The sequence below is a fragment of the Streptomyces sp. NPDC085944 genome (genome assembly GCF_040686295.1).
GTDB classification, from domain to species: domain Bacteria; phylum Actinomycetota; class Actinomycetes; order Streptomycetales; family Streptomycetaceae; genus Streptomyces; species Streptomyces salinarius.
In genome coordinates, this window is sequence record NZ_JBFBJX010000008.1 from 287307 (window position 1) to 401519 (window position 114213).

98 protein-coding genes, 1 tRNA gene and 3 pseudogenes (1 of these 102 cut by a window edge) are annotated in these 114213 nt (G+C 71.9%); 50 read left to right on the forward strand and 52 right to left on the reverse strand.

The annotated features are described in order from the left end of the window. Both AB0P07_RS18530 and AB0P07_RS18535 read left to right on the forward strand, forming a co-directional pair. A protein-coding gene (locus AB0P07_RS18530) for an RHS repeat-associated core domain-containing protein (protein WP_365551847.1) crosses the window boundary here: on the forward strand, positions 1–560 show its 3' portion. Its footprint begins 5998 nt before the window's first position; 560 of the gene's 6558 nt are visible here — the last part of the coding sequence; its start codon lies off the left edge, out of view; its stop codon occupies positions 558–560. Between the two features lie 91 nt (positions 561–651). Further along, positions 652–1113 carry a hypothetical protein gene (locus AB0P07_RS18535; protein ID WP_365551849.1) on the forward strand — a complete coding sequence of 154 codons (462 nt, stop codon included), beginning with the start codon at positions 652–654 and terminating at the stop codon, positions 1111–1113. A 10-nt stretch (positions 1114–1123) separates the two neighbouring features. On the opposite strand, the gene AB0P07_RS18540 is transcribed toward AB0P07_RS18535, so the two are convergent. Then, a complete protein-coding gene (locus tag AB0P07_RS18540) occupies positions 1124–2332 on the reverse strand; it encodes a pyridoxal phosphate-dependent aminotransferase (RefSeq protein ID WP_365551851.1) in 1209 nt (402 codons plus the stop codon). A gap of 87 nt (positions 2333–2419) precedes the next feature. On the opposite strand from AB0P07_RS18540, the gene AB0P07_RS18545 reads away from it, so the two are divergent. Further along, the gene (locus tag AB0P07_RS18545) at positions 2420–3082 is read left to right on the forward strand and encodes a winged helix-turn-helix transcriptional regulator (RefSeq protein WP_365551853.1); all 663 of its coding nucleotides are present in this window, start codon (positions 2420–2422) and stop codon (positions 3080–3082) included. Positions 3083–3124: 42 nt separating this feature from the next. Here the strand turns inward: AB0P07_RS18545 and AB0P07_RS18550 are convergent, their stop codons facing one another. The 3 genes from AB0P07_RS18550 to AB0P07_RS18560 all read right to left on the reverse strand — a co-directional run bounded on the left by AB0P07_RS18550 (position 3125) and on the right by AB0P07_RS18560 (position 6785). Further along, complete coding sequence (locus tag AB0P07_RS18550; RefSeq protein WP_365551855.1) at positions 3125–3931, reverse strand: hypothetical protein; 807 nt, start codon at positions 3929–3931, stop codon at positions 3125–3127. Beyond that, positions 3931–5196 (reverse strand): VWA domain-containing protein, encoded by a 1266-nt coding sequence (locus AB0P07_RS18555; RefSeq protein ID WP_365551857.1) that lies wholly within the window; start codon positions 5194–5196, stop codon positions 3931–3933. Before AB0P07_RS18555 ends, AB0P07_RS18550 begins: the two co-directional genes overlap by 1 nt. Before the next feature lie 62 nt (positions 5197–5258). Then, a complete protein-coding gene (locus AB0P07_RS18560) occupies positions 5259–6785 on the reverse strand; it encodes an IucA/IucC family protein (protein WP_365551859.1) in 1527 nt (508 codons plus the stop codon). 153 nt (positions 6786–6938) lie between these two features. Between AB0P07_RS18560 and AB0P07_RS18565 the strand changes: the two genes are divergently transcribed. After that, entirely contained in the window at positions 6939–8468 is a 1530-nt protein-coding gene (locus AB0P07_RS18565; protein ID WP_365551861.1) for an IucA/IucC family protein, read from the forward strand. A 44-nt stretch (positions 8469–8512) separates the two neighbouring features. On the opposite strand, the gene AB0P07_RS18570 is transcribed toward AB0P07_RS18565, so the two are convergent. The 3 genes from AB0P07_RS18570 to AB0P07_RS18580 all read right to left on the reverse strand — a co-directional run bounded on the left by AB0P07_RS18570 (position 8513) and on the right by AB0P07_RS18580 (position 10493). Beyond that, a complete protein-coding gene (locus tag AB0P07_RS18570; protein WP_365551863.1) occupies positions 8513–9301 on the reverse strand; it encodes an SDR family oxidoreductase in 789 nt (262 codons plus the stop codon). 77 nt (positions 9302–9378) lie between these two features. After that, entirely contained in the window at positions 9379–10137 is a 759-nt protein-coding gene (locus tag AB0P07_RS18575; protein WP_365551865.1) for a glucose 1-dehydrogenase, read from the reverse strand. An 89-nt stretch (positions 10138–10226) separates the two neighbouring features. Further along, positions 10227–10493, reverse strand: a complete 267-nt coding sequence (locus AB0P07_RS18580) for an Atu4866 domain-containing protein (RefSeq protein WP_061441818.1) — start codon at positions 10491–10493, stop codon at positions 10227–10229. 139 nt (positions 10494–10632) lie between these two features. Between AB0P07_RS18580 and AB0P07_RS18585 the strand changes: the two genes are divergently transcribed. Further along, positions 10633–11490: a helix-turn-helix transcriptional regulator gene (locus AB0P07_RS18585; RefSeq protein ID WP_365551867.1), complete on the forward strand. Its 858-nt coding sequence runs from the start codon at positions 10633–10635 to the stop codon at positions 11488–11490. A 27-nt stretch (positions 11491–11517) separates the two neighbouring features. On the opposite strand, the gene AB0P07_RS18590 is transcribed toward AB0P07_RS18585, so the two are convergent. Together AB0P07_RS18590 and AB0P07_RS18595 are read right to left on the reverse strand one after the other, a co-directional pair. Continuing rightward, positions 11518–11769, reverse strand: coding sequence for a DUF397 domain-containing protein (locus AB0P07_RS18590; protein WP_365551869.1), 252 nt, complete (start codon positions 11767–11769; stop codon positions 11518–11520). Further along, a complete protein-coding gene (locus AB0P07_RS18595) occupies positions 11766–12599 on the reverse strand; it encodes a helix-turn-helix transcriptional regulator (RefSeq protein ID WP_365551870.1) in 834 nt (277 codons plus the stop codon). The genes AB0P07_RS18590 and AB0P07_RS18595 overlap by 4 nt, the downstream gene beginning before the upstream one ends. 149 nt (positions 12600–12748) lie before the next feature. Between AB0P07_RS18595 and AB0P07_RS18600 the strand changes: the two genes are divergently transcribed. Both AB0P07_RS18600 and AB0P07_RS18605 read left to right on the forward strand, forming a co-directional pair. Continuing rightward, complete coding sequence (locus AB0P07_RS18600) at positions 12749–13222, forward strand: ATP-binding protein (protein ID WP_365551872.1); 474 nt, start codon at positions 12749–12751, stop codon at positions 13220–13222. 52 nt (positions 13223–13274) lie between these two features. Further along, complete coding sequence (locus AB0P07_RS18605; RefSeq protein ID WP_365551874.1) at positions 13275–13940, forward strand: maleylpyruvate isomerase family mycothiol-dependent enzyme; 666 nt, start codon at positions 13275–13277, stop codon at positions 13938–13940. A 224-nt stretch (positions 13941–14164) separates the two neighbouring features. On the opposite strand, the gene sigJ is transcribed toward AB0P07_RS18605, so the two are convergent. From sigJ to AB0P07_RS18620, 3 genes are all read right to left on the reverse strand, one after another. Further along, a complete protein-coding gene (gene sigJ / locus AB0P07_RS18610) occupies positions 14165–15133 on the reverse strand; it encodes an RNA polymerase sigma factor SigJ (RefSeq protein ID WP_365551876.1) in 969 nt (322 codons plus the stop codon). Positions 15134–15216: 83 nt separating this feature from the next. After that, positions 15217–15951, reverse strand: coding sequence for an NAD(P)H-binding protein (locus AB0P07_RS18615; RefSeq protein WP_365551878.1), 735 nt, complete (start codon positions 15949–15951; stop codon positions 15217–15219). A 269-nt stretch (positions 15952–16220) separates the two neighbouring features. Beyond that, positions 16221–17096, reverse strand: coding sequence for a 2-dehydropantoate 2-reductase N-terminal domain-containing protein (locus AB0P07_RS18620; protein ID WP_365551880.1), 876 nt, complete (start codon positions 17094–17096; stop codon positions 16221–16223). A 70-nt stretch (positions 17097–17166) separates the two neighbouring features. Here AB0P07_RS18620 and AB0P07_RS18625 point away from each other — a divergent pair, with 70 nt between their 5' ends. After that, positions 17167–17796, forward strand: coding sequence for a TetR/AcrR family transcriptional regulator (locus AB0P07_RS18625; protein ID WP_365551881.1), 630 nt, complete (start codon positions 17167–17169; stop codon positions 17794–17796). 74 nt (positions 17797–17870) lie between these two features. Beyond that, positions 17871–18785 (forward strand): HipA family kinase, encoded by a 915-nt coding sequence (locus AB0P07_RS18630; protein ID WP_365551883.1) that lies wholly within the window; start codon positions 17871–17873, stop codon positions 18783–18785. A gap of 66 nt (positions 18786–18851) precedes the next feature. Here the strand turns inward: AB0P07_RS18630 and aceB are convergent, their stop codons facing one another. Next, a complete protein-coding gene (gene aceB / locus AB0P07_RS18635; RefSeq protein ID WP_365551885.1) occupies positions 18852–20474 on the reverse strand; it encodes a malate synthase A in 1623 nt (540 codons plus the stop codon). Positions 20475–20658: 184 nt separating this feature from the next. Continuing rightward, the gene (locus AB0P07_RS18640) at positions 20659–21282 is read right to left on the reverse strand and encodes a nucleotidyltransferase family protein (RefSeq protein WP_365551887.1); all 624 of its coding nucleotides are present in this window, start codon (positions 21280–21282) and stop codon (positions 20659–20661) included. 162 nt (positions 21283–21444) lie between these two features. Between AB0P07_RS18640 and AB0P07_RS18645 the strand changes: the two genes are divergently transcribed. Next, positions 21445–21759, forward strand: coding sequence for a DUF5955 family protein (locus AB0P07_RS18645; protein ID WP_365551888.1), 315 nt, complete (start codon positions 21445–21447; stop codon positions 21757–21759). A 131-nt stretch (positions 21760–21890) separates the two neighbouring features. On the opposite strand, the gene allR is transcribed toward AB0P07_RS18645, so the two are convergent. Beyond that, on the reverse strand, positions 21891–22727 hold the full coding sequence (allR, locus tag AB0P07_RS18650; protein ID WP_365551890.1) for an allantoin degradation transcriptional regulator AllR: 837 nt from the start codon (positions 22725–22727) through the stop codon (positions 21891–21893). Positions 22728–22982: 255 nt separating this feature from the next. On the opposite strand from allR, the gene allB reads away from it, so the two are divergent. Beyond that, complete coding sequence (gene allB, locus AB0P07_RS18655; protein WP_365551892.1) at positions 22983–24320, forward strand: allantoinase AllB; 1338 nt, start codon at positions 22983–22985, stop codon at positions 24318–24320. A gap of 64 nt (positions 24321–24384) precedes the next feature. Next, positions 24385–25515 carry an allantoicase gene (alc, locus tag AB0P07_RS18660; protein ID WP_365551894.1) on the forward strand — a complete coding sequence of 377 codons (1131 nt, stop codon included), beginning with the start codon at positions 24385–24387 and terminating at the stop codon, positions 25513–25515. Positions 25516–25622: 107 nt separating this feature from the next. On the opposite strand, the gene AB0P07_RS18665 is transcribed toward alc, so the two are convergent. Continuing rightward, positions 25623–26399, reverse strand: coding sequence for an SDR family oxidoreductase (locus AB0P07_RS18665; protein WP_365551896.1), 777 nt, complete (start codon positions 26397–26399; stop codon positions 25623–25625). Positions 26400–26577: 178 nt separating this feature from the next. Between AB0P07_RS18665 and AB0P07_RS18670 the strand changes: the two genes are divergently transcribed. Beyond that, positions 26578–26973, forward strand: a complete 396-nt coding sequence (locus tag AB0P07_RS18670) for a ribonuclease domain-containing protein (protein WP_365551898.1) — start codon at positions 26578–26580, stop codon at positions 26971–26973. 18 nt (positions 26974–26991) lie between these two features. On the opposite strand, the gene AB0P07_RS18675 is transcribed toward AB0P07_RS18670, so the two are convergent. Beyond that, a complete protein-coding gene (locus AB0P07_RS18675; protein WP_365551900.1) occupies positions 26992–27192 on the reverse strand; it encodes a hypothetical protein in 201 nt (66 codons plus the stop codon). Between the two features lie 170 nt (positions 27193–27362). Between AB0P07_RS18675 and AB0P07_RS18680 the strand changes: the two genes are divergently transcribed. Both AB0P07_RS18680 and AB0P07_RS18685 read left to right on the forward strand, forming a co-directional pair. After that, positions 27363–28622, forward strand: a complete 1260-nt coding sequence (locus tag AB0P07_RS18680) for a histidine kinase (RefSeq protein ID WP_365551901.1) — start codon at positions 27363–27365, stop codon at positions 28620–28622. Positions 28623–28674: 52 nt separating this feature from the next. Then, on the forward strand, positions 28675–29370 hold the full coding sequence (locus AB0P07_RS18685) for a response regulator transcription factor (protein WP_365551903.1): 696 nt from the start codon (positions 28675–28677) through the stop codon (positions 29368–29370). Here AB0P07_RS18685 and AB0P07_RS18690 read toward each other — a convergent pair. Further along, positions 29360–30373, reverse strand: coding sequence for a Gfo/Idh/MocA family oxidoreductase (locus AB0P07_RS18690; RefSeq protein ID WP_365551905.1), 1014 nt, complete (start codon positions 30371–30373; stop codon positions 29360–29362). The two genes, AB0P07_RS18685 and AB0P07_RS18690, sit on opposite strands and share 11 nt — an antisense overlap. A 129-nt stretch (positions 30374–30502) precedes the next feature. Between AB0P07_RS18690 and AB0P07_RS18695 the strand changes: the two genes are divergently transcribed. From AB0P07_RS18695 to AB0P07_RS18755, 13 genes are all read left to right on the forward strand, one after another. Next, complete coding sequence (locus tag AB0P07_RS18695) at positions 30503–31240, forward strand: myo-inositol degradation transcriptional regulator (RefSeq protein WP_125635275.1); 738 nt, start codon at positions 30503–30505, stop codon at positions 31238–31240. A 271-nt stretch (positions 31241–31511) separates the two neighbouring features. Then, positions 31512–32516, forward strand: coding sequence for a sugar ABC transporter substrate-binding protein (locus AB0P07_RS18700; RefSeq protein WP_365551906.1), 1005 nt, complete (start codon positions 31512–31514; stop codon positions 32514–32516). Beyond that, entirely contained in the window at positions 32513–33553 is a 1041-nt protein-coding gene (locus AB0P07_RS18705) for an ABC transporter permease (protein ID WP_365551908.1), read from the forward strand. The genes AB0P07_RS18700 and AB0P07_RS18705 overlap by 4 nt, the downstream gene beginning before the upstream one ends. Continuing rightward, on the forward strand, positions 33550–34341 hold the full coding sequence (locus AB0P07_RS18710; protein ID WP_365551910.1) for an ATP-binding cassette domain-containing protein: 792 nt from the start codon (positions 33550–33552) through the stop codon (positions 34339–34341). The genes AB0P07_RS18705 and AB0P07_RS18710 overlap by 4 nt, the downstream gene beginning before the upstream one ends. Before the next feature lie 141 nt (positions 34342–34482). Next, on the forward strand, positions 34483–35631 hold the full coding sequence (locus AB0P07_RS18715; protein ID WP_365551912.1) for an ROK family glucokinase: 1149 nt from the start codon (positions 34483–34485) through the stop codon (positions 35629–35631). Continuing rightward, complete coding sequence (locus tag AB0P07_RS18720; protein WP_365551914.1) at positions 35628–36209, forward strand: sugar kinase; 582 nt, start codon at positions 35628–35630, stop codon at positions 36207–36209. Before AB0P07_RS18715 ends, AB0P07_RS18720 begins: the two co-directional genes overlap by 4 nt. Positions 36210–36311: 102 nt before the next feature. Continuing rightward, positions 36312–39377, forward strand: coding sequence for a DEAD/DEAH box helicase (locus tag AB0P07_RS18725; protein ID WP_365551916.1), 3066 nt, complete (start codon positions 36312–36314; stop codon positions 39375–39377). Further along, complete coding sequence (locus AB0P07_RS18730) at positions 39377–41920, forward strand: SWIM zinc finger family protein (RefSeq protein ID WP_365551917.1); 2544 nt, start codon at positions 39377–39379, stop codon at positions 41918–41920. The genes AB0P07_RS18725 and AB0P07_RS18730 overlap by 1 nt, the downstream gene beginning before the upstream one ends. 128 nt (positions 41921–42048) lie before the next feature. Beyond that, a complete protein-coding gene (locus tag AB0P07_RS18735; protein WP_365551919.1) occupies positions 42049–43248 on the forward strand; it encodes an FAD-dependent oxidoreductase in 1200 nt (399 codons plus the stop codon). Further along, on the forward strand, positions 43245–43499 hold the full coding sequence (locus tag AB0P07_RS18740) for a (2Fe-2S)-binding protein (protein ID WP_365551921.1): 255 nt from the start codon (positions 43245–43247) through the stop codon (positions 43497–43499). The genes AB0P07_RS18735 and AB0P07_RS18740 overlap by 4 nt, the downstream gene beginning before the upstream one ends. Next, the gene (locus AB0P07_RS18745; RefSeq protein WP_365551922.1) at positions 43492–45084 is read left to right on the forward strand and encodes an NAD(P)/FAD-dependent oxidoreductase; all 1593 of its coding nucleotides are present in this window, start codon (positions 43492–43494) and stop codon (positions 45082–45084) included. The genes AB0P07_RS18740 and AB0P07_RS18745 overlap by 8 nt, the downstream gene beginning before the upstream one ends. Then, positions 45081–45977 carry a dihydrodipicolinate synthase family protein gene (locus AB0P07_RS18750; protein WP_365551924.1) on the forward strand — a complete coding sequence of 299 codons (897 nt, stop codon included), beginning with the start codon at positions 45081–45083 and terminating at the stop codon, positions 45975–45977. The genes AB0P07_RS18745 and AB0P07_RS18750 overlap by 4 nt, the downstream gene beginning before the upstream one ends. Positions 45978–45979: 2 nt before the next feature. Beyond that, positions 45980–46981: a proline racemase family protein gene (locus AB0P07_RS18755; protein ID WP_365551926.1), complete on the forward strand. Its 1002-nt coding sequence runs from the start codon at positions 45980–45982 to the stop codon at positions 46979–46981. Here AB0P07_RS18755 and AB0P07_RS18760 read toward each other — a convergent pair. Further along, the gene (locus AB0P07_RS18760; protein WP_365551928.1) at positions 46971–47651 is read right to left on the reverse strand and encodes a GntR family transcriptional regulator; all 681 of its coding nucleotides are present in this window, start codon (positions 47649–47651) and stop codon (positions 46971–46973) included. The genes AB0P07_RS18755 and AB0P07_RS18760 overlap by 11 nt on opposite strands. 164 nt (positions 47652–47815) lie before the next feature. Here AB0P07_RS18760 and AB0P07_RS18765 point away from each other — a divergent pair, with 164 nt between their 5' ends. The 3 genes from AB0P07_RS18765 to AB0P07_RS18775 all read left to right on the forward strand — a co-directional run bounded on the left by AB0P07_RS18765 (position 47816) and on the right by AB0P07_RS18775 (position 54366). After that, positions 47816–49690: an ABC transporter ATP-binding protein gene (locus tag AB0P07_RS18765; protein WP_365551930.1), complete on the forward strand. Its 1875-nt coding sequence runs from the start codon at positions 47816–47818 to the stop codon at positions 49688–49690. A 325-nt stretch (positions 49691–50015) separates the two neighbouring features. Then, complete coding sequence (locus tag AB0P07_RS18770) at positions 50016–51191, forward strand: enolase C-terminal domain-like protein (RefSeq protein WP_365551932.1); 1176 nt, start codon at positions 50016–50018, stop codon at positions 51189–51191. A 34-nt stretch (positions 51192–51225) separates the two neighbouring features. After that, the gene (locus tag AB0P07_RS18775; protein WP_365551934.1) at positions 51226–54366 is read left to right on the forward strand and encodes an FAD-linked oxidase C-terminal domain-containing protein; all 3141 of its coding nucleotides are present in this window, start codon (positions 51226–51228) and stop codon (positions 54364–54366) included. Positions 54367–54454: 88 nt separating this feature from the next. On the opposite strand, the gene AB0P07_RS18780 is transcribed toward AB0P07_RS18775, so the two are convergent. From AB0P07_RS18780 to AB0P07_RS18795, 4 genes are read right to left on the reverse strand one after another with little or no spacing between them, the layout of a single operon-like run. Then, entirely contained in the window at positions 54455–54949 is a 495-nt protein-coding gene (locus tag AB0P07_RS18780) for a thioesterase family protein (RefSeq protein WP_365551935.1), read from the reverse strand. Then, a complete protein-coding gene (locus AB0P07_RS18785; protein ID WP_365551937.1) occupies positions 54946–55917 on the reverse strand; it encodes a 3-hydroxyacyl-CoA dehydrogenase NAD-binding domain-containing protein in 972 nt (323 codons plus the stop codon). Before AB0P07_RS18785 ends, AB0P07_RS18780 begins: the two co-directional genes overlap by 4 nt. A 29-nt stretch (positions 55918–55946) precedes the next feature. After that, positions 55947–56840 (reverse strand): 3-keto-5-aminohexanoate cleavage protein, encoded by an 894-nt coding sequence (locus AB0P07_RS18790; protein WP_365551939.1) that lies wholly within the window; start codon positions 56838–56840, stop codon positions 55947–55949. Positions 56841–56865: 25 nt separating this feature from the next. Continuing rightward, entirely contained in the window at positions 56866–57729 is an 864-nt protein-coding gene (locus AB0P07_RS18795) for a TetR/AcrR family transcriptional regulator (RefSeq protein WP_365551941.1), read from the reverse strand. A 227-nt stretch (positions 57730–57956) separates the two neighbouring features. Here AB0P07_RS18795 and AB0P07_RS18800 point away from each other — a divergent pair, with 227 nt between their 5' ends. From AB0P07_RS18800 to AB0P07_RS18810, 3 genes and pseudogenes are all read left to right on the forward strand, one after another. Continuing rightward, positions 57957–58940: a DUF6215 domain-containing protein gene (locus tag AB0P07_RS18800; protein ID WP_365551943.1), complete on the forward strand. Its 984-nt coding sequence runs from the start codon at positions 57957–57959 to the stop codon at positions 58938–58940. A 167-nt stretch (positions 58941–59107) separates the two neighbouring features. Next, complete coding sequence (selA, locus tag AB0P07_RS18805; RefSeq protein WP_365552024.1) at positions 59108–60460, forward strand: L-seryl-tRNA(Sec) selenium transferase; 1353 nt, start codon at positions 59108–59110, stop codon at positions 60458–60460. A 5-nt stretch (positions 60461–60465) separates the two neighbouring features. Next, positions 60466–62217 (forward strand): annotated as a pseudogene (locus AB0P07_RS18810) (GTP-binding protein); the annotation flags it as partial. Between the two features lie 83 nt (positions 62218–62300). On the opposite strand, the gene AB0P07_RS18815 reads toward AB0P07_RS18810, so the two are convergent. Continuing rightward, a tRNA-Sec gene (locus tag AB0P07_RS18815) sits at positions 62301–62393 on the reverse strand. Between the two features lie 71 nt (positions 62394–62464). Between AB0P07_RS18815 and selD the strand changes: the two genes are divergently transcribed. Then, positions 62465–63490 (forward strand): selenide, water dikinase SelD, encoded by a 1026-nt coding sequence (gene selD, locus AB0P07_RS18820; RefSeq protein WP_365551945.1) that lies wholly within the window; start codon positions 62465–62467, stop codon positions 63488–63490. 9 nt (positions 63491–63499) lie between these two features. Here selD and fdh read toward each other — a convergent pair whose 3' ends face one another. Next, complete coding sequence (gene fdh, locus AB0P07_RS18825; RefSeq protein WP_365551947.1) at positions 63500–66760, reverse strand: formate dehydrogenase; 3261 nt, start codon at positions 66758–66760, stop codon at positions 63500–63502. Positions 66761–66815: 55 nt separating this feature from the next. After that, entirely contained in the window at positions 66816–67433 is a 618-nt protein-coding gene (locus AB0P07_RS18830; protein ID WP_365551949.1) for a hypothetical protein, read from the reverse strand. Positions 67434–67610: 177 nt separating this feature from the next. Between AB0P07_RS18830 and AB0P07_RS18835 the strand changes: the two genes are divergently transcribed. Next, on the forward strand, positions 67611–68294 hold the full coding sequence (locus AB0P07_RS18835) for a haloacid dehalogenase type II (RefSeq protein WP_365551951.1): 684 nt from the start codon (positions 67611–67613) through the stop codon (positions 68292–68294). 1 nt (position 68295) lies between these two features. On the opposite strand, the gene nrfD is transcribed toward AB0P07_RS18835, so the two are convergent. The 6 genes from nrfD to AB0P07_RS18865 form a co-directional block, all read right to left on the reverse strand. Continuing rightward, positions 68296–69339 carry an NrfD/PsrC family molybdoenzyme membrane anchor subunit gene (nrfD, locus tag AB0P07_RS18840; protein WP_365551953.1) on the reverse strand — a complete coding sequence of 348 codons (1044 nt, stop codon included), beginning with the start codon at positions 69337–69339 and terminating at the stop codon, positions 68296–68298. After that, positions 69336–70403: a 4Fe-4S dicluster domain-containing protein gene (locus AB0P07_RS18845; protein WP_365551955.1), complete on the reverse strand. Its 1068-nt coding sequence runs from the start codon at positions 70401–70403 to the stop codon at positions 69336–69338. The genes nrfD and AB0P07_RS18845 overlap by 4 nt, the downstream gene beginning before the upstream one ends. Before the next feature lie 105 nt (positions 70404–70508). Next, positions 70509–72008, reverse strand: coding sequence for a hopanoid C-3 methylase HpnR (gene hpnR / locus AB0P07_RS18850; protein ID WP_365551957.1), 1500 nt, complete (start codon positions 72006–72008; stop codon positions 70509–70511). Between the two features lie 154 nt (positions 72009–72162). Further along, on the reverse strand, positions 72163–73836 hold the full coding sequence (locus AB0P07_RS18855) for a heparinase II/III family protein (RefSeq protein WP_365551959.1): 1674 nt from the start codon (positions 73834–73836) through the stop codon (positions 72163–72165). A gap of 280 nt (positions 73837–74116) precedes the next feature. Continuing rightward, the gene (locus AB0P07_RS18860; protein ID WP_365551961.1) at positions 74117–75655 is read right to left on the reverse strand and encodes an alanine/glycine:cation symporter family protein; all 1539 of its coding nucleotides are present in this window, start codon (positions 75653–75655) and stop codon (positions 74117–74119) included. Positions 75656–76724: 1069 nt separating this feature from the next. Further along, entirely contained in the window at positions 76725–77384 is a 660-nt protein-coding gene (locus AB0P07_RS18865) for a ScbR family autoregulator-binding transcription factor (RefSeq protein WP_365551963.1), read from the reverse strand. A gap of 388 nt (positions 77385–77772) precedes the next feature. Between AB0P07_RS18865 and AB0P07_RS18870 the strand changes: the two genes are divergently transcribed. The 4 genes from AB0P07_RS18870 (at position 77773) to AB0P07_RS18885 (ending at position 80402) form a co-directional block, all read left to right on the forward strand. Then, complete coding sequence (locus AB0P07_RS18870; protein WP_365551965.1) at positions 77773–78483, forward strand: HAD family phosphatase; 711 nt, start codon at positions 77773–77775, stop codon at positions 78481–78483. 25 nt (positions 78484–78508) lie between these two features. After that, a complete protein-coding gene (locus AB0P07_RS18875) occupies positions 78509–78712 on the forward strand; it encodes a hypothetical protein (protein WP_365551966.1) in 204 nt (67 codons plus the stop codon). Positions 78713–79031: 319 nt separating this feature from the next. After that, complete coding sequence (locus tag AB0P07_RS18880) at positions 79032–79937, forward strand: universal stress protein (RefSeq protein WP_365551968.1); 906 nt, start codon at positions 79032–79034, stop codon at positions 79935–79937. Between the two features lie 27 nt (positions 79938–79964). Continuing rightward, positions 79965–80402, forward strand: a complete 438-nt coding sequence (locus AB0P07_RS18885) for a universal stress protein (protein ID WP_365551970.1) — start codon at positions 79965–79967, stop codon at positions 80400–80402. Here the strand turns inward: AB0P07_RS18885 and AB0P07_RS18890 are convergent. Continuing rightward, the gene (locus AB0P07_RS18890) at positions 80356–80619 is read right to left on the reverse strand and encodes a hypothetical protein (protein WP_365551971.1); all 264 of its coding nucleotides are present in this window, start codon (positions 80617–80619) and stop codon (positions 80356–80358) included. The genes AB0P07_RS18885 and AB0P07_RS18890 overlap by 47 nt on opposite strands. Positions 80620–80774: 155 nt before the next feature. Continuing rightward, a complete protein-coding gene (locus AB0P07_RS18895) occupies positions 80775–81239 on the reverse strand; it encodes an SHOCT domain-containing protein (protein ID WP_125627655.1) in 465 nt (154 codons plus the stop codon). Between the two features lie 318 nt (positions 81240–81557). On the opposite strand from AB0P07_RS18895, the gene AB0P07_RS18900 reads away from it, so the two are divergent. Both AB0P07_RS18900 and AB0P07_RS18905 read left to right on the forward strand, forming a co-directional pair. Continuing rightward, complete coding sequence (locus tag AB0P07_RS18900; protein WP_365551973.1) at positions 81558–83315, forward strand: GAF domain-containing sensor histidine kinase; 1758 nt, start codon at positions 81558–81560, stop codon at positions 83313–83315. 103 nt (positions 83316–83418) lie between these two features. Further along, positions 83419–84225, forward strand: a complete 807-nt coding sequence (locus AB0P07_RS18905; RefSeq protein ID WP_365551974.1) for a CBS domain-containing protein — start codon at positions 83419–83421, stop codon at positions 84223–84225. A gap of 40 nt (positions 84226–84265) precedes the next feature. Here AB0P07_RS18905 and AB0P07_RS18910 read toward each other — a convergent pair whose 3' ends face one another. The 5 genes from AB0P07_RS18910 to AB0P07_RS18930 all read right to left on the reverse strand — a co-directional run bounded on the left by AB0P07_RS18910 (position 84266) and on the right by AB0P07_RS18930 (position 88542). Further along, positions 84266–85156: a universal stress protein gene (locus AB0P07_RS18910; protein WP_365551975.1), complete on the reverse strand. Its 891-nt coding sequence runs from the start codon at positions 85154–85156 to the stop codon at positions 84266–84268. Positions 85157–85193: 37 nt separating this feature from the next. Next, positions 85194–86078, reverse strand: coding sequence for a universal stress protein (locus AB0P07_RS18915; RefSeq protein ID WP_365551976.1), 885 nt, complete (start codon positions 86076–86078; stop codon positions 85194–85196). Between the two features lie 47 nt (positions 86079–86125). Further along, complete coding sequence (locus tag AB0P07_RS18920; protein ID WP_365551978.1) at positions 86126–86995, reverse strand: universal stress protein; 870 nt, start codon at positions 86993–86995, stop codon at positions 86126–86128. A 90-nt stretch (positions 86996–87085) separates the two neighbouring features. After that, positions 87086–87667 (reverse strand): hypothetical protein, encoded by a 582-nt coding sequence (locus tag AB0P07_RS18925; protein WP_365551980.1) that lies wholly within the window; start codon positions 87665–87667, stop codon positions 87086–87088. 206 nt (positions 87668–87873) lie between these two features. Beyond that, complete coding sequence (locus AB0P07_RS18930; RefSeq protein WP_365551982.1) at positions 87874–88542, reverse strand: CBS domain-containing protein; 669 nt, start codon at positions 88540–88542, stop codon at positions 87874–87876. 224 nt (positions 88543–88766) lie between these two features. Between AB0P07_RS18930 and AB0P07_RS18935 the strand changes: the two genes are divergently transcribed. Both AB0P07_RS18935 and AB0P07_RS18940 read left to right on the forward strand, forming a co-directional pair. Further along, positions 88767–89675, forward strand: coding sequence for a pyridoxamine 5'-phosphate oxidase family protein (locus AB0P07_RS18935; protein ID WP_365551984.1), 909 nt, complete (start codon positions 88767–88769; stop codon positions 89673–89675). 128 nt (positions 89676–89803) lie between these two features. After that, on the forward strand, positions 89804–90460 hold the full coding sequence (locus AB0P07_RS18940; protein WP_365551985.1) for an OsmC family protein: 657 nt from the start codon (positions 89804–89806) through the stop codon (positions 90458–90460). Between the two features lie 262 nt (positions 90461–90722). On the opposite strand, the gene AB0P07_RS18945 is transcribed toward AB0P07_RS18940, so the two are convergent. Continuing rightward, a complete protein-coding gene (locus tag AB0P07_RS18945; protein WP_365551987.1) occupies positions 90723–91181 on the reverse strand; it encodes a universal stress protein in 459 nt (152 codons plus the stop codon). Between the two features lie 114 nt (positions 91182–91295). Continuing rightward, positions 91296–92615 carry a nicotinate phosphoribosyltransferase gene (locus tag AB0P07_RS18950; RefSeq protein WP_365551989.1) on the reverse strand — a complete coding sequence of 440 codons (1320 nt, stop codon included), beginning with the start codon at positions 92613–92615 and terminating at the stop codon, positions 91296–91298. A gap of 178 nt (positions 92616–92793) precedes the next feature. On the opposite strand from AB0P07_RS18950, the gene AB0P07_RS18955 reads away from it, so the two are divergent. The 3 genes from AB0P07_RS18955 (at position 92794) to AB0P07_RS18965 (ending at position 94879) form a co-directional block, all read left to right on the forward strand. Then, a complete protein-coding gene (locus AB0P07_RS18955; protein ID WP_365551991.1) occupies positions 92794–93534 on the forward strand; it encodes a CBS domain-containing protein in 741 nt (246 codons plus the stop codon). A gap of 20 nt (positions 93535–93554) precedes the next feature. Further along, positions 93555–93968, forward strand: a complete 414-nt coding sequence (locus tag AB0P07_RS18960; RefSeq protein ID WP_365551993.1) for an Hsp20/alpha crystallin family protein — start codon at positions 93555–93557, stop codon at positions 93966–93968. Positions 93969–94285: 317 nt separating this feature from the next. Beyond that, entirely contained in the window at positions 94286–94879 is a 594-nt protein-coding gene (locus AB0P07_RS18965) for a hypothetical protein (RefSeq protein WP_365552030.1), read from the forward strand. Between the two features lie 126 nt (positions 94880–95005). Here AB0P07_RS18965 and AB0P07_RS18970 read toward each other — a convergent pair. The 3 genes and pseudogenes from AB0P07_RS18970 to AB0P07_RS18980 form a co-directional block, all read right to left on the reverse strand. After that, positions 95006–95152: pseudogene (locus AB0P07_RS18970) on the reverse strand (universal stress protein); the annotation flags it as partial. A 90-nt stretch (positions 95153–95242) separates the two neighbouring features. After that, positions 95243–97213 (reverse strand): APC family permease, encoded by a 1971-nt coding sequence (locus tag AB0P07_RS18975; RefSeq protein WP_365552026.1) that lies wholly within the window; start codon positions 97211–97213, stop codon positions 95243–95245. 279 nt (positions 97214–97492) lie between these two features. Continuing rightward, on the reverse strand, positions 97493–98542 hold the full coding sequence (locus tag AB0P07_RS18980; protein ID WP_365551995.1) for a hypothetical protein: 1050 nt from the start codon (positions 98540–98542) through the stop codon (positions 97493–97495). Between the two features lie 156 nt (positions 98543–98698). Between AB0P07_RS18980 and AB0P07_RS18985 the strand changes: the two genes are divergently transcribed. Both AB0P07_RS18985 and AB0P07_RS18990 read left to right on the forward strand, forming a co-directional pair. Continuing rightward, complete coding sequence (locus tag AB0P07_RS18985) at positions 98699–102367, forward strand: hydantoinase B/oxoprolinase family protein (protein WP_365551997.1); 3669 nt, start codon at positions 98699–98701, stop codon at positions 102365–102367. Between the two features lie 12 nt (positions 102368–102379). Continuing rightward, positions 102380–102580, forward strand: a pseudogene (locus AB0P07_RS18990) (universal stress protein); the annotation flags it as partial. 48 nt (positions 102581–102628) lie between these two features. Here the strand turns inward: AB0P07_RS18990 and ppk2 are convergent. From ppk2 to acsA, 6 genes are all read right to left on the reverse strand, one after another. Beyond that, the gene (gene ppk2, locus AB0P07_RS18995) at positions 102629–103432 is read right to left on the reverse strand and encodes a polyphosphate kinase 2 (protein WP_365552028.1); all 804 of its coding nucleotides are present in this window, start codon (positions 103430–103432) and stop codon (positions 102629–102631) included. Between the two features lie 456 nt (positions 103433–103888). Beyond that, positions 103889–104134, reverse strand: a complete 246-nt coding sequence (locus AB0P07_RS19000) for an acyl carrier protein (protein WP_365551998.1) — start codon at positions 104132–104134, stop codon at positions 103889–103891. 2 nt (positions 104135–104136) lie between these two features. After that, positions 104137–105516: a dihydrolipoamide acetyltransferase family protein gene (locus AB0P07_RS19005; protein WP_365551999.1), complete on the reverse strand. Its 1380-nt coding sequence runs from the start codon at positions 105514–105516 to the stop codon at positions 104137–104139. Between the two features lie 2 nt (positions 105517–105518). Beyond that, positions 105519–106514 carry an alpha-ketoacid dehydrogenase subunit beta gene (locus AB0P07_RS19010; RefSeq protein ID WP_365552000.1) on the reverse strand — a complete coding sequence of 332 codons (996 nt, stop codon included), beginning with the start codon at positions 106512–106514 and terminating at the stop codon, positions 105519–105521. Then, positions 106511–107605: a pyruvate dehydrogenase (acetyl-transferring) E1 component subunit alpha gene (pdhA, locus tag AB0P07_RS19015; RefSeq protein ID WP_365552001.1), complete on the reverse strand. Its 1095-nt coding sequence runs from the start codon at positions 107603–107605 to the stop codon at positions 106511–106513. The genes AB0P07_RS19010 and pdhA overlap by 4 nt, the downstream gene beginning before the upstream one ends. Further along, the gene (gene acsA, locus AB0P07_RS19020; protein WP_365552003.1) at positions 107602–109392 is read right to left on the reverse strand and encodes an acetate--CoA ligase; all 1791 of its coding nucleotides are present in this window, start codon (positions 109390–109392) and stop codon (positions 107602–107604) included. Before acsA ends, pdhA begins: the two co-directional genes overlap by 4 nt. Before the next feature lie 273 nt (positions 109393–109665). On the opposite strand from acsA, the gene AB0P07_RS19025 reads away from it, so the two are divergent. Next, the gene (locus AB0P07_RS19025; RefSeq protein ID WP_365552005.1) at positions 109666–109872 is read left to right on the forward strand and encodes a dsRBD fold-containing protein; all 207 of its coding nucleotides are present in this window, start codon (positions 109666–109668) and stop codon (positions 109870–109872) included. A 185-nt stretch (positions 109873–110057) separates the two neighbouring features. On the opposite strand, the gene AB0P07_RS19030 is transcribed toward AB0P07_RS19025, so the two are convergent. Both AB0P07_RS19030 and AB0P07_RS19035 read right to left on the reverse strand, forming a co-directional pair. Continuing rightward, positions 110058–112388, reverse strand: coding sequence for a heavy metal translocating P-type ATPase (locus tag AB0P07_RS19030; RefSeq protein WP_365552007.1), 2331 nt, complete (start codon positions 112386–112388; stop codon positions 110058–110060). Positions 112389–112508: 120 nt separating this feature from the next. After that, positions 112509–114035: an AAA family ATPase gene (locus AB0P07_RS19035; protein ID WP_365552009.1), complete on the reverse strand. Its 1527-nt coding sequence runs from the start codon at positions 114033–114035 to the stop codon at positions 112509–112511. Positions 114036–114213 lie beyond the last annotated feature (178 nt).

Here is a 114213-nt window from a genome sequence, read left to right on the forward strand (position 1 = left end):
CCTCCCGCTCCCTGTTCTTCGGCTGGCTCTGGGGCGGTGGCTACCCGCTGCGCGAGCACCAGGACTTCCGCGGCGGCGACGCCTTCACGTCGATCCTGGCGCAGGACGAGACCATCTCCGGCCTGCGGTCGAAGATGGTCGGTCAGGCCCGCAAGGGCACGAAGGGGGCCTACGCCAAGGAGGTCGGGTTCCAGTACGTGGACGAGGGTCCCGAGCCCGGCAGCCCCTGGTACAAGTTCAACTCGCTGCGCGGTGCGGCCAAGGACATCGCGGGTGTGCTGACCAACGGCGCCGTGGGCACCGGCAACCAGGCCGACGCCTTCCTGGGTACGTACAGCGGCAAGGCCCGGATCAGCTCGATCAACAAGAAGGAGGGTTCGGTCACGCTCAAGTTCACCGCCTGGAACGGCTCCGACTGGCGGTCCGCGACCCACGTCGTCCCCCGCTCGTGGAACCCCGCGTTCGAGGACACCTTCGGGGCGGCGGTCCGCGAGGACTTCTCCTGGGAGGAGAAGTGGCCCATCAACGAGTGCGTGAACTACTCGGAGTGGCTGGAGTAGCACCGCCGCGACCGTGACAGACACCCGGTGGTCCGGGGCGGCCCGCTGCCCCGGACCACCACCGCATCAGGCACCCTTCTAGGATTCCTCCGTGTTCAAGACACCCTTCGCGCCCGCCGTCCGCTGGACTGCCGCCGTGCTGATCACCCTGCTGGCGGCCACGGCGTGCGACGGCACCGGCACGCGGGCCGCCACGGTCCCGGCCGACCGCGTCACCGGCGCCTGGCAGGCCGGCGACGGCACGGCCCTCGCCCTGACCGCCGACCGCACCTTCACCGCGTCCGGGCTCGACTCGGGCAAGCTCGCCGGCACCGGCTGCCCCGGCGGGGACACCGGCGGCGACTGGGCCTTCTTCGCCGACGACGGCGACGGCCTGTACATGACCTCACCGCGGGCCCGGTCGGGATCGGAGATCGGCCTGTCCTTTGCCGAGCAGTCCGACGAGCCCTGCCGACTCACGCTGACGGTCGTCGACGACGGCGGCACCCTGTGCGCCACGTCGGACCCGGAGACCCCCTGCGACCTGGGCGTCCGCTTCACCCGGAAGGGCTGAGCGTGCGCCGTTACTGGCGGTAGCCGCTCAGGAAGCGTCCGATGCGCCCGATCGCCGCCTCCAGGTCCTCCGCGTGGGGCAGGGTCAGGATGCGGAAGTGGTCGGGGGAGGGCCAGTTGAAGCCCGTGCCCTGCACCACCTGGATCTTCTCCCTGAGCAGCAGGTCGAGGACGAAGCGCTCGTCGTCGTGGATCCGGTGGACGGCCGGGTCGATCCGCGGGAAGGCGTACAGCGCGCCCTTGGGCTTGACGCAGGAGACGCCGGGGATCTCGTTGAGCTTCTCCCAGGCCACGTCCCGCTGTTCGCGCAGCCGCCCGCCGGGTGCGGTCAGTTCGCGGATGGACTGGCGGCCGCCGAGCGCGGCCTGGATGGCGTACTGGGCGGGGGCGTTGGCGCACAGGCGCATGGAGGCCAGCATGGTCAGGCCCTCCAGGTAGTCCTTCGCGTGCTGCTTCGGCCCCGTCACCACCAGCCAGCCGGAGCGGAAGCCCGCCACCCGGTAGGTCTTGGACAGGCCGCAGAAGGTCAGCACCACCAGGTCGGGGGCGAGGGACGCGGCCGAGTGGTGCACGGCGTCGTCGTACAGGATCTGGTCGTAGATCTCGTCGGCGAAGACCATCAGGCCGTGCCGCCGGGCGAGGTTGAGGATGCCCTCGACGATCTCCTTGGGGTAGACGGCGCCGGTGGGGTTGTTGGGGTTGATGATGACGACCGCCTTGGTGCGGTCGGTGATTTTTGACTCCATGTCGGCCAGGTCCGGGTACCACTCCGCCTGCTCGTCGCAGAGGTAGTGCACCGCCCTGCCGCCCGCGAGGGTGGTCACCGCCGTCCAGAGGGGGAAGTCGGGGGCGGGGATCAGCACCTCGTCGCCGTCCTCCAGGAGGGCCTGCACGGCCATGGAGATCAGCTCGGAGACGCCGTTGCCCAGGTAGACGTCGTCCACGTCGACCTCCAGGCCGAGGGCCTGGTAGCGCTGGGCGACGGCCCGGCGGGCGGAGAGGATGCCGCGCGAGTCGGTGTAGCCGTGCGCCTGCGGCAGCATCCGGATCATGTCCTGGACGATCTCCTCCGGCGCCTCGAAGCCGAAGAGCGCCGGGTTGCCGGTGTTCAGGCGCAGCACGCTGTGGCCCGCCTCCTCCAGCGCGTTGGCGTGCTCGATGACCGGGCCGCGGATCTCGTAACAGACCTCGCTGAGCTTGTTCGACTGCCGGAACTCCATGCGCGGCTTCCCCTCCGGAATCTGGTGTTGCTTGGTTTTACCAAGTAGAAGCTTGGAAAGTCCAACAACTTGTCTACACTGCGTCGCATGTCACCACGCGCTCGCCGTAGCTACGACCAGTACTGTTCCGCCGCACGCGCCCTCGACGCCGTCGGCGACCGCTGGACCCTGCTGATCGTCCGGGAGCTGCTCGCCGGCCCGCGGCGCTACACCGACCTGCACGCCGACCTGCCCGGCGTCAGCACGGACGTACTCGCCTCGCGGCTCAGGGACATGGAGCGCGACGGGCTCGCGACACGGCGCCGGCTGCCCCCGCCCGGGGCGGCCTACGTCTACGAACTCACCGCGCGGGGGCGGGCCCTGCTGCCGGTGCTGGAGGCGCTCGGCGCCTGGGGCGCGGGCGAGCTGGGGGAGCGGCGGCCCACGGACGCCGTACGGGCGCACTGGTTCGCACTGCCCCTGCTGCGGGCCCTGCGGGAGGCCGGGGCGGCGGAGGGAGTCGTCGAAGTGCGGCTGGATGAGGGGGATTTCCACCTGTACGCCGACGCCGTTGCCGGGGCCGAGGAGGAGGGCGGTCGCGTGTACGCCGACGGGCCCGCGCCCGGCGAGCCCGACGCCCGGCTCGTGCTGGACGCCGGGACCTGCGCGGCCCTCGGCCGCGGGGAGACCGGTCTGCTGGACGCGGTGCGCGACGGCCGCGTCGAGGTCACCGGCGACGGCCCGGCGGCCAAGGCCCTGCGGGAGGGGTGAAACGGCAGGAGGCCCGCCGGTGGCGGGCCTCCTGACAACCGGTCAAGCCCCCGGCGGCACCCGGGACGGCCGTCCCGAACCCCGGGTCAGCGCGTAACCGCCGATGCCCGCGAGCGCGGCCAGTACGGCCCCGATCCCACTCCACACCCAGCGGTCCGACCACCAGCCCGACGACCAGCCGTCCTCCGGCTCGATGGCGGACAGTACGGCGCTCTTCTCGTCCTCGTCGCCCTGGTCGGCACCGGACGTCACCGCGATGCCCGGCACCAGCGGCTCGGCCAGCGAACCGTCCACCGCCGCGGCGCCGCCGATGTCCTTGGAGTCCACCCGGACCTCGGCGGAGACCGGCACGCCGAGATCGGAGGTCGGCACGTTCACCGCCGTCAGCCGGAGGTAGTACGTGCCCGGCAGCGGGTCGTTGGCCCACGGCTCGGACCAGGCGCGCACGGTGCGCAGGACGCAGGCCAGCTCCAGGGAGGAGGTGCCCGCGTCCGCGGTGCGGGTCTGGGCGCCCCATTGGCAGGCCTGGCGGCGGCGCAGACCGTCGTACACGTCGATGCGCCAGGTCTGGGCGGCATGCGTCTCGGGCAGCTTCACCGTGGCCTGCACGGTGGGCCGCTGCCCGGCGTCGGCCGGGAACGACCAGTACAGGTAGTCGCCCGCGGCACCGCCCGCCGTGGCGACCTGCCCCTGCTCGAACTCGGCCGCCGTACGGAAGGAGGTGCCGGCCGTGGTCGGCGCGTCACCGTCCCCCGAAGGGCTCGCGGAGGGCGAGGAGTCGGCCGCCGCGGGAGCCGCGGCGAGGCCGAGCAGCAGCACGGCCGTGCTCAACACTCGGGTGAATCGCATCAGTTGGTCCTCCAGATCGCGAACCGCCAGCGCGAGAGCCAGCCCCACAGCAGACCGGCGAGGAAGCCGACCAGCACCAGCAGGCCGAGCAGCCACCAGCCGCGCCCGAGGCCGAAGGCGGCCACGTCGTCGGAGTCGCCCGGGCCGTCCACCACGTCGACGGTCAGCTCCAGCGGCAGACCGGGCGTGGTCTTCACACCGGAGGCGACGGAGAAGGAGTTGGTGACCTGGAGGCACACGGCCTCGGCCGGGGCGTCCTCCTCGTCGCTCTCCTGCTTCGGGTAGCGCAGCCCCGTCGAGAGCACGTCGGTGCGGCCGTTGCCCGCCGCCTCCCCGCGCACGATCTCCCGGCCGTGCACGGTCACCGCCCGCAGCAGCACCCCGTAGGACGGGTTCACGGCCCGGTCGGCGCCCACGCTCACGGAGGCGCGCAGCTCCTGGCCGGGCTCCACGTCCACCCGGTACCAGCGCTGCTGCCCGAACTCCTCGCGGTCGGTGTACAGCCCCGACTTGAGCGTCGGAGCCTTCGCGCACGCGTCCGCGCCCTCGGTGGCGACCGGCGTCACCACCGGGTCCGCCGCCCGGTCCACCAACTGATTGACCTTGTCGGTCAGTTCGTCGGTGTGCTCCACCGACGTGTACGTGCCGCCGGTCGCCTCGGCGATGCAGCTGAGCTGCTGGCGCATCTTGGTGTTGGGGACCAGTCCCAGCGTGTCGATGGTCAGCCCGATGCCCTTGGCGGCGATCTCGCGGGCCACCTCGCACGGGTCCAGCGGGGCGCAGGTGTCCTCGCCGTCGCTGATCAGCACGATCCGCTTGGAACCGTCGCCGCCGTCGAGGTCGTCGGCCGCCTTCAGCAGCGCGGGCCCGATCGGCGTCCAGCCGGTCGGCGACAGGGTCGCCACCGCCGTCTTCGCCTCGGTGCGGTCCAGCGGGCCGACCGGGTAGAGCTGCGCGGTGTCCTTGCAGCCGGTCTTGCGGTCGTCGCCCGGGTAGTCGGCGCCCAGCGTGCGGATGCCGAGCTGCACCTCCTCCGGCGTCGCGTCGAGCACCTCGTTGAACGCCTGCTTCGCCGCGGCCATGCGCGTGCCGCCGTCGATGTCCCGGGTCCGCATCGAACCGCTGGCGTCGAGCACGAGGTCGACCTTCGGCGCGTCCTCACCCGTGGGTTCACCGGCGACCGCCCCGGCCGGGAACGCCATCCCGGCCGCCAGCGCGGCGAGCAGGGCACAGGCACCCGTCGCCAGCCGTGTTCTTGTGATCATCGGCGGATCCTATTGATCAGTGGTGCCGCGCTCCAAAACGAGACCGCGCCGATGCCCCGACGTCACCCGCACCGCAGGGGATTGGGCAGCTCCGTCCACAGATCCCCCGGTCCTGCCGGTGAAGTCCGCATCAACGTCAGCGCCTTCACCGGCAGGGGCCTCTCGCGCAGGGCCACGAGGTCCTCGGTTCCCGGCAGTTCGGGCACCGCCGCCTCCAGCGCCTTGCGCAGCGCCTCGCCCGAGCCGGCCGTCGCCGCCAGCGCGCCGCCCACCAGGGAGCCGAACGACTTCCGGCGCAGCACGGCCGGTTCGTCGGTGCGCACACGCGCGGGCAGGCCGGCGGCGTCGATGCCGTGCCGGGCCAGGCGGGCCGGCGAGACCCGGATGTCGGCCAGGTCGCGGTAGACCAGGCGCAGCGGAGCGCCCGTCGCGGACAGCACGACCAGCAGGTTCTGACCGTGGGCCTCCAGGGCCACGCCCAGCTCCAGCGCACGCAGCCCGACGGTGAGGGCGAGACGGGCGAAGGCCGCCAACCACGCGGGAGAGCCGGGCAGTTCGGTGGTCGTCAGCGCCGCCACCGGGACGACGTGCTCACCCGGGCCGCCGTACCCCTGCGGCGACTCGCGCAGTACGGCGGCCAGGTCGGGGGAGTGGGCGGTGGCCGCGCCCAGCGTGCGGGTCACGTGGAGCAGGCCGTCCGTGCGCGCCGCCAGCTCCTCCCCGAGCGACGACAGGGCCGCCGACGCGGCGACCGAGGCGACCGAGATGTCCCGCACCGAGGACGTCAGCCGGGCGCTGAGAGCGGTCTTGACGTGCGGGCCGTCGGGTACGGCGAGGGTCCGCAGGGACATCAGCGGATGCCCGTCGAGCCCCGGCTCGCAGGGCACCTCGAGCACATGTGCCGCCTGCCACGGATGCACCGGGACCAGCACCCGCGCCCCGTCCCGCAGCTCGCGCGGCCACACCCCCGTCACCAGGGACTCCGCCGCCGCCACCGGCACCAGGCCGAGCCCCACCACCGGTCCGTGCTCCGGCCCGTAGGCCAGCTGCTCCGCCACCGAGAACCCCGGCCGCGCGCGGCAGCCCGGGTGGTACGGATGCCCGTCGACCACCCTCCGCTCCCACTCCCAGTCGCTGTCCGGCCACTCGTCCGGGTGATTCTCCCGCGCCGCCCCACCCGCCGCCCGGCGCTGCGCCGCGCGGGACAACGCCAACGACGCCGCGCTGTGTCCGAGTTCGGCGGCGAACCCCGTGGAGTGGGGTACGGCGAGGTCGGTCATCAGCCGCTCCGGATCGTCGTACGGCACCTCGTCCAGCCGTACGAGTGCGACGTACGCGTCCGTGCGGTAGGGATCGGCGGCCGGACCGGTCAGCCGGCGGCCGTCCCGCAGCCGCAGGACCAGACAGTCCCCGGCCCGCTCCCGGCCCTCGACCCACGGCAGCGGTTCGAAGGCGAGGGCGCGCCACAGCCGGGACAGCACGGCCGCGCGGGCGCCGGGCAGTTCGGCCGTGAACCGGGCGACCAGACGGGGACGGACGGCCGCCAGCTCCTCGGCGACCTCGGTCGCCGCACTGGGGGGACGATGCACGGGCTGGCTCCTCGGGTGCGGGTGGGGGCACGGTGGAACGTCTCGACGGAAGGCGGGCGGGGGTCATGACGAGCGACACGACCGGAGGCACGACGGGAGACATACTGATCGTCTCCGTCCTCCTCTCCGCCATCGACCGACCGTAGGGAACGAGTGGAACGCGTGGATCTCCTGCCCCCGCCCACCGGCGCCGACTCCCGGGACGACGCGGCGCGACGCGCCGACGCCCACGCGGCCGTACCGCTGCTGAACTGCCTGCTGCGCGAGGTGGCCGTACCGCTGCCGTATCCCGGCCCCCGCCCCGTCTACCGGCTGCCCGGCGGCAGACTGCTGCGGGTGCGGCACGGGCGTCGCCCCGCCGAACCGGAGGTCCGCACGGCGGACGGCTGGCACCGCGTCGACCACGCCGAACTGGTGAAGCTCGTCGCCGAGGCGCTGCGCCGGCACACCGGTGTGCCCAATCACGAACTGCCCACCGAGATGACCGACAGCCGCGACGCGGTGGCCGCGCTGCTGACGGCACGCGCGCGTGCCACCCCGCCCGCGGACCCCTACCTCCGCTCCGAGCAGTCCCTGCTCACCGGTCACACCCACCACCCCGCCCCCAAGGCGCGCGGCGGCGGTCCGCACGCCGGCTGGCTGCCGTACGCGCCCGAGGCGTACGCCCGCTTCCCCCTGACGCTGCTCGCCGCGCGCGAGGACACCGTCGTGGACCAGGGCGACACCGCCGCCCTGGACGCCCTCGGCAAGGCCCCGCCCGGCTACCGCCTGCTGCCCGCCCATCCGTGGCAACTGGAGCTGACGGCACCGGCCCTCGCCCCCGCCCTCGCCGACGGCCGCCTCGTCAGGGTGGGCACGACCGGCTTCTTCGTCTGGCCGACGGCCGCGGTCCGCACCGTGTACGCACCCGAGTACCTGCCGGGACGGGACCTGTTCCTGAAGTTCAGCCTGGACGTGCGGATCACCAACGACGTCCGCCGCCTGTGGCGCCACGACCTGATGCGGCTGCGCCGCACCGACACGGCGGTCACCGAGGCCTTCGCCTCCCTCGGGCCGCCCGCCGCATGGCTCGGCGACCGCGGCCACCGCACGGTGGACTTCGCCTTCGAGGAGCTGGCCGTGGTCGTCCGCGACGGAGTGCGCGACCACCTCCTGCCCGGCGCGACCCCGCTCCTGGCCGCCGCACTCGTGGAGGGCTTCCCCGGCAGCCCGCTGGCGGCCGCCGCGGACCCGGCGGCCTGGTGGGAGGCGTATCTCGCCGCCGTCGTCCCGCCCGTCCTGACCGCCTTCGCCGACGACGGCGTCGTCCTGGAGGCGCACCTCCAGAACACCCTGGTGGCGGTGGACGCCGCGGGCACCCCCGTACAGGCCCTCTTCCGGGACGCGGAGGGCGTCAGACTGCTGCCGGACACGCCCAGGGCGGCCGGCTGGGAGCGCCTGGTCTACTGCCTGGTCGTCAACCACCTGTACGAGATGGCCGCCGCCCTGACCGAGTACCACCCCGGCCTCGACCCCTGGCCCGCCGTCCGCCGCGCGCTGGCCCGTCACGACCTCCCCGAGATCCCGGCCCTGCTCGCCGCCCCGTCCCTCCCGGCCAAGACCAACCTCCTGCTGCGCTGGACCGGCGCGGACGGCGCGGACGCCCGCTACCGGCCGCTGCCCAACCCACTGCGCGGGGCGTGAGCGGCCCGGTCCCGGCCCGCACCCCGGCGGGACGGGGGCCGGCGTCACACCGCGGTGAAGCCGCCGTCGGCGGCGACCACGGCTCCGGTGACGAAGCCGGCGCGCGGTGACGCGAGGAAGCACAGGACCTCGGCGATCCCTTCGGGCTGCGCGACCCGGCCCAGGGGCTGTGCGTCGGCGAAGGACCTCAGGTACGCACGGCTGTCGGGGCGGAACGTGTCGAGGAAGTCGGTCTCGACGACGCCCGCGGCCACCAGGTTGGCGCGAATGCCCACGGGACCGCCCTCGACGGCGGGCACCTTGGTGAGCTGGGCCAGAACGCCCTTCGACGCACTGTAGGCGGCGCCTTCGGGCAGGGCGACGGTGCTGGTGCAGGAACCGGTGCTGACGATGGCGCCGCCGCCGCGGTCCTCCATGGCGCGGAAGGCCTCGCGGGCGCAGAAGAAGGCCCCGCGGGCGTTGACGGCCATCACGGCGTCCCAGTCCTCGGCGGTCGTCTCGGTGACGGGTTTGTCCAGGGTGCGTCCGGCGTTGTTCACGAGGATGTCGAGTCCTCCGCAGGCGTCGCGTGCGCAGCGCACCGCGCGGACGGCGGTCTCCTCCTCGGTGACGTCGCCGCGCACCGCGAGTACGCCGGGGTACGCGTCCGGCAGCGCGGTGACGTCGGGGCGCAGGTCGACGGCGACGACGCGGGCGCCGCGGGCGTGGAGCAGCGCCACGGTCGCTCTGCCCACGCCGCGCGCGGCCCCGGTGACGACGGCGGTCTTCCCGGAGAACTCGGCGGATTCGGCGGCGGCCGTGGAGGCCCCGACGGACATGGGTGCGGATGTCATGGTGCGGTCCCCGGAGAAGGTGAGGGTGCGGGCAGGGCGCCGGTGGCGGCACCCGAAGTGCTGGTGCTGCGGACTGTTCAGTGCGCGGTGAGTCCGCCGTCGACCACCAGCTCCGAGCCGGTCACGAACGAGGAGTCGTCGCAGGCCAGGAAGAGGATCGCGGGGGCGATCTCGTCGGCGCGGCCGGCCCGGCGCATGGGGGTGCGCCGGATGTCCGGCTGCTGGTCGCCCTGCTCGTCCATGAGGTCCTGGATCATGGGCGTGGCGACCACCCCGGGGTGCACCGAATTGACCCGGACGCCCTGCCGGGCGTACTCGACCGCGGCGGTCTTGCTCAGCAGGCGCACGGCCCCCTTGGACGCCTGGTAGGCCGCGGCCGCACCACTGCCCACCAGGCCGAGGACGGACGACGTATTGATCACCGACGCGTCGCCGCTCGCCCGCAGCAGCGGCATCGCCGCCCTCATGCCCAGCCAGGTGCCCTTCTGGTTCACGTCGATGACGCGGTCCCACGCCTCTTCCCGCGTGTCCTCGACACCCGGCCAGTCCAGGATGCCGGCGATGTTCACGAGCACGTCCAGCGTGCCGAACCGGTCGCGCACGAGGGCGATCACGTCGTCCCACTCCCGCGCGGAGGAGACGTCGAGACGGGCGGCGACGACCTCCGTGCCGCTCGCCTCGATCCGGTGGGACAGCTCCCGCAGGGGGCCCTCGGCGACATCGGTGATCACCAGCCGGGCGCCTTCGCGGGCGAAGAGTTCGGCGGTCGCCGCGCCGAGGCCGCCCGTCGCGCCCGTGATCAGCGCGACCTTGCCGTCAAGCCGTTGTCCGTTCATGGATCCGGTCCTTGCTACTCGTTGCTACTTCTTGTTGCCGCTTGCCGCTTGCCGCTTGCCGCTTGCCGCCGTCGGCGGCCCGGTCCGCGCTACGACGACCGCTGCTCCCGGTAGAGCACGAGGTGCTCGTGATAGAGCACTCCGTCCCGGATGTCGCCCGTGGCGGTGAACCCGGTGTCGTCGACGTAGTCCAGGTGGCTGCCGGTCACGGTGTACCGGCCGGTGTACGCGCTGCGCCGCCCGCCGCGGGCCTCGTCGTAGCGGCCGTCCGGCAGCAGCTCCTGACGGATGTGACCGTCCGCGGTCACCCACATTCCGACCACGTCGACGTGGTCGCCCTCAACGGTCCCGGCCATGGCGGACGCCTCTCCTCGAACGCTGTCGGTCCTTCACGTCCACCGAGTCTGCGCAGGTCGGCGGCGGCGGACCAGGACGTGTGCTGCCTGGGTGCGGCACACCCAGCCAGCACGCCGGACCGCCGCCTAGCCTGAGGACATGGACGACAACCACCTGGGAGACTTCCTGCGCACCCGCCGCGCCGGCCTGCGGCCGGAGGACGTCGGCATGGTGAGCTACGGGGCCCGTCGGGTCGCCGGACTGCGCCGCGAGGAGGTCGCCGTCCTGGCCGGAGTGAACGCCGACTACTACACCCGCCTGGAACAGGGCCGCGAGCGCAACCCCTCAGCCCAGGTGGTCGACGCGCTCAGCCGCGCGCTGCGCCTCGACGCGGACGCCCGCGCCCACCTGTTCCGGCTGGCCGGCGCCATGCCGAACGACCGGCCCTCCGGCCACGCCGCCGAGCGGGTCAGTCCGGCGCTGCGACAACTGATGGACGGCTACGCGAACACCCCGGCGTTCGTCATGAGCCGGACCCTGGACCTCCTCGCCACCAACGCCCTGGCCGACGCCCTCTACGCCCCGTTCGACCCGGCGGACAACCTGGCCCGTATGACGTTCCTCGACCCCGCGGGCCGCAGCTTCTACCCGGACTGGGACCGGGCGGCCCAGGCCACCGTCGCCAATCTCCGCGAGGCGACCGGATTCGACCCGGACCATCCCCGGCTGCGCGACGTCGTCCGCACCCTTACCGAGCACAGCGCGGACTTCACCCGCCTCTGGAACGCGCACACCGTGCGCGGCAAGACCCAGGACGCCAAGCACCTCCTCCACCCGGACGTCGGCCCCCTGACCCTGACCTACCAGGCGTTCGACGTACGCGAGGCGCCCGGCCAGCAGCTCGTCATCTACCACGCCGAACCGGGCAGCCCCAGCGCCCACTCCCTCGACCTGCTCGGTTCCCTCCACTCCACCCGGCACCGCCCGGACCCCCGCCGTGAGGCTCGGCGGCAGTAGGCCGGGGCGGGCGGGCGCGCGGCGGTCTCAGACGCGTGTCGTGGTCGTGTACGTGAGGAAGCGGGTCCAGGCCGCCGGGGAGAGGGCGAGCCGGTCTCCCTGCGGCGCCTTGGAGTCACGGACGTGGACCGTGTCGGGGCAGGAGGCGACCTCGACGCAGTCGCCGTCACCGCTGCTGCTGTAGCTGGACTTGTGCCAGGACAGGGCCACCTCGACGCAGTCGCCGTCGCCGCCGCTGCTGTACGAGCTTTTGAACCAGACCAGTTCCGCTGTGCTCATGAGGCTCCTCGCATCCGCTGCAACAGGCTCAGGGAGTCGTCGAGGGAGAGAGCCTGTGACCGCATCCTGGCATACCTCATCTGGAGGACGCTGACCTCCTTCCGCTCGGGGACGAACATGCCCCCGCGCTGTCCTTCGTTGTACGCGAACCAGCGTGCGTCGGGCGTCTCCAGGAGCTGCATCGGGCCATCCAACCCGGCGTGGGCGTTGCGCACCAAGGGCATCACCTGTACCTCCACGTTTCGCAGCTCGGCCAGCCCCAGAACGTGGTCGATCAGCTCCCGCGTGACCTCCGCCCCGCCCATGCGCCGCAGGAACAAGTGCTCCTCCAGAATGAAGCTGAACGCCGTGTTCGGCCGCTCCCTCAACAAGCGCTGTCGTTCTGCTCGTGCCACCCACTGCGCCTCGATCTGATCGTCACCGAGTGGCGGCAGTTGGTTCGTGAACAGCGTGCGCGCGTACGCCTCGGTCTGCAACAGGCCCGGAATGAGGCGGCATTCATACGTATACAGACTCACCGCCTCCGCCTCGAACCGCGCCCACTGCCGGAACCAGCTCGCCAGCCCCGGTTGCCGCGACAGATGACGTGCCGCGCCCCGCAGCGCGCCGAACGCGTCGAGGGTCTGCTCCGCGCGCTCCACGAAGTCCACCGGAGGGAACCGCCGCCCCTGTTCGATGGACGCAACCGTCGGCACCGAGTACCGCACCTGCGGCGCGAACTCCTCCTGGGTCAGCCCCGCCCGTTTGCGGAAGGCCTTGACGACCTCGCCGAACGCCTTGAGGCTGTCCGACGCCTCCGGTTCACCCGCGCCGCACGTACCGTCCGTCATCCGGGACACCTCCCACCCGTCACGCCCACTCAACGGGCCCATGGTCACGGACGGTTACTCCTACTGTCCACCGTCCGCACCCGTACGCTCACCGTGCGTACCGGTCGCTGATCTGGTGGGTCGGCGTCGCCCCAGGTGGGATGGGCGGCATGAGACCAGCCTCCATCCCCCGACTCCCGGTCACCGCGCGTGTGTTCGTCCAGCGGTTCAGCTCCACCCCGCGCGGCGCCCGCCTGACCCGGCACCTCGCCGTGCACCGTCTGGACGCGTGGGGCGTCCCGTACGGCTCGGCGCTGTCCGACACGGCCGCGCTGCTCGTCGCGGAGCTGGCGGCGAACGCCGTCACCCACGGCAGGGTGTCCGGGCGCGACATCGAGGTGCTGCTGCGGCTCGACGCGTACACGCTGCGTATCGACGTCTCCGACAGCCGGGGGGAGCGCCGCCCGGAGGTCACGGCGGCGCCGGAGGGCGAGCACGGGCGCGGGCTGCTGCTCGTGGACGCGCTGGCGGACCGGTGGGGCGTGTTCGACCGCGTCCCCGTCGGCAAGACGGTCCGCGCGGAACTGGATCTGCTGCCTCGTGACCAGAGATCCCGCACGGCCGATGACTTCGCGTGGGAATGAGAGTCTCCTTCACGACCCCGGTCCGTGAGATGACGACAGGAGACCTTCCCGCATGACTGATCCGGAGCCGACCGCGGAACACGGCCAAGGGGCGGGCGTCCGGCCCTTGATCCGTACGGAGCGGGCGGCGCTGGCCGCCGATCTCGCGGAGCTGACCGAGGAGCGGTGGGCGACGCCGTCGCTGTGCGCCGGCCTGACGGTGCGCGAGGTGCTGGCGCATCTCACGGCGGGTGCGAGCCTCAACACCGTGCGCTGGTTCGCGGGGGTGATCCGCTGCCGGTTCGACTTCGACAAGCAGGTGGCCGTGCGGCTGGCCGAGCAGTTGGGCGCGGATCCGGCCGAGACGCTCGCCCGGTTCCGGCGCGTCGTGCCGAGCACCACCAAGCCGCCCCTGCCCGTCATCGCCATGCTGGGCGAGACGCTGGTGCACGGTGAGGACATCCGGCGTCCGTTGGGCATCCGGCACGACTACCCGGTCGGCGTCGTCACGCGCGTGGCCGAGTACTACCGGGGCTCGGACCTCGTGGTCGTCGCCAAGAAGCGCATCGGAGGGCTGAGACTGGCCGCGGACGACGGGCCCTTCACGACCGGCTCCGGGCCTGTCGTGTCCGGCCCCACCATGGCCCTGGTGATGGCCATGACCGGACGCGAGACGTACTGCGACGACCTCGAAGGGGACGGTGTGGAACTCCTCCGCGACCGCTGCCGGACGGCGTGAACGCGTCCCCGGTCGGCTGGGAGCTGTTGTGGCGACCATGTGCGGAGCCGGATTGGTAAAGGCCGCAGCGGTTGCGTTTCTTGTACCGCTCTTCGTCGAAGCCGGGTGGACGTCCGCCGTGACACTGTTTGGCTTCGTGCGCGGCCTGCCCCGGCCGACTTCGCAACGCGGATCTTCTCCAGCACCGGCCTGAACCGGGTAGGTCGTCGGTCTGAGACGATCAGTCAGTCGAGCGGCCAATTCGTCAGCTTCATTGGATTCAGCATGATCCACACGTTCGTGACGCATTCACCACTGACGTCAAATGTGACCATTCCGTATCGGCGCTCTTCGTTTCGAAGAATGTATCCGAGACCGTCAGCTGTTTCGCGTCGTTCAAGGCGGAGGCCGGGCTGTTTGCGCATGACTCCCTGAAACCACCGGGCTACGTGATTCGACCCGTGGACGACCTGAGGTGCGGCATTGACGAAGCCACCGCCGTCTACTCGTAGTTCGACGTCTGGAGCCAACACGCGGAGCAGGTCCTCGATGTCCCCTCCGACAGTTGCGTCACGGAAAGCCCGAACCACCTCGTCGTGCTGGTGGAGAGAAACCCGTGCGCGTCTTCCTCGTCGAACGTGGCGGCGTGCGGACGTCGCCAGTTGTCTTGTCGCTGCCGCTGAACGACCTACGACGCCAGCAATCTCGTCGAACGGGACGCCGAACACGTCATGCAGCACGAACGTCACTCGCTCCGCCGGGGTCATGGCCTCGAGAACCGTCAGCAGTGCCATGCTGACGGCATCATCGAGGGTGACGCGATCGAGTGGATCAGCAGCAGAACCACCGGAGTTCAGTGGCGCCTTCGCTGTGTCTGCAAAAAGGTCGGCCGGAACGGGCTCCGGTAGCCATTGCCCGACGTACATCTCCCGTCGTGCCCGCGCGGAACCCAGCAAGTCGAGTGAGATGCGGCTGGCGACTCGAATCAGCCATGCTGCAGGCACGGCAATGCTGTCGCGTTCCTCGGGCTCAAGGCGGTACCACCTTACATATGTCTCTTGTACGACATCCTCGGCATCGGCCAGGGTGCCCATCATGCGAAAGGCCAGCGACAGCAGGCGATGTCGCTCTGCCATGACTGAATCGAGAGATGTTGATTCATCAACCTCGGCTCCTCCGAACTCGGCGGATTCCGCAGGAGTGTCTTCCGGCACGGGGGCACCCTTTCCCATCGGAGCGCAGCGCGCCCAGCCCATCGCCAGGCGCTCAGGCGTTGCTCCTCCATTCACTATCGCATTCAGGCGGTGGGGATCCCTGTAATCGGGTACCGCACAGTGCCTGTCCGGTACGCGCCGCGCGGAACCATGACGTCGGGTGCCCCTTCCGCGTCCACGGTCACCACCTCACGATCGTCTCCGCGGTCAGCCAGAGTGGCACGGAAGAGGTCGTCGTGGTAAAAGCGGTCGGGTCCGGCGATCTCGACCTCGCTTCCCGGTTCCAGCGTCGTGGCAGCCTCGGCGAGCAGCTCGATGACTTCGTCCAGCTCGACGGGCTGGACGAATGACCGTGGAGCAATAACCTTGCCGTCCACGGTGTGCTGGTCGATGAGGACAGGAATGTAGCTGTGGAACTGGGTGGCCCGAATGATGGTGGCGGGGATCGAAGCGGATCGCACGGCCCTTTCCTGCGCCACCTTGCCGAGGTAGTACCCGACCTCGGACGCGTCCCCTTGCCCGACACCGACGATGGAGAGCACGATGTGATGACGCACGCCTGCCCGCTCTCCCTCCGCAGTCAGGTTGTTGATCGCTCCCTCGAAGAAAGAGATCGCCCCCTCAGCATCAAAGCGGGGGGTGTTGAGGACATTGACGATGGTGTCGACTCCGGCGAGAGCCTCGGTCAGCCCCTTGCCCGAGATGACGTCGATCCCGTCCTCAAGCCCTCCCGAGACCACCTCGATGCCCTTGGCCTCCAGGTTGTCAGCAAGGAGGGACCCCACGCGGCCGCGCCCACCAGCGACGAAAACCTTCATTTTCCGCACTCCGTTCCGGGGCACCAGTCGCTGCCCTCAGCAACATGACGACGCAGGCCGGAAGAATGTGAGGTTGCGACGGCAGAGTCTCCTCGCCCGCCTGATGGAGGTGTGCAGACGACCGGGCGACCAACGGGCTCGAGCCCGCCAGAGCAGTAGCCGCTCGCTCCGGCGAGCGCGGCTACGGCTTCCTCCGGATCGCGACCGCCGAAGCCCCATCATCCGGCTCCGTGCATGATCGGCCGGGCACGTCATCGTTACCGAAACGGTCATGAGGTCTGCGGCTGCCGTCCGCGGAGCTGTTCGGTCAGCCGCTCGAGTTCGGCCGCCGTGGCGGGCGAGGGGTCGTTGAGTCCGCTGTGCACGGCCGTCGGGCTCTTCAGGAAGCGCCGGAGCACGGCCACGAGGAGCCCCTGCGGCAGAGCCCGCAACGCGGCGAACGCGCGCGGTACCGGCGGTGTGTCCATCGCGGCGAGGTTCTGCCGCATGAGGTGGAGCATGCCGCGGACCGCGTCCGGGTCGTCGGCCAGCGCCACCGGGCCGCCCGCCGCGTGGACCGCCTGCCCGAGCGGCACCTCGAATGCGGCGTGCGTCCTGAGCCAGGCGTCCATCCGCGGCTCGGCCCCGGCGTTGACCCCGGCGCCACGGAGCGCCTCCACGATCCGTTCCAGTCGCGGGGTGGTGCGGCCGTCGGGCTCGCCGATCGGCATCGCGACCCGACGGGTGAGGAAACTGCCCTTGCGGTAGCGGATCACGTCGCCGTCCATCGTGCCGCCCGTCACGGGGAAGCCGAGCAGCACCCGCTCGTGGCCGATCACCGCGCCCAGCGGCTCCGGGCCCGCCGCCCAGTTGAGCAGGAACAGCACATCACCTCGAACGCCGGCGAGTGATTCCAGTACCCCGTCCACCTGGTGGGTGCGGACGAAGACGGTGATCAGGTCGTACTCGCCGTCCGGATGCTCGATCACCGGTACCGGTACCCGCCGGACAGCCGGGCCGTCTTCCTCGGCGAGCCGCACGCCGTGCCGGCGCAGAGCGGTCAGGCGCCCACCCCGGGCGAGGAGCGAGACGTCGTGGCCGGCCTCGTGCATGCGGACGGCGAACAGGCTGCCGCAGACCCCGGCGCCGTACACGAGCAGCTTCATGACAGCCCTCTTTCACACGTTCGATTGATTCATACGTTCGTTTCATTCAAACATATGTAGAGTCCTGCGTGTGGAGACCCCAGACACCCGCACTCAGCTCCTCGACGCGGCCGAGCACCTCTTCGCCGAGCACGGATACCGCGGCACCTCGATCCGCGCGATCACCAAACTCGCCGGAGCGAACCTCGCCGCCGTCGGCTACCACTTCGGGTCGAAGGCGGAGCTGATGGCCGCGGTCGCCCGCCGCGTGATCGAGCCCATCAACGCCGCCCAGTGCGCAGGGCTCGACACCTTGCTCGCCCGGAGCCCCGACCCATCGGTCAGCGAACTGGTGGAGGCCTTCGCGGGGCCGCTGTTCGACGAGATGTCGGCCGGCGACGCGGGCGGCGCCCGGACGTCCCGGCTGATCGTGACGATCCTCAGCGACCCGGCCGAGGAGGCGCGCAGCTGGACCGGCCCGGACGAGGACACGGTCCGCGAGCGCTACCTCGCGGCCTTCGCGCGCGTACTGCCCGGCCTTTCCCCGCAGGAGCTGCGGTTCCGGATGCGGGGGATCCTCGCCGTGACGGCCGTCGACCGCCTCGAGGTCCACCAGCAGTCCTCCCCGGGCTGCGCGTCCCCAGCAGCGGACGAGGCGGCCCAGCGATGGGCGATCACGTTCCTGACGGCAGCGATGAGTGCGCCACCGACCCGGACCTGACGACACAGGACAGACGCCGGCGGCGGGGGAGCGAGTGGGCCCGGGCGGCGCGTGCGCGTCCATATGCTCGTCCCATGCTCACCGAAGTCACCGCCACGCGCTACGTCGAGCCCCTGCACTCCGGCGGCTCCGTGCCCGCCGTCGTCGAGGCCGACGATCTCGGCACCTACGTCCTGAAGTTCACCGGCTCCGCCCAGGGCCGCAAGGCGCTGGTCGCCGAGGTGATCGTGGGGGAGCTGGCCCGGGAGCTGGGGCTGCGGGTGCCGGAGCTGGTGCTCGCGCACTTCGACCCGGCGATCGCGGAGGCCGAGCCGCACCAGGAGGTGCGGGACCTGCTGCACGCCAGCGCGGGGCTCAACCTCGGCATGGACTACCTGTCGGGCGGCGCCGACTTCACGCCCGAGCTGGCCGAGGTGTTTCCGGTGGACCCGCGGGAGGCGGGACGCGTCGTCTGGCTGGACGCGCTCACGGTGAACGTCGACCGGACCGTGCACAGCTCCAACCTCATGGTCTGGCCCACCCTCGGTACCGTGCCGCCGCACCTGTGGCTCATCGACCACGGCGCGGCGCTCGTCTTCCACCACCGCTGGGGCGCCTCACCTCCCGAGAAGGCGTACGACTTCCGCCATCACGCCCTCGGCCACTACGCGCCCGATCTCCCGGCCGCCGACGCCGAACTGGCGCCGAAGGTGACGCGGGAGCTGCTGCGCGAGGTGGTGGACCGGGTGCCGCAGGCCTGGCTGACCTGCGAGGGCGACCTCGACACGCCGGACGCGGTGCGCGCCGCCTACGTGGACTACCTGCACGCGCGCGTACAGGCTTCCCGGCAGTGGCTGCCCACCGGATTCCCGAGCCGCGAGGAACTCGCCGCCGAGAATGCCGCCCGCGCGGCGCGCACCCAGCGGGGGCGGCCCGACTGGCTGAAGCGCGTCCCCGACCTGCACGGCAAGCCGCCCGCCGAGCAGGACTGGTCGGTCCACCTCGGCTGACACACGCCCGCGCCCCCGGTGCCGTGCTGCGGCACCGGGGGCGCGGACCAGGGAGCGTGTGCGGCGTCAGCCCTTGAGCTGCTCGTACGCCGGCAGCGTCAGGAAGTCGGCGTAGTCCTCGTCGAGCGACACGGTGAGCAGCAGGTCGTGGGCCTGCTGCCAGTTGCCGGCCGCGAAGGCCTCGTCGCCGATCTCGGCGCGGATGTTGGCCAGTTCCTCGGCAGCGACCTTGCGGGCCAGGTCCGCGGTGACCTGCTCGCCGTTGTCGAGGACGACCTCGGCGTTGATCCACTGCCAGATCTGCGAGCGCGAGATCTCGGCGGTGGCCGCGTCCTCCATCAGGTTGAAGATGGCGACCGCGCCGAGGCCGCGCAGCCAGGCCTCGATGTAACGGATGCCGACCTGGACGGCGTTGACCAGACCGGCGTAGGTCGGCTTGGCGTCCAGGGAGTCGATCGCGATCAGGTCGGCGGCCTTGACGTCGACGTCCTCGCGCAGGCGGTCCTTCTGGTTGGGCTTGTCGCCGAGCACCTTGTCGAAGGACTCCATGGCGATCGGGACCAGGTCGGGGTGGGCGACCCAGGAGCCGTCGAAGCCGTCGCCGGCCTCGCGGTCCTTGTCGGCGCGGACCTTCTCGAAGGCCACCTTGTTGACCTCCGCGTCGCGGCGGGACGGGATGAACGCCGCCATGCCGCCGATCGCGTGCGCGCCCCGCCTGTGGCAGGTGCGGACGAGGAGTTCGGTGTACGCGCGCATGAACGGGGCGGTCATCGTCACCGCGTTGCGGTCCGGCAGGACGAACTTGGCGCCGCCGTCACGGAAGTTCTTGACGATGGAGAACAGGTAGTCCCAGCGGCCGGCGTTCAGCCCGGAGGCGTGGTCGCGCAGTTCGTAGAGGATCTCCTCCATCTCGTACGCGGCCGTGATCGTCTCGATCAGCACGGTGGCGCGGACGGTGCCCTGCGGGATGCCGACGTAGTCCTGCGCGAAGACGAACACCTCGTTCCAGAGGCGGGCCTCCAGGTGGGACTCCGTCTTCGGAAGGTAGAAGTACGGGCCCTTGCCGAGGTCCAGCAGACGCTGGGCGTTGTGGAAGAAGTACAGGCCGAAGTCGACCAGGGCGCCGGGGACCGGGCGGCCGTCGACCTGGAGGTGGCGCTCGTCGAGGTGCCAGCCGCGCGGGCGCATGACGACCGTCGCCAGCTCGGCGTCCGGGCGCAGGGCGTAGGACTTGCCGGTGCGCTCGTCGGTGAAGTCGATGGTGCGGGTGTAGGCCGAGGTCAGGTTGAGCTGGCCGAGGACCACGTTCTCCCAGGTCGGCGCGGAGGCGTCCTCGAAGTCCGCGAGCCAGACCTTCGCGCCCGAGTTGAGCGCGTTGATGGTCATCTTGCGGTCGGTGGGGCCGGTGATCTCGACACGGCGGTCCTGCAGCGCGGCCGGGGCGGGGGCCACCTTCCAGGAGTCGTCCGCGCGGACGGCGGCGGTCTCCGGGAGGAAGCCGAGCGTGGAGGTGCGGGCGATCTCGGCGCGGCGCTCCGCTCGGCGGGCGAGGAGCTCGTCACGCCGGGGCGTGAACCGCCGGTGCAGCTCGGCCACGAAGGCGAGCGCCGCATCGGTGAGGACCTCCTCCTGCCCGGGCAGGGTCTCGGCGTCGACGATGGCCAGCGTGGACGGCGCTGGTGCGGACATGAGCTGTCACTTCCTTCAGCGGTGGCACCGGGTGCCAGAGGGTGCGTATGGGGCATTACGCACTCGCCGTGCAGCGGAGTGCTTCTGGTCAGTGGATAGTAGTTTCCTCATCGTGGAACTTCAATGGTTTGTTGATGTCGAGATTCTCCGGGTCGAGGAAAGGTGGCGCTGGGTGCCACCCCACTCACTCAAGGTGGCCCAGGTCTGCCTCGGTGTCGATGTCGTACGGCCGGGCCACGTCCCCGCACTCGACGAGGGCGATCTCCGCCTCGTGTTCCCTGAGATAGGCGCGCGCACCCCGGTCACCGGTGGCCGTCGCCGCGATCCCCGCCCAGTGCGCGGCGCCGAGCAGCACGGGATGCCCGCGCACGCCCGCGTACACCGCCGAGACCAGCGACGTCTCGTCCCGGTACCCGACGCCCACCCGGGCCATCGCCTCCGCGCCGATGCCGGGCTGGTCCACCAGGGCGACCAGTGCCGCCCGCGCCCCGGTTCCCGCCAGTGAGCGGAGCCCGGCCCGCAGCGAAGAGCCCATGCCCTGTTCCCAGTCGGGGTTGTCCACAAGAACGCAGCCGTCCAGCGCCGCCCGCGCGCGTACGTCCTCGGCGCGCGCTCCGAGGACGACGTGCACGCGGGCGCAGCCGGCCCCGCGCAGCATGCCGGTCACGTGTTCGACGAGTAGGTGTCCACGGTGTTCCAGCAGTGCCTTGGGGCGGCCGCCGAGCCGCCGGCCGCCCCCGGCGGCCAGCAGCAGCCCCGCCACCGGGCCGCCCACCTGGTCCTCTGCCCGCACCTCGTTGTCGGTCATGCGTCCTGCATACCTGACGGCCCGCCGAACGCTCCGGCGTGCACGGGGTTTCCGGAGATTTTCCGAAGACTGAATTTCGGTCCGCGTGGTGGCGCGCCGGGCGCGGGGTGGCGTTTACTGGCCCGCGCACAACGGGGTGCGAGGGGGAGGGCGGGGAGGCCTGTGTCGCGGAGCTTGGGGCAGAGGCACGTGACCGTCGGCGACGAGGATGTCAGGGTGGTGGCGCTGCGAACCGCTGTGTCGCGGTTGCGCCGCCAACTAGCCCTGCTTCCCGCCGACTTCCCGGACCGCGGGATCGCGGAGGACGAACTGGCCGACCTCGCCGCGATGGCGGGGCACGGCCTCCCCGAGGCGCCGCGGCTGCGCCGCTCCCTGCTGCTGGTGGCCGGCGCGATCGGCTCCGTCAGCGCCCTCAAGCCGGGGCTGACGGAGGTCCGGCACGCCGTGGAGCTGTTCGGGGACCCGCCGCGCCGCTGAGCCCCGGCGGACGGCCGGGGCGCTGAGCCCTGCGGGCGGGTCGAGGTGCGCGCCGGGAGCGCGAGCCCGGTGCGGGTGCGGCGTAGGGCCCGGCGCGCGGGTGACGTACGGGCCCGGCGCGCGGGCGCCGCTCAGGCGGTCGGGTGGCCGTTCGAGCCGTTGGTGGCGCCGTTCGACGAACCGTTCGAGGCCAGCAGGGCCTCCGACAGCTCCGCCGCCACCTGCTGGAGCAGGGGCACGATCCGGTCGGTCGCGGCCTCGGTGACCCGGCCCGCCGGGCCGGAGATCGAGATGGCCGCGGCGGTGGGGGAGCCCGGCACGGAGACCGCCAGGCAGCGCACGCCGATCTCCTGCTCGTTGTCGTCGATCGCGTAGCCCCGGCGCCGCACGTCCTCCAGCGCCGCGATGAAGCCGTCCGGCGTGGTGATCGTCTTGTCGGTCGCGGCCGGCATGCCGGTACGGCCCAGCAGGGCCCGCACCTCGTCCGCCGGGAAGTCCGCGAGCAGCGCCTTGCCGACGCCCGTGGAGTGCGGCAGCACGCGCCGGCCCACCTCGGTGAACATGCGCATCGAGTGCTTGGACGGCACCTGGGCGACGTACACGATCTCGTCGCCGTCGAGCAGGGCCATGTTCGCCGTCTCGCCGGTCTCCTCGACCAGGCGGGCCAGGTGCGGGCGCGCCCAGGTGCCGAGCAGCCGGGAGGCGGACTCGCCGAGGCGGATCAGACGGGGGCCGAGCGCGTACCGGCGGTTGGGCTGCTGACGTACGTAACCGCAGGCCACGAGGGTGCGCATCAGGCGGTGGATGGTCGGCAGCGGCAGCCCGCTGCTCGCCGAGAGCTCGCTCAGGCCGACCTCGCCCCCCGCATCCGCCATCCGTTCGAGCAGGTCGAAGGCGCGCTCCAGGGACTGGACGCCACCGGTGGCGGACCTGGCGGAGTCGGTGGTGCTGGCGCTGGACGTCGGCACGGCACGTTCCTTTCGGGGCTGGCGGGAGGAAAGAAGCGTACCCGGCACCCGGTTGACTACCGGCTTGTACGTAGCTACGTTCTGCTTGCTGGAATTCTAATTCCGCTTTGTGGAAACGTCCAGAGCGGGGTCATTGGGCATGCCATCACAAAGGGTGCCTCTTGACGGCCTCGAAGGGGGAGTGAAGACTCCTTCAACAGAACGTTGAAATTTGACGGCAGAGGCAGACAAGCACAGGCAGAGAAGGGGATCCGGGTGTCCGAAGCTGAACTGGTGCTGCGCTCGACGCGCGTCATCACTCCCGAGGGGACCCGCGCCGCGTCCGTCGCGGTCACCGGGGAGAAGATCACGGCCGTGCTGCCGTACGACGCCCCCGTCCCGGCGGGGGCCCGGCTGGAGGACGTCGGCGACCACGTCGTCATGCCCGGCCTGGTCGACACCCACGTACACGTGAACGATCCGGGCCGCACCGAGTGGGAGGGCTTCTGGACCGCCACCCGCGCCGCTGCGGCCGGCGGCATCAGCACCCTCGTCGACATGCCGCTCAACTCCATCCCGCCGACCACCACGGTCGAGAACCTGCGCACCAAGCGCGAGGTCGCCGCCGACAAGGCCCACATCGACGTCGGCTTCTGGGGCGGCGCCCTGCCGGACAACGTCAAGGACCTGCGCCCGCTGCACGAGGCCGGGGTCTTCGGCTTCAAGGCCTTCCTGTCGCCGTCGGGCGTGGACGAGTTCCCGCATCTCGACCAGGAGCAGCTCGCCCGGTCCCTGGCGGAGATCGCCGCCTTCGACGGCCTGCTGATCGTGCACGCCGAGGACCCGCACCACCTGGCCGCCGCCCCGCAGCAGGGCGGCCCCAAGTACACCCACTTCCTCGCCAGCCGCCCGCGCGACGCCGAGGACACCGCGATCGCGACCCTGCTCGCGCAGGCCAAGCGGTTCAACGCGCGGGTGCACGTGCTGCACCTGTCCTCCAGCGACGCCCTGCCGCTGATCGCCGAGGCCCGTGCCGACGGCGTGCGGGTGACGGTCGAGACCTGCCCGCACTACCTCACCCTCACCGCCGAGGAAGTGCCGGACGGCGCCAGCGAGTTCAAATGCTGCCCGCCCATCCGCGAGGCCGCCAACCAGGACCTGCTCTGGCAGGCGCTCGTCGACGGCACCATCGACTGCGTCGTCACCGACCACTCGCCGTCCACGGCCGACCTCAAGACCGACGACTTCGCCACCGCCTGGGGCGGCATCGCCGGCCTCCAGCTCAGCCTGCCGGCCATGTGGACCGCGGCCCGCGCACGCGGCCACGGCCTGGAGGACATCGTGCGCTGGATGTCGACGCGGACGGCCGCCCTGGTGGGGCTCGACGCCCGCAAGGGCGCCATCGCGCCGGGCCACGACGCGGACTTCGCCGTCCTCGCCCCCGACGAGACCTTCACCGTCGACCCGGCCGCCCTCCAGCACCGCAACCGCGTCACCGCGTACGCGGGCAAGACCCTGTACGGCGTCGTGAAGTCCACCTGGCTGCGCGGCACGCGCGTCGTGGCGGACGGCGCGTTCACCGAACCGAAGGGACAGCTCCTCGACCGGGCCTGAACCGCCCGGACACTCCCTGAACCCAGTACCCCCCGAACAGCCCCGAAAGGAAAACCTGATCACCGTGACGGCCCAGCAGAACACCTCGTTGGCCAGCTTCACCGGCGACGCCCAGCCCTACGGGGGCGGCGACCCGTACGCGGACTACCGCACCGCCGACCTTCCCTTCACCCAGTACGCCAACCTTGCCGACCGGCAGCTCGGCGCGGGTGTCGTCGCCGCCAACGACGAGTTCTTCGCCCAGCGCGAGAACCTGCTGGTGCCCGGGCCCGCCGAGTTCGACCCCGAGCACTTCGGCCACAAGGGCAAGGTCATGGACGGCTGGGAGACCCGCCGGCGCCGCGGCGTGTCCGCCGAGCACCCCTGGCCCACCGAGGAGGACCACGACTGGGCGCTGATCCGCCTCGGCGCCCCCGGCGTGATCCGCGGCATCGTCGTCGACACCGCCCACTTCCGCGGCAACTACCCGCAGGCCGTCTCCGTCGAGGGCGCCTCGGTCGCCGGTTCCCCCTCCCCGGAGGAACTGCTCGCCGACGACGTGAAGTGGACGACCCTCGTCCCGCGCACCCCGGTCGGCGGCCACGCCGCCAACGGCTTCGCCGTCTCCACCGAGCAGCGCTTCACCCACCTGCGCCTCAAGCAGCACCCCGACGGCGGCATCGCCCGCCTGCGCGTGCATGGCGAGGTCGTGCCCGACCCGGCGTGGCTCGCCGCCCTCGGCACCTTCGACGTCGTCGCCCTGGAGAACGGCGGCCGGGTCGAGGACGCCTCCAACCTCTTCTACTCGCCGGCCACCAACACCATCCAGCCGGGCCGCTCCCGCAAGATGGACGACGGCTGGGAGACCCGCCGCCGCCGCGACCGGGGCAACGACTGGATCCAGTACCGCCTGGTGGACCGCTCCCAGATCCGCGCGATCGAGATCGACACGGCGTACCTGAAGGGCAACAGCGCCGGCTGGGCGTCGGTGTCGGTGAAGGACGGCGAGGACGGCGAGTGGCGCGAGGCGCTCCCGCGCACCCGGATGCAGCCCGACACCAACCACCGCTTCGTCCTGCCGGAGGCCGCCGTCGGCACGCACGCGCGCGTGGACATCTTCCCCGACGGCGGCATCTCCCGTCTGCGCCTGTTCGGCACCCTGACGGAGGACGGCGCGGCCCACCTCGCCGCCCGCCACCAGGAACTGGGCGGCTGACCCGCCGCCCGGCACAGACCCGCGGGGCGCACCGGCAGGACAGCACCGGTGCGCCCCGCGCGGCTGTCGCACGTCCCCGGGTGCCTGTCGTGCAGGTCCCGGGTCGGTTACGCCGCGTGGCCGCCGTCCACCGCGTACTCCGCGCCCGTGACGTACGAGGCGGTCGCCAGGTAGGCCACCGTCGAGGCCACCTCGTCCGCCGTGCCGAAGCGGCCCAGCGCCGTCAGGGCCGCCTGCCCCTGCGCGTAGGGGCCGTCCGCCGGGTTCATGTCGGTGTCGATCGGCCCCGGGTGCACGATGTTCGCCGTGATTCCGCGCGGGCCCAGCTCCCTCGCCAGGGCCTTGGTCAGCCCGATCAGCGCCGACTTGCTCATCGCGTAGAGCGTGCCGCCGGGCCCCGGCACCCGCTGGGACATGCAGGTGCCGACGGTGATGATCCGCCCGCCCTCGCCCATGCGGGCCGCGGCCGCCTGCGAGGCCAGGAAGACGCCGCGGACGTTCACGGCCAGCAGCCGGTCGACGTCGGCGAGGGCCAGGCTCTCCAGCGGGCCGAGCAGTCCCAGGCCTGCGTTGTTGACCAGTACGTCGAGACCGCCGCCGAGTGCCGTGGCGGCCCGCTCGACCGCCCCGGCCGCTTCCTCGGCATCGGCGGAGTCGGCCCGCAGGGCCACCGCCCGGCGCCCCAGCGCCCGGGCGGCCCGTACGACGTCCTCGGCCGCGTCCTTGCCGTGGACGTAGGTGACGGCCACGTCCGCCCCCTCCCGGGCGAGCCACAGGGCGGTCGCCGCGCCGATGCCCCGGCTGCCACCGGTCACCAGCGCGGTACGACCGGACAGGGGAGACGGGGCGGGGGCCAGTGGGTTGGTGTGCGTGTTCGTGTTCATGGGTCCATCCCAGCCGGGCCGCCGTGCCCGTGCTGGCGGCGAACGGACATCGAGCTGGTCCGGTGGTCCGGCCCGCCCGCCGAGGCGCGGTGAACACGCCGAAAACACATACGACGTCCCGGGAAACTCCACGCGTTTGTCATTGACATGCCACTGTCTACGCGCGTCATCATGGGTCATGCGATTCCCCCCACGCGCCGCTCGGCTCGGCGCAGCAGCCGCAGTCCTGTCCGCCCTCCTCGTGGGCGGCACCGTCTCCGCGACCACGGCCGGCGCCGCATCCGCAGCGGTCGGCGACATCTGCTACAGCGCGCTCCCCTTCCAGGCCCACGACACGCTCGACCTGATCGAGCAGGGCGGCCCCTACCCCTTCGAACAGGACGGGACCGTCTTCCAGAACCGGGAGGGCATCCTCCCCGACCAGTCCTCCGGGTACTACCACGAGTACACGGTGATCACCCCGGGCTCCGACACGCGCGGAGCCCGCCGGATCGTCACCGGCGAGGAGTACCAGGAGGACTACTACACGGCCGACCACTACGCGTCGTTCGACCTCGTCGACCACGGCTGCTGAGACCGGGGCCGACCGGGGTCACCCGGACTTGTGGCTCTCGGCGGCGGCGAACAGCGCGCCGCCGAGAGCCAGCAGGGCCACGCTCGCGTAGACCTCGTAGCCGTCGAGGAAACCGATCCGCCGCACCAGCCCCACGTTCCAGTCGGTGAACTCGCGCACCAGGCCCATCACGCCCTGCAGCACGGTGACGAAGCCCAGGAACTCCAGCAGTTTCTTCATGGTCCCGACTCTCGCCCCGCGGTCCCCCCACACACATCGGCCGCGGGGCGAGCCCTGCCCGACGGAAGGCGCCGTCGCACGGGTCCCGGCGCGCCGAAAGTCGCCGGTCGCGCGACTTTGGTCGACGGCCCCTCCCGCCCGGCAGTCCCGGCCACCGGCCCCGCATAGATTTGTCGACTGTGAAAAGTGACAAGCAGGCCACGGTGCCCCCGGCCTTCACGAAGCGAAGTTGGGTCCTGCCGGCGGCGCTGGTCGAGGACCTGTACTCGCCATCCCGGCGGCCGGGCGGCCGGCCCCGGCGCACCGCGCGCGACTGGGCCGTCGACTTCGCCTGCTTCCTGCTCGCGGTCGGCATCGGCCTGATGTCCGCCGACGTGCTGGACCAGGAGCCGGACCTCTCACCGGCCATGGCCGTGGCGGACCAGGTGCTCGGAGCCCTGGCCTGCGCCGCCGTCTGGCTCCGGCGCCGGTGGCCGGTCGGGCTGGCCGTCGCGATGCTGCCCGTCTCCCTCGTCTCCGCCACCGCGGGCGGCGCGGTCCTCGTCTCCCTGTTCACGCTCGCCGTACACCGGCCCTTCCGGTACGTGGCCTGGATCGGCGGTGCGAGCCTCGCCGCGGCACCCCTGTACTACTGGATGCGCCCGGAACCGGGGCTGCCCTTCCTCGCCTCCCTCCTCATCGCCCTGCTGCTCGGCGTCACGGTGCTCGGCTGGGGCCTGCTCGTCCGCTCCAAGCGCCAGCTCCTGCTCAGCCTGCGCGACCGCGCCCGGCACGCCGAGGCCGAGGCACGGCTGCGGGCCGAGCAGGCGCAGCGGCTGGCCAGGGAGGCCATCGCCCGCGAGATGCACGACGTCCTGGCCCACCGGCTGACACTGCTCAGCGTGCACGCCGGCGCCCTGGAGTTCCGGCCCGACGCGCCCCGGGAGGAGGTCGCGCGGGCGGCGGGCGTCATCCGGGAGAGCGCGCACGAGGCCCTCCAGGACCTGCGGCAGATCATCGGCGTCCTGCGGGCGGCGGACGCCGACGACGCGGGCCGCCCCCAGCCGACGCTGGCCGCGCTGGCCGCGCTGGTCGCCGAGTCCCGCGAGGCCGGCATGAAGGTCACCCTCGCGGAGCGCGTCCCCGACCCCGCGGCGGTCCCCGCCTCCGTCGGCCGCACCGCGTACCGCATCGCCCAGGAGGCGCTGACCAACGCCCGCAAGCACGCCCCCGGCACCGAGGTCACCGTCTCGGTCACCGGAGCGCCGGGCGACGGCCTCGCCCTGTCGGTGCGCAACGCCGCGCCCGGCGGCGAGGTGCCCCACGTGCCCGGCTCCGGACAGGGCCTGATCGGGCTGACCGAGCGGGCCACCCTCGCCGGTGGCGCCCTGGAGCACGGGCCGACGCCCGAAGGCGGCTTCGAAGTCCGGGCCCGGCTGCCGTGGGACTGAGATCGGCAAGACGCCGGCCATGCGCCCAGGCGACCGTGATTACGTATGCGGCATGACTGCGATCAGACTGCTCCTCGTCGACGACGACCCGCTCGTGCGGGCCGGGCTGGCCCTCATGCTGGGCGGCGCCGAGGACGTGGAGATCGTCGGCGAGGCCGCCGACGGCGACGAGGTCGGGGCACTCGTCGACCGCACCCGCCCCGACGTCGTCCTCATGGACATCCGGATGCCGGTGGTCGACGGTCTCACGGCGACCGAGCGGCTGCGTGCCCGCGCGGACGCGCCCCACGTCGTCGTGCTCACCACCTTCCACGCGGACGAACAGGTGCTGCGTGCCCTGCGGGCCGGCGCCGCCGGTTTCGTCCTCAAGGACACCCCGCCCGCGCAGATCCTCGACGCGGTGCGCAGGGTCGCGGCCGGTGACCCCGTCCTGTCGCCCGCCGTCACCCGGCGGCTGATGGAGCAGGCGGCCGGCACCGCCCCCGACACGCGCCGTGCACGGCAGGCACGCGCGCGTGCACGCCTGGACGCGCTCAACGACCGCGAGCGCGAGGTCGCCGTCGCCGTCGGCCGCGGCATGGCCAACGCCGACATCGCGCCCCACCTCTTCATGAGCGTCGCCACGGTCAAGGCCCACGTCTCCCGCATCCTGGCCAGGCTCGACCTCGACAACCGGGTGCAAATCGCCCTGCTGACGTACGACGCGGGACTCCTGGACGACCTCCCGGACGACACCCCTAAGGCGTGAGCGTCTCGGGGATCTCCGCCAGCCGTACGGGTCTGCGCTCGCGGCGGGAGACGTCGCAGGCCTCCGCGATCCGCAGGGCCTGCAGCGCCTCGCGCCCTTCGCAGGGGTTGGCCCGCTCACCTCGCACCACCTGCACGAAGGTGGTCAGCTCGGCCTCGTAGGCGGGTCCGAAACGCTCCACGAAGCCGGTCCACGGCTTGTCGGCGGCCGGCGGCCCGGTCGGCTCGGTGGACGCGATCGGCGTACGGTCGTCCAGGCCCACGACGATCTGGTCCAGCTCCCCGGCCAGCTCCATGCGGACGTCGTACCCCGCTCCGTTCAGCCGCGTCGCCGTCGCCGTGGCCAGCGTTCCGTCGTCCAGCGTGAGCAGCGCGGCGCCGGTGTCCACGTCGTCCGCCGCGCGGAACATCGGCGGACCGGCGTCGGACCCGGCGGCGTACACGTCGACGACCTCCCGCCCGGTCACCCAGCGCAGCACGTCGAAGTCGTGGATGAGCGTGTCCCGGTAGAGCCCGCCGGACTGCGGCAGGTACTCGGCGGGCGGCGGTGCCTGGTCGCTGGTCACGGCCCGTACGGTGTGCAGCCGGCCGAGCCGCCCCGAGCGCACCGCCTCCCGGGCCCCCGCGTAACCGGTGTCGAACCGGCGCTGGAAGCCCATCTGGAGGATCGTCCCGGCGGCCTCCACCTCCGCGATCGCCTGTAAAGTCCCCGGCAGGTCCAGCGCGATGGGCTTCTCGCAGAACACCGGGAGACCCGAACGGGCCGCCCGGCCGATCAGTTCCGCGTGGGCCGGCGTCGCCGTGGTGATCACCACCGCGTCCACGCCCCACTGGAAGATCTCGTCCACTCCCGGTGCCGCCGTCTCGCCCAGCCGGTGGGCCAGCTCCTGGGCCCGCGCGATGTCGGCGTCCGTGAGGATCAGGGACCCGACGTCGCGGTGGCGGCTGAGCGTGTTGGCGTGAACGGTGCCGATACGGCCCGTACCGATGACCCCGATGCGCATGGAATCAAAGTGGGCTCACAGCCCGCACCCTGTCAATGCGTATGTCAGGACAATCGGACCGCGCAACTTCCCGTCACCTGCGCACAGAGCTACGCTCGGCCCGTGCCGAAACCAGAAGTGGACCCCACCGTGGCGCTGGACCTCAGCGTGGATCGCAGCAGCCCCGTGCCGCTGTACTTCCAGCTGTCGCAGCAGCTGGAGGCGTCGATCGAGCACGGTGCGCTGACCCCCGGCAGTCTGCTCGGCAACGAGATCGAGCTGGCCGCCCGGCTCGGTCTGTCCCGGCCCACCGTCCGCCAGGCCATCCAGTCGCTCGTCGACAAGGGCCTGCTCGTGCGCCGCCGGGGAGTCGGCACCCAGGTCGTGCACAGCAAGGTCCGGCGCCCGCTGGAGCTCAGCAGCCTCTTCGACGACCTGGAGGCGGCGGGGCAGCGTCCGGCCACGAAGGTCCTGGTCAACACCGTCGTCCCCGCGACCGCAGAGGTCGCCGCCGCGCTCGGCGTGGCCGAGGAGAGCGACGTGCACCGCGTCGAACGGCTCCGGCTGACGCACGGGGAGCCGATGGCGTACATGTGCAACTACCTGCCGCCCGGCCTCCTCGACCTGGACACCGGGCAGCTCGAGGCCACCGGCCTCTACCGGCTGATGCGCGCCGCCGGGATCACCCTGCACAGCGCCCGGCAGACCATCGGCGCCCGCGCCGCCACCGACGGCGAGGCCGAGCGGCTCGGCGAGGACGCGGGCGCGCCGCTGCTCACCATGGAGCGCACGACGTTCGACGACACGGGACGGGCGGTCGAGTTCGGCACTCACACCTACCGGCCGTCCCGCTACTCCTTCGAGTTCCAGCTGCTCGTGCGGTCCTGACCCGAACCGGCCAGGTCCCGAACCGGCCAGGTCCCGAACCGGCCAGGTCCCGAACCGTACCGGTCGGTCCTGAACAGCGCTGTCCGCAGGCGGCTCCCGTCGTGCGGGTTCGTCGCAATGTCCGGACAATGTGACCGTCGGCCGATCCCCGGAGGCACGTGCTCCGCTTGTGTGTCGGACAATGGGGCGTTTGGGGTTTCCAGAACCCGGACGGCCGGGGCCTGGAAGGCCTCGCACGCACAGCACGGCACAGCAAGAAGGGCACGGCCTCGTGGCACGGTTTCGGACATGGGTGGGCATCGCGCTGGCCGGGGCACTGACGGTGTCCCTGGCCGGCTGCAGCAGCACCGGCGGCAAGCGCGCCGAGGACGCCCGCAAGGCCGCGTCGGCCGAGGGCAGGGCGGCGGTGAACACACCCCGTTGGACCTTCGCGATGATCACTCACTCGGGCGACGGCGACACCTTCTGGGACATCGTCCAGAGCGGCGCCGAGCAGGCCGCGGTCAAGGACAACATCAACTTCCTGTACTCCCACGACGACGAGGCGCAGCAGCAGGCCCAGCTCGTGAACGCGGCCATCGACAAGAAGGTCGACGGCATCATCGTCACCCTCGCCAAGCCCGACGCGATGAAGTCCGCCCTCGCCCGCGCGCACAAGGCGGGCATCCCCGTGATCACGGTGAACTCCGGCTCCGAGGAGTCCAAGGAGTTCGGCGCCCTCACCCACGTCGGCCAGGACGAGACCATCGCCGGCGAGGCCGTGGGCGAGGAACTGAACGAGCGGGGCCGCAAGCAGGCGATCTGCGTGCTCCACGAGCAGGGCAACGTCGGCCACGAGCAGCGCTGCGACGGCGTCGAGAAGACCTTCGACGGCAAGGTCCAGCGGCTCTACGTCAACGGCACCAGCATGCCCGACGTGCAGTCCGCCATCGAGGCCAAGCTCCAGACCGACAAGTCCGTCGACGCCGTGGTCACCCTCGGCGCCCCCTACGCCGACACCGCCGTCAAGGCCAAGCAGGACGCCGGCAGCAAGGCCGAGATCGACACCTTCGACCTCAACGCCAAGGTGGCCGCCGGACTCGAGGACGGCACCCTCGGTTTCGCCGTCGACCAGCAGCCCTACCTCCAGGGCTACGAGGCCGTCGACCTGCTCTGGCTGTACAGGTACAACGCCGACGTCCTCGGCGGCGGCCGCCCGGTGCTCACCGGGCCGCAGATCATCACCAAGGACGACGCCGCCGCGCTGGCCGACTACACGAAGCGGGGCACCCGATGAACGCCACGCAGGTGAAGGAGGCCGACGAACGGCTCCTGCACACATCGGCGCTGCGCAAGCTCATGGGCCGCCCCGAGCTGGGCTCCGTCGTCGGCGCGATCGCCGTCTTCGTCTTCTTCGCGTTCTTCGCCGACAGCTTCCTGCACGCCGCCAGCCTCAGCACGGTGCTCTACGCCGCCTCCACGATCGGCATCATGGCCGTCCCGGTGGCCCTGCTGATGATCGGCGGCGAGTTCGACCTGTCCGCGGGCGTCATGGTCACCTCCTCGGCGCTGGTGTCGTCGATGTTCAGCTACCAGATGACCGCCAACGTCTGGGTCGGCGTCGGCGTGTCGTTGCTGGTCACCCTGGCGATCGGCGCCTTCAACGGCTTCATGCTCACCCGCACCGAACTGCCCAGCTTCATCATCACGCTCGGCACGTTCCTCATGCTGACCGGCCTGAACCTGGGCTTCACCAAGCTCATCGACAGCACCGTCTCCACCAAGTCGATCGCCGACATGGAGGGCTTCCCCTCCGCCCGCGACGTCTTCGCCTCCACGATCACCATCGGCGGCGTCGGCTTCAAGGTGACCATCCTGTGGTGGTTCGCCCTGGTCGCCGTCGCCAGCTGGATCCTGCTGCGCACCCGCGCGGGCAACTGGATCTTCGCGGTCGGCGGCAACAAGGACGCCGCCCGCGCGGTGGGCGTCCCGGTCACCAAGACCAAGATCGGCCTCTACATGGGCGTCGGCCTCGGTGCCTGGATCTCCGGCCAGCACCTGCTCTTCTCCTACGACGTCGTCCAGTCCGGCGAGGGCGTCGGCAACGAGCTGATCTACATCATCGCGGCCGTCATCGGCGGCTGCCTGATCACCGGCGGCTACGGCAGCGCCGTCGGCTCGGCGGTCGGCGCGTTCATCTTCGGCATGACCAGCAAGGGCATCGTCTTCGCCGAGTGGAACCCCGACTGGTTCAAGTTCTTCCTCGGAGCGATGCTGCTCCTCGCGACCCTGCTCAACGCCTGGGTCCGCAAGCGCGCGGAGGCCACCAAGTGACGCAGACCGAAAGCCGTACGGCGCTCGTCGAGCTGTCCGGCGTCAGCAAGAACTACGGCAACGTCCGCGCCCTCGAAGGCGTGTCCCTGGAGGTGCACGCCGGGGAGATCACCTGCGTCCTGGGCGACAACGGCGCGGGCAAGTCCACCCTCATCAAGATCATCGCCGGGTTGCACCAGCACGACGGCGGCACACTGAGCCTGGACGGCGAGGAGACCCGACTCGCCTCCCCGCGCGAGGCCCTGGACCGCGGCATCGCCACCGTCTACCAGGACCTCGCCGTCGTCCCGCTCATGCCGGTCTGGCGCAACTTCTTCCTCGGCTCCGAGCCGCGCAAGGGCGTCGCCCCGTTCAAGCGCATGGACGTCGACCACATGCGCCGCACCACCCACGCCGAACTGCTGCGCATGGGCATCGACCTGCGCGACGTCGACCAGCCCATCGGCACCCTCTCCGGCGGCGAACGCCAGTGCGTGGCGATCGCCCGCGCGGTGTACTTCGGGGCGAAGGTCCTCGTCCTGGACGAGCCGACGGCGGCGCTCGGCGTCAAGCAGTCGGGCGTCGTCCTCAAGTACGTGGCGGCGGCCCGCGACCAGGGCCTCGGTGTCGTCCTCATCACCCACAACCCCCACCACGCGTACCTCGTGGGCGACCGCTTCGTCCTCCTGAAGCGCGGCACGATGGTCGGCAATCAGATGCGTGACGATGTGACGCTGGACGAGCTGACCCAGCAGATGGCCGGTGGAACGGAGCTGGACGATCTACGCCATGAACTGGAACGCAGGTAAGGGGCGCGGGGCTGCGTCGATGTGCGGCCTCCGCCGCGTGGGTGCGACCAGCCACGACGTACCGGCAGCCGGCAACGAACCGCTCCACCCACCCCCTTTCCATTCGGCACCCGGCACCCCCGTGCGGCACAATCGCACCCGATGAGCACCTACCGCGACTTCACCGCCCCCATCGGATCCCGCCGCGCCCCGGTCCTGCGCACCGTGGGCACGAGGGAACGCCGCTCGCACCTCACGGCACCCCGCGTGCCCACGGTCGGCATCGACATCGGCGGCACGAAAGTCATGGCGGGCGTCGTCGACGCCGACGGCAACATCCTGGAGAGGCTCCGCACGGAGACCCCGGACAAGTCCAAGAGCCCGAAGGTCGTCGAGGACACCATCGTCGAGCTGGTCCTGGACCTCTCCGACCGGCACGACGTGCACGCCGTCGGCATCGGCGCGGCCGGCTGGGTCGACGCCGACCGCAACCGCGTCCTGTTCGCCCCCCACCTGTCCTGGCGCAACGAACCGCTGCGCGACCGCCTCGCCGGCCGCCTGGCCGTCCCCGTCCTGGTGGACAACGACGCCAACTCCGCCGCCTGGGCCGAGTGGCGCTTCGGCGCCGGCCGCGGCGAGGACCACCTGGTCATGATCACCCTCGGCACCGGCATCGGCGGCGCGATCCTGGAGGACGGGCAGGTCAAGCGCGGCAAGTACGGCGTCGCCGGCGAGTTCGGGCACATGCAGGTCGTCCCAGGCGGCCACCGCTGCCCGTGCGGCAACCGCGGCTGCTGGGAGCAGTACAGCTCGGGGAACGCCCTGGTCAGGGAGGCCCGCGAGCTGGCCGCCGCCGACTCGCCGGTGGCGTACGGGATCATCGAGCACGTCAAGGGCAGCATCGGCGACATCACCGGCCCGATGATCACCGAGCTGGCCCGCGAGGGCGACGCGATGTGCGTCGAGCTGCTCCAGGACATCGGGCAGTGGCTCGGCGTCGGCATCGCCAACCTCGCCGCGGCCCTCGACCCGTCCTGCTTCGTGATCGGCGGCGGGGTCAGCGCCGCCGACGACCTGCTGATCGGCCCCGCGCGCGACGCCTTCAAGCGTCAGCTCACCGGTCGCGGCTACCGCCCCGAGGCCCGCATCGTCCGCGCCCAGCTCGGCCCCGAGGCCGGCATGGTGGGCGCCGCCGACCTGGCCCGGCTGGTCGCCCGCCGCTTCCGCCGGGCCAAGCGGCGCCGGGTGGAGCGCTACGAGCGCTACGAACGGTACGCCGAGGCCCGCCGCTCGTCCCGGGAGTCGCTGTGACGGAGACCCTGCCGCAGCGGGCGGCGTCCCCGAAGGAGCCCGGGCCGCCGCCCGAGGACCGCCGGCACATGATCCGCCGCCGTGCGCTCACGCTGCTCATCATCGTGCTGCTCATCGGCGTCCCGGCCGGCTACCTCGCGATCTCCGCCGGCCAGAGCCGGGACAGCGGCCGGGACAAGGAGGCGAAGTACGCGGCGACCGGCATGACCGACGGCTGGCCGTCCAAGCTGCAGCGCCGCATCTACGAGGTGCCCGTCCCGGTCCCGTCCGACGAGGTCGCGTACTACGAGACGAACAACTGGAAGACCAGCCGGCTCTACGTCCAGTTCGAGACCACGAACGCGGGTCTCGACGTCTTCCTGGCGGGGCTGGGCGTCGACCGGGACGCGCTGAAGAAGGACAGGATCGCGATCAGCGACCGCGCCCAGCGGGTCACCGGCTGGGAGTTCGGCGGGTCCGGTTCCTGGTGGGGCGTCGTCAACGAGCAGGAGAACCCGGCGCCGACCCAGGACGTCGTCGTGAACATGGAAAACCCGGACTACCCGATGGTCTACGTCGTCTCGCACACCGTTCCGTAGGGTCGCCCGGGCCCGGCGGCGGCCGTCGGAGCCGATTGTCAGACCCCGCCCGTAGAGTCGAAGACATCTGATCGGGCCGACGGGCGGGAGGTGACAGGACGTATGAGCGACACGGCCGTGACGGACACCACGGCTCCCGGACGAGCGGGGGAGCGGACGGCGGAGCCGGGGGAGGCGACGCGACACGCGGCGGCGTCCGTCCCCGTCCGGCTCGCGGCCGTCTTCCTGCCCGCATCCCTCCCGCGCGAGGGCCGGATCGCCTTCTGGGACCCGGACGGCGGGCCCGTCACCGGCCCGGTCCCCGCCCACGACGCCGACGGCGGCGTCGCCCCGGCGCCCGGGGCAGGTGCCGTCGGCACGCATCCCGGGAGCGGTCCGGCCGGGGACACGCAGGCGGGGGACGGCGCGCAGGCCGCGGCGGTCACCGGCGCCGGAGCGCGGCCGGGCGGCCGGGGCGCGGAGCTGACCGTAGTGCGGCCGCACGGCGCCGGGGTGCGCCGCAGGACCACTCCCGCGGTGTCCCTGCCGCTCGCCGAGGCGCTGCCCCTCCTGGTGCGCGCCCGGCACGACCCGGCCGCCCACCCCGCCACCGCCTGCTGGGGCGCGGCGGCCCTGCACGCCCTGCGGCTGACCGCGCGCGGACGGCTGCTGCCGGGCCTGACCGCGACCGGGCACGACGCCTGGCGGGCCGGCCCGCTCGACCCCGACGACATCGCGCACCTGCGGGCCGTGGCCGCCGCCCTGCCCCCCGAGGGCCACGCGGTCCCCCTCGACGGCCCGGGACCGATCCGGATCCCGGAGCCGGAAGCGCTGATCCGCGCCTTCCTCGACGCGGTCGCCGACACCCTCCCCCGCACTCCGGCCGCGTCCCACGCCTCCGGCCGCCCGTTCGCCGCCCGCGGGGCCCAGCACCTGCCCGACGCCCACGACTGGGCCGCCGAGGTCGCCGCGGGCATGGACGCGGGCGTGCGGATCTCGCTCCGCCTCGACCTGTCGGCGTACGACCTGTTCGACCACGACGGGGACGGGGGCGCGGGCACGGAAGGCGGCGGCAGCGTCGGTGTGCGCAACGCGGGCGCGGCGATCGTCCAGGTGCACAGCCTCGCCGACCCCACGCTCGTCGCAGACGCCGCGGACCTGTGGGCGGGGGCGGCCGACGCGTCGTTCGGCGCCCGCGCGCGCGTGGACGCCGCCCTCGCGGTGCGCCGCGCGGCGCGGGTCTGGCCGCCGCTGGACCGGCTCACCGAACAGGACGTCCCCGACGTCCTCGCCCTGTCCGAAGAGGAGGTCACCGACCTCCTGGGCGTGGCGGCGGGCCGGCTCGCCGCCGCGGGCGTCGCCGTGCACTGGCCCCGCGACCTGGCCCAGGACCTCACCGCGACCGCCGTGGTCAGGACCGCGCCCGGTTCGGCGACCGACGGCACGGGCTTCTTCGAGAGCGAGGACCTGCTCCAGTTCCGCTGGCAGCTCGCGATCGGCGGCGACCCGCTCACCGAGGCCGAGATGGACACCCTGGCGGAGGCCCACCGCCCGGTCGTCCGGCTCCGCGACCGGTGGGTGCTGGTCGACCCCTCGCTCGTCCGCCGCGCCCGTAAACGCGACCTGGGCCTGCTCGACCCCGTCGACGCCCTCTCCGTCGCCCTCACCGGCAGCGCCGAGGCCGACGGCGAAACGGTCGACGTGGTGCCCGTCGGCGCGCTGGCCGCCCTGCGCGACCGGCTCACCGCCGGCGTGCGCCCCGCCGCACCACCTCCCGGCCTGCACGCCACCCTGCGCGACTACCAACTGCGCGGTCTGGGCTGGCTCGACCTCATGACCTCGCTCGGCCTCGGCGGCTGCCTCGCCGACGACATGGGCCTCGGCAAGACCGTCACCGTCATCGCCCTGCATCTGAAACGGGCCCGCGCCGAACCGACCCTCGTCGTCTGCCCGGCCTCCCTCCTGGGCAACTGGCAGCGGGAGATCGAGCGTTTCGCGCCCGGTGTCCCCGTCCGCCGCTTCCACGGACCCGACCGCACCCTCGACGACCTGACCGGCGGCTTCGTCCTCACCACCTACGGCACGATGCGATCCGCCGCCACGACTCTGGCCGGGCACCCCTGGGGCATGGTCGTCGCGGACGAGGCCCAGCACGTGAAGAACCCGTACTCGGCGACGGCGAAGGCCCTGCGTACGATCCCGTCCCCGGCGCGGGTGGCGCTGACCGGCACCCCCGTGGAGAACAACCTCTCCGAGCTGTGGGCGCTGCTCGACTGGACCACCCCCGGGCTGCTCGGCCCCCTGAAGTCCTTCCGCGCCCGGCACGCGCGCGCGGTGGAGAACGGCGAGGACGACCAGGCGGTGGAGCGCCTCGCCCGCCTCATCCGCCCCTTCCTGCTGCGCCGCAGGAAGTCCGACCCGGGCATCGTCCCCGAGCTGCCGCCGAAGACCGAGACGGACCACCCCGTCCCGCTCACCCGCGAACAGGCCGCGCTCTACGAGGCGGTGGTGCGCGAGTCGATGCTCGCCATCGAGGAGGCCGAGGGCATGGGCCGCCGCGGCCTCGTGCTCAAGCTGCTGACCTCGCTGAAGCAGATCTGCGACCACCCCGCGCTGTTCCTGAGGGAGGAGCACCCCCCGGGCGGGGCCGACCGGATGACCGCCCGCTCGGGCAAGCTCGCCCTGCTGGACGAGCTGCTGGACACGGTGCTCGCCGAGGACGGCTCGGCACTGGTCTTCACGCAGTACGTCGGCATGGCCCGCCTCGTCACCGCGCACCTGACCGCCCGCGCGGTCCCGGTCGACCTGCTGCACGGAGGCACGCCGGTGCCGGAGCGCGAGCGGATGGTGGACCGCTTCCAGAGCGGGGCGACCCCCGTCCTCGTCCTGTCCCTGAAGGCCGCCGGCACCGGCCTGAACCTCACCCGCGCCGGTCATGTCGTGCACTTCGACCGCTGGTGGAACCCGGCGGTGGAGGAACAGGCGACCGACCGCGCCTACCGCATCGGCCAGACCCAGCCGGTCCAGGTCCACCGGCTCATCACCGAGGGCACGGTCGAGGACCGCATCGCCGAGATGCTCCAGTCCAAGCGGGCCCTGGCCGACGCGATCCTCGGCTCCGGCGAGTCGGCCCTCACCGAGCTGACGGCACGTGAACTGTCCGACCTCGTCACCCTGCGGAGGCCGTGATGACCCCCGGTCCCGCCGACGAGGCCCGCCGCGCCCTGCGGGAGGCACGCGAGCGCGGCGAGGGAACGGGCGCGGGCGGGGAGCACGGGCCGGCGACACCGGCGTCGGCACCGTCGGCACCGTCGGCGCCGGCGCAGGGCCAGGAGGGCGCCCCGGGCGGGAAGCCCCCTGAGCCCGTCGAGCCACGCGCCGGGGACGCCGCCCGCGCCGCCTTGCGCAGGGCACGGCATGCGGAGGCGCACGACCCCGGGCACGCCTCTGACACGCCGTCACATCGGTCGAATCGGGCAGAGGTGACGGAGTCCGGAGAGCCGGCACGGCGGGGCGAGGCAGGGGACCGGTCCGACGACGCGACCACGCCGACCGCTCCCGACGAAGCCTCCCGCTCCGGTGCCGCGGACGGAGACGACAGCCGTCCCGCTGATGTGGCGCGGGAGGCGCTGCGGGCGGCGCGTCGGCAGGCCAAGGCGGCCGCGGCGTCCGAGAGCGCCGCGCATGCACGGCGGGCGCCCCGCCCGGCCGGCCGTCAGCGGCGGGCGGGCGGGGCGGGCACCGCCGACGTCCGCGCACGTGCCGTTCGGGACTTCGTCGCGGACGCCTTCCGACTCCCCTCGGAGGCGGACCCGCCCGAGGAGACCTCGTCGGCCGGGGAGACCGGAGAGAGCCTGCCTGCCGACAAGCGTGCCGGTCGGACCTCCCGCGCAGTGCGGGCGGCGCTCCCGTCGCCAGAGGCGGCCTCGTCGTCCGGCGTGGACCGTGCCACCGGCCCCGGTCCCGCGGCCTCCGGGGAGGGCCGGGCAGCGGCCTCGTCCCCCGAGTCCGTTCGGTCCCCCGAGTCCGCTCGGTCCCCTGAGCCCGCCCCGCCCCCCGAGTCCGCTCGGTCCCCTGAGCCCGCCCCGCCCCCCGAGTCCGCTCGGTCCCCCGAGCCTGCCCCGCCCCCCGAGCCTGCCCCGCCCCCCGAGCCCGCTCTGCCCCCCGAGCCCGCCCTGCCCCCCGGGTCCGCTCGGTCCCCCGAGCCCGCCCCGCCCCCCGGGTCCGCTCGGTCCCCCGAGTCCGCCCCGCCCCCCGGCGGCGGTCCAGTCAACGGGTCCGGTGCCGAGCCTGCCGCCATCCCGCCACGCGCCGGGTACGCACCGCGCCCCGAAGGCTCGGCACCCGACCGCGAGCGGCCGGAACGGCCGAAGCGTCCGCAGCAGCCGTCGGCCAGGCGTGACCGGGACGCCGACGCCGCCCACTCCGCACCGCCCGCGCGACGTCGTGCACCCCGCTCGATGGGGGCCCCGGGCCGCGACGGCGAACTCCGGCGCACCTTCCCCGCGCTCGCTCCCAGGGATGCCGCGGACGAGGGCCTCGCCGGGACCTGGTGGGGGAACGCGTGGGTGACCGCGCTGGAAGAGGGCGCCCTGGACCCCGCGCGGCTGGAGCGCGGGCGCGGATACGCCGAGCGGGGGCGCGTGGACGCCATCACCGTGACCCCCGGGCTGGTCCTCGCCTACGTACAGGGCAGCCGCGCCCGGCCGTACCGCGTGCAGGTGCGGCTGCGGACACTCGCCGACGCCGACTGGGACCGGTTCCTGGACGCCGCCGTCGAACGGCCCGGGCACATCGCCGCCCTCCTCGACAAGGAACTGCCCCACTCCCTGGCCGACCTGGCGGACCGCGGCGTCCCGCTGCTCCCCGGCCCCGGCGACCTCACCCCGCAGTGCAGCTGCCCCGACTCCGGGCACCCCTGCAAACACGCCGCCGCCCTCTGCTACCAGACGGCACGTCTGCTCGACGCCGACCCCTTCGTGCTCCTCCTGCTGCGCGGCCGGGGCGAACGCGCGCTGCTCGACGCCCTGTCCCGGCGCAACGCCGCCCGCGCGGCCCGCGCCGCCCAGGAGCGCGGACCGGCGCCCCTGCCCGGCGTCCGCGCCGGGGAAGCCCTTGCCCGGCGCGTCCTGCCGCCCCTCCCGGCGCCGCTGCCCGCGCCCCCGCACCCGGAACAGCCGCCGGCCTACCCGGCCGCCCCGGGCGGCCCGGACCCGTTCGCGCTGGACCAGCTCGCCACCGACGCCGCCGTCCGCGCCCACGCCCTGCTCACCACCGGGCGCGACCCGGTCGGCGGGCTGACGCTGTGGCAGGACGCCGTCCGCCTGGCGGCGGCACGCCCGGGCTCCGGCCTCACCGCGGGCACTCGCGCGCTCTACGCCTCCCTCGCCTCGGCCGCCGGGCGCGACACGGCGGAGCTGGCGCGCGCCGTCGCCGCCTGGCGGCAGGGCGGACCCGAGGGCCTCGACGTCCTGGAGGATCCCTGGGACCCGCCGGCCGGGCGTTTCGACCGCGCCCGCCCCCTGCTGCTCGCCGCCGACCTCCCCGCCTTCCGCCCCTGGCGCAACCGCCTCACCCACCCCCGGGGCCATGTCCAGCTCAGACTCGGCCGGACAGGCCTCTGGTACGCCTACGAGTCCGAGCCCGGCCGCGAGGACTGGTGGCCGCGCGGCACCCCCGACCTCGACCCGGTCGGCGCCCTGACCGGCCTGGGCACCCGAGTCGACCTCTGACTCCCGGGCACGAAGAGGGCGTTGTCTTCCACCGGCGGGATGTATAGCCTCACTCATGGCATGTGACATTGCACAGCGCGGGTGCTGGTGATCGACGCTGTCGGCTCGTGGCACTCGGAGGAGGGCCGTTGACCCTGAAGATCGTCGTCGTGGGTGCGGGAGTCGTCGGAGCCGCCTGCGCCTTCCACGCCGCCTCGGCGGGCATGGACGTCACGGTCGTCGACCGCGGGCCGGTGGGCGCCGGGACGACGAGCCGCGGCGAGGGCAACGTCCTCCTCTCCGACAAGGAACCCGGCCCCGAGCTCGCCCTGGCCCAGCTGAGCCGCACCCTGTGGGACGAGGCGGGCAAGGAGCTCGGTCCCGACTGCCTCGAACTCGAGCCCAAGGGCGGCCTGGTCGTCGCGAGCACCGCCGAAGGCCTCGCCGCGCTCGGCGAGTTCGCCGCCCGGCAGGAGGCGGCCGGTGTCCGCGTCGAGCCGGTCGACCGGGTGCGGGACCTCGAACCCCACCTCGCGCCCGGGATCCCCGGCGGCGTCCACTACCCGCAGGACGCGCAGGTGCAGCCGGTGCTGGCGGCGGCCGCGCTGCTGCGAGCCGCCGTAGAGCACGGCGCCCGCTTCCGCACCGGCGAGGTCGCGTCCGCCGTAACCGCCCGGGACGGCGGCCGAACCCCCGGGGACCGGTCGACCGGCGGCCGGATCACCGGCGTCCGGACGACCGCCGGTGACGTGCTGCCCGCCGACGCCGTCGTCAACGCCGCCGGGACCTGGGGCGGCGAGGTCGGACGGCGGCTCGGAGCACCCGTCGAGGTGCTGCCGCGCCGCGGCTTCGTCCTGGTGACGCAGCCGTTGCCGCCGATGGTCCGGCGCAAGGTCTACTCCGCGGACTACGTCGCCCATGTCGCTTCGTCCGACACCGGACTGGAGACCTCGTGCGTCGTCGAGGGCACGCGCGGCGGCACGATCCTCGTCGGCGCCAGCAGGGAACGCGTCGGCTTCGACACCACGCCGAACCCCGCCGTGGTCGCACGGCTCGCCGCGCAGGCGTGCCGGCTCTTCCCCTTCCTGCGCGGTGTCCACCTGATGCGCACCTACCGCGGCTTCCGGCCGTACTGCCCTGATCACCTGCCGGTCGTCGGCCCCGACCCGCGCGTGCCGGGCGTCGTCCACGCCTGCGGTCACGAGGGCGCGGGCATCGGCCTCGCCCCCGCGACCGGCGCGCTGGTGACGGCCCACCTGCTCGGCCGCCCCTGGCGCGGCGCCGACCCGGCCGCGCACACCGCTCTTCTCCCCGACCGCTTCCTCAGCCCCGGAGGTGCGCTCCAGTGAGCGAGATCGTCGTCGACGGCGCCCCCCTGCCGTTCACCGAGGGACAGACCGTCGCCGCGGCGCTCGTGGCCGCGGGTCGGGTCGCCTGGCGCACCACTCGCGTCGGACGCCGCCCACGGGGCGTCTTCTGCGGCATCGGCGTCTGCTTCGACTGCCTCGTCACGGTCGACGGAACCGGCGGGCAGCGCGCCTGCCTGGTGCCGGCCCGGCCCGGCATGACCGTCACGACGCGGGAGGACGACGATGAGTGAGCCGGCGGACCTCGTCGTCGTGGGCGCGGGCCCGGCGGGCATGGCCGCGACCGCCACCGCACTGGCCGGCGGACTGCGCGTCGTACTGGTCGACTCCGGGACCGCCCTCGGCGGACAGTACTGGCGGCACCCGCCGGAGCACGGGCGAGCGGCCCTCCCGACCGACGACCTGCACCACGGGTTGCGCGAATACCGCGCCCTGTGCCGGGCGTTGACGGCGCACCGGACGGCGGGCCGGCTCGACCTGCGCCTGGAACACCACGCCTGGTCCGCCGTCCGCGAGGGTGACGGATTCGCCGTCCACGTGGTCGACCGCCGCGCCGCGCCCCGGGAGACCGCGGGCGTCCTGCGCGCGCCGAGGCTCCTCGTGGCCACCGGTGCCTACGACCGTCAACTGCCCTTCCCCGGCTGGGACCTGCCCGCAGTCCTGACCGTCGGCGGCCTGCAGGCGCTGCTCAAGGGTGGCGGCGTGGCGGCCGGGAGCAGGGTGGTGCTGGGCGGCACCGGTCCGTTCCTGCTGCCGGTCGCCGCCGGTCTCGCCGCGCGCGGCGCCGAGGTCGTCGCGGTGTGCGAGGCGGCCCACCCGAGTGCCTGGCTGCGCCGTCCCGGTCCGCTGCTGCGCGACCCCGCCAAGTGGGCCGAGGGAGCCGGATACGCCGCCGCGCTCGCCCGCCACCGCGTCCCGGTCCGCCCGCGCACGGCGATCGTCGCCGCTGAAGGCGGCGAACGCGTGACGTCGGTGCGCATCGCCTCGCTCACGCCGGACGGCAGCCCTCGCCCGGGAACCGAACGACGCGTCGAGGTCGACGCCGTCGGCGTCGGCTGGGGCTTCACACCCCAGCTCGACCTGCTCGTCCCCCTCGGCTGCGCCCTCACGGACTCGGCGGACGGCAACGCGGTGGCCGTGGTCGACGCGGGGCAGCGCACCACCGTCCCCGGTCTCTACACCGCGGGGGAGACCTGCGGTGTGGGCGGGGCGGCGCTCGCCGTGAACGAGGGCCGACTGGCCGCGCGGTCGGTCCTCACCGACTCCGGTGCCGGCGCCGGCCACCTACGGGTGAACAGGCGCCCGGCGGCGGTGCGTTCGGCGGTGGCCCGGCAACGCGCCTTCGCCCGGGCGATGGCGCTGGCCCACCCGATCCCTGCCGCGTGGTCCTCGTGGCTCACCGACGATACCGTCGTGTGCCGCTGCGAGGAGGTGACCGCCGGAGCGGTCCGGACCGCCCGCGCGAACGGCGCCCACGACCACCGGCAGGTCAAGCAGCTGACCCGGGCCGGCATGGGCTGGTGCCAGGGCCGGATGTGCGGACCCGCCGTGCACTGCCTCACGGCACCGGAGCGGGCCTACGAGCCCGCGGAACGGCTCGTCGCGACGCCCGTCACCCTCGGCGCCCTCGCCGACCTCGACGAAGGAGCCCCACCCCGGGCTCCCGCGACACCCCATACCCCCGCGACACCCCGGACTCCCGCGACACCCCAGACTCCCGCGACACCGCAGGCCCCCGCGACACCCCTGCCCCCCACGGCACCGCCCGCACCGTCGGGACCAACGGTCAACGGCGCAACCGACAAGGAGTGTTCATGAGCGAGACCCGCAAGCCCTGGCACGGCGTCATCGTCGCGACCAGCCTGCCGTTCCACGACGATCTCTCGGTCGACTTCGGCGCCTACGGCGAGAGCGTCGCCCACCTCGCCGAGCAGGGCATGCACGGCGTCGCGCCCAACGGATCGCTCGGCGAGTACCAGACCCTCACGTACGAGGAGCGCGACCGCGTCGTCGAGACCGCCGTCGCCCACGCGCCCGCCGGGTTCACCGTCATGCCGGGCGTCGGCGCCTACGGCGGCGCGGAGGCCAGGCGGCACGCGCAGTTCGCCAAGGACGCGGGCTGCCAGGCGGTGATGTGCCTGCCGCCCAACACCTACCGCGCCGACGACCGCGCCGTGCTGGAACACTTCGAGACGGTGGCCTCGGTGGGCCTGCCCGTCACCGCGTACAACAACCCCATCGACACCAAGGTGGACCTGCGCCCCGACCTGCTGGCCAAGCTGCACGCCGAAGGGTTCGTCGTGGGCGTCAAGGAGTTCTCCGGCGACGTCCGGCGCTGCTACGAGATCGCCGAGCTGGCCCCCGGCCTCGACCTCGTGATCGGCACCGACGACACCGTGCTGGAGGTCGCCCTGGCGGGAGCCAAGGGCTGGGTCGCCGGGTACCCACAGGTCTTCCCCCGGGCCTGCCTCGCCCTGTACGAGGCGTCGGTCGCGGGCGACCTGGAGACGGCACTGCCGCTCTACCGTCGGCTGCACCCGGTGCTGCGGTGGGACAGCAGGACGGAGTTCGTCCAGGCCATCAAGCTCGGCCAGGAGCTGACCGGCCGACGCGGTGGTGTGTGCCGCCCGCCGCGGCAGCCGCTGGCTCCGGAGACGGAGGCCGTCGTACGCGCCGCCACCCAGGCCCTGATCGACGCGGGGGTGAACTGACGATGCGCTCGACGGTCTGCTACCACGCCGTCGACTCGCACACCGAGGGCATGCCCACCCGCGTGATCACCGGCGGGGTGGGCGTCCTCCCCGGTGCGACGATGTTCGAGCGACGGCAGCGGTTCGTCGCGGAACGCGACGACCTGCGCACCCTGCTCATGTGCGAACCACGCGGACACGCCTCGATGTCCGGGGCGATCCTGCAGCCGCCCACCCGCCCGGACGCCGACTACGGCGTGCTCTTCGTCGAGGTCTCCGGCTGTCTGCCGATGTGCGGGCACGGCACCATCGGGGTCGCCACGGTCCTCGTCGAGACCGGCATGGTGGAGGTGGCCGAACCGGAGACCCTGGTACGGCTCGACACACCGGCCGGACTCGTCACGGCCCGGGTGCGGGTGCGCGACGGCCACGCCGAGTCGGTCACCCTGGAGAACGTGGCGTCCTACTGCCACGCACTCGACCAGGTCGTCGACGTCCCCGGCCACGGCCGGGTGCGCTACGACATCGCCTACGGCGGCAACTTCTACGCCTTCGTCCGCACCGACGACCTCGGCATCCCCTTCGAACGGGCGCACAAGCAGCGGCTGCTCGACGCGGGACTGGCCGTCATGGACGCGATCAACAAGCAGAACCCGGTGTCCCACCCGGAGAATCCGGAGATCGACGTGTGCCACCACGTCTACCTCGAGGCCCCCGGATCCACCGCGGAGCACTCACGGCATGCCATGGCGATCCACCCGGGATGGTTCGACAGATCGCCCTGCGGCACGGGCACCAGCGCCCGGATGGCACAGCTGCACGCCCGCGGCCTGCTACCGGCCGGCCGGGACTTCGTCAACGAGTCGTTCATCGGCTCCCGGTTCGTCGGCCGGATCCTCGGCGAGACGATCGTCGGTGACCGCCCGGCCGTCCTCCCGTCCGTCACCGGCCGCGCCTGGATCACCGGCACCGCGCAGTACCTGCTCGACCCCGCGGACCCCTACCCGGCCGGGTTCACCCTCTGACGGACGGAGCGGTGCCGTCCGCCCACAGCGTGCGGACGTGTGTGAGATGGCGGCGCATGCACTCCTCGGCCTCGGCACCGCGGCCGGCCACCATCAGATCCAGCAGGTCGACGTGCTCCTGGGCCGAAGCGACCAGCCGCCCCGCCTCGTTGAGGCTCCCCAGCCCGAACAGGCGGGAGCGCTTGCGCAGGTCGGCGACCACCTCCACGAGATGCCGGTTGCCGGCCAGGCCCAGCAGCGCGAGGTGGAAGCGGTGGTCGGCTTCGAGGTACGCGAGGACGTCGTGCTCCCGGGCCGCGGTGACGATCTGCAGCGCCAGCGGCCGGAGGGCCTCCAGTTGCTCGGCGGTCGCGGTCGCGGCGACGCGTCCCACGGTGGGAACCTCGATCAGGGTCCGCAGCTCGGTGAACTCGTCCAGGTCCCGCTCGGTCATCTCCGTGATGCGAAACCCCTTGTTGCGCACCGCCTCGACCAGCCCCTCCCTGGCCAGGTCCAGCATGGCCTCGCGCACCGGAGTGGCGGAGACGCCGAGTTCGGCGGCCAGGGAGGGAGCGGAGTAGACGACACCGGGACGCAGATCGCCGGCGATGAGGGCGGCCCGGAGCGCGTCGGCGACCTGGTCGCGCAGATGGGTCTGGACGGAGATCGCCCGGGACTTGAGATGCGGCATCCGTGCTCCTGCGTCCGGCCGGCCAATGGCGCCTCACCATACAATGTCACGTTGCGCCCACCACGGGCCGCACGATGTCCGGTTATCGACGGTCCGCGGTAAATGCCTGGACTGCGCGCCTGGTCCGACGGGAGACTTCCGACTTCCGAACCACCGGGAGTGTGATGGGGACCACAGACACGCGAGGGCAGGCACCGGGCAGGAGCGCGGTCGTCCTGGCGCTGCGCCACTACGGCCGGGAACTACTGCGACAACGACGACTCGCCCTGCCCGCGCTGCTGCTGCCGGCCGTCGGCAACATCGGCATCCGCTACGTCGCGCCGCTGCTGATCGCCAAGTTGGCCGGGCAGGCGGCCGACGGCGGCGGACTCGCCCTCGGCCCGGCACTGCCGTACGTGCTGGGCTTCGGCGTGACGCTGCTGCTCGCCGAGGCCGTCTGGCGGATCGGGCAGCACTGCCTGAACCGCGTGGACGCGCTCGGCATGGAGCACCTCTACGTGCGCGGCATGGACGAACTCCTCGCCAAGGACGCCGCGTTCTTCCACGACAACTTCGCCGGCTCCCTGACCAAGCGGGTGCTCGGCTACGGCAAGCGCTTCGAGGACTTCGTCGACACACTGACGTACCGCATCGTGGGCAGCCTCGTCCCGCTGGTGTTCGGGGCCGCGGTGCTGTGGAGCTACGAACCGATGCTGGTCGTCGGCCTGTTCGCGATGATCGCGCTGACCGTGGCGGCCGCGACCCCGCTGATCCGGCGCAGACAACGGCTCGTCAACGACCGGGAAGCGGCGATCGCCCGGGTCTCCGGCCATGTCGCCGACAGTCTCATGAACATGGAGACCGTCCGCGCCTTCGCGGCCGAGCGCCGGGAGGGGGCCGAACACCGCAGCCGGGTCGCGGAGTCCCGGCGCCTCACGCTGAAGTCGTGGGACTACGGCAACCTGCGCGTCGACACCCTGATCGCCCCCCTGTCCGTCCTGACCAACGTGCTGGGCCTGGTGGTCGCCCTCGCCCTCGGCGGCCCGGGCCAGGGCGTGGAGGAGGTCGTCGTCGCCTTCACCTACTACTCCAACGCCACCCAGATCATGTTCGAGTTCAACCAGATCTACCGGCGGCTGGAGAGCTCGATGACCGAGGCCGCGCAGTTCACGGAGCTGCTCCTCGACCCGCCCACCGTGCTGGACGCCGACGAGCCCGAACCGCTCGCGCCCAAGGACACCGGCGTCCGCTTCGAGGCGGTCACCTTCGCCCACACGGGCGCCGAGCCGATCTTCCGGGGACTCGACCTGGACGTGCCCGCGGGCGCACGGATCGGCCTCGTCGGCAGGTCCGGCGGCGGCAAGACCACGCTCACCCGGCTCCTGCTGCGGATGTCGGACATCGACCACGGCCGCATCCTGATCGGCGGCCAGGACATCAGCCGGCTGCGCCAGACCGACCTGCGCTCACTGATCGCCTACGTCCCGCAGGAACCCGCCATGTTCCACCGCAGCCTGCGGGACAACATCGCCTTCGCCCGGCCCGGTGCCACCGACGAGGAGATCCACGCGGCCGCCGCGGCCGCCCACGTCACCGAGTTCGCCCACCAGCTGCCCGACGGCTTCGCCACCCTGGTGGGGGAGCGGGGCGTGAAACTGTCGGGCGGCCAGCGCCAGCGCGTCGCCCTCGCCCGGGCCATCCTGCGCGACGCCCCGATCCTCCTGCTCGACGAGGCGACCAGCGCGCTGGACTCGGAGAGCGAGATCCTCGTCCAGGACGCCCTGTGGCGGCTGATGGACGGACGTACGGCCCTGGTGGTCGCCCACCGGCTGAGCACCGTCGCCGGAATGGACCGCCTCGTCGTCCTCGACCGCGGACGCGTCGTCGAGCAGGGCAGCCACGAGAAACTGCTCGCGACGGACGGTGCCTACGCCCGGCTGTGGCAGCACCAGTCGGGCGGCTTCCTCGGCGAGAGCGCCGACTCGCCCACCGGGCACCCCGCCCCCGAGGCCGACCCCGGCGACCCGCACGGACCGGCCGACCCGGTTCCGGTGGCATGACGGGCACTCGGGGCGCGCACCGTCACCCGGACGCCTGACCGGCCGGGACGGAGACCGGGAACGCCGGGGCACGACCGTGGCGCCCGCCGCGCCGGCCGGCGGCTGCAGCGCGGCCGGCGCGGTGCCCGACTCGACCCAATGAGTGACCGTCGTCCGGTTTACCGGCGTTCCGGGAAGGCACTCCATGAGTGTTCTTCCCGCCTGCCCAGGAGAGCCGCATGACCCAAGCCGCCGACTTCGTCCTCCAGCGCCTGACCGAGCGGGGCGTCAAGCGGATGTACGGCTGTCCGGGTGACGGCAGCAACGAACTCACCGGACGCCACTGATGCGCAGCGGCTCGACACCGCCGGACGAGGGCGGCCCCACGCCGTTGGACGCGTGCACGGTCGACGCGGTCGACGTGCACGCCTTCGAGGTGCCCACCGACGGCCCCGACGGCAAGGAGCAGGACGGCACCCTGGAGTGGGACTCCACGACGCTCGTCCTCGTCCGGGTGCACGCCGGCGGCCGGACCGGCATCGGCTACACCTACGGCGACGTCTCGGCCGCCGTGTTCGCGCAGTCGAAGCTGGCCCCGGTGATCGAGGGCGCGAGCGTGGCCGCGCCGGCGGCGCTGAGCCGGCGGACGGCCGCGCAGATGCGCAACGCGGGCCGTCCCGGCGTCGGGGCCATGGCCCTGTCGGCCGTCGACGTGGCGCTGTGGGACCTCAAGGCACGGCTGCTGGACCTGCCCCTGGTCCACCTGCTGCCCGCCCACCACGACCGGGTGCCCGTCTACGGCAGCGGCGGCTTCACCAACTACTCCCTGGACCGGCTCACCGAGCAGCTCACCGGCTGGATCGCTCAGGGCATCCCCCGCGTGAAGCTGAAGACCTCGCGCCGGCCCGAGCACGACGCCGAACGCCTCACCGCCGTACGCGAGGCGATCGGCACCGCACCGGAACTGTTCGCCGACGCCAACGGCGCGCTCGGCCGCAAGGACGCCCTGTACTGGGCGCGGCGCTTCCACGAGGAATGGGACGTGCGCTGGTTCGAGGAACCCGTCAGCTCCGCGGACCTGGAAGGGCTGCGGATGCTGCGCGAGCGGGGACCGGCGCGGCTGGAGATCGCCGCGGGGGAGTACGCCTTCACCGCCCAGGACTTCGCCAACCTCACCGAGGGCCCCGCCGGCCCGGCCGTCGACTGCCTCCAGGCCGACGTCACCCGCTGCGGCGGCATCACCGGCGTCCTGGAGATCGCCGGACTGTCGGCCGTCCGGCACCTGGACCTGTCCGCGCACTGCGCCCCGGCGATCTCCGCCCACGCCTTCTGCGCCGTACGCCGACTGCGGCACCTGGAGTACTTCCACGACCACCTGCGCGTCGAGCACCTGCTGTTCGACGGCACCCTGTCGCCCGAGGACGGCGCCCTGCGCCCCGACACCGGCCGGCCGGGACTCGGTCTCGACGTCAAGTGGGCCGACGCGGAGCCCTATCGCGTCCACGGCACCCGCCCGTCCTGACCAGCCCCCGTACCACGAGGAGATCCGACACCCGATGGCAAAGGCAACGCGCGACGTACCCACCAAGACCGACGTCGACATCGCGGGACCGCCGCGTGCCCGGCAGACCATCGACGTCGGGAAACTGGAACGCGCCCTGCGCAAGGCGGTCGACGGCGAGGTCCGCTTCGACACCGGCTCACTCGGCCTGTACGCGCAGGACGCGTCGAACTTCCGGCAGGTGCCGATCGGTGTCGTCGTCCCGCGCACCCTGGACGACGTCGAAGCGGTGCACAAGATCTGCCACCGCTTCGACGCCCCGGTCCTCAACCGCGGCGGCGGCACCAGCCTGTCCGGCGAGACCGTCAACGAGGCCGTCGTCATCGACCACTCCAAGTACCTGACGGCCATCGGTGAACTCGACGTGGACCGCCGCCTGGTGACGTGCGAGACCGGCGTCATCAACGAAGTCCTCAACCGGTACACCGGCGAACAGGGCCTGATCTTCGGACCCGACCCGTCCACCCACTCCCGGTGCGCCATCGGCGGCAACCTCGGCAACAACTCCTGCGGCATCCACTCGGTCCAGTCGCAGCTGTACGGCCCCGGCCCGCGCACGAGCGACAACGTCGAGGCCCTGGAGGTCGTCACCTACGACGGCGCCCGCTTCTGGATCGGCGTGAACGAGGAGGAACACCTCGACGAGATCATCGCCGCGGGCGGCCGCAAGGGCGAGATCTACGCGGGACTGCGCGACCTGCGCGACAAGTACGCCGACACCGTCCGGGCCCGCTTCCACTCCGAGAAGCAGGTCCCGCGCCGCGTCTCCGGCTACAACCTCGACGAACTGCTGCCGGAGCGCGGCTTCAACGTCGCACGCGCCCTGGTGGGCACCGAGAGCACCTGCGCCACGGTCCTCAGGGCCGTCCTCAAGCTCACCCCCGCGCTGCTGGAGCGCACCACCGTGGTGGTGGAGTACGACGACCTCGCCGACGCCGCCGAACACTGCGAGGAGATCGTCGAACGCTGGCGCCCGATCGGCCTGGAGGCCCTGGACGACGAACTCATCCGGGACCAGCAGGAACAGAACATGCACGTGGAGGACATCAAGGAACTGCCGCGCCTGGGCGGCGGCGCCTGGCTCGTCGTCCAGTTCGGCGCGGACACCCGGGAGGAGTCCGCCGGCCGGGCCGACGCGTTCATCGAGTGGCTCACCGGCGACAAGGGCTACGCCCGCGACCGCATCCGCCTGGCCAGGAGCACCCAGGAGGGCGGCACCAGCGAACACCTGTGGGCGATCCGGGAGAGCGGCCTCGGCTCCACCGCGTTCCCGCCCGACGGCAAGGACCACTGGCCCGGCTGGGAGGACTCCGCCGTTCCGCCGGACCGCATCGGCGAGTACGTGCGCAAGCTGCGCCGGGTCATGGACCGGCACGACATCAGGGGCGCCATGTACGGCCACTTCGGCCAGGGCTGCATCCACTCCCGGCTCAGCTTCGACCTGCGCACCGCCGACGGCCTCGCCACCTACCGGGCGTTCATGGAGGACGCCGCCGACCTGGTCGTCTCGCTCGGCGGGTCGGTCTCCGGCGAGCACGGCGACGGACAGCAGCGCGGCGAACTCCTGGAGAAGCAGTACGGCGCCGAACTGCTCCAGGCCATGCGCGAGTTCAAGGCCGTGTGGGACCCGCGGGCCAAGATGAACCCCGGCAAGGTCGTCGACCCCTACCGGATGGACGAGAACCTCAAGCTCGGCACCGACTACAACCCGCCGCGCATTCCCCTGAAGTTCGCCTACCCGGAGGACGGCGGCGACTTCGCGCACGCCACCCTGCGCTGCGTCGGCATCGGCAAGTGCCGCGTCCCGCAGGCCGAGACGACGATGTGCCCCAGTTTCCAGGTGACCCGCGAGGAGAAGCACACCACCCGCGGCCGCGCCCGCATGCTGTACGAAATGCTCAAGGGCGACGTCGTCACCGACGGCTGGCAGTCCCACGAGGTCAAGGAGGCCCTCGACCTCTGCCTGGCCTGCAAGGGCTGCACCAACGACTGCCCCGTCAACGTCGACATGCCCACCTACAAGGCGGAGTTCCTGCACCACCACTACAAGTCGGCCAAGCGGTGGCGCCCCCGGCACGCCTACGCCTTCGGCTACATCGACCGGGCCGCCCGCCTCGCCTCCCACATCCCCGAGATCGCCAACATCGCCACCCAGACACCCGGCCTGTCGCAGCTGGCCAAACTGGTCGCCGGCATCGACCGCAAGCGCCCGCTGCCCAGCTTCGCGCCGATGACCCTCCAGGAGTGGTTCACCCGGCGCGGCGGCACCACCAACCCGACCGGACGGCCCGTAGTCCTCTTCCCCGACACCTTCAACAACTACTTCCACACCCAGGTCGGCGTGGCCTGCGTCGAGGCCATCGAGGCGGCCGGCTGGCGCGTCGTCATGCCCGAACAGCACATCTGCTGCGGACGCCCCCTGTACGACTACGGCTTCCTGGACGAGGCCGAACGCTACCTCCACCGGGTCCTGGACATCCTGCGGCCCGAACTGCGCGCCGGCACGCCCGTCGTGGGCATGGAACCGAGCTGCCTCGCGGTCTTCAAGGACGAGCTGCCCAAGCTGCTCCCGCACGACGACGACGCCAAGCGCCTGACCCGCAACGCCCTGCACTTCGCCGAGTTCTTCCAGACCTACGGGATCAAGCCGCCCGCCCTGGAGGGCAAGGCACTCCTGTGGGGCCACTGCCATCAGCGGGCCACCGGCGGCATGAGCGCCGACCGGCAACTCCTGGAGGGCATGGGCCTCGAAGTGGAGGACCTGCAGGGAGGCTGCTGCGGGCTGGCCGGGTCCTGGGGCTTCGAGTCCGGCAAGTACGACATCTCCGTGGACTGCGGTGAACAGGCCCTCCTGCCCGCGGTCCGCGACACCGAGGACGACCGTGTCGTCGTCGCCGACGGCTTCTCCTGCAAGACACAGATCAAGGACGCCGGCACCGGCCGCGAGGCCCTGCACCTCGCCGAGATCATGAAACTGGCCCGCGAACAGGGCGCACGCGCCACGTCCGACGGTGCCGTGAGCGCCGCCCCGGCCCGTCCGGCTCCGCCGTGGCGCACCCGCGCCCTGCGGGTCTCGGCCGCCGTGGCCCTGGCCGCGGCCGTCGCCGCGGTCGGCGTCCGCGCGGCACGCTCCTGAAACCGGCCCGTGTCCGACCCGGAAACCGGCCCGCGTCCGACGGCCTCGTGGTGCCGGGTCCCGGCACCACGCCGGGCCCCGGCCCGCGTCAGACCACGGCGGCGATGGAGCGGCCGGCCCAGTCCGGGGCCGGCTCGGTCAGCTCCGTGAAGCGGCGCCGGACCGGCTCCGGAAGCTCGGTGGCCCGGCCCGCCTGCCGGTCGACGTGGACCGCGAGCAGTTCGGTCGTCGCCACCGGGGCCGCTTCGGGCGCCGGATCCGACCCCGGCCCGGGAACCACGTACATCTCGTGCACGAAGCGCGCCTTGCGGGCCGCCGCGCCCAACACGCGCGTACGAACGGCGAGATGGACGCCCTCGGGCACGTCCCGGAGATAGCGGATGTGGGACTCCACGGTGTAGAGGGAGCAGCCCGTGGACTCGCGGTAGCCGGAGTCCAGGCCCGCCTCGATCATCAGCGCGTCCGTGGCGTGGCCGAAGACGAGGACGTAGAAGGCCTCGCTCATGTGGCCGTTGTAGTCGATCCACTCCGGGCGGACGGTGCTGCAGAACAGAGGGAGCGTCGCCGTCGGGAGATCCGTCATCGGGCACCCTCCCCGCGGTTCAGACGGCCGGTGGCGCGCAGTACGTCGATGACGCCCCGGTCGCGTTCGGCCACCAGGTCCGCGATGGAGCGGCCGTCGGCCGCCTCGTCGCACCCGGCCACCACGGCGTCGTACAACTCCTTGTCCAGCTCGGGCGCTTCCAGGCGCGTCCACGGCGACTTCAGGGACGGGCCGAAGTGGTCCAGCATGTGCGCCATGCCGCCCTCGCCGCCCGCGAGCGCGAAGGTCAGCATCGGCCCCATCACCGCCCAGCGCAGCCCGGGGCCCTCGGTGATCGACAGGTCGATGTCCCGGACCGTCGCCTCGCCGGAGGCGACCATGTGCAGCGCCTCGCGCCACAGGGCCTCCTGGAGGCGGTTCGCGATGAAACCCGGCACCTCGTTGTCCATCGTGATGACGGACTTGCCCGCCACCTCGTAGAAGCGGGCGGCCCAGGCGACCGCCTTCGCGTCGGTGCGCTCGCCGCCGACCACCTCGACGAGCGGGACGAGGTAGGGCGGGTTGAACGGGTGCCCGACGACCAGGCGCGAGGGGTCCGCCGCCGATGTCTGCATGTCGGTCATCGGATAGCCGGAGGTGGAGGAGGCGATGACCACGCCGGGCGGCGTCGCCGCGTCCAGGCGGGCCAGCAGGTCGCGCTTGAGATCGAGCTTCTCGGGCGCGCTTTCCTGTACGAACTCGGCGTCGGCCACGGCCTCTTCGAGGGTGTCGGCCACGGTCAGCCGATCGGCCGAGGCGCCCTCGGCGGGACCGAGCGAGGTGAGCGCCGGCCAGGCCGCGTCCACCAGGCGGCGCAGCTTGCGCTCGGCGTCGGGTGCGGGGTCCCAGGCGGTCACGTCGTAGCCGCGCGCCAGGAAGTGGGCGACCCAGCCGCCGCCGATGACCCCGGCGCCGACACAGGCGACGCGACGGACGTTTTCGGGCGGGGTCGTCTCGTGTGCGTTCACGGGAGGCAGTCCTTCGTCGTGTCGGGGGTTCACTTGCGCGGCTTGAGGCCGAGGGTGGCGCGGGCCTCGTCCGGTGTCGCGACGCGTGCGCCGATCGACTCGGTGATGCTCACCGCCCGCTCGACGAGCTGGGCGTTGGTCGCCCTGTTGCCCTTGCCGAGGTAGAGGTTGTCCTCCAGGCCCACCCGGACGTGCCCGCCGAGCAGGATCGACTGCGCGACCCACGGCATCTGCATCCGGCCGAGCGCGAAGCTCGCCCAACGGGCGCCGTCCGGCAACATGTTGACCATCGACTGGAGCACCCCGGGGTCCGCGGGCGCGCCCCACGGGATGCCCATGCACAGCTGGAACACGGTCGGGTCGTCGAGCAGGCCCTCGGCCAGCAACTGCTTGGCGAACCAGAGCTGACCCGTGTCGAAGATCTCCAACTCCGGCCGTACGCCCAGCTCCTGGATGCGCCGGGCGCCCGCGCGCAGCATGTCGGGCGTCGAGACGTAGAGGTTCGAGCCGTCACCGAAGTTGAGCGAGCCGCAGTCCAGCGTGCAGATGTCGGGCAGCAGGTCCTCGACGTGCGGGAGACGGTCCAGGCCGCCGACGAGGTCGGTGCCGGGGAGGTGGGTGAGCGGGTCGTCCGGGTCGATGACCAGGTCGCCGCCCATGCCGGCGGTGAGGTTGATGACGACGTCGGTGCCGGTCTCCTTGACCCGCTCGACGACCTCCCGGTACAGCTTCGGGTCGCGGGACGGGTCGCCGGTCTCCGGGTCGCGTACGTGGATGTGGACGACGGCCGCTCCGGCGGCGGCCGCCTCCACGGCGTTCCGCGCTATCTGCTCCGGGGTGACGGGGACGTGCGGGCTCTTGCGGACGGTGTCGCCGGCGCCGGTGAGAGCGCAGGTGATGATGACGTTCTCGGTCATGGGCATGCGGGGCCTCCGGAAATCTTGCCGCTCAGGGCTGTGGAGCCAGGATCGTGTGGGTGACGTGGGCGGTCAGCGCCGCGTGCATCGCGTCCGCGGCGGCGTCGGCCGACGGCCCGCCCACCGAGAGGACGTGCGTCGCCAGGCCGTCGATCAGCGCGGTCAGCGTCAGGGCCGCCGCCCGCGGGTCGACGCCCTGGCGGAACACGCCCTGCCCGACACCTCGGCGCACGACGTCGGCGACGGTCTCCCGCCACTGCCGGTAGTACTCGGAGTGCAGTCGGCCCACCGCCGTGGAGCGCGCGGCCTCGGCCCACAGGTCGAGCCACACCGCCCACTGGCGGCGCTGCTGGGCGGTGCGCGGGGTCTGCAGGGCGATGAGCTGGCGCAGCTCCGCCGCCGCGTCGTCCGCCTCGGCGAGGAGGGCGGCGCGGCGCGCGGTGTCCTCGTCCATGCACCAGCGCACGGCCGCCTCGAGGAGTTCGGCGCGGCCGGGGAAGTGGTAGTGGATCGCTGCGCTGCTGGTGGCGCAGGCGCGGGCGATGTCGGCCACCCGCACCGCGTGGAAACCGTGCTCCGCGATCAGCCGGACCGTCTCGCGGACGATCTGCAGGGGCCGCCCGCCCTCGACACCGGCGGCCGGTGCCGTGGCCCTCTCGCGCGGCCGGGTGCCGAGCAGCCAGCCGGCGTCGACCCGGCCCTCGTCGGCGATCCGCGCCAGCTCCGCGGCCGTGAAGCGGCGGCTGCCGCTCAGCGAACGCGACAGCTTGGACGGATCCATCACGACACGGCGCGCGAACTCGCGCTGGCTGACGCCCGCGGCCGCGATGACCTCGCGGACACGGGTGGCGGTGCCGGCGCCGGGCGCGCCGTCGGAGACGTCGTCGGTTTCCACGGGCCACGACCCTAGGCATGTGTTGCGGAAAACTCAACCGCAGGACGTGATGAATGCGGCGCTGTGCTGCATATTGCGACTCTGACTGGCGTGTCAGTCAGGAGCGCAACGCTCTCGGGACTCCGCTGCGGCGGCGGTCGCGAGCCCGTTTCATCACGGTTGAGTACCGGGCCGGAATTGTGGCCTCCATCACGGCCGATGCGATCTTGCCCTGGTGGGATCGCCGCATGCTCGGTTTCCTCCTCCGTCTCCTGCCCTTCTGGGTCCGCGAGCCCCTGCTCATCGTGGTCGGCTCGGTGTTCGGCGTACGCCTCCTGTACCTCGCCGTCGCCGAGAAGGACTGGGCCCTTGCCGGGATCGGCGCGGTGTTCCTGGTGGTCACCGCGGTGCGCGTCCACGTGGTGGTCCGGGCCCTGCGCGCCCGCCGTAACCACCCCGCCCCGACCCAGCCGCAACCTCAGGCGGCGGTGCAGCAGCGTCCGGCGTCGGCCGCCCCCGCCGCCCCTGCCGTCCGGGAGAAGGAACCCAACGCGTGGGGACAGGCGTTCGCGGCCATCGGCGTGTTCGCGGCCCTCGGGGCCGCGGCGTGGCTGGGGCCCAAGCTGCTGCCCTCCGAGGCCCACGGCACGCCGCACGCCGCCTCGTGTCCGGGCGGGCAGGAGACGGAGCCGCCGAGTGCCTACCGGAAGACGTCCGGGGCGGTGACCGGTGCCGAGCTGTGCGAAGCGCTCAACACACCCGACCTGGCCAGGCTGCTCGGAACACCGGCGGAGACCGCGACCGGGGCGTCCGCCTCCAACGGCACCGCCGCCCTGACCGACGGCAAGGTCGCCCAGCCGGAGGCTCGGATCGAGTTCGACACCTACACGGTGAACGTCTCGGTCACCTACAACGACCTCTCCATCGACCAGTACGTGAAACTCATGGAGTACGGGAACGAGAGCGACGTCAGGAAGCTCAAGGTTCTCGGCCGGCCCGCGGTCCTCTCCTCGGACCACACCATGCAAATCGAGATCAACTTCGGCGGATCCGGCGGACCGGTCGAGCAGGGCCCCCTGGCCAGAACGCTGGACGTGGCCCTCGACGCGAAGGACAGCGGCGGCTACTACGAGATCACCGTGTGGAGCACCTCCGGAGCCTTCCCGGACGACGACGTCCTCCTCGACATCACCCAGCAGGTCCTCCCGGCGATCCCCGAGCGGGCCGTGTGACGTGACGTCACCCTTCGGCCGGTGGGCCCGCGCCTCCGTTCGGCGTGTCCCGGACCCCGTAAGGGGCACTGGGGGAACGATGCATGTTCCCGGACAGTGCGGGAGCCGGGCCGGAGCGGAGGACACACGTGGAACAGCGGGGCGCGGCCGAGCGGTGCGGCGAGAGCGTGGCGGCGGAACCGGGCGGCGCCGTCGGGCCCGCCGGACCGGCGCACGCCGTGCCGGACGCACGGCGGCGAATTCCCCGCACCGACGCCCTGCTGCGTGACCCCCGCCTCCTGGAGGCGACCGGCCGGCTCGGTCCGGAACGGGTCAAGTCGGCGGTGCGCCGCGCACAACAACGGGCGAGAGAGGGCGCCGTGGCCCCGGACTCGGTGGCCGACGCGGCGCTCGCCCTCCTGCCGCGGACGGCGAGCGGCCTCCGCCCGGTGATCAACGCGACCGGGGTGCTGCTCCACACGAACCTCGGCCGGGCGCCGCTGTCCGTCGCCGCCCGGCAGGCGGTCCAGGACGCCGCAGGCCCCACCGACGTCGAACTGGACCTGAAGACCGGTGTACGGGCCCGCCGCGGCCGTACCGCGCTGGCCGCCCTGCGGGCCCGCGTGCCGTCCGCCGACGCGGTGCACGTCGTCAACAACGGCGCCGCCGCACTGGTCCTCGCCGCCACCGCACTGGCCGCCGGCAAGGAGATCGTGGTCAGCCGCGGGGAGATGGTGGAGATCGGGGACGGCTTCCGGCTGCCGGACCTCCTGGTGTCCACCGGCGCCCGGCTGCGCGAGGTCGGCACGACCAACCGCACGACCGTCCAGGACTACGCCGAGGCCGTCGGCCCCGAGACGGGCTTCGTCCTGAAGGTGCACCCCTCCAACTTCCGCATCACCGGCTTCACCCGCGCCGCCGACGTCTGCGAACTGGCGCCGCTCGGCGTCCCGGTGGTCGCCGACATCGGATCGGGTCTGCCGGCCCCGCATCCGCGCCTGCCGGACGAACCGGACGCCCGGAGCCAACTGGAGGCTGGAGCCTCGCTCGTCACCGCCAGCGGGGACAAGCTGCTCGGCGGGCCCCAGTGCGGACTCGTCCTCGGCCGCGACGACCTGGTCCGTGCCATGACACGGCATCCGCTCGCGCGGGCGCTGCGGGTCGACAAACTGACCCTGGCCGCGCTGGAGGCCACGCTGACCGGTCCGAGGACGCCGACCGAACAGGCGCTGGACGCCGACCCCGGTCACCTGTCCCGGCGGGCCGAGCTGCTGGCCACCGAGCTGCGGGCCGCCGGCGTCGACGCGCGGGCCGTCGGCAGCCGGGCCACCGTGGGCGGGGGCGGGGCACCCGGCGTGACGCTGCCGAGCGCCGCGCTGTCCCTGCCCGAGCCGTACGCCACCGCGCTGCGCGAAGGACCCGTTCCCGTGGTCGGACGGCTGGACGGCGGACGGTGCCTGCTGGACCTGGGGTCGGTGCCGGCCGAGGACGACCGGCGGCTGGCCGAGGCCGTGCGCCGCGTACGGGCGGGCGAGAGGTAGGGAACATGCGGGTACTGGCCACCGCCGGGCACGTCGACCACGGCAAGTCCGCCCTCGTACGGGCGCTGACGGGCATGGAGCCCGACCGCCACGAGGAGGAGCGGCGCCGCGGCCTGACGCTCGACCTCGGCTTCGTCTGGACCCGGCTGGAGCCGCCGCAGGACACATGGAACGCACCGGGCGCGCCGGACGTACCGGGCGGCGCCGACGGCGAGCACCTGGCCTTCGTGGACGTACCCGGTCACGAGCGCTTCGTCTCCACGATGCTGGCGGGCGTCGGCCCGGTACCGGGCGTGCTCTTCGTGGTCGCCGCCGACCAGGGATGGCAGCAGCAGTCCCAGGAACACCTGGAGATCCTGCACGCGCTCGGCGTCCGGCACGCCGTGCTCGCCGTGACCCGCAGCGATCTGGCCGACCCGGCACCCGTACGGGCGGACGCCGTCGAACGGCTGGCCGCCACCTCGCTCGGCACCGTACCTTCCGTCGCGGTCAGCGCGGTGACGGGCACGGGACTGGACCAACTGCGCGGCGAACTGGCCCTGTTGAGCGCCTCCCTGCCCGACCCGCCGGCCGACGCCGACGTACGGCTGTGGCTGGACCGTGCCTTCACCGTGCGCGGCCACGGCACCGTCGTCACCGGCACCCTGGGGGCGGGCACCCTGCGCGTCGGCGACCGGCTGGTGACCGCAGACGGCACGGACGCGCTGCGAGTGCGCGGACTGCAGTGCCTGCACGAGGAGCGGACGTCCGTCAGCGGCGTGGCCCGGGTGGCCGTCAACGTCCACGGCGGCGCCGACGCCGCGCTCGGCCGGGGCGAGGTGCTGCTCACCCCGGACCGCTGGCCGCACACCACCGTGACCGACGTCCGGGTGCACGGAACGCCGGTGGCGGAGCTTCCCCGCACCGTCACCCTGCACATCGGCACCGCCGCCGTGCCGGTGACCGTGCGGCCGCTGGGCGCGGACACCGCCAGGCTGACCCTCACCCGTGGGCTCCCGCTCCGGGTCGGCGACCGCGCCGTCCTGCGGGAACCCGGCGGACGGCGCGCCCCGTGCGGACTGACCGTGCTGGACGTGTCCCCGCCGCGGCTGACGCGGCGCGGGGCGGCCCGGACCAGGGCGCAGGAGCTGACGGCCATGACCGGGCGGCCGGACGGTGCGGCGGAACTGCGCCGGCGACGGCTCGTCCGCCGGCCCGACCTGGAGGCCATGGGAATCACCCCGCCGGGCCCGCCCGTCTCCGGAGACTGGCTGGCCGACCCCGCCCACTGGGCCCGGCTGCGCGACCGCCTGACGGCGGAGGTGGCGCGACACGCCGAGGAGCATCCGCTGGACCCGGGGCTGCCCACCGAGGCGGCCAGGCGCCTGCTCGGCCTGCCGGACCGCGCCCTCGTCCAGGCCCTCGTCGACACGCCGGGCGAGGGTGTACTGAGCCACCGTCAAGGGCGTCTTCACGGGCCCGGCGACCCCCGGCCGTCGCTGCCCCCGTCGGTCCGACGGGCCGTCGACGCCTTGGGGGAGGAGCTGCGCCGGTCACCGTTCCGTGCCCCCGAGGCGGGCCGGCTGGCCGAACTGGGGCTGGTTCACAAGACCCTGGCCGCCGCCGTCGCGGCCGGCGCACTGCTCCGGGTCGCCGACGGCGTCGTGCTGCTGCCCGGCGCGGACGCCGGTGCCGCCGCCGTACTGCGCTCGCTGCCCCAGCCGTTCACGCTGAGCGAGGCGCGCCGGGCGCTCGACACCACGCGCCGGGTGGCCGTGCCGCTGCTGGAACTGCTGGACCGGCAGGGACACACCGAGCGCGTGGACGACCAGCGCCGGCGCTGCCGGGAGACCGCGGGGAGCGGAGGCGGACGGGAATCGAACCCGCCTGCCCGAGATCCTCGGACACCTCGGTTTTGAAGACCGGGAGGGCCACCAGGCACCCACACGCCTCCACCGCCCGCTCAGGCTACAGGAGCACCCTGATCGACCGGCGATCCAACCGAACCATCCGGAGGGACCAGGCATGACGACCACTCGCGAGACACCCGTACGGCTCACGCAGTTCGCGCACGGCGGCGGCTGCGCCTGCAAGATTCCGCCGGGTGAGCTGGAGGACGTGCTCGGCGGTCTCGCGCGCCCCGGCGCGTCCCCGGCGCACCCCTCCCTGCTGGTCGGGCTCGCCACGGGCGACGACGCCGCGGTGGTCACCCTGCCCGCGCCGGGCGGCGCCCCGGCCCAGGCGGTGGTGTCCACGGCGGACTTCTTCACGCCGGTCGTCGACGACGCCTACGACTGGGGCCGCATCGCCGCGGCCAACGCCCTCTCCGACGTCTACGCGATGGGCGGCCGTCCACTCGTCGCCGTCAACCTGCTGGCCTGGCCCCGCGACGTGCTGCCGTTCGACCTCGCGCGCGAGGTGCTGCGCGGCGGACTGGACGTCGCCGCCGAGGCCGGCTGCCACGTGGGCGGCGGTCACAGCGTCGACGACCCGGAACCGAAGTACGGCATGGCCGTCACCGGCATCGCGGACCCGGAGCGGCTGCTGCGCAACGACACGGGCCGCCCCGGACTGCCGCTGTCGCTCACCAAGCCCCTCGGCCTCGGGGTCCTCAACAACCGGCACAAGGCCACCGGCGAGCGTTTCGAGCAGGCCGTGGCGACGATGGTGGCGCTCAACCGGGACGCGTCCGCGGCGGCCCTGGCGGCCGGGGCCACCTGCGCCACCGACGTCACCGGCTTCGGTTTCCTCGGCCACCTGCACAAACTCGCCCGTGCCTCCGGCGTCACCGCCGTAATCGACACCGCCGCCGTGCCCTACCTCGACGGAGCCCGGGAGGCCGTCCGGGACGGATACGTCAGCGGCGGCACCCGCCGCAACCTGGACTGGGTGGCCCCGTTCACCGACTTCGGCGGCGCCGACACCGACACCCGGCTGCTCCTCGCCGACGCGCAGACCTCCGGCGGGCTGCTGGTGGCGGGCGAGGTGCCGGGCGCCCCCGTCGTCGGGGAACTGGTGCCGAAGGGCGCCCACTCCGTCGTCCTCGGGTGACCCGGAGACCTACGGCTCGGTGCCGGTGTCCTCGTCGATGCCGGCCCTGGCCCGGTACTCCCGCACCAGCTCAAGGGCGGCCGTCCCCCTGGGGCGGCGACCCGCCCTGATGTCCACCGCGAACGCCTTGGCCTCCTGGATGTGGCTGTTCGGATCCAACGACAGGTGCAGCAGCTCGTTGGCGGCGTCACCGGTCGCGTAGCCGTTGGGACCCCAGTGGTAGGGCAGACCCACCTGGTGCAGCCGCCGGCCCTGCACGGTGAGGGGTGCCATGCGGTCGGTGACCAGGACCCGGGCCTCGACCACACCGCGGGCGCTGACGATCGTCGCCCAGCCGGTGTGCTCCAGCCCGCGCGAGGCGGCCAGTTCGGGCGAGACCTCGCAGAAGAACTCCGGCTGGAGTTCCGCGAGATACGGCTGCCAGCGGGACATGCCGCCCGCGGTGTGGTGCTCGGTGAGCCGGTACGTGGTGGCGACGTACGGGAAGACCTCCGAGCCCGGCTCGCTGCCGCTGGGCTGGTAGCGGTTGTCCGGGTGCGGCGGCAGCAAGTGGCGTACGGGGTTGCGCTGTTGCGTGTACAGCAGGTTCGGGAACGGCGAGTCCTGCGGCTCGTAGTGCGTGGGCAGCGGGCCGTCGGTGAGGCCGGACGGCACGTACAGCCACGCCTTGCCGTCCGCCTGCATGATGAACGGGTCCTTGCCCGAGAGCGCCGCGGGGCCCTCCGCGTCCGGGGACGGCTCGTGGTCGGGGGCCTTGTCGGGCTTGAAGTCAGGAACGTCGTGTCCGGTCCAGGAGCCCTCGTCCGCGTCCCACCACACCAGTGCCTTGCGCTCGCTCCACGGCCGGCCGTCCGGATCCGCCGAGGCGCGGTTGTAAAGGATGCGGCGGTTGGCGGGCCAGGCCCAGCCCCACTCCTTCGCCACCCAGTCCTGCTCCCGGCCCGGCTTGCGGCGGGCCGCCTGGTTGACCCCGTCCGCGTGGACCCCGCAGTAGATCCAGCAGCCGCAGACCGTCGACCCGTCGTCCTTCAGCTCCTCGTACGACGACAGCGGGTTGCCGTCGGCGTCGTGCCCGTTGATCTCGGCGAGGACGGCCTCCGCGTCCGGCTCGGCGTGCTCGCCCTTCGTGGGGTAGCCCCAGGTCAGGTCGAGCAGCGGCCGGTCCATCTCGTCGCCGGACCCGGCGAGCTTCTCCCGGATGATCCGGCCGAGGTGGAAGGTGAACCAGAGGTCGCTGCGGGCCTCGCCGGGCGGCGGGACGGCCTGGTGGTGCCACTGCAGGAGGCGCTGGGTGTTGGTGAAACTGCCGTCCTTCTCGGTGTGCGCGGCGGCCGGCAGGAAGAACACCTCCGTGCCGATGTCCTCGGTGCGCATCTCGCCCGTCTCGATCTCCGGGCCGTCCTTCCACCAGGTGGCCGACTCGATGAGGGAGAAGTCCCGGACCACCAGCCAGTCGAGGCCGGCCATGCCCAGGCGCTGCAGTTTGGCGTTGGCCGAGCCGACGGCGGGGTTCTCGCCCATGAGGAAGTAGCCCTTGCAGACGCCGTCCAGCTGGGCCATGACCGTCTCGTAGGTGGAGTGCGAGCCGGTCAGCCGCGGGAGGTAGTCGAAGCAGAAGTCGTTGTCGTCGGTGGCCGCCTCACCCCAGTACGCCTTGAGGAGACTGACGAGGTAGGAGCGCATGTTGCCCCAGTAGCCCTTGCGGGCCGCCTCCGCCTCGACGAAGGTGTCGAGGTCCTGCTGCTGGTGGGCGTGCGGCATGGGGATGTAGCCCGGCAGCAGGTTGAACAGCGTCGGGATGTCCGTGGAACCCTGGATGGAGGCGTGGCCGCGCAGGGCGAGGATGCCGCCGCCCGGCCGGCCGATGTTGCCCAGCAGACTCTGCAGGACCGAGGCGGCCCGGATGTACTGCACGCCCACCGTGTGCTGGGTCCAGCCGACCGCGTACGCGAACGCCGTCGTCCGCTCCCGCCCCGAGTTCCGCGTCACCAGCTCGCACACCTGGCGGAAGAGGTCCTGCGGCACGCCGCAGACCTGCTCGACCAGCTCGGGCGTGTAGCGGGCGTAGTGCCGCTTGAGGACCTGGAAGACGCAGCGCGGGTGGGACATGGTCTCGTCCCGCTCCGGCTCCCCCTCACCGATGTCGGCACCGCCCGAGCCGTGCGCCTCGCCGCGGGCGGCCTCCGTCACGCTGCTGCCGCCCTTGGTCCGTCGGTCGTACTCCTGGTCGCGCTGGCCCGAGGCCGCTTGCATCTGCGTGCCCTCGTACTGCCAGCTGCTGTTGTCGTAGCTGCGGCTGTCGGCATCGAGGCCGGAGAAGACGCCGTCGAGGTCCTCCGTGTCGCGGAAGTCCTCCCGCAGGACGACCGGCCCGTTGGTGTAGGCGACCACGTAGTCGCGGAAGTAGCTCTCGGTCCGCAGGACGTGGTTGATGATCCCGCCGAGGAAGGCGATGTCCGACCCCGCGCGCAGGGGCACGTGGACGTCGGCCAGGGCGCTGGTGCGGGTGAAACGCGGGTCGACGTGGATCACCTTCGCACCGCGGGCCTTGGCCTCCATCACCCACTGGAACCCGACCGGATGGCACTCGGCCATGTTCGAGCCCTGGATGACGATGCAGTCGGAGTGCTGCAGGTCCTGCTGGAAGGTGGTCGCGCCGCCGCGGCCGAACGAGGTTCCCAGACTGGGAACGGTGGAGGAGTGTCAAACACGCGCCTGATTCTCGATCTGCACCGCGCCCAGGGCGGTGAACAGCTTCTTGATCAGGTAGTTCTCCTCGTTGTCCAGCGTCGCCCCGCCGAGGCTCGCGACACCGAGGGTGCGCCGGGTGCGGGTCTCGTCGACCTCCCACTGCCAGCCGGAGCGCCGTGCCTCGATCACCCGGTCGGCGATCATGTCCATCGCCGTGTCCAGGTCCAGCCGCTCCCACTCGGTGCCGTGCGGCCGGCGGTACAGGACGTGGTGCTCGCGGGCACCGCCCGTGGTGAGCTGCAGGCTGGCCGAGCCCTTGGGGCACAGGCGGCCGCGGGAGACGGGGGAGTCGGGGTCGCCCTCGATCTGGGTGACGCGGCCGTCCTCGACGTAGACGTTCTGTCCACAGCCGACCGCGCAGTAGGGACAGATCGACTTGACGACCCGGTCGGCGGAGGCGACGCGCGGCGTGAGACGCGCGCTGGCCCCGCTCTTGGCGGCGGCCCCGCGGCCCAGGGGGTCGGTCCCCTTCAGCTGGCGGTAGACCGGCCAGGAGTCGATCCAGGTGCGTACGCCCATCACCCCTGCCTTCCCGTCGTGTCCCGCTGCGGGTGCCCCGCGCGGCCCCGGTCAATCATCCGTGGTCGTCAGGAGTCCTCGAGTGCTCACCCGTGGTGAGGCTGCTCAGCACCTCGGACGTCACCGCGTCGACCTCGTACACCCGCTCCCGGATCGGCTCGACGAGGGCGACGGTGACCGACCAGACGGGCTGCCCACGAGACCCCTTGTGCAGCGCGACGCCGCTGACCTTGCCGAAGTCCGGCCGCTTCACCTTGTCGACCGCTTCCTTCGGCAGCACCCGTGCTGCGGCGACCAGCTCGGCCGTGCGCTTCTTCGTGGCGGCCGACTGCCCGGCCGGGACGGACGTGCCCTGGAGCCGTCCGTCCGTGGCCGAGACGCGGACCGGACGCACCGACCCGCCGTCGTCGGCGACTCGGACCAGCCAGGTGGGCCGGACGTCCGACGGCCGTAGGCTCAGGGAGACGAACTCGCTGCGGGGCACCTCGTCGAGCGCCTTGCTGATGGCCAGGTCGTAAGGGGCTTCCACCTGGGGCAGCACCTCGGGCGACCGCGCCGGCGGAGGCTGGGAGCAGGCCGAGCCCGCGACGAGCAGCATCCCGCCGGTCAGAAGGGCGGACAGGACCAGCCCGGCCCGGCTGCGGACCCGGCTTTCCCCGGCCGAGTGCTTCATGGTCGCCTGCCTCTCCTGCGGCGCTTCACCGACCTGCCGAAGGGAGTACGCCGGGGCGCGCGTTGCAAACCTGTCGGGGCGCCGGTACCGGAGCACCGCATCCCTCGGTGTGTCCGCGCGTGGGCCGTCCGGCCGGTCCGTAGAGTCCGCCTGACACGTTCCGGAGAGGAGACCGACGTGCTCGGACCCGAGGTCCTGGTCTTCGACGTCAACGAGACCCTCACCGACATGTCCGCCCTGGCGCCCCGCCTCACGGACGTGGGCCTGCCCGGCCGGCTGCTCCCGGAGTGGTTCGCCGGCGTCCTGCGGGACGGCATCGCGCTCACTCTGGCGGGCGGCCCGGCCGACTTCGCCACCGTGGCGCGGGACGCCCTGCTCACCCACCTGGCCCGGGAAGGCGTCGCGCCGGCCGACCCCGAGGCCGCGACGGCCCACGTCCTGGGCGCCCTGCCGGAGCTCCCCGTCCACCCGGACGTCACCGAGGGCGTACGGGCCCTGCACGCGGCCGGACACCGCCTGGTCACCCTGACGAACGGGTCGGCGGACACCAGCCGTGCCGTTGTGGGGCGGGCCGGACTGGCCGAGTGCTTCGAGGCCCACCTCGACGTCGAAGGAGCCGGCGGGCGCTGGAAGCCCGCACCGGAGGCCTACGCGTACGCCCTGCGCGAGACCGGAGTCCCGGCGGCCGCCGCGATGCTGGTCGCGGTGCACCCCTGGGACATCGACGGCGCGGCACGCGCGGGCCTCGGTACGGCGTGGCTGCGGCGCACACCCGTCCCGTACCCGTCGGCACGACGGCCCGCCGACCGCACCGCCGACTCGATGGCCGACCTGGCCCGACGGCTGGGCGCGGGCGGCTGACTCAGGACGCCGGGGGAGCGCCGCCCGGCTCCCGCGCCCCGGCCGCCAGCCGCTCCCGTTGGGGCAGCACCGTGTACTTGGGGTCCTCCGCCGAGGCGACTCCCGCGTGGAAGACGCCGAACCGCAGAGCGGCCGAACCTGCGAGGAGGGCCGCGCCCGCGACCGCGGCGACCGCCCGGTTGCGCCCGCCGAAACACGCCCCGAGCGTCGCGCCCACGGAGGTGAGCGTCTCGGCCGCCCGGAGCAGCGTCCGGGCCCTGCCGCGCTCGAACGGCTCGGCGGCCAGCCCCATGCGCCGCTGCATCACCCGGAACGACCCGAGTTCGAGAACGGCGCCGAGTGCGGCCGTGCGCCGCGCGGGGCCCGTCTCACCGACCGGCGCGCACACCAGGGCGAGCCCGGCGGCGGCGGTGGCCCCGGACCCGGCGAAGACGTACGGCAGCTCGCGGTGCCCCTCGTGCCAGGACGGCACGGCCGTGTCGGAGACCAGTACGGCGGTGTAGGTGGCGACCGCGGGACCCAGCACGGCGGCGGACGCGGTGGCCGCCGCGCCCACGAGGCGATACTTTCCGGCGACGTCCGCGGCGGCCGCGGCGACGGTCAGCGGCGCGTAACCGGCCAGCAGCCACGAGCCCACGCTCATCGGGGAGGTGGGCTTGAAGACGCGGAGCATGTTCAGGAAGCGTTCGGGGCGGCCCAGGTCGTGCACCAGGGCGGCCAGTGACAGGGAGACGGCGCCGGCCGCGCCCAGCTTGGCCGTCCGGGCGAGCGCGGGCCGGCCGGTGGCGTGTGCGCCCGCGGCCAGCAGCGAGGAGGCGCCCGCCAGCCCGCCGAGGTACAGGTAGCCCGCGATGTCCAGGGCCTTCCACGTCGGCCTGTTCAGGATCGGCCTGCCGTAGTACGAGGAGAACTCGGCGTCGGGCACCATCGCCCGCTCGCCCCGGCCCCTGCGCCGCCGACGGCGTCCGGCGTGGGATCCGGTGAGGGCGTCCCGTCCGGGGCGGGCGCCCTCCACGCCGTCCCGGGTGCCGTCGGAACCGCTCATCGCGGCCTCCTGGCGAAGGCGGCGGCCGTGAGCGCGACCAGCGAGACGGCGGCCGTCGCCGCGTGCCGCCACATGGCGGGCAGGTCGCGGGTGGTGACGACCGGGTCGGGCGGCAGGCCGTACACCTCCGGCTCGTCCAGCAGCAGGAAGAAGGCGCCGTCGCCGCCGACCCCGTCGCCGGGGTCCGCGCCGTAGAGGCGGGCGTCCGTGACCCCGGCGGAGTGCAGCTGGGCCACCCGGTTCGCGGCCCGCTCGCGCAGTTCGTCCAGCGGGCCGAACTGGATGGAGTCGGTCGGGCAGGCCTTGGCACAGGCGGGTTCCATGCCGACGCCGAGCCGGTCGTAGCACAGGGTGCACTTCCAGACCCGGCCGTCGTCGGGGCGCTGGTCGATGACGCCGTACGGACAGGCCGGCACGCAGTAGCCGCAGCCGTTGCAGATGTCCTCCTGGACCACGACCGTGCCGAACTCGGTGCGGAACAGGGAGCCCGTGGGACAGACGTCCAGGCAGGCGGCGTGGGTGCAGTGCTTGCACACGTCGGAGGACATCAGCCAGCGCAGCTCGGTGCGGCCCTCCGGCGCCAGGGGGGAGATCTCCCCGGCGGGTGCGGCGGGCGGCGCACCGTCATCGGGCGCGTCGGGCTTGCCGCCGGGCTGGTCGCCGGGTGCGGGCGCGGTCGAGCCCGGACCCGGTGAGGACGGCGAGGTGCCCAGCGCGCCGGCCGCCGCGAAGACGTCGACGGATTCGTGGCCGACGCCGGGTTCCTGCCCGCCCAGTGGCTTGCGCTGTTCGATGAAGGCCACGTGCCGCCAGGTGTCCGCGCCGAGCCCCTGGGTGTTGTCGTAGGACATGCCGGTCAGTTCCAGGCCGTCCTCCGGAATCGCGTTCCACTCCTTGCACGCCACCTCGCACGCCTTGCAGCCGATGCACACGGAGGTGTCCGTGAAGAAGCCCATGCGAGGCGGGGCGTCCGGATGGCCGGCGGCACGCGCCGGCTCCGGCTGCGGCCCGGACAGCAGGTTCTCGCGCGCCCCGGGGACCGGAGTCTCGGTGTCGTCCGTCATGTCCGGGCCTCCTCGCCCATGCGCCGCCTTCGGACCGGCCGGGGCCTGAGTGCCCCGACGGCGCGTGGCCAAACGGCGGCGGGGGACCCGCAGGCACTCGGCCCGTCAGTCGGCCGCCCGGGGTGCGGGTGTGTCCTTGGAACCGCCACGCGTGTGCACGTACAGCTTGCGGCGGTCGCCGACGTCGAGCCGCTTCGGCAGGGGCAGTTCGTAGCGGACCGGACGGGTGTGGTCGGCCAGTTGCCGGCGCGGATTGTAGACCTGGTTGAACCTCCACAGCATCCGGGCGAAGTTGGTCTGCCCGTGCAGCAGGTTCCGGCCGAGGATGCGGGCCGCGCCGAGGGCCGTGCGCAGGCCCAGGTGCTTGCGGTTGATCACGGCCTGGGTGCGGACCAGTTCCTCGTAGAACCGCTCCAGGGGCAGCGTGGTGGGGACCACGGCGTGCTGGATGTCGAAGAGCCGGTAGTCGCGGGTGGTGAGCCGGCGGGACTCGGTGTGCCAGATCTCCGTGCCGGGGTAGGGCGTCATCACCGTGAAGTGGACGATCTCCGGCACCGAGAGGGCGAACTCCCGCACCACCCGGAACCGCTCCTCGTCCCAGGCGGGGTCGACGATCAGGTTGATGGCGACCTGGATGCCCATGCGGCGGGCCGCCTCCAGGGCGCGGATGTTCTCGTCCGGGCTGATCCGCTTGCGGTACAGGTCGAGGCCCTCGGCGTCGATGGCCTCCATGCCCAGGAACATGTAGCGCAGGCCCAGCCGCGCCCACCGCTCGAAGACCTCGGGGTGGCGCAGCAGCACGTCGCTGCGCGTCTCCAGGTAGTACTGCTTGCGGATGCCGCGCCGCTCCACCTCGTCGGCGATCGCGTTGCCGTGCTCGGGCCGGATGAAGGCCACGTCGTCCACGATGAACACGTTGGGCTCGCGGATCCGCGCGAGGTCCTCGGCCGCGGCTTCGGGGGAGGCTTTGCGGTAGCTGCGCCCGTAGAAGGTCCAGGCGGAGCAGAACGAGCAGTCCCATGGGCAGCCGCGCGTGAACTCCACGGACGCGCACGGGTCCAGTTCGCCGATGAAGTAGCGGCGGCGGTTGCGCATCAGGTCGCGGGCCGGCAGCGGCGTGTCGATGCCGTGCAGCATCAGTGGCGCGGGCCCCCGCCCGGCGGCGGTGACGATGCCGGGGACGCCGTCCACGCCGCCGTCGCGGACCGCCTCCAGCAGCGGCGCCACGGCCGGTTCGCCCTCGCCCCGGACCACCGCGTCCACCGCACCCGCCGACTGCTCCAGCACCTCCTCGGCGACGAAGGAGACGCTGTGCCCGCCGAAGAAGACGAAGCAGCCGGGAACCTCCCGCTTCACCTTCTGGGCCAGATCGATCGCCTCCGGGATGTTCGCCAGGTAGTTCAGGGAGAAGCCGACGGCCTCGGGCCGGAACGACCGCACCTCGTCGCGCAGCCGCGCCACCGGCAGCACCTGGAGATCCACGACCCGCACCTCGTGGCCCGCCTCCAGGGCGGCGCCGGCCACCCGTTCCAGACCGAGGGGCTCCAGCCGCAGGAAGATCTCGGAGTACATCAGAGCGCTGGGATGGACGAGCAGCAGGCGCATGGGTCACCTCGTCGAGCGGAGCCGGAGGGAGGCGGGCTCCGCGGAAGCGGGCAGGAAGAGTCTCCCCACTGGCCTCCCGCCGGACGGGGGCCGCGTACCCGGCATACCGCCGCTTGGGCGCAGGAGAGGGCCCGCAGGGGTGGCCCCGGCGCGGTCACATGGCCTGGAGCGTGCACGTGAAGCGCAGCGAGGTGGTTCCCGCCGGGACGGTGAAGCGCACCCGGAGTCGGTGGACCGTGTCCGGTCCGCCGTCGTGACCGGTCGTGTGCAGGGTCTCCACGTCCCGCGCGACGCACTGCTGCGGTACGGCGAGCCTCGCTCGCGCAGTCTTCCCCTCCCAGACGGCGTGGGACCCCTCCCATCGGGGCTCGATGCGGCTGACGAACACCTCGTCCACGGTCAGCTCGTGCCCGGCCCGTACCTCGTCGGTCAGGAGCAGTTCGCCCTGGGTGCGCCGCCACGAGAAGCGGCGCCGCAGCGACCGCAGCCCGTCCGCCTCGTACGCGGCAGTGAGGTCCAGCTCGTAGTCGACCCCGTCGGGGCCGGGCTCGCAGCGCAGCACACGGGCCGCACACCTCCTCCCGGCACTCTGCCCCCGGGAGGCGATGACGGGGACGGAGTGCCCCTTTGAGGAGTTGTGCAGGAAGGTGTAGCGCGTGTCGTCGTCGAAGTAGCCCTTCCGGTACTCGCCGGCTCCCAGGTCGGTGAGGAGGACCTCGCCGCCTGCCGCGAGGAGGAAGTGTCCGAGGTCGTTGTGGTTGTGCGGTTCGTCGTTGTGACCGCCCTTGGCCGCGAACGCCGACGACTCGCCACGATCGACGACCCATGCCAGGTCGGGCAGCCAACTGGTGCCGGTGCGTGAGCGGTTCGCCCCGTGGGTGGCCGGCAGCTTCCCCCACCGCAGGGTCCGGGTGACGTCCGCCCAGTCCCCCGGCATCTCCGTGACGGGCGCGAGGCCGGGGACCTCGACACCCAGTCTCGCGGTCAGGAAACACCCGAGACTGGCGGGCAGGTCAGGGCGTTCCTGGCCGTCGGAGAAGGCGGGAAACAGCCCCTCGCCCAGATGCACCACGGCGGGGAAGGACGCGATGGCCCGCACCTTGGGGTCGTCCAGGAGGTCTTCTCCCGTGAGCCGGCGCAGCTCCTCGGCGAAGTAGACGAAGTGAGCGAAGCCGAAGGCCCAGTACCCGACCCCCTCCGCGCACCCTCCGTCGTCACCGAAGCCGGACAGATAGGTCCGCATGGCGCGCCGGCAGCGGTCGAGCAGACGGTCCAGACGCGGACCCGACTCCCACAGGGCGATCCCCGCCATACCCGCCGCTCCGCCGCAGACGGCGGCCCAGTTGTCGGGCCAGGACTCCCACGGCAGCGGGCGTTCGTCGTCCGCGAGCAGGGTCAGTACCCGGTGCTCCACCTCGGCCCGGACCCGGGCGGTCACGCGGGCGTCGATCCGCTCACCGCACTGCTGGACCGTCTCGGCGAGCAGGCAGGCGGTGAGGGCGGCGAAGAGGTCGAGACACCGGTCCATGCCCCTGCCCATGTCGACGGCCTGCTTCTCGTGGGCGGGCAGGGCCCAGGAGTACTCGTCGCACACGGACCACAGGGCGTCCTGGAGGGCGGCCGGGTCGGTCCCGGGATCGATCAGCGCCTCGGCCGCCAGCGCCGTCACATGCCGGCGTCGGCGGAAGTACAGCTCCTCGTAGCCGAGCCGGTCGCCCTCGTCGGCGTAGCGGCGGTACTGGGAGAACACCGGCGTGGGCATGGCGGACGCACGTGCCTCCCGGGCGGCGGTCCGGATCAGCGAAGCCATCCGGTCGGCGTGGCTCACGACACTCATCTTCGAACCGCCCTTCCTCGCGCGGCTCCACGGGACCCTCCCGGCACGGCCGCTGCCGGGGCAGCGTAGGCAGCGGTCCTCGACCGGCGCAACGAAGCGAACAGAAGCGAAAACAAACGATGTTCGCGCTGTTCGGAGCGGGTGAGACTTCGGCCGACGGACGACCCCGCTCCGCCGGAACGGGCCCGTGCTCACCAAGGCGCGAGGTGAGCACGGGCCCTTCCCCGGCCTTCGGCCGGGGGTGCCACCAGGAGCCGGGCCGTGTGAGCGGTCAGACGGTGGTCTTCACCGGCTCCTGGTCGTCGTCGCCGTTCCCGGTGTCCTCTCCCGCCTTGCGGGCGCGGACGAACTCCAGGAAGGCGGCCAGTTCGCGCTTGACGACGGGGGCGAGGAGGTAGAGGCCGATGATGTTGATGACGGCGAGGGTGAAGAGGAAGGCGTCGGCCATGTCGATCAGGGTCTGCAGGGTCAGCAGGGAGCCCGCGACGGCGAAGACGGTGTAGACGACCTTGTAGGTGACTTCGCTGGCCCGGCTGCGGCCGAAGAGGTACGTCCAGGACTTGAGGCCGTAGTAGCCCCAGGTCAGCACCGTGGACACGGCGAACAGCAGGACGGCGACGGTGAGGATGTAGGGGAACCAGGGCAGCACCGTCTCGAAGGCGTCGGAGGTGATGGTGACGCCGCCGATGTCCTCGCCCGTACGGGCCTCGCCCCAGCTGGCGGGGTTGGCGATGACGATGGTCAGCGCCGTCATCGTGCACACGACGACGGTGTCGATGAACGGTTCGAGCAGTGCGACCAGGCCCTCACTGGCGGGGTGCTTGGTCTTGACCGCGGAGTGGGCGATCGGGGCGGAGCCCAGGCCGGCCTCGTTGGAGAAGGCGGCCCGCTTGAAGCCGATGATCAGCGCGCCGAGGACACCGCCGGCGACGCCTTCGGGGTTGAAAGCGCCCTCGACGATGGAGGCGACGGCGTCGGGGACGGCGGTGATGTTGACCAGGATGACGATCAGGCACGCGACGATGTAGATGCCGGCCATGGCGGGCACGAGCCTGCTGGTGACGTTGGCGATCGAGCGGATGCCGCCGAGAAGGACGACGCCGACGACAGCGGCGATCATGATGCCGAAGAACAGGGCGCCGGCGGAGGAGCCGAGTGCGCCGTCCTCGCCGCCGGTGACGGAGACCAGCTGCGCGTAGGACTGGTTGACCTGGAAGAGGTTGCCGCCGAAGAGGCCGAAGAACAGGATCAGGAAGGAGGCGAGGACCGCGAGGACCTTGCCGAGGGTCTTGCCGTTCTTGCCGAAGCGTTCCGTCAGGCCCTTGGGGAGGTAGTGCATCGGGCCGCCGGAGACGGTGCCGTCGGGGTGCACTTCCCGGTACTTCACGCCGAGGGTGACCTCGACGAACTTGGTGGCCATGCCGAGCAGGCCGCACAGGATCATCCAGAAGGTGGCGCCGGGGCCGCCGATGGAGACGGCGACGGCCACACCGGCGATGTTGCCGAGGCCGACCGTGCCGGAGACGGCCGCGGTCAGGGCCTGGAAGTGATTGACCTCGCCGGTCGATCCCTTCTCGTCGTACTTGCCCCGCACCACGTCGACGGCGAGTTTGAACTTGCGGAGCTGGACGAGGCCGAACCAGCCGGTGAAGACGAGGCCCGCGACGACGAGCCAGGCGACGATGAGCGGCAGATCGGTCTCGCCGACGGGGACGGTGTAGAAGACGACTTCGCCCAGCCACTTGGCTATGGGCTCGAAGAATCCGCTGACTGCTTCGTCGACGGACTGGGTGACGGAGTCGAGTGACACGGTGGTTACCTCGGTGACGCTGGTCGGGCGGGGTGGGGTGTCTCGCCTGGTTGAGCGGTCTGTGGGCGAACGTCGTTGTCCGGTGAGCGGATCCGGGCTGCACGGAGCGGTGTCGGACCGTGACCGGGCCGGGGTTGAGCGGTGAACGGGTCGACGACAGGTCGGCACTTCGCGGGCGGTCGGCCGACCGGGCCACCTGCGAAGTTGCGCAGTTGTACCACGACTTTGCCGATGATTTAGTGACCTATCTCACGTTACGATTCGTGATCAGGAAACGTCCCAGCAGACGAGACCCGACCGTTATCCGGAGACGGGAAACGTGTCGTGTGCACCTATGCGGGCTACGGTCATCCGTGCTCCGTCGGGTGTCGCGGGAGAGGGACACGGCTGGAAAGAGCCGTGTCCCGCCGCTGCGGCTCGGGCAGGTGTCCGGCGGTTCCTTCAGTCGCTGCGGGGAGTAGCCGTCGTGGAGTCGTTGCCTCACGCCGTACGGGGTGCTCGTCCTCGACCACGTCTCCGACCGCTACTCACCTGCCGGCGCCGGACCCACGACCAGTGAATGGCTGCAGGTCCGGCACGGTCCGCAGGGCAACGTGGACGTCGTGGACCGGCGCACGCGCACCTGCCGGCCACTGGGCACGTCCGGGGTGGCCTTGCTGAGCGTCCGGTGCGACATCCTGGAGACCTGCGCAGCCGTCGCCCCCTCGTGCCGGCGCTCACCTGCAGCAAGTCGATCGTGCCCGACCCGCTGCCGAAGGAGCGGCTCGCCGAAGCGGGACCGGAGCTGACCAGCGCCGGTCCGGTCGCCTACTGGTCCCCTGCCACCGCGACCGCACGGACGCGGTGTCTTCGCCACCCGCGCCGTTACGGCGGGCGAGACCGTCGAGTCCTGCCCCCGTGATCCCGGTGCCCGCCGCCCAGCGCCGGACCCCCGCATTCACCACCAAGATCCGCCAAGCCGTCGTGTCCCGGAGCCGCTGCCACATCGAGGGCTGAGCGCCGGCCAGGAAAGCTGCCGGGTCTGCCCACGGCCGATGATGAGATCGGCTGGTGAAGCCCTGCCCGGGGTCTAGTCACAAGGCGTCACCGAGGGCAGGGGCTGGCGTCCGGTGGCGAGTGAGCCGGCCTCCACTCGTGCAAGAACGTCACAGTCCCCGACGAACCCTCTGAGGGTCAGGTACCACCAGTCGGTCAGGCGGTCGTCGAGGGCGGTCGTGCCCTCGAGTGCCTCGGTGAGGGTGCACAGGCCGAAGAAGGCGGGCACCAGGGTGCGGGCCGCGCGTGCGGGGCGGATGCCCCCGTTGACGTGCCCTGCCAGCCGGGCCTGCGCGAGCAGGCGCGTAGTGGCGGCGGTCCAGAGCGCGAATGGGTCGGGGATGGGGGCTTTGATGACGGTGCGCTCGGTCCACAGACGGGCACCGGCGCGCGCCACGGGGTCCTGGGCGAGGGCGCGGGCGATGTCGTAGCTGAGGGCGACGAGTCGTTCGAGCGGCGTTACGGTCTCGTCTCCGTAGCGTGCCGCGAGTTCGGGCCAGGTGGCGAACCGGTCCTCGACGACGGCGACGGCGATTCCTTCCTTGCTGGTGTAGTGGAAGTAGACCGCGCCGCTGGTCCGGCCCGACCTCGCGCTTATGTCGTTGACGCTGGTGGCCGCGTATCCGTGTTCGGCGAACAGTCGGGCTGCCGCTTCCAGCAGTGATCTGCGGGTTGCCTTCGCCCGTTCCTGCAACGTTCCGTCCGCCCTCGTCTGTTCTGATGTCAGGTATCGAGCCACGAATTTAGTGCGCCAGCGTACGCCCGGAGCCCAAACGGGCACTTTCGGACGGCAATTACGCAGTTCTTTCGAACGCGAACGCGTGCGAGTGGTAATGGAAGGGCGACGCTCCGGACCTTGCACGGTCGAGCGCGCGTGCCAACCGACGGTCAGGCGGCTGACGTTGACGCTCAACGGCCGCGCCGGGCGGGTCGCCCGCCATACGTCTGCTTCCGGCGCCCGTCTAGTCACTGAAAAGGGTTATTGCCCGTTTTGCCTGGACGGAAATAACGTAGCGGAAACTATCTTTCCGCTTCCCGCAGAGTCGGGAACGCCGCATGCATGCGAAAGCATGGGAGGCCCGGTGACCACCTTGGACCACGCTTTGCTCGACTGGTCGCTCGAAGCCGTCGTCTTCGACTGCGACGGCACCCTCATGGACAGCGAACGCCACTGGCAGGAGGCCCGTAGCCGGGCCTTCCGGGAGCACGGTCTTCAGCCACCGCCCGGGTTCGCGGAGCAGGCCCTCGGTCTGCACTACGAGGACTGCGGCCGGCTGATGGCCCAGTCCGTGCACAAACCCGAACTGGCCGAGGACCTGACAGCCGCGCTTCTCGACCACTTCCTGGCACTGGTCACCGAAGAACCGGTCACGATGCCGGGTGCGGTCCGGCTCGTACGGCTGCTCTCCGGCCGCCTGCCGCTCGCGGTGGCCAGCAACTGCCCGAGAGTGGTGGTCGAAGGCAGCTTGGAACGGGCCGGGCTGCTCGCGCACTTCCGGCACCTCGTCGTCCCCGACCCCGGGGACGGCGTACGACCCAAACCCCATCCCGACGTGTACGCCGCGGCGGCCCGGCTCTGCGGTGTCCCCCCACGCCGGGCGCTCGCGGTGGAGGACTCCTTGACCGGTGTGGAAGCGGCCCGTCGTGCAGGCCTGCGGATCCTGGGCGTCGGTCCCCGGCCGCAGGGCGGCGGCGCCAGCCGGGCCGACGCGTGGTTACCGTCACTGGACGCTCCCGAACTGCTGGCCTGGGCCCACGCGCTCGGCAGCCCGCGGGAGCCACGAACGCCGTGACGGCCCGCGCCGGGGGTGCCACATCGTGGGCCCGCACACCGGCGCGCCACCCTCCGGCGGCCTCTCCTCGCTGAACGTGACCGGCCCTTCGCCCACGGAGGCCGACATGCTCGCGACGGCGGCGTACTGCAGGAGCGCCAGAGCCGGCGAGTGGCTGGGCGCCCTGCCCGGCGTCGCCGCGTTCGCGGTGATGCCGGGCGGACAGACCTGGACGACCGGCAACGGCTGAACGAAGAGGCCGCCGGCTGCCGGGCATCGGAGCCGTGAGCCGGGCGGACGGCTGGAGGAGGGCCGACCGGCCGCCCTGGCATTCGGTCCCTGCTGGAAGAAGACCGGCACTGTGGGCGGGACGCCTCATCGAGGAGCGATCGACGACGAAAGCGAATGAGCGGCGGCACGACCACCGTTTTGCCGTGTGCCCGGCCCGGTCGGCTCCGACAGTCCGTCGAAAGGACCCTCGTCCGTGTTCCGGGACGAGCGGCCCCTACCCCGTCCACCTGTTGCGCGCAACGCTGAAGTCAGAAGGACCGACACGGGAGGTGGGTGGCATGACCCGCACGATCACCGTAGGGATCGACGGCTCTCCTCAGAGCCACGCCGCCGCTGAGTGGGCGGCCCGCGAGGCTGATCTGCGTGACCTGCCCGTACAACTCCTTCATGTGTGGGAGCCGGCCCCCGCAGCCCTGGCCCAGGACCCGATTCTCGGTGCCGAGACGCACCGGTACTGGACCGAGCGTGTCCCACGGGAGACCGGCGAAGGGCTCCGACTGCGTCATCCCGGTGTCGTGGTGACCACCGACCAGCGGTCGGGCCCGCCGGCGGACACACTGGTCAAGGCCGCCGACGCGGCGGAACTGCTGGTCCTCGGCTCGCGCGCCCTGAGCGGGCTCGGCGGCTTTCTGGTCGGCTCGGTAGGTCAATCGGTGATCGTCCGCACCGAGACTCCCGTGATCTTCGTACGTGCCGGTGAGCAGGCGGCCGACGAGCACGTCATGGACCCCGTCGGTATCCCGTCCGCAGCCACTGATTTCCGTCCGGTCGTCGTCGGACTCGACACCGGCAGCTCTGACGACCATGTGCTCGACTTCGCCTTCGCGGAGGCACGGTGCCGCAGGACGGCGCTGTGCGTGGTCAGTGGCTGGCACCTGCCGGCCTACTCCCCCCACGGGCTGGCTGCGGACGCCTCACTGAACGAAGGGGTGGCCCGTAGGAAAGCGGCCGACCTTACCCGCGTGCTGCTGCCCTGGCGGCAGAAGTACCCGAGCGTCAAGGTCGTCGAGGTGTCCCGCTCCGGCAGCCCCGCCGGCCATCTGGTCGACGTGTCGCACGACGCGTCCCTGGTGGTCGTCGGGCGGCGCATTCGGCGCAACCCGCTCGGCGTGCACGTCGGCGCCGTCACGCACGCGGTGCTGCACCATGCAACCGCACCCGTCGCCGTCGTGGCGCATCCCTGATGCGTCCCGGTCGAGAGGAGAGTCGTCATGCCTCTGGTGGTCGGAGTAGACGGATCCGAGTCCGGTCTGCGGGCTGTGGACTGGGCGGCCGACGACGCCGACCTGCACGATGTCCCCCTCCTCGTGGTCTTCGGGACACTGTGGGAGCGGTACGAAGGCGCCGCGCTCGCCCGCGAGCTGGGCAGGCCGTCCACCGAGATGACGGCGGACGACATCCTCAAGGCCACCGCCCGGCGTGTCCGGCGACGGCACCCCCACCTCGTCGTCACCACCGAGACGGTGCCCGACGAGGCCGAGCACGCCCTGGTCTGCGCGGGGCGGAACGCGTCCATGATCATTGTGGGCAGCCGAGGTCGCAGCGGCGGAGCGGGCAGGTGTGCTGACCGCCGCTCTGCGAGCGCATGGCCGAGGGCCGGGGTCACTCCGCCCGACGTGAGTGCCGATTCGGCCGTCGCCGCAGGGTGAACAGGCAGGCGAGCATGCCAAGTGCCCAGGCGATCAGGAGCGCGCCCCACAGCGGCATGGTCACGATCGGAATCAGCAAACGGATCTCAATACTCGCGCTGTTCTCGAAAATGAAGATCAGCGCGATCGCGGTGATCACCGCGAACGGTATGAGACGGCGGACGCCGGGGCGGGAAAGGAACGATCCGTGCGCCTTGTCCGTGCTGGTCCGAGTCATGATGTCTCTCTCCATCACCGGCCCCCACCTACAGCTTCCCCTTCTCTTTTGGGGCGCGCCACTGGAATACCCGCGTAGGCCCGGGACTATCGGTTCCGCCTCACAGAACCGCTTCCGGGCACATCAGAGCCTCCAGCAAACCCGGAGCGTCAGTCTCAGCGCGCAGCAGAACCGGTGCCGGCCCTGCCTGCGTGCTCTGCCGGGCCGTGACCAGAGAGAACAAGCTCCTTGGCCCTGCGGAACTCTTCGTCCGTGATGGCACCCCGGTCCCGGATCTCGGACAGCCGGGCCAGTTCGTCGACGCTGCTCGAGCCTCCGGCCGCTGTCTTTCTGACATAGGCGTCGAACTCCTGCTGCTGCGCACGGGCCCGGGTCGTTTCCCTGCGGCCCATGTCCCTGCCACGGACGATCACGTAAACGAGCACACCCAGGAAAGGCAGGACGATGCAGAACACCAGCCACCCGGCCTTCGTCCAGCCGTTCAGTCCGTCGTCCCTGAGGACGTCGATGACAACGCGGAACAGGAGGACGAACCACATGACCCACAGGAAGATCATCAGCATCGTCCAGAAGGCTCCGAGCAGCGGGTAGTCGTACGCAAGGTAGGTTTGTGCGTCCATTTCCGTCCTCCGTCCGGCCAGGACCCGGCCGTCGGTTCCGTACCGGGTTGTCGAGGTACACCCGCGGACAGCGCTGTTTCACCTCCAGCATCTCAGTACTTTCGCTACGCCGCGCGGTGCGTCGCGACCGCTACCGCGCGGAGCGGTTCACGGCGGATGGTCAACTGCCCAGGAACCCGTGTGCTGCTGCAAGACGTACGCCGCACGCGCTCTGCTTCCGGCTCCGTGCCTCGTCGGCGTTGCTCTCCCGACGTGAGCCGTTACTGTGGCAAGAGAGTGTCTGGCCGGTCGAGAGCCCGAGGCCACGGAGGCATGGCGGTGGGAAGCTCCGAAGAAGCCCGGGACGCGTCTGTGCGGCTGCCGCAGCTGAGACTCGACGAGCTGTTGGGAGAACTGCAGGCCCGTCTGGACGCGGCCCGTGGAACGCGGGACCGCGTGCACAGTCTCCTGGAAGCCGTGCTTCTTGTGGGGCGTGACCTGCAATTGGAACAAGCCCTCCGGACGATCGTCGAAGCTGCGGCGACTCTCGTTGACGCGGAATATGCGGCACTTGGCGTGATCGGTCCGGACGGTCGGAGCCTGTCTGCCTTCTACACGGTGGGTGCCGATGACGAGCAGATCGCGCGCATCGGTCATTTCCCGGAAGGACACGGGATCCTTGGTGAGCTGATTCGGAACCCCGTGTCGCTGCGGCTCCCGAAGCTCTCCCAGCATCCGGCTTCGTACGGCTTCCCGGCGCACCATCCCCCGATGAACAGCTTCCTCGGAGTGCCGATCCGTGTACGCGACCAAGTCTTCGGCAACCTGTATCTCACCGAGAAGCGTGGTGGTCTGCAGTTCGACGAGGACGACGAGTCGGTGTTGTCGACGCTGGCGGTGGCTGCCGGTGTGGCGATCGACAATGCGCGACTTTACGAGGAATCCCGGTTGCGTGAGCGCTGGCTCCAGGCGAACGCGGAAATCACCGAGTCGCTCATGTCGGGTGCCGAGCAGAGCGACGTTCTGGAGCTGATCGCGGAGCGGAGCCAGGGGATCACCGCCGCGGCGCTGGGGGTGGTGGTCATGCCGGTCCGCGGCACCGACTCGTTGGCGGTGGAACTCGCCATCGGGAAGGAGGCCGAGGTGCTGCGCGGGATGGTGCTGCCCGTTCAGGGGACACTCGTCGGAGAGGCTTTCGCGCAAGGTGTGCCGGTGAGCAGCCCGGACGTGTCCCGAGACAAGCGGATCTCGGTCGGCCCGCGGCGCTTCGAGGGACTGGGCCCGGCGGTGACCGTCCCCATCGGGTCGAGCGAAGGCGTGCGCGGGGTGGTGCTCCTGGCGCGAGAGGCCGGTGGTGTTTCATTCAGTGATCGTGAGATCGAGTCCTTGCAGGTATTCGCTGCCCAGGCGGCCGTGGCGATGGAACTGGCCGACCGTCGCCGTGACGCGGAGCAGATCGCTGTACTGGAGGACAGAGACCGGATCGCCCGCGACTTGCACGATCTCGCGATCCAGCGGTTGTTCGCCACCGCCATGACGCTGCAGAGTGCCGGGAAACTGATCGACCACGACAAGGCCCGGCAGCGTGTGCTGCGGTCGGTGAACGATCTCGACGAGACGATCAAGATCATCAGATCGACGATCTTCGGCCTGCGTTCCCGGGGCGACGAAGCGACCCCCGGTCTGCGCACCAGGGCCGTGGGAGCGGTGGGAGACGCGGTGGCCGTTCTCGGCTTCGCTCCCAGCGTCCGCATGGCGGGCCTGCTGGATACGCACGTGGCCGGCGAGATCGCGGACCACGTTCTGGCCGTCCTGTCCGAGGCGCTCGCCAACGTCGCTCGTCACGCGCGTGCCGACCGTGTCGACGTCCTTCTGGAGACGGACGGCAAGAAGGTACGGCTCACGGTGAGTGACAACGGTGTGGGTTTCGCCCCCGGGGGGCGCCGCAGCGGTCTGCGGAACATGGCGGAGCGGGCGCGGAAATGCGGGGGAGAGCTCGAACTGGAGGCTCGGGAAGGTGACGGCACACGCCTCGTCTGGTGGGCACCGCTCGACACCGCGGAGGGACGGGGGAGAGAGGAGGGAACGCCGGCGTAGCCGGGCCGATCGGCGGGAGGACGGGGCCGGGCGACCCTGGGCTCGGTCCGGCGCCCGAGAGACCGTGGAGTGGGAGATGTGAACCCGAGTGTGGGAGGTTGCCATGAGCGACCGAGCGCAACGGACGTTGCAACACCGGCAGGAACATATGGTGCGCTATCTGCAGGCCATGGCATCCCACTCGGCTGAGGCCGCCCGAGGAGAGCCGCTCCTCATGGAGGGGCAGCGGGACGGAGACGCACGTCGGGGCGCGGCGCGGCCGCGGGTGGTCGCGGATCTGCGGGTGTCCGACATCATGCGGCGCTCGGGCGCCGTGCCGACCGTTACCGCCGGGACCCCGCTCCTGGACGTCGCTCGCGCGATGGCACGCAGGCATGCGGAGGCCATGCCCGTGACGGACGACGACCGGCGCGTCATCGGTGTGGTGGCGGAATCCGATCTGCTGGCCCGTGCCGCGACACTCGCCGGGCCGAGGGGCGGCACCGGGCCCGTCCGGTTGCTCCCGAAAGCGAAGGTGCCGGTCGAGAAGGCGACAGCGGCCGCGCTGATGTCTACACCGGTGGTCACAGTCCGGCCATGGACGGCCGTGATCGAAGCAGCACGGGCGGCAGCGCGGGCCAGGGTCCGGCAGATCTACGTCACCGATCACCACGACCGGCTCGTAGGAGTGGTCACCCGGAACGAACTGCTGCATGCCCTGGTGCGCGACGACAGTGCCATCCACGACGAGATCGCGGACCGCGTCCTGCGTGAACTCGACATCCCGAGTTCTCAGGTGAGGGTGCGGGTACGCAACGGTGTCGTCACGCTCACGGGAGCACTCGACGCGGCGCGGATCGCTGCTCTGACCGAGGCCGTGAAGCGCATCGCCGACGTCAGCGAGGTGGACGATCTGCTGACCGTGGTCTGACGGCGGCCCGGACTCCGGCGAACAGAGTCCGGGCCCCGGCTCACGGCACTCGAGGACCGGCGTGGCGGGCGACGACGACGGGGCACTGCGCATGGTGCAGGAGAGCCTGGCTGACGGAACCGAGCAGCAGGCCGGCGAACCCGCCCCTGCCACGAGCACCCACCACAAGAAGTTGGGCGGCGGCGCTGGCCTCCACGAGCGTCGGTCGCACCCGGCCGACGACGGGCATACGACGCACCGTGACATGAGCGTATTCGTCCGTGGGGGCTGCCAGCACCGAGTCGAGCACGTGCTCGGCGTGGACTCGCTCACGCCTCGCGTCCCGCGTCACGAAGGGCGGGTCGGCGGGTCCGTTGTACGCGTCGACGCTTCCTGACCCGCTCACGTGTACGGCGAGCAACTCCGCGCCCCGCAGGGATGCCTCGGAGAAGGCGAAGCGCACGGCCTCCCGACATGCGGGTGCGTCGTCCACTCCCAGCAGCACGGGGCCTTTGGGGGCGCCCCGCCCGCGGACGACCAGCACCGGACAGCGGGCGTGAGCCGCCAGATGCCCTGCGGTGGAGCCGAGCAGCAGGCTGGTGAAGGCGTTCAGGCCGCGACTGCCGACCACCACGACGGAAGCCGTGCGAGACGCGATCTCCAGCACCATCAGCGGCTCGCCCAGGGTGACGTGGCGGGTGGTCTCCACACGCGGAGCCGCTTCGCGCGCCAGCCGTTCCGCATCGGCCAGTGTGCCGTCGGCCAGCTCGCGCGCGTTCAGGGTGTCCGGATTCCAGGGCGGGCCGCCTGGCGGTACGTGCGGCATGGGCCATCCGAAGGCATGCACCAGCCGCAGTCCGGCACCACGCAGTTCCGCCTCCCGGGCGGCTGCCTTCACCGCTTTCGAACTCGACGGGGAGCCGTCCACTCCCACCACCACGGTTTGCGTCATGACCGGGCACCTTCCCTGATTGTGAGCTTCCGGTGGATCACTGGTGTCGCCGGTGGGGGACGAGGAACACCGGGCAGTGGGCGTGATGCAGAACGCCCTGACTGACGGAGCCCAGCAGCATGCCGCGGAAGCCGCCGCGGCCCCGGGTGCCCACGACGAGACCGAGGGCGTGCGCAGCGGCCCTGCTCAGTTCCTGGACCGGGTGCCCCTCGACCACCTCGTGGTGCAGTTCCACGCTCGGACGGTCCGCGGTACGCCCCGCCGTCGTCTCGGCCAGCACCCGTCGGCACTCCTGCAGTGCGGCGTGTTCGTCCAGGGCACCGAGCAGAGGGGTGTGCCAGACATACAGGGCGCGCAGGTTCGCGCCGCGCAGTTCGGCCTCCTCGAACGCGAAGTCCACGGCCGCCGCCGAGTTCGGGCTGCCGTCCACGCCGACGACCAGTTGGGGCGGCTGTGGGGTCGTGTGCTCGTCCTCGCGCAGAACGACGACCGGGCATGCCGACCGCGTGCTCAGCGGCAGCGACACGGCGGCGGAGGAGAACAGCTCGCGTGCGGCTCCCAGGTGCCGTGAGCCGACCACCACCAGCGCCGCATGACGCGACTGTTCGGCCAGAACCCACGCGGGATGTCCTTCGGCCAGCAGCGCGGACGCCGCGACGCCGGGGCAGCGCTTCTCGACGAAGGCCAGCGCGTCCTCGAGTACGGCGTTTCCTGTGGCGTGCGGTTCGTCGCGCCACTGTTGCCATGAGGGGAGACTGGGGTCCTGCCTGCTCCCCGGAAGCGGTTCACCCTCGGCGTGTACGAGGGTCAGAGGCCGCCGTCGACGCCGGGCCTCGTCGGCGGCCCAGGCAAGAGCCGCGCGCCTCTCGGTGTCGGGATCGACGCCGACCACGATCGGGGACGACTTCATCTCGGTGCGCATGGTCTGCGCCTCCACTCCTGAGATCCTGGTCGGCCCTGCCGTCGCCGTCAGCCCCGTACGACCGCGACCGGGCTGTGCGCGTGGTGGAGGACCGCCTGGCTGACCGAGCCCAGCAACAGGCCGGCGAAGCCTCCGCGGCCCCGGGAACCGACCACCGTCAGCCGCGCCGTGCGGCTCGCCTCGATCAATGCCGGCCGTGCCGGTCCGTGGACCGTGCTGCGCTCCACCCTCACCTCGGGATACCGGGTGCGCATGCCGGCAAGCGTCTCGGCCAGCAGCCGCTCTTCCTCCGCCGCGAGCATGCCGGGTCCGTAGGCGTAGGGCTCGGTCTCGTCCGTGGGAGGCGGCATCGGCGCGTTCCAGGCCGTCCACGCGTGTACGGCGGTGACGTCCGCGCCCTGCAGAGAAGCCTCCTGGAAGGCGAACCGGACGGCTGCCGCTCCGGCGGCCGATCCGTCGACGCCCAGCACCACGGGACCCGCCGGTCGTGCGGGCTCGCGCACGACCACTACGGGGCACTCGGCGTGGGCGGCGAGCCCGGTCGCGACGGAGCCGAGAAGTGTCTTTGGGAAGCCGTTGAGACCCCTGTGCCCCACGACGGCCATCGCGGCGGACCGGGCCTGCGCCACGAGCACCGAAAGCGGTTCGCCCGGAATGACCAGGCCCGAAACGTCGGCGTCCGGAGCCTCGGCGCGAGCCCGCAGGAGCGCTTCCTCCACCACGGCATCCGCCGTCACCCGGAAGCGTTCCCGGACCGACCTGGGCAGGGCGGCATCCAGCGGCAGATGTGCCGGCCGGGCCAGCGCGTGCACGACCTGAAGCGGCACGTTGCGGACTTCCGCCTCACGTGCTGCCCAGACGACGGCTTCGAGACCCGGCGCGGAACCGTCGGCGCCCACGACCATGAAGCCGTTCATCCTTCCTCCTTCCGTCCCCCGAGGGGCTTCTCACCGCCCCGGGAACGGCTGGAAACCGTGTCGGGAGGGACCGCAACGAGGCGCCCGGGCTCAGTTGGCCGCGCGTCCCCACTGGCTACCGACGTCCTCCCATTCGTGCGCCCACGCGGCGCGGCGACGGCGGTTGAGGACGACTCGCGCGCCGTAGTAGCCGGCTGCTGCCGCCGCCACGACGGCGAAGGAGGACGCGGCACCCATGAACGCCGCGTCCACCCCTGCCTGGCTGGCGGAGGGCGGCGCCGTCGTCAGCCGGTTTCGGGAGTCCGTCCAGACCGTCACTTGCGAGCCGGCCTTCATTCCCTCGTCGACGGGGATCTTGCCCGCGTGCCGCGTGCCGTCAGGTGCCGTCCACCTCACGGTCGCGTCGACCCGGCCTCCGGTCGTCCCCGTGGCCAGGGCGTTGCTGGATGCGTCCGACACGAGTGTGGCGGTTGCGGGGTGCCGCTCCACACGTCGTTCTGCGGCACTGTGCGCCGCGGCGTGGGATGCCAACACCCCGGCCACGGGGCCGGCGACGGCGATGACGAACCAGACGAACAGAAGGATCCAGGCCTCGAGCACGTCCTCGCGGCGGCGCAGCGGATTGCGGCGCCAACGCCACAGGGACCGCCGAATGGTTGTGCCTCCGCGCATTGTGACCACCTCCGGCTGTCCTCTTCAGCCTCACGCCGCGGCGAGAGGCGGTCCAGGGGCCGTTCGGGCACCCACCCGGGATCCGAGGGGGTCGAACGGCCCCGAACCTCATCGGGCCGGACTGCAGGGCGCAGTGGGCGACGACCTGCCCCGCGTGGACCATCGGGATGCCGTCCCACGGCGTCTCCTGCGGTCGTGGCAGCGGCTCAACCGCGGGTGCCGCCAGGGCCTGTGCGGTCTCCTCGGCCGGACACGTGCATGTCGACCGAGACGACGCCGTCGACGCCCAGGCACAGCCGTTCGACGACCGGAGCGAGCTGGGCATCGTCCAGGAAACCCTCGATGGTCACTTGGCCTTCATCCACTTCCACCGTCATGTCGGCCGGTGCCAGACCGAGCGTTCGGACCAGGACGTCGCGAGATATCTCCTCCCGCAGGGAGTCGTCGCGGCGCAGGAACACCCGAAGGAGGTCGCCACGGCTGACGATGCCGACGAGGCGCTCTGCCTCGTCGACCACGGGAAGGCGCTTGACTCCCTCAGCGACCATGATCCGCGCGGCCTCCACAACGGTCCACTCCGGTCGTGCGCACACCGCGGGTGCGGTCATCAGCTCCTCGACCGTGACGTTCTCACCGGCGGAGCGGTCCGTCGGCTCCGGGAGCCGGGTCGGGCCGGCGGGATCGGGGCGCTGAGCGACCCTGCGGACCAGATCCGCCTCCGACACGACACCGACGGGGCGGCCGATGTCGTCCACCACCGGTACGGCGGTGACATCGTTGTGGGCAAGGGTCGCGGCGACCGCTTTGAACGTCGCGTCCGTTCGGACGTGGACAACGGGCCGGGTCATGAGATCACCTATCGTTCGGTGCTGCATGACAGCCTCCTCTGGGCGTCGAGCCGCTGCGGATCACCGATGTCGCGGCAGTCCGCACTTCCTCACCTTCAACGTGCTGCTCGGCGCTGTCCCCGGCCTGAGCCCTTCGGGCCGACGACGAGGGCCGTTCGGCACTCCCACCGGGACCCTCGGCCACATGGTGGGCACGGCGTCTGCGCGCGAGGCTGGAGTGCAAGGACCCCTTCGACGGAGAGGGCACGGTCATGTACGCACACCTCGGCGACCGTCTGATCGTCGAAAGCCCGTCCACCGGCGTCACCCGTCGGGACGGGGAGATCGTCGGACTCCATCACGACGACGGAACTCCGCCGTACGACGTGCGCTGGTCCGACACCGGGGATGTCACCCTGGTGTTCCCCGGTCCGGACGCGCGCGTGGACCTTGGGGCAGAGGAGACGACGGCTTCGGCAGGAACGGCTTCGGACGTACCCCGTGGCGAAGCGGTGGACTCCGCGCCGGTCGCCGCGGAAGCCGGCGACGTCGGCCGACGCCTGGCCGCGGCCCGCCGAAGCAAGGGCCTGAGCCTGGAGCAGGTGGCCCGGCGGGCCCGGATGGCGCCGCAGTACCTGGCCTACCTGGAGACGCACACCGCTGACCCGGGATTCGGCAGCCTCGTGCGACTGGCTGACGCCCTTGGCACGACATACGTCGAACTGCAGGGAGGCGGCGCCGACCGCCCGCCGGGTCAGGGAGTGGCACTTCGCAACCCGACGCTGCGTGACCTCGACGAAGGGGAGTGCCGTGCCCTGCTCTCCGCACACGGAGTGGGTCGGCTCGCGCTGAACACACCGGACGGCCCGGCGGTCTTCCCCCTCAACTACGTGGTGTCGGAGGGAACCATCGCGTTCCGTACGGCCCCCGAAGCGGCCACCGCCGCAGCCGTGGACAGTGAGGTCGCCTTCGAGGTCGACCACATCGACGACGCCATGAGCCAGGGATGGAGCGTCCTCGTGGTCGGCCGGTGCCGGACCGTGACGGAACCGGAGAAGGTGCGTCGGCTGACCGAAAGAGCGCACACCGAGCCGTGGGCCGGTGGACGGCGCACCATGTGGCTTGCCGTGCAGATGGAACGTCTGACAGGGCGCCGTATCACTTCCGTCCCCGCCTCGTGAGGGGTGTGCGCTCACCCGGCGCACGAGGCGGGCCGTCCGGCCCGGGGCCCCGTGCCACGACGGCGACGGACCGGACCAGGACCGGTCGACGCGGTGCGGCCGACCGCCGAAACCCGACGGGAGACGAGATGAAACTGCACACACGCTGTGGCCGTACCCTGAATGTCACCCGGTTCACTCCGCAGGGGCTGCCCACGCGGATGAGCCGCGTCGTCCTGGACACGTCGTTCGCCTCCTACGACGAGGACGAACTGTGGACGTCGCTCACGGCGGAGGAGGCCAGGCGTCTGGCCGGTCTGCTGCTGCTCCAGGCAGCCGCGGTGGAATCGGGGCCCCGCGCCGTGCCCGGAGTCGTCGAGGCGGTGTCGGTCGCCGGGGACGCCTACGCGATCCGGGTGCGTGGGCATGAGTTGACCGTCGACCAACCGCTCACCGACGGAGGAACGGACACCGCTCCCACCCCCGTGGAGCTGTTCGTGGCAGCGGTGGCCGCGTGCGCCGCGCACTACGCGGGGCGCTTCCTGGACCGGCACGGTGCCGGCCGGGAGGGCTTCTCCGTCCGCGCCGAGTTCCAGATGGCGGACGACCGGCCGCCGCGCGTAGCGTCGGTGAACCTGACCGTGACCGCTCCCACGTTGCCGGCACAGAAGCAGGCCGCCCTGCGCGCGGTTGTGTCCCACTGCACTGTCACGAACACCTTGGCCCAGGCGCCGGAGGTGGTGCTGGCGGTGCGCAGCGCGTCCTCGGGGGAGACGGACCGGGACACGGAGACCACTCAGCGATGAGTGCCGTCGGTGGCGCCGTCTCCGGCCCCGGCGTGGGCGCCCTGCCATCAACGCCGCCGCAAGTCTCACTCCTCGTACGGGTGCGATGCTCTCTGTTCGAACGGACACAGGCTTCGCCCGGGGGCAGATCGGCCGAACGCCCTGCCCGGACCATGCAGACGACGGCCCCGCGGGTCCGAAGCAGCCCAGGGCCCGGACCGCCGCCTCGTGGGCGGCGAGCGCGCTGCCCGCGAGGCGGCGGGTCGGCCGGCGGGGAGACGGGTCAGCGAACCGGGTCGGCTTCCGATTCCTGGCGAACGACGACGACGGGGCAGGCCGCGTGCTGAGCGCAGCGCTGGCTCACCGAACCAAGCATCGCCCGCGCGAAGGCGCCCCTGCCCCGGCGGCCCACCACGAGGAGTTCGGCCCCTTGGGAAGCGCGGATGAGGGTCTCGGACGGGTCGCCCTCCACGAGGACCTCCCGCAAACCCGGCGGCCGCTCCTCGGGGAAGATGGCGTTCAGCTCCGCCGAGAAACGCTCACGCGCCTGCTCCAGGTCGAAATCGGGGTCGATGGCCGGACCGGCGAAACCGACGGCGGACGGTGTGTCCCAGACATGGACCGCCTCCACGACGCCACCGACGGAGCGTGCGTACCGGTCGGCCCAGCGCAGCGCGGCGTAGGAGGACGCGGAACCGTCCACTCCCACGACCACCCGTGCTGCCGAATCAGAGGATTGCATGGTCACCTCGCTCATGGGCGTTGTCCGCCACTGCCCACGCTGCCCGGTACCACGCCACCGCGCCAGCGGAGAGAAGCCCGTCGGACTGCGCGCACCGAGCCCGGCGCGAGGAGACTAGGAGGAACCGAGGCGCCTGCGGACGTCCGCGGTCAGTCCCGACAGCCGTTCGGAGCACACGGCTCGGCCCGGCCGGGGAGTCCGGATCCGCAGGGCGTCGGCGGGCAGGCTCGCCAGTTCTGCTGTGAGGCGCGCGCGTCCCTCCGGCAGGGTGTCCGGTGGGTGGAGCCGCCGTCCGTCACGCATGACCGTTCGCAGAAGTGGCTCCGCCCCGGCCGGCCCCGGCTCGTCCCACAGGGCGATGACGTCGTCACCGCTCGGACGTCGGAAGACCTGCTTTCGTCCCGGTGACGTCACCTTGGCGGACGACAGTTTCATGACCGGGCGCCCGGCGTACTCCACCAGCTTGTACGCCGAGTCCAGATACGGAGCGTCGGCGGAGGTGCCCACCCGGGTGCCGACCGCGTACACATCGATGGGCGCCCCGGAACGGACGAGGCTGTCCACGCCGTACTCGTCCAGGCCGCCGCTGGCGACGACACGCACGTCGGGAAGGCCGGCGCGGTCCAGTTCGGCGCGCGCACGACGGGCGAGATCACCGAGGTCGCCGCTGTCCAGCCGCACGGCACACCCCGGCTCCCGCCCGAGGTCGCGCAGGACACGAGCCGCGGTACGGACCCCGCGTACCGAGTCGTACGTGTCCACCAGGAACGTCACCGGCCCCGGGTGCGCGCGGGCGAAGGCGCGGAAGGCGGCCTCCTCGTCCGTGAACGCCTCGACGTACGAGTGCGCCATCGTCCCGGACGCGGACAGCCCCCAGCGGACCGCCGCCGCCACGTTGCTGGTCCCCGCGAAACCCGTGAGCGCGGCGGTGCGCGCGGCCTGCATCCCGGCGGAGGTCCCGTGGGTGCGGCGCAGCGAGAAGTCGACCACCGGACGCCCGGCGGCGGCCAGGACGGACCGCACCGCCTTCGACGCCACGGCCGTCTGATGCGAGACCTGGTTGAGCAGGAACGTCTCCACGAGCTGCGCCTCCGCGAGCGGGGCGGTGACCTCGAGCAGTGGTTCCCCGGCGAACACCACACGTCCTTCGGGCACGGCGCGCACCTCGCCGGTGAACGTCGTGCCACACAGCGGGGAGAGGTCGGCGTAGGGCCGGTGCAGCGCGGAGGCGAAGTCCTCCACGTCCGCCGAGGTGACGCGGAAGGCGCTGAGGTAGTCGAGCGCCGGTTCGATGCCCGCGCTGACGAGAAATCCGCGTTCGGGGGGCAGGTCGCGCACGAACAGACTGAACGTCGCGGGCCGGCTCATGTCTTCGAGAAGGTAGGACAGGGCCATGGTGACTTCGTACAGGTCCGTGGTCGTCACGTCCGACATGTTGCTCACCTGTCCGTAGCCGCTCGTGCCCGGTCAAGAACAAGCTTCACCTGCTCCTGGGGGCATGAGGAAGGGCCGGCCGGTCAATCCTTGTGGCCACTGGGCCCCATGCGTCCGCCGAGACGGTGACGGACCCTTGGAGGTGTCGGGACACTCACCACCCGGGTGGGAGGAAGCCATGGACGGCCACGTCTACAGGGTCGAGGACGTCATGACCCGCACAGTCATCGCCCTGGCCGGCGGAGCGACGTTCAAGGACATCGTCCGGACCATGGAGACACAACGGATCAGTGCACTTCCCGTCATCGATCAGGGAAACCACGTGATCGGTGTCGTCTCCGAGGCCGATGTGCTGCGCAAGGAGGAATTCCGCGACACCGACCACGAGCGCGGTGCCCGGAGCCGGATCCCCGAGGGTCTGGTGAAGGCGCGGGCCGTCACCGCGGAGGATCTGATGACCGCTCCCGCCGTGACCGTCCGCGCGGACGCCCCTGTGGCCCGGGCAGCCCGCGCCATGGCACGTCGCAGGGTCAAGCGCCTTCCCGTCGTCGACCACGAAGGTGTGCTGCAGGGCATCGTCAGCCGCGCGGACCTGCTCCGGGTGTTCCTGCGGTCCGACCCCGACATCGCCGAGGAGGTCCGTCGGGAGATCGTCGGCGGCCGGTTCCCGGAAGGACTCGAATCGGTCCGCGTGCAGGTGCACGAGGGAGTCGTCACCCTCACCGGCCGGGTGCCGGACACCTCGCTCGTTCCGCTGGCCGAACGGCTGGTGCGCTCGGTCGAGGGCGTCGTGGACGTGCGGTGCGCGCTGACGGGCCCCAGGCACCATCCGGCAGGGGAGTCGGAGAACGCAGCTCCTGCAACGGACCGGCTGGGACGTTCGGCCCTTCCACGCAGTGCTCGGCGGAGCGATCGTTGAATGGTGGAAAGGAGGCTCGTATGAGCAGCGTGCTGGAGCGACTGCCGGGCTGGCCCGACCTGTTCGGCTGGGCCGAGACCGGACTACCCGGAGCGCCCGTCGCCCCCGGTCTGCACGGCATCCGGGTCGAGGAGCATGTAACGGACGACGCGTACGTCCTGAAGGCCGAGCTTCCGGGCATCGACCCCGACAAGGACGTCGAGATCGCCGTCGAGGACGGTCTGCTGACAGTGCGCGCCGAGCGCACGGAGGAGACCAAGGAGAAGCACCGCACCGAATTCCGCTACGGCACCTTCGCCCGTTCCGTCCGGCTTCCGGCCGGAGCACAGGACGACGAGGCGACTGCCGAGTACGAGGACGGTGTACTGACCATCACGGTCCCGGTTCCGACCCCGAAGGAGGGAACCCGGACCATTCCGGTGCGACGCACCTGAGTGAGGCAGGTGCTTGCACAACAGGGTGTGCGGCTCGCGGCGGGCGTGGCCGCACACCCGTACGTGCCGCCGGTCGCGCAACGACGCCGGGCTGGTGTGAAGCGAGACGGCCTCTCGTGGACGACCGCGACGCACGGTGGCATGGGCGGCAAGGGGACGGGGACGGGTGAATACTGGGGATGTGTGACGCGAGTGTGAACGCCCGGCAGCGCTTTGCGGGTGCGCCGGAAGGGGTGGGCGTTCTCGACGAGGAGACCAGGGTGAAGCACCGTACGACTGACCCAGCGGACTCCGGGGCAGGGCATGAGGCGGACGGAGTGCCGGAGCTGCTGCTGAAGGCGCACGACGCCCTGCGTGGGGCGACGCATCTGATCACAGCGCGGGAAACCCCGGAGGCCGAGCGCGGGTTCGCAGCGTTTACGAAGAACCTGGCGGCACTGCTGACAGAGGTGGAGGACATCACCTCCACGATCTCCGCCGACCCGCTCAACGCATCCGACCGTCGCTCTTCGCTGCTGGCGCTGTACGTGCGGGGCGACGCGGGGCGCATCGCCGTTCTGATCGAACAGGTCGGTGACATCGCCTCGGTGCGAGGCACGCAGAGTCTCGCCGGGCCGCTCAGGGGGCCGGTGCGAGAACTGGGCGAAGCCTGCGTGCACCTCATGGCGCAGGCCCACGACGTGCTACGGGTACCAGGCCCTCTGACGGTGCTGAACCAAGGCCTCGCCGACGTCACCGCCCGACAGCGTCGTCTCAGCCGCTCGCTCTTGACGGGCGCTCTCGCCTGCTCCACACGAGATGCCGTGGACGCGGCGGTTCTGGGGCGTTGCTACGAGGAGTGCGCCTGGCGGGCGGTGGCGCTGGCCGGCGTCGGCCTGCAGGCGCGTGCCCCCGCCGTGGGCGCTCACTGACGCGGTGTGGGTGCGGGTCAGGGAGCTTTCGCCAACCTGGGACAGTCCTGCTGCAGCGGACAGCCGACCTACCGCGAGATCGATCGGGCCGGCGATCACCCCCCAGCCGTCAGGAAGATCTTCCGCAGGGGTGGCTCCTTCGAAGCGTTCCCGTACAGACGCGTGCACGAAACGGAGGGGCCGGCCGTGCAAGGCGGCCTCTTCTGCGGCCCAGTCGAGCGCTCTCATGCTCGATGGGGAGCCGTCCACGCCCACCGTCACTGGTCTGTCCACCGATCACGCTCCCCCTTTTGCCACCAGTGAAACGACGGTCCGCGGTGTCCGCAAGCTGCACCCGCCCTCCGGGGCTCCGGACGGCTCCGGTCAGCGCGGCGGTTCGCCGCGGCGGACGGAACCCGGAGCACGTGCACCGTGGTGGTCGGCCCGCGCGGAGGAGATGAGCTGCCAGGGCACGCTGATCACCACGACGCCCGGAGCGAAGCGGAGGCCTGCTTTGATCCGGAGTGCGGACTGGTTGTGCAGCAGGTTCTCCCACCAGCGGCCGACGACGTACTCGGGGATGTAGACGCCGACCATGTCGCGCGGGCTCTCGCGGCTGAGCGAGCGTACGTAGTCGACGACGGGCCGGGTGACCTCACGGTAGGGGGAGTCCAGGACCTTGAGGGGCACGTTGACGCCTAGCCGCTGCCACTGCTCTTCCAGCACACGTGTCTCCTCGTGGTCGACGGCGACCGTCAGCGCCTCGAGCCGGTCAGGCTTGGAAGCACGCGCATAGGCCAGCGCCCGGAGCGTCGGTTTGTGGACGCTGGAGACCAGCACGATCGCCAGGACACGGGAAGGCGAGGTGAGGTCGGCGTGCGGGTCGGTGCTGGTCAGCTCGGCGGCGGTGCGGTCGTAACGCATGCGGATGGCACGCATCAGCAGCCACAGCACGCCGGCGGCGAGTACGGCCAGCCAAGCGCCGTCGAGGAACTTTGTGAACAGGACCACCACCAGGACCAGGCCCGTGAACATCGCGCCGACCGAGTTGATGACCCTGGCGAGGCGGTGGCGGCGCCGCAGCGCGAGGTCGCTCTCTGTGGACAGGGCCTGGTTCCAGTGCCGGACCATGCCGGTCTGCGAGAGCGTGAAGGAGGTGAAGACGCCCAGGATGTACAGGTGGATCAGGGCCGTGACGCTGGCTTTGAACCCCCACAGCAGCAAGCCGGCGGTTACGGCCAGCGCCACGATGCCATTGGAGAAGGCGAGCCTGTCTCCCCGGCTGTGCAGCTGGCGAGGCAGGTAGCGGCGCTGCGCGAGGACCGATGAAAGAAGCGGGAAACCATTGAACGCGGTGTTCGCGGCGAGGACCAGAACAAGCGCGGTCGCCGCCTGGATGTAGTAGAAGCCGACACTCCTCTCCCCGCCGAAGACCGCGGCCGCGACCTGGGCGATGACCGTGCGCTGCTGGTAGGCGGAACAGTCCTGACCCAGCCCGGTGAGCCGGCAGGCGTCATCCGCGATGTGGACCTTGGCCACGATCGCGAGCGTGGTGACACCGACGAACATCGCCACGGCGATGAGCCCCATCACTGCCAGGGTGATCGCCGCGTTGTGCGACTTCGGCCTACGGAAGGCGGGAACCCCGTTGGAGATCGCCTCCACGCCGGTCAACGCGGTGCAGCCGTTGGAGAACGCCCGCAGCACGAGCAGTACCAGCGCCACACCGGCCAGCTGCGCGTCGCCCCCTTGCGGCCGGATGCCGTACGAGGCGCTCTCGGCGACGGGCGCGTCCCCGACCAGATACCGGAAGAGCCCGGTGGCGATCATGAGGAGGACGCCGCCGACGAACAGGTACGTCGGCGCGGCGAAGGCCCGCCCGGACTCGCGCACTCCCCGCAGGTTCACCATCGCGAGCAGCGCCACGAAGCCCAAAGCCAGCGGCACCCGCTGGGCGTGCAGCTGGGGGACGGCGGAGATGATGTTGTCCACGCCGGAAGCCACCGACACCGCCACGGTCATCACGTAGTCGACCAGCAGGGCAGCCCCCACCACCAGACCGGCCCCCTCGCCGAGGTTCGCGGACACGACCTCGTAGGAGCCCCCACCACTCGGATAGGCGCGCACGACCTGCTGGTACGACAGCACCACCACCGTCATCAGCGCGACGACCGCCGCCGCGATCCACGGCGTGAAATGCACATACGCCAGCCCGCCCAGCGTGAGCACCAACAAGATCTCCTGCGTCGCGTACGCCACCGACGACAGCGGGTCCGAGGCGAAAATCGGCAGGGCTACACGCTTGGGAAGCAGCGTCTGCCCCATCTCACTGCTGCGCAGGGCACGGCCGACCATCAGCCGCTTCGCCACCTCGGAGATCCTGATCACAGTAGCGAAGGTAGAGCGGCAGCCTGCCGATCAGAAGGACCATCGCCCCGACGCAGGTCAGCAGCCCGGTCAGCGGCTGACTTCGAAATCTGTCAGGACAAGCAGGGCGCGGAGGAGCTGGGTGGCGCGGCCGGGGTCGGTGTGAAGCTTGGCGAGGATCCGCACGTTCTCGAGGGCCGCCCGGCCGCAGCGGGCAGGAACCGGTCCCACCATTCCTTCCAACTGCGGTTTCAGGTTGGTGCACGCTCAAGGCAGCCCAGCCACGGTCATCTGCTCCATGATGGGACGCCAGACGCTGTCCCGGAGGACGAGCCCGCGATGTGTGACCAGCACCGCCGACAGCACAGGATCCGCGGGGTCGATGTCGATGACTCCCCCGGAAGCGATGCGCTGCAGTAGAGCGATGACGTGACTGGCATAGGCGTCGGACGCGACCCGGGGCAGCCGCTCGGCAAGTCGGCCCGCCCCCGCCACGAGCACGCCGGATGCGGTGCGGACCACAGCCTCCGGTTCCGAGCCCTCCACGTTCCCGCCGTCCCGATCAGCGACCATGTCGACGACCACGGAACCAGGACGCATGGTTGCCAGCGACTCGGCGGTCAGCACGATCCGTGGACGGTCGTAGAGCCAGGGGCGCAGCGACGTGACGACGATGTCCCGGTCGCGAAGATCCGACGGGGCGTCGTCTGCGGTGAGCACCTCCGTCCCGCACGCCTCCAGAGTGCGCCCTGCCTGACGCGCGGCCGGTCCGTGGCCGACGATCAGGGCACGGGCCGCTGTTCCGGGGAGCGCGGCACCGCCTCCCGCCGACACCGGCCGGTCGAGGAGGTCGGCTGCGAGCAGAGCGGCCTTGTAGCCCGCCAGCTGCTCCAGCGAGGCAGCGGCGTCGAGCGGCGAGCCCGCGGCTTCCGCGTCGCCGGCGAGGTCCAGGGCGATGACGGTGAGTCCCTCGTCAGCCCACTTGTGGATGAGGAAAGGGGTGCTCAGCGGGGCGCGGAGAACGGCCAGCAGGGCAACCACCACCTGGCCACGTCGAAGCACACGTCCCGCGACGCATGCCGGAGGTCGGAGCGCCACCACGATGTCGGAGCCGGCGACGACCTCGTCCCGCGAGCCGATGCCTGCGCCTGCGGCCCGGTACTCAGGGTCGGTCAGCCCCAGACGTTCACCGGCACCGGTCTCCACAAGTACGTCGAGACCCAAGGTGCGGACCCGGGGCACCGACTCCGGCGGAAGAGCCACACGACGGTCTCCCGGGGTGATCTCGCGGCACACCCCCACCGTAAGAGAGGCCATGAGCGGCCACCTCCCGTACCTCCGTGTGCGTGGTCCAGTTCCAGTATGGAAGGGGTGTGGCCGATGTGCCGCGGTCGCCTCGCGTTTCGGCGGGGATCGCTCATCCTGGGACTCAGGAGGTGGCGACGTCGCCGACAGCACCCAAGGAGGACGGGAATGCCCACCAGCTCCCTTGCAGGTTGGCGGTTCTGGATCGACCGGGGTGGAACCTTCACGGACGTCGTGGCACAAGGACCCGACGGCCGCGTAGCCGCGCTCAAACTGCTGTCCGAGGACCCTGCTCGCTATCGTGACGCTGCCGTCGAGGGCATCCGCCGCCTTCTGGGCCTGGACCCGGAGGAACCCGTTCCGAGCGACGCGGTCCACAGCGTCCGCATGGGCACGACGGTGGCGACCAACGCCCTGCTGGAACGTGCCGGAGAGCGCACCGCACTGGTGATCACACGTGGTTTCCGTGACGCCCTTCGCATCGGCTACCAGAACCGACCGGACCTCTTCGCCCGAGAGATCGAGCTCCCCGAGGCCCTGTACGAACGCGTCATCGAGGTCGACGAGCGCGTCACCGCCGAGGGCGAAGTGCTACGGGCACCTGATCTGGACACCCTGGCGGTTCAGCTCCGGGACGCGTACGCCGACGGGCTCCGCGCGATCGCGGTCGTCTGCCTGCACAGTGCGCTCCACCCCGGGCACGAGCAGTCGGTAGGGCGACTCGCCGCCTCCCTCGGTTTCCCCCAGGTCACTCTCTCCTCCACGGTGTCCCCACTCACCAGGCTCGTGCTGCGCGGGGACACGGCCGTCGTCGACGCCTACCTCTCACCGGTGCTGCGCGAGTACGTGCGGGAGGTGTCCCGCGAATTGCCCGGCGTCCCGCTGATGTTCATGCAGTCGAACGGCGGCCTGGCGGCGGCGGACCACTTCAGAGGCAGCAGCGCGGTGCTGTCCGGCCCGGCCGGCGGCATCGTCGGCATGGCCGGTCTGTCGCAGCAGGCCGGACACGACCGCGTCGTCGGCTTCGACATGGGCGGTACCTCGACGGACGTGTCCCACTACGCGGGTGAGTTCGACCGGGTTCCGGTCACCCACATCGGTGGTGTCCGGCTCCAGGTGCCGATGCTCGACATCCAGACGGTCGCCGCGGGTGGCGGTTCGGTGCTGCGCTTCGACCACGGTCGGTACCAGGTGGGTCCGGACTCTGCGGGCGCGCGCCCGGGGCCGGCCTGTTACCGGGCCGGTGGCCCGCTGACGGTGACCGATGCCAACGTGATGCTGGGGCGCATCCCGCCCGCCCACTTCCCGCGCGTGTTCGGCCCGGGCGGCGACCAACCGCTGGACGAGACCGTCGTGCGACGGAAGTTCGCCGATCTCGCGGCCCGCATCCGCCGGGCGACCGGCGACCGGCGGTCCCCCGAAGAGGTGGCCGAGGGATTTCTCCGGGTGGCGGTCGCCAACGTGGCCGCCGCGGTGAAGCGCATCTCCGTACACCGAGGCCGCGACGTCCGTGCATACGCTCTGACCTCGTTCGGCGGGGCCGGTGGGCAGCACGCCTGCGCCGTCGCCGACGCGCTGGGCATCCGCACGGTCCTCGTCCCGCCGCTCGCGGGTGTGCTGTCCGCCTTGGGCATCGGGCTGGCCGACCTCACGACCGTGCACGAGCGCTCCCTGGAGCTGGCGCTGGACGACGCCCACATGAGCGATGTCCGTGAGGTCGCGGAGCAGCTCGAGTCCGCCGCCCGACAGGCGCTCGCCGATCAGGGGACAGCGGACGAGCGCGTACGCGTCAGCCGGACGGCGCGCCTGCGCTACGACGGGACCGACACCACGGTGACCGTGCCCCTCGGCGGCCGGGACGTCATGGAACGAGCGTTCGCCGAGCGACACCGCGCGCTCTACTCGTTCCTGCTGGACCGCCCCGTGGTGGTCGACGCCCTGTCCGTCGAGGCCCGAGGACTGACGTCCCGGCCCGATCTTGGCCGGCTGGGCAGCCGGCAGGCACCGCACGACCAGGCCGCCGTACGCTCCACGCGCCTCCACATCGGAGGTGAGTGGCGGACCGTGCCGCTGTACGAGCGCGAGCAACTGCATCCAGCGGCGGTGCTGCCAGGACCCGCCGTGATCGCCGAGGACAACGCGACCACCGTCGTCGACCCCGGCTGGCAGGCATCCGTCACGGCACATGGTCATCTCCGCCTGACCCGGTCCGCCGCCGTGCCCCCGGACCGGGCCGGCACCGGCGCGGACCCGGTGCTGCTGGAAATCTTCAACAACCAGTTCGTCTCCGTCGCCGAGCAGATGGGAGCCAGGCTCGCCGCGACGGCCCAGTCCGTCAACATCAAGGAACGCCTCGACTTCTCCTGCGCGCTCTTCGACCCTGAGGGCAACCTGGTCGCCAACGCGCCGCACATCCCGGTTCACCTCGGATCCATGGGCACCGCGGTCAGGGAAATCGTCCGCCGCCGAGCCGGACGCATGCGGCCGGGAGAGGCCTATGCGGTGAACGACCCCTATCACGGAGGCACCCACCTGCCCGACATCACCGTGATCACGCCCGTCTTCGGGGAAGCCGGCACGCCGCACGCCGACCGTGTGCTGTTCCACGTCGCCTCCCGGGGGCACCATGCGGAGATCGGCGGCCTGACCCCTGGTTCGATGCCGGCCGACAGCCGCAGCATCGACGAGGAAGGCGTCCTCTTCGACAACTGGCTCCTGCTCCAGGACGGCCGCTTGCGCGAGGCAGCGACTCTGGACCTGCTCACCAGCGCGCCCTACCCGTCACGCAACCCCACGACCAACCTGGCCGACCTCCGCGCCCAGATCGCCGCCAACGCCAAAGGCGTCGACGAGGTGAACCGCATGATCCGGCACTTCGGTCTCGACGCGGTCCAGGCCTACATGCGCCACGTTCAGGACAACGCCGAGGAAGCGGTCCGCCAGGCCCTCGACACCCTCACCACCGGGGAGTACCGGTACGAGACGGACTCCGGAGCGGTGATCGCCGTACGCGTCGACGTGGACCGCCGCCGACGCGGCGCGACCATCGACTTCACCGGCTCCTCACCGCAACTCGAATCCAACTTCAACGCGCCGACCTCCGTGGTCACGGCTGCCGTGCTGTACGTCTTCCGCACCCTCATCGCGCAGGACATCCCGCTGAACGACGGTTGTCTACGGCCCTTGCACCTCGTCGTTCCGCGTGGATCGATGCTGGCTCCCGAGCCACCCGCCGCCATCGTGGCCGGCAACGTGGAGACCTCCCAGGCCGTCACCGGAGCCCTCTATGCCGCGCTGCGTACGCAGGCGGAGGGGAGCGGCACGATGAACAACGTCACGTTCGGCAACGAACACCACCAGTACTACGAAACGGTCGCCTCGGGGGCCGGAGCAGGCCCCGGCTTCCACGGTGCCTCGGCAGTCCAGACGCACATGACCAACTCCTACCTGACCGACCCGGAGGTCCTGGAGATGCGCCTGCCGATCCTCGTCGAGCAGTTCTCCGTACGACGCGGCAGCGGCGGCGCCGGCCGGTGGCACGGGGGAGACGGCGTGGTACGCAGGATCCGCTTCCGCGAGGCGATGACGATCAGTGTGTTGTCGGGACACCGCAGGATCCCTCCCTACGGGATGGCCGGCGGCGAGCCGGGTGCCCTCGGACACCACTGCGTGGAACGCGACGGCGTTGCTGTGCCCATGGCGGCCTGTGGCTCCACTGCGGTGCAGGTTGGTGACGTGTTCGTCATGGTCACCCCAGGCGGTGGCGGCTACGGAACCGCGGCCGACGCCTTCGCGACGAGGGAGCACGGCCGACGGAACGCCCCTCGGGGCAGGTGATGGCTGAGAACACCGTCGGTACCGCTGCGGAGCGTGTCCGGCGATACGATCCCGGCCCGCAAGGTGCTGGTCCATCAGACGGCCGCAGCCGACCTCCTTGTCGTCGGGGCCCGTCACCGGTCGGGCCGTCTCGGCCTTCAGCTCGGGCGGGTCGCCCACACGCTGCTGCAGCACGCGGCCTGCCCGGTCGCAGTGGTGCCACAGGTCGCGTGAGGGGTTCGCCGCACGACGTCGGTGCCGGTGGCCTCGCCCGATCACCTGTCACAAGCGAGCCGCGTGGTCCGGGACGTACGTCTGCAGCTCCCTGGGTGACCGTGCGTATCCGGTCGAGGGAGGGCGTTCCGGGAGGGTGAGTGAGGGGGGCGGCACGTCGTGGTAGGCGACGGAGTCCAAGAAGTGGGCGATCATGTTGAGCCGGGCCCGACGTTTGTCGTCGCTCTCCACCACGTACCACGGGGACTCGGGAGTGTCCGTGGCCGCCATCATCTCGTCCTTGGCGCGAGAGTAGGCTTCCCACCGGGTGATCGACTCCAGATCCACCGACGAGAGTTTCCAGCGCTTCAGCGGGTCTTCGAGGCGACGCCGGAAGCGCTTCTGCTGCTCCACATCACTCACGGAGAACCAGTACTTCCGCAGCAGGAGCCCGTCCTCGACGAGCATCCTTTCGAAGACGGGGCAGTGTCGCAGAAACCGACGGTGTTCTTCACCGGTGCAGAACCCCATGACACGCTCGACCCCGGCCCGGTTGTACCAGCTGCGGTCGAAGAGAACGATCTCGCCGCCCGCGGGCAGGTGCTCCACGTACCGCTGGAAGTACCACTGTGAGCGTTCCCGCTCGGTCGGTCGGGGCAGTGCCACGACACGCGTCACTCGGGGGTTGAGGTGTTCCGTGAGCCGCTTGATGGCGCCGCCCTTCCCGGCCGCGTCCCGGCCCTCGAACACCACCGCAACGCGCTTCTTCCCGGTCACAACCCATTCCTGGAGTTTCACCAGTTCGGTCTGCAAGCGCAGCAACTCCGTCTCGTACGTTCCGCGTGAGATCGTCCGGAGTTTCTTGCCTGCCATGCCACCTCCAGCCCCCCGCGATCCGATGCCCTCCGTGTCAGCACGGTAGTGGTCGGTCACGAGCAGCGCATGCGCACGTCGGTCGGTGTCCCCGTGCTCGCAGGGCACGCGGGTGGGCCGTGCGACCGCGTGGCCGTCGCCGCGCACCGGGGCAGGTGCTGTCCCGGTGTACGGCCTCCTCGTGGCGGCGCTACCGTCCTGGCAGCAGTTCCGCCACCCGTGCCATGCGCTGCCAGCCACCAGCCACCAGCCAGCAGTCCGCCGAGCACCATTCCCACCACCGGCGCGATGTCCAAGGGACGGCCCTCCGGCAGGCCGGCGGCCCGGCAGGCCAGCCATGCGGCAAGGGCTCCGCAGAACACGGCGAGGACCACCGCCGTCATGTGCGCCGTTTCCGGATGAGGACATGGAGCCCTGCCTGATCCTCGGAGTCACGGCGACGCCGAAGAACCGTCCTCACCGCGTGCGGGTGATCAGGAAGTCGGCGCTGGCGGACAGCGTGCTGAGCCGGGACGTGTCCTCGTCATCGATGTGGACACCGGCCCGTTCGCCGAGAACCTCCAGGAAGTTCAGGAAGTCCAGCGAGTCCATCTCAAGCGCCTCGCGAAACTCGTCCTGAGGTGCGAGGCCGGCGACATCGGCGTCGGGGATCACCGAGGAGATCGCTTGCCTGACCATCTCGAGAGCGTCGGTTCTGTTCATGTTCACAGGTGCTCCGGGGTCTGGAGGAGACGGGCGACCACAGCGAGGTAGCGGGCCCCGACGGCGCCGTCCGTCGCCCGGTGGTCCGCCGAGAGGGTCGCCGTGACAACGGGCCGTACTCCCAGAAGGCCGTCGACGGCCCACGGCCGGTCGACCACACGCCCGAAGCCGACCAGGGCCACCTGGGGTGGATGGATGACGCCGAAGACACTCTCCACACCCTGATCGCCCAGATTCGTGACGGTGATGCCGGCCCCCGACACCTCGGAACCGCGCAGTCTGCCCGTGCGGGCCCGGTTGACCAGGTCCTTCAGGGCCCTCATCAGCTGGGGAAGGGGAAGCGTGTCGGCGTGGTGCAGGGTGGGGGCGACGAGCCCACCGCCCCGCAGCGACACGGCTACGCCGAGGTGGATGCCGTCGGCGGCCGTGAAGTGGTCCTCGGTCCAGAAGCCGTTGAGGTCGGGCACCTCCCGGGCGCCCAGTGCCGCGGCCTTGAGCAGCAGGGCGGCGGGGAGCAGCCGCTCACCGACGGGGCTGCGCCGGTTGTGCTCGCGCAGCCAGTCCGCAGCGGCCGCCATGTCCACGGTCGTCGAGAGGTAGTAGTGGGGGATGTCACGGTTGGCGCGGCTCATCAGGCCGGCGATCGCCTGACGCATGGCCGCCGTCCGGTCTTCGGACGGGCGACTGGCGGAGGAGGCCAGGGGGCTTTCGGGCGCGGGTGGCGCCGGGTGTGGGCCGGGCACCGCCCGGCGGACGTCCGAGGACCGGATCGCCGAGTGACTCCCCGTGCCCGTCACGGTGGCGAGGTCGACGCCCAGTTCGGCGGCGAGCCGCCGGGCGAAGGGGGTGGCGCGCGCACGAGGCGGCGCCGTACCGGGTCGGGCCGCTGCCGCGTGTTCGACATCCGCTCGGGTGACACGTCCTCCCGGTCCGGAGCCGTGCAGCCCGTCCAGGTCGACACCGCTCCGCTCCGCGAGGTGCCGGGCCAAGGGGCCTGTCTCGAGGTGTCCGGGCAGCCGGGCGGCGGAGGGTACCGGTGCCGGCACGGAACCAGGCGGTGATGAGGGCGGCTCCCGGGAGGGTTCCGGTGCGGGGGGCCCGGACGGCTCGACCTCCGTGGGGGCGTGCCGGGTGGGCCGTGCTTTCTCGGACGACCCGATCAGAGCGAGCGGTGTGCCCACCGGCACGGTCCTGCCGGGCTCGACGAGGAGCTCCGTCACGATCCCGGTGTCGAAGCACTCCACCTCGATGGTCGACTTGGCGGTTTCGACGACCGCGACCGGCTCGCCCCGGTGGACGTGGTCACCGGTCCGCACCAGCCATTCCGTGAGGGTTCCCTCGTCCATGTCCGCGCCGAGGGACGGCATGGTGAACTCCGCCATGATCAGTCCACCGCCCCATGGACGGCCGCGACGATGTCAGCGGTCTGCGGCAGGGTGGCCTCCTCGAGCTGACGGGCGTACGGAACGGGCACCTCGGCGCTGCACACCCGCTCCACGGGCGCGTCCAGGTCGTAGAGCGCGTCCTCGGCAATGCGGGCGGAAACCTCCGCGGCGAGGCTCCCGGTCCGCCACGCCTCGTCGATGACCACCGCACGGTGAGTGCGAGCCACGGAGGCGGTGACGGTCGCGTGGTCGAGGGGGCGGAGCGTGCGGAGGTCGATCACCTCCGCACTGATGCCGTCGGTGGCCAGCTCGTCCGCCGCCGCCAGGACTTTGGGCAGCGAACCCCCGTACGTGATCAGGGAGACGTCGGTGCCGGGGCGGCGGATCGCGGCGTGGTCCACGTCCACGGTCTGTACCGTCGACGGGAGTTCGCCGGAGACGTTGTAGAGGCTTCCGTGTTCGAAGATCAGCACCGGGTCCGGATCGGCGAGCGCCGAGGGCAGCATGTGACGGGCGTCTTCAAGGGTGGCAGGGGCGAGAACGCGGATGCCGGGAATGTGCGCGTACCAGCCCTCCAGGCTGTGCGAGTGTTGCGCGGCGAGCTGGCGTCCGGCACCCGTGGTCATGCGGATGACCAGCGGTACGGCGAGCTGGCCGCCCGACATGTGGCGAAGTGTGGCGGCGTTGTTGAGTATCTGGTCGAGAGCGAGCAGGCTGAAGTTGACGGTCATGATCTCGACGATCGGGCGCATCCCGGCCAGCGCGGCGCCGATGCCGGCGCCGACGAACGCCGATTCGGACAGCGGGGTGTCGCGGACGCGTTCGGGGCCGAACTCCTCCAGCAGGCCGAGGCTGACGCCGAAGCACCCGCCGTACCGGCCCACGTCCTCGCCCATGAGGAAGACCCGGTCGTCGGAGCGCAGGGCCTCGCGGAGCGCCTCGCGCATCGCCTCCCGGTAGGTGGTGCTCTCCGGCTGCTTCACGTCGCCGCTCACGGTCGGCCCACCCTCCCGGCCGTGGAACCGGTGACGTGGCGGAGCAGGTGCTCGACCGGTTCTTCGGGTCCCTGTTCCGCCGCCTCGACGGCGCGGTCCACCTCGCGGCCGACACGTCGCTCGGTACGAGCCAGTTCCTTGTCGTCCAGTTCACCGTTCTCCCGCATGCGCTCGGAGAGGAGGACGATCGGATCCCGCTCCTTCCACCGCTCCACCTCCGCCTTGTGACGGTACCGGTCCGGGTCGTACATCGAGTGGGCGCGGAAGCGGTAGGTGCGCAACTCCAGGAGGTGCGGTCCGGTGCCGGCGCGGATGCCTTCGACGGCCTTCCGGGCGGCCCGTTCGACGGCTTCGACATCCATGCCGTCCACGGCCCAGGCGATCATGCCGTACGAGGCGCTGCGCATGGCAAGGTCCGTCTGCGCCTCGTGCCGCTCCAGGGCCGTGCCCATGGCGTAGAGATTGTTCTCGCAGATGAACAGCACGGGGAGATCCCACAGTGCGGCCAGGTTCGCGGTCTCGTGGAACTCGCCCTCGGCGAAAGCGCCGTCGCCGAAGAAGCAGCAGGTGACGCGGTCCCGTCCGCGCAGCCGGTCGGCGAGCGCGAGGCCGGCGGCCAGGGGAAGGCCGCCGGCGACGATGGCGTTGCCGCCGTAGAAGCGGCGGCCGGCGTCGAACAGGTGCATCGAGCCGCCCCTGCCGCCGCTGCATCCCGTGGTCCTGCCGTACATCTCCGCCATGACGGCCTCGGCCGGGATGCCACGGGCCAGGGCGTGCCCGTGCTCGCGGTAGGTGGAGACGACCGCGTCGTCCGGGGTCAGGTTCTCGTTGACGCCGACGGCCACGGCCTCCTCACCGATGTAGAGGTGGACGAAACCGCGGATCTTGGCGGCGCTGTACAGCTCTACGCACCGTTCCTCGAAGCGCCGGACGCGCAGCATCGCCTGCAGCAGGTCCCTCCTGTGTCCGGCGGTCCCGTGCGGGGCGGAGGGAGGCCGGGCGCTCGCTTCGCCCTTGGAGGACTTCGGCTTTCTGCCGGACTTCGAAGGGGCCGGAGCCTTCTGGGTGCGGGTCGGGCGGGCCACGCTCATGCCGTTCCCTCCAGGGTTGACACGTCGCCTGTGGGCAGACCGAGTTCACGTGCCCGCAGCAGGCGGCGCATCACCTTGCCGCTGCGGGTCTTGGGGAGGTTCTGGTCGAACGAGATCTCCTTGGGGGCGACGGCGGGGCCCAGCCTGCGGCGGCCGAAGGACAGCAGTTCCCTCTTCAGCTCCGGGGTCGGCTCCACGCCGTGCCCCAGCGACACGAACGCCTTGACGACGTTGCCGGCGACCGGGTCCGGTCGTCCGATGACCCCGACTTCGGTGACTGCCGGGTGCTCCAGCAGCGCGCTCTCCACCTCGAACGGGCCGATCAGGTGTCCCGCCGACTTGATGACGTCGTCGGCGCGTCCCACGAACCAGTACCACCCGTCCGCGTCCCGGCGGACCAGGTCACCCGTCAGATACCAGCCGTCGGCGAACGCGGCCTCGTAACGCCCGTCGTCGTGCAGATAGCCGCGGAACATCGACGGCCATCCCGGCCGCAACGCCAGTTCGCCCTCCACCCCGGGGCCTTCCACTTCCGCCACCTTGCCGTCGGTGAGCTGGACCCGGCCCTGGGCGTCCTGCTTGAGCACGGTCGCCTCGACACCGGGGAGCGGCCGCCCCATCGAGCCTGGACGGATCTCGCATGCGGCGAAGTTCGCGATCATGATGCTGCCGGTCTCCGTCTGCCACCAGTTGTCGTGCACCGGCAGGCCCAGCACGTCCCGACCCCATACGACGGCCTCCGGATTGAGGGGCTCGCCCACGGAGGCGATGAAACGCAGGGCGGACAGGTCGTAGGAGCGCGGCAGGTCGTACGGGCCCTGGCGCGGCGTGGCACGCATCAGCATGCGCAGGGCGGTGGGGGCCGTGTACCAGACGGTGACGCGCTGTTCACCGAGGATCCGGTACCAGCGCCGGGCGTCGTAGTCCCCCTCGTCGACGACCACCGTGACACCGTGGACCAGCGGAGCGATGATCCCGTACGACATGCCGGTGACCCAGCCGGGGTCGGCCGTGCACCAGTACACGTCCTCCGGGTGCAGATCGAGCGCGTACGCGGCCGTGGCGTGGTGGGCGACGACGGCCTCGTGGACGTGGACGGCGCCCTTGGGGGTCCCGGTGGTGCCACTGGTGAAGTGCAGCAGAGCCATGTCCTCGGGCGAGGTGGCCGGCACGGTGAAGGTGTCCCGGGCCTCGGACACGAGGTCGTCGAAGGACGCCGTTCCGGGCAGCTCTTCGGCACCGGGCCCCACGATGAGGACGTGCTTCAGCCCGGGCACCGACGTGCGTCGCCCGGCCACCTTGCGTCGGTAGAGAGCCGCGGTGGTGACCAGCACCTGGGCGTCTCCGAGCCGCAGGCGCTGTTCCACGGGGTCGGGACCGAAAGCGGAGAAGAGCGGGCAGAGCACGCTGGTGTTCTTCAAGGTGCCCAGCACCGAGGTGTACAGCTCGGGGCAGCGGCCGAGCAGCGTGAACACCCGGTCCCCGCGCCCGACGCCGAGTGAGCGGAGGACGTTCGCGAAGCGGGACGTACGACGGGACAGTTCCGCGTACGTCACCGTCGAGACGGAGTTGTCGCGTGCGACGCACCGCAGCGCGACCTTGTCCGCGTCCGCCGAGGACGCGTGCCGGTCGACGGCCTCGTGCGCCATGTTGAGTCCGCCGCCGGGAAGCCCGGACAACTCGGCGCGCGCCTGCGACCAGGTGAACGCCGAGCGGGCGCGGTCGTACTCGGCGAGGCGGGGCGGGACGACCGGCGCGGTCTGTTTGTGGATGGTTTCCCAGTGCATGGGCGCTCCTCCCGGCACCGTCCCCCGCTTTCCAGGGTCACCGAGCCAGACTCTCCTCGCATCTCAGGGCAGGCACAGTGGCAGAGCGTGTCGTCGAGGTGAGGGGGCGGGGCGGCGTCGCCCCCCGGAGCTGCGGCCGCACGGGCGGCGACGGCGCCGTACCGATCAGGGACACCAACCGGTCGGCCCCGCGGGGGCTGCCGGGCGGCCCCGGGGGGAAGCTCCATGGATTTCGCCGCACGCACCGGGTCCGTAACGAAGCGAGGAGAAGCCGTGTCGCACACCACGGAACGGAAAGTGCGTCTCCACCTTTTCGAGGACGACGACGGAGCCACCAAGGCGCATGTGGTGGTGGACACCGGTACCACGGCGCTCACCGGTCGCGGGACCGCACATCACCAAGCGGCCGACGCGCGCGTGCCGGACACCGGCGACGAGCCGGCCGCAGGACGCGGCTTGCGGAAGTCGCTCGGCAACTGATGGACGTCGCCGAGCGCGACGTCGCGGCCACGCGGCTGCGGGGTCCCGGCTCAGGGTGAGTGAGGAGCTGAGCCACGTGACCGACAGCCGACGCGGCGCGGCGTTGCCCTGCGTCGACGAGTCGCTCTGCATCGTCGAGGCTGCCGCCGCGAGCGAACGCGGCATCCACCGGCGTGGGGCCCACGTCACGGGGCCAGGGAGAAGTAGTTCTCCTCCTCCTGGGCGAAGTGCAGGCGCAGCACGGTGTTGAGGCCGTACAGGCAGGAGCGGAGGTCGTCCAGCTGTTCGGAGGCCAGGCCGCCGTTCGCGTGGGCGAGCTGCAGGTGGGTGGCGATGCGGCGGGACAGACGTCCGATCTCGGTGTGCGCGCGGCTCATCGTCGCGGTGGACTCCGGGCCACCGAGTACCGGTGCCAGAGCCGGGTAGAGCTGATGCTCCTCGGCGTACTCGTGCGGCAGCAGTCGCTCGGTGAGCAGCCGGTGCGCCTCCTCGACGCTCGCGAGTGCCGCCGGCTCGGGAACCCCGGAAAGGCGGTCCGCGGCGGCACGCACCGCCTGGAGGACATCCTGCAGGTCGTCGTGCTCGGCGGCGAACCGGTGGACGAGGGCTTCGGTGGCCGGTGCGAGGACCACTTGCTCGGCACGGCCGGCGCGCAGGGCCCGCAAGGCGTTGAGGATGACCGCGACGTCGATGCCCTCCTGCAGCAGGGCGCCGGCGGCGGGCTGGATCAGGCCGAGAGCGGCCGCGGCCATCGCGGCCAGCGACAGCAGCATGCCTCCGAGGGCGCTCTGCACAGCGATACGGCGCGATCGCTGAGCGATGACGACGGCGTCGGCCAGGCGGTCGACGCGGTCCGTGGTGAGCACGATGTCGGCGGCTTCGGAGGACGCCGTGGAGCCCCGGGCACCCATGGCGACTCCGATGTCCGCGGCGGCCAGGGCGGGTGCGTCGTTGACCCCGTCGCCCACCATCACCGTGACGGCGTGCCTGCGTTCGTCGCGCACGGCGGCCACCTTGTCGGCAGGAGCGAGCTCGGCGCGGACGCCGTCGAGTCCCAGAACGGCCGCCACCTCCTGAGCCGTGGCCGCTCGGTCGCCCGTGAGCATCACCAGTCGTCCGATGCCGGCGTCCCGGAGCCGGCGCACGGCGTGCGGAGCGTCGCGGCGCAGGGGGTCACGCAGCAGGACGGCACCGGTGAGGCGCTCGTCGACAGCGAGCCATGCCACGGTCGCCCCGTCGAGGAGGGCGCGGTTGTCGACCGCCTTCGCCCAAGCAGGCCGCGCCCGGGCGGCGTCGTCGCGACCGATGAAGACCCGGTGACCCTCGACGACGCCCCGGGCCCCCCGGCCCGGTTCCTCCGTCACCTCGGTCGGCTCCGACAGCTCCAGCCTTTGCGTCCGAGCGGTGTCGACGATGGCCTGGGCCAGCACATGAGGCGAGAACTGGTCCAGCGAGGCGGCCGTTCGCAAGACATCCGCCGGCACGCGCCCCGGGGCGGCCACCACGTCCAGGACACAAGGACGGCCCACGGTCAGGGTCCCCGTCTTGTCCAGCAGCAGGGTGCGGGCCCGGCCCAGGTTCTCCAGTGCTCCACCGTCCCGGACGACCACACCGCGGCGGGAGGCACGGGAAAGACCGGAGACGACGGCGACCGGGGCGGCCAGCAGCAGGGGGCAGGGAGTGGCGACCACCAGTACGGCGACCGCGCGCACCGGGGAGCCGCTGACCAGCCACGCCAGTGCCGCCGTGGCGAGTGCCAGCGGAAGGAACCAGGCGGCGTACCGGTCCGCCAGCCGCACCACAGGCGCCGATTCCGCGCCGGCCTGCTGGGCGAGGCGCACGATGCCGGCGTAGGTGCTGTCCTGCTCGGTGGCGGTGGCGCGCAGGTCGAACGCGCCGCCGGCGTTGACCGCGCCACTGCGTGCCCCCTCGTCCCGATGGCGCGTGACCTGGAGCGGTTCGCCGGTGAGCACCGACTCGTCGAGGACCGCTTCGGCGCTTTCGACGCTGCCGTCGACCGGGACGACCTCACCCGGGCCGACGACCAGTGCGTCCCCGGCAGCGACCTCTCCCAGCGGCACCCTGACCACGCCTTCGTCGGTGCGACGTCGTGCCGAGCGGGGCGCGTGCGCGAGCAGGGCGTGCAGGTCGTGGGAGGCGCGGCGCTGAGCAGCTTCCTCCAGAGTGCGGCCCGTGGCCAGCATGAGCGCGATCAAGGTCCCGGCCAGGTACTCACCGACGGCCAGGGTGCCGCCGAGCGCGAGTACGGCGATCAGGTCCACGCCCGCGTGCCCGCGCCGGAGTGCGACCAGTACCCAGCCCACTGCGGGAACGAGGGCGGCCACGGTGCCCAGCCCCCAGAAGAGGTCCGCCAGACCGGAGGCGTCCAGGAGATGGGCAACGCCTCCACCCACCAGAGCCGCAGTCGTGACAGCGAGGAGGCCGTGCTCGAGTCGGGGGGATGCGATGGCCGCCGTTGAGCGGCGCAGTCGCGCGACGAGGAGGAAGCGGTTCATGGGCACCTCGGTCCGTGCGGCGCGGCAACGTCGGTCGCTCCCTCCATGGAAGCGCGGCGTGCCCCCCTGGGCCAGTGACGATCGGCCCCCCCCACGGGGACGGTCGGGCATCGTCGTACGTCAGTCCGGCTCCATGTAGGGACGTCGGAACACCTTGGCCTGGTCCGAGCCCCAGGGTCGGACAGCTGCCAGAGCCTGGGCGACCGCGGAGCCCAGGGAGCCGCTGGTGTCGACGCCGACCGCCTCGGCCCATGGCTCTTCTTCGGCCGCCATGGCGTCGGCCACGCCGAGGTCGGCATCGGAAGCGCCGGAGGTACGGGTGTTCAGGCGGGCAGCTGCCACGTCGCCGGGCACGTGGCAGTGCAGGGCCACGAGGTCGGCGCCGGCGATTTCGGCGGTGCGCCGCGCTGCCTCGCGCTGGGCCGAGTCGATCCACGTGGCGTCCAGAACCACGGATTCGCCCCGGGCCATGAGAGCTGCTGCCCGGTCCAGCAGTTCGGCGTAGGTCCTGGCCGTCGACTCGGGGGTGTACAGCCCCTCGCCGTAATCGGCCGCGGCGCTCTCCTGCACGGAGAGCCCCGCCATCTCCTTGCGCACACGGTCACTGCTGAGCAGCACCGCTCCGAGACGGTCGGCCAGCGCGCCGGACAGCGTGGACTTCCCGGTGCCGGGAAGTCCGGCGACGAGTGTCAGGCCGACGGCCGAGGCCCTCAGATGGCGCAGCGCCATCAGGACGAGCCGTCGCGCCGCCGCCTGCGCCCCGGGCGCGCCCTGCCGCGCCTGGATCATGGACACTTTGGCTCGGACGAAGGCACGGTAGGCGACGTAGTGGTGCCACAGGGACGGCGGTGCGGGGTCACCGGAGTATTCGCCGTACTGGGTGAGGAAGAGCGCTGCGGCTTCGGGTGCACCGAGCAGTTCGAGGTCCATGGCCAGGAACGCGGCGTCGTCGAGACCGTCGACGTAGCGGAGACGGTCGTCGAACTCCAGGCAGTCGAGGATCCGAGGTCCGTCGTCGAGGCAGAAGATGTCGTCTGCGAGGAGGTCACCGTGCCCGTCGAGCACCCGGTCCTGTTCGATGCGGAGGTCGAACAGGGGCTTGCGTCCCTCGAGATAGCGGCGGACCAGCCGTTCGACCTCCGCCGTCCCACCCGGCGTCGGGCCTTCGGCCGCCATGGCGTCCACCTGAGCGAAGCCGGCCTCCCAGCGTGAGGCCAGGGCGTCCCGTGTGCCCTGTTCCGCGATGGCGGGGCCCCGGGGTGCGGCGGCGTGCCAGGCGGCCAGTTGCCTGGCGACGGTCCGTAGGGCGTCGTCGACGGGTGCTCCCGTCCGTACGAGGTGAGACAGACGGCGATCATCGGGCATGCGCCGCATCACCACGAGTGGCTCGGCCTCTCGCTCACCCGGGGTACGGAGCTCGCCCAGGCCCATGTACACGTCCGGAGCGAAGCGCCGGTTGAGTTCGATCTCGCGTTCGCACACGGCGCGACGCGACGACAAGGTGGTGTAGTCCAAGAAGCCCAGAGTCACCGGCTTCTTGCGCTTGTACACGCGATCCTCCACGAAGAGGACCACCGCGGTGTGCGTCTCACAGACGTCCGCGCGCTGTGCCTTGGCCGGACCCTCGCGACGCCCCGGCTCAGGCACAACGAGCCTCTCGTGCGGCAAGGCCCGCGCTGACGGTTGCTGACCTCACGAGGCGGCCTCCACTCCGTGTGAACATGGTGTTTTCTCCTTCTGAGGGGTACCTCATCGCCCTTCTTGCTGCATCCGGGCGCCGCCGACCCGGTGCATCGCACCCGTGCCGGCCGGCCCGCGTGGGGGA

Excerpts from the sequence above, each read along its gene's own strand:
- AB0P07_RS18540 (WP_365551851.1), bottom strand. The coding sequence starts at position 2,332 with ATGGAGTTCCGGCAGTCGAACAAGCTCAGCGAGGTCTGTTACGAGATC.
- AB0P07_RS18545 (WP_365551853.1), top strand. The coding sequence starts at position 2,420 with ATGTCACCACGCGCTCGCCGTAGCTACGACCAGTACTGTTCCGCCGCA.
- AB0P07_RS18550 (WP_365551855.1), bottom strand. The coding sequence starts at position 3,931 with ATGCGATTCACCCGAGTGTTGAGCACGGCCGTGCTGCTGCTCGGCCTC.
- AB0P07_RS18555 (WP_365551857.1), bottom strand. The coding sequence starts at position 5,196 with ATGATCACAAGAACACGGCTGGCGACGGGTGCCTGTGCCCTGCTCGCC.
- AB0P07_RS18570 (WP_365551863.1), bottom strand. The coding sequence starts at position 9,301 with ATGACATCCGCACCCATGTCCGTCGGGGCCTCCACGGCCGCCGCCGAA.
- AB0P07_RS18575 (WP_365551865.1), bottom strand. The coding sequence starts at position 10,137 with ATGAACGGACAACGGCTTGACGGCAAGGTCGCGCTGATCACGGGCGCG.
- AB0P07_RS18580 (WP_061441818.1), bottom strand. The coding sequence starts at position 10,493 with ATGGCCGGGACCGTTGAGGGCGACCACGTCGACGTGGTCGGAATGTGG.
- AB0P07_RS18585 (WP_365551867.1), top strand. The coding sequence starts at position 10,633 with ATGGACGACAACCACCTGGGAGACTTCCTGCGCACCCGCCGCGCCGGC.
- AB0P07_RS18590 (WP_365551869.1), bottom strand. The coding sequence starts at position 11,769 with ATGAGCACAGCGGAACTGGTCTGGTTCAAAAGCTCGTACAGCAGCGGC.
- AB0P07_RS18595 (WP_365551870.1), bottom strand. The coding sequence starts at position 12,599 with ATGACGGACGGTACGTGCGGCGCGGGTGAACCGGAGGCGTCGGACAGC.
- AB0P07_RS18600 (WP_365551872.1), top strand. The coding sequence starts at position 12,749 with ATGAGACCAGCCTCCATCCCCCGACTCCCGGTCACCGCGCGTGTGTTC.
- AB0P07_RS18605 (WP_365551874.1), top strand. The coding sequence starts at position 13,275 with ATGACTGATCCGGAGCCGACCGCGGAACACGGCCAAGGGGCGGGCGTC.
- AB0P07_RS18615 (WP_365551878.1), bottom strand. The coding sequence starts at position 15,951 with ATGAAGGTTTTCGTCGCTGGTGGGCGCGGCCGCGTGGGGTCCCTCCTT.
- AB0P07_RS18620 (WP_365551880.1), bottom strand. The coding sequence starts at position 17,096 with ATGAAGCTGCTCGTGTACGGCGCCGGGGTCTGCGGCAGCCTGTTCGCC.
- AB0P07_RS18630 (WP_365551883.1), top strand. The coding sequence starts at position 17,871 with ATGCTCACCGAAGTCACCGCCACGCGCTACGTCGAGCCCCTGCACTCC.
- aceB (WP_365551885.1), bottom strand. The coding sequence starts at position 20,474 with ATGTCCGCACCAGCGCCGTCCACGCTGGCCATCGTCGACGCCGAGACC.
- AB0P07_RS18640 (WP_365551887.1), bottom strand. The coding sequence starts at position 21,282 with ATGACCGACAACGAGGTGCGGGCAGAGGACCAGGTGGGCGGCCCGGTG.
- AB0P07_RS18665 (WP_365551896.1), bottom strand. The coding sequence starts at position 26,399 with ATGAACACGAACACGCACACCAACCCACTGGCCCCCGCCCCGTCTCCC.
- AB0P07_RS18670 (WP_365551898.1), top strand. The coding sequence starts at position 26,578 with ATGCGATTCCCCCCACGCGCCGCTCGGCTCGGCGCAGCAGCCGCAGTC.
- AB0P07_RS18675 (WP_365551900.1), bottom strand. The coding sequence starts at position 27,192 with ATGAAGAAACTGCTGGAGTTCCTGGGCTTCGTCACCGTGCTGCAGGGC.
- AB0P07_RS18685 (WP_365551903.1), top strand. The coding sequence starts at position 28,675 with ATGACTGCGATCAGACTGCTCCTCGTCGACGACGACCCGCTCGTGCGG.
- AB0P07_RS18690 (WP_365551905.1), bottom strand. The coding sequence starts at position 30,373 with ATGCGCATCGGGGTCATCGGTACGGGCCGTATCGGCACCGTTCACGCC.
- AB0P07_RS18705 (WP_365551908.1), top strand. The coding sequence starts at position 32,513 with ATGAACGCCACGCAGGTGAAGGAGGCCGACGAACGGCTCCTGCACACA.
- AB0P07_RS18715 (WP_365551912.1), top strand. The coding sequence starts at position 34,483 with ATGAGCACCTACCGCGACTTCACCGCCCCCATCGGATCCCGCCGCGCC.
- AB0P07_RS18725 (WP_365551916.1), top strand. The coding sequence starts at position 36,312 with ATGAGCGACACGGCCGTGACGGACACCACGGCTCCCGGACGAGCGGGG.
- AB0P07_RS18730 (WP_365551917.1), top strand. The coding sequence starts at position 39,377 with ATGACCCCCGGTCCCGCCGACGAGGCCCGCCGCGCCCTGCGGGAGGCA.
- AB0P07_RS18745 (WP_365551922.1), top strand. The coding sequence starts at position 43,492 with ATGAGTGAGCCGGCGGACCTCGTCGTCGTGGGCGCGGGCCCGGCGGGC.
- AB0P07_RS18750 (WP_365551924.1), top strand. The coding sequence starts at position 45,081 with ATGAGCGAGACCCGCAAGCCCTGGCACGGCGTCATCGTCGCGACCAGC.
- AB0P07_RS18755 (WP_365551926.1), top strand. The coding sequence starts at position 45,980 with ATGCGCTCGACGGTCTGCTACCACGCCGTCGACTCGCACACCGAGGGC.
- AB0P07_RS18760 (WP_365551928.1), bottom strand. The coding sequence starts at position 47,651 with ATGCCGCATCTCAAGTCCCGGGCGATCTCCGTCCAGACCCATCTGCGC.
- AB0P07_RS18765 (WP_365551930.1), top strand. The coding sequence starts at position 47,816 with ATGGGGACCACAGACACGCGAGGGCAGGCACCGGGCAGGAGCGCGGTC.
- AB0P07_RS18770 (WP_365551932.1), top strand. The coding sequence starts at position 50,016 with ATGCGCAGCGGCTCGACACCGCCGGACGAGGGCGGCCCCACGCCGTTG.
- AB0P07_RS18775 (WP_365551934.1), top strand. The coding sequence starts at position 51,226 with ATGGCAAAGGCAACGCGCGACGTACCCACCAAGACCGACGTCGACATC.
- AB0P07_RS18780 (WP_365551935.1), bottom strand. The coding sequence starts at position 54,949 with ATGACGGATCTCCCGACGGCGACGCTCCCTCTGTTCTGCAGCACCGTC.
- AB0P07_RS18790 (WP_365551939.1), bottom strand. The coding sequence starts at position 56,840 with ATGCCCATGACCGAGAACGTCATCATCACCTGCGCTCTCACCGGCGCC.
- AB0P07_RS18800 (WP_365551943.1), top strand. The coding sequence starts at position 57,957 with ATGCTCGGTTTCCTCCTCCGTCTCCTGCCCTTCTGGGTCCGCGAGCCC.
- selD (WP_365551945.1), top strand. The coding sequence starts at position 62,465 with ATGACGACCACTCGCGAGACACCCGTACGGCTCACGCAGTTCGCGCAC.
- AB0P07_RS18830 (WP_365551949.1), bottom strand. The coding sequence starts at position 67,433 with ATGAAGCACTCGGCCGGGGAAAGCCGGGTCCGCAGCCGGGCCGGGCTG.
- nrfD (WP_365551953.1), bottom strand. The coding sequence starts at position 69,339 with ATGAGCGGTTCCGACGGCACCCGGGACGGCGTGGAGGGCGCCCGCCCC.
- AB0P07_RS18845 (WP_365551955.1), bottom strand. The coding sequence starts at position 70,403 with ATGACGGACGACACCGAGACTCCGGTCCCCGGGGCGCGCGAGAACCTG.
- hpnR (WP_365551957.1), bottom strand. The coding sequence starts at position 72,008 with ATGCGCCTGCTGCTCGTCCATCCCAGCGCTCTGATGTACTCCGAGATC.
- AB0P07_RS18880 (WP_365551968.1), top strand. The coding sequence starts at position 79,032 with ATGACCCGCACGATCACCGTAGGGATCGACGGCTCTCCTCAGAGCCAC.
- AB0P07_RS18885 (WP_365551970.1), top strand. The coding sequence starts at position 79,965 with ATGCCTCTGGTGGTCGGAGTAGACGGATCCGAGTCCGGTCTGCGGGCT.
- AB0P07_RS18890 (WP_365551971.1), bottom strand. The coding sequence starts at position 80,619 with ATGACTCGGACCAGCACGGACAAGGCGCACGGATCGTTCCTTTCCCGC.
- AB0P07_RS18895 (WP_125627655.1), bottom strand. The coding sequence starts at position 81,239 with ATGGACGCACAAACCTACCTTGCGTACGACTACCCGCTGCTCGGAGCC.
- AB0P07_RS18905 (WP_365551974.1), top strand. The coding sequence starts at position 83,419 with ATGAGCGACCGAGCGCAACGGACGTTGCAACACCGGCAGGAACATATG.
- AB0P07_RS18910 (WP_365551975.1), bottom strand. The coding sequence starts at position 85,156 with ATGACGCAAACCGTGGTGGTGGGAGTGGACGGCTCCCCGTCGAGTTCG.
- AB0P07_RS18915 (WP_365551976.1), bottom strand. The coding sequence starts at position 86,078 with ATGCGCACCGAGATGAAGTCGTCCCCGATCGTGGTCGGCGTCGATCCC.
- AB0P07_RS18920 (WP_365551978.1), bottom strand. The coding sequence starts at position 86,995 with ATGAACGGCTTCATGGTCGTGGGCGCCGACGGTTCCGCGCCGGGTCTC.
- AB0P07_RS18925 (WP_365551980.1), bottom strand. The coding sequence starts at position 87,667 with ATGCGCGGAGGCACAACCATTCGGCGGTCCCTGTGGCGTTGGCGCCGC.
- AB0P07_RS18930 (WP_365551982.1), bottom strand. The coding sequence starts at position 88,542 with ATGCAGCACCGAACGATAGGTGATCTCATGACCCGGCCCGTTGTCCAC.
- AB0P07_RS18935 (WP_365551984.1), top strand. The coding sequence starts at position 88,767 with ATGTACGCACACCTCGGCGACCGTCTGATCGTCGAAAGCCCGTCCACC.
- AB0P07_RS18940 (WP_365551985.1), top strand. The coding sequence starts at position 89,804 with ATGAAACTGCACACACGCTGTGGCCGTACCCTGAATGTCACCCGGTTC.
- AB0P07_RS18945 (WP_365551987.1), bottom strand. The coding sequence starts at position 91,181 with ATGCAATCCTCTGATTCGGCAGCACGGGTGGTCGTGGGAGTGGACGGT.
- AB0P07_RS18950 (WP_365551989.1), bottom strand. The coding sequence starts at position 92,615 with ATGTCGGACGTGACGACCACGGACCTGTACGAAGTCACCATGGCCCTG.
- AB0P07_RS18955 (WP_365551991.1), top strand. The coding sequence starts at position 92,794 with ATGGACGGCCACGTCTACAGGGTCGAGGACGTCATGACCCGCACAGTC.
- AB0P07_RS18960 (WP_365551993.1), top strand. The coding sequence starts at position 93,555 with ATGAGCAGCGTGCTGGAGCGACTGCCGGGCTGGCCCGACCTGTTCGGC.
- AB0P07_RS18975 (WP_365552026.1), bottom strand. The coding sequence starts at position 97,213 with ATGGTCGGCCGTGCCCTGCGCAGCAGTGAGATGGGGCAGACGCTGCTT.
- AB0P07_RS18980 (WP_365551995.1), bottom strand. The coding sequence starts at position 98,542 with ATGGCCTCTCTTACGGTGGGGGTGTGCCGCGAGATCACCCCGGGAGAC.
- AB0P07_RS18985 (WP_365551997.1), top strand. The coding sequence starts at position 98,699 with ATGCCCACCAGCTCCCTTGCAGGTTGGCGGTTCTGGATCGACCGGGGT.
- ppk2 (WP_365552028.1), bottom strand. The coding sequence starts at position 103,432 with ATGGCAGGCAAGAAACTCCGGACGATCTCACGCGGAACGTACGAGACG.
- AB0P07_RS19000 (WP_365551998.1), bottom strand. The coding sequence starts at position 104,134 with ATGAACAGAACCGACGCTCTCGAGATGGTCAGGCAAGCGATCTCCTCG.
- AB0P07_RS19005 (WP_365551999.1), bottom strand. The coding sequence starts at position 105,516 with ATGGCGGAGTTCACCATGCCGTCCCTCGGCGCGGACATGGACGAGGGA.
- pdhA (WP_365552001.1), bottom strand. The coding sequence starts at position 107,605 with ATGAGCGTGGCCCGCCCGACCCGCACCCAGAAGGCTCCGGCCCCTTCG.
- acsA (WP_365552003.1), bottom strand. The coding sequence starts at position 109,392 with ATGCACTGGGAAACCATCCACAAACAGACCGCGCCGGTCGTCCCGCCC.
- AB0P07_RS19030 (WP_365552007.1), bottom strand. The coding sequence starts at position 112,388 with ATGAACCGCTTCCTCCTCGTCGCGCGACTGCGCCGCTCAACGGCGGCC.